The 111689-nt window shown below is 74.1% G+C and carries 109 protein-coding genes and 3 tRNA genes (2 of these 112 only partly in view); 52 read left to right on the plus strand and 60 right to left on the minus strand.

Going from position 1 to position 111689, the window contains the following annotated elements:
* From serA to SM577_RS07815, 5 genes are all read right to left on the minus strand, one after another.
* On the minus strand, positions 1–982 hold the 5' portion of the coding sequence (serA, locus tag SM577_RS07795; RefSeq protein WP_302917815.1) for a phosphoglycerate dehydrogenase. It extends 617 nt beyond the left edge of the window; only the first 982 of its 1599 coding nucleotides appear in the window; the start codon lies at positions 980–982; its stop codon lies beyond the left edge, outside the window.
* A 445-nt stretch (positions 983–1427) separates the two neighbouring features.
* Complete coding sequence (ilvC, locus tag SM577_RS07800; RefSeq protein ID WP_109900155.1) at positions 1428–2441, minus strand: ketol-acid reductoisomerase; 1014 nt, start codon at positions 2439–2441, stop codon at positions 1428–1430.
* A gap of 77 nt (positions 2442–2518) precedes the next feature.
* Positions 2519–3034, minus strand: coding sequence for an acetolactate synthase small subunit (gene ilvN / locus SM577_RS07805; protein ID WP_088995589.1), 516 nt, complete (start codon positions 3032–3034; stop codon positions 2519–2521).
* Positions 3034–4920 carry an acetolactate synthase large subunit gene (locus tag SM577_RS07810; protein ID WP_302917816.1) on the minus strand — a complete coding sequence of 629 codons (1887 nt, stop codon included), beginning with the start codon at positions 4918–4920 and terminating at the stop codon, positions 3034–3036. Before SM577_RS07810 ends, ilvN begins: the two co-directional genes overlap by 1 nt.
* A 182-nt stretch (positions 4921–5102) precedes the next feature.
* Complete coding sequence (locus SM577_RS07815) at positions 5103–7520, minus strand: putative bifunctional diguanylate cyclase/phosphodiesterase (RefSeq protein WP_474586566.1); 2418 nt, start codon at positions 7518–7520, stop codon at positions 5103–5105.
* A 110-nt stretch (positions 7521–7630) separates the two neighbouring features.
* Between SM577_RS07815 and ilvD the strand changes: the two genes are divergently transcribed.
* Positions 7631–9478: a dihydroxy-acid dehydratase gene (gene ilvD / locus SM577_RS07820; RefSeq protein ID WP_302917817.1), complete on the plus strand. Its 1848-nt coding sequence runs from the start codon at positions 7631–7633 to the stop codon at positions 9476–9478.
* 56 nt (positions 9479–9534) lie between these two features.
* Positions 9535–10245 (plus strand): hypothetical protein, encoded by a 711-nt coding sequence (locus tag SM577_RS07825; protein ID WP_474580411.1) that lies wholly within the window; start codon positions 9535–9537, stop codon positions 10243–10245.
* A gap of 55 nt (positions 10246–10300) precedes the next feature.
* On the opposite strand, the gene SM577_RS07830 is transcribed toward SM577_RS07825, so the two are convergent.
* Positions 10301–11482: an ROK family transcriptional regulator gene (locus tag SM577_RS07830; RefSeq protein WP_474580412.1), complete on the minus strand. Its 1182-nt coding sequence runs from the start codon at positions 11480–11482 to the stop codon at positions 10301–10303.
* Between the two features lie 192 nt (positions 11483–11674).
* On the opposite strand from SM577_RS07830, the gene SM577_RS07835 reads away from it, so the two are divergent.
* From SM577_RS07835 to SM577_RS07860, 6 genes are read left to right on the plus strand one after another with little or no spacing between them, the layout of a single operon-like run.
* A complete protein-coding gene (locus SM577_RS07835) occupies positions 11675–12403 on the plus strand; it encodes an amino acid ABC transporter ATP-binding protein (RefSeq protein WP_302918716.1) in 729 nt (242 codons plus the stop codon).
* Between the two features lie 17 nt (positions 12404–12420).
* The gene (locus SM577_RS07840; protein ID WP_302917820.1) at positions 12421–13374 is read left to right on the plus strand and encodes a glutamate ABC transporter substrate-binding protein; all 954 of its coding nucleotides are present in this window, start codon (positions 12421–12423) and stop codon (positions 13372–13374) included.
* Positions 13375–13389: 15 nt separating this feature from the next.
* On the plus strand, positions 13390–14034 hold the full coding sequence (locus SM577_RS07845; protein WP_302917821.1) for an amino acid ABC transporter permease: 645 nt from the start codon (positions 13390–13392) through the stop codon (positions 14032–14034).
* Complete coding sequence (locus tag SM577_RS07850; protein ID WP_302917822.1) at positions 14031–14894, plus strand: amino acid ABC transporter permease; 864 nt, start codon at positions 14031–14033, stop codon at positions 14892–14894. Before SM577_RS07845 ends, SM577_RS07850 begins: the two co-directional genes overlap by 4 nt.
* On the plus strand, positions 14891–15913 hold the full coding sequence (locus tag SM577_RS07855; RefSeq protein ID WP_474586567.1) for an asparaginase: 1023 nt from the start codon (positions 14891–14893) through the stop codon (positions 15911–15913). Before SM577_RS07850 ends, SM577_RS07855 begins: the two co-directional genes overlap by 4 nt.
* Entirely contained in the window at positions 15913–16656 is a 744-nt protein-coding gene (locus SM577_RS07860) for a copper homeostasis protein CutC (protein ID WP_302917824.1), read from the plus strand. Before SM577_RS07855 ends, SM577_RS07860 begins: the two co-directional genes overlap by 1 nt.
* A gap of 399 nt (positions 16657–17055) precedes the next feature.
* Here the strand turns inward: SM577_RS07860 and SM577_RS07865 are convergent, their stop codons facing one another.
* Positions 17056–17394: an ArsR/SmtB family transcription factor gene (locus tag SM577_RS07865; RefSeq protein WP_474580415.1), complete on the minus strand. Its 339-nt coding sequence runs from the start codon at positions 17392–17394 to the stop codon at positions 17056–17058.
* Positions 17395–17912: 518 nt separating this feature from the next.
* On the opposite strand from SM577_RS07865, the gene SM577_RS07870 reads away from it, so the two are divergent.
* Positions 17913–18932 carry a LacI family DNA-binding transcriptional regulator gene (locus SM577_RS07870; RefSeq protein ID WP_474586568.1) on the plus strand — a complete coding sequence of 340 codons (1020 nt, stop codon included), beginning with the start codon at positions 17913–17915 and terminating at the stop codon, positions 18930–18932.
* Between the two features lie 21 nt (positions 18933–18953).
* On the opposite strand, the gene SM577_RS07875 is transcribed toward SM577_RS07870, so the two are convergent.
* The gene (locus SM577_RS07875; protein WP_302917828.1) at positions 18954–20606 is read right to left on the minus strand and encodes a bifunctional diguanylate cyclase/phosphodiesterase; all 1653 of its coding nucleotides are present in this window, start codon (positions 20604–20606) and stop codon (positions 18954–18956) included.
* Between the two features lie 208 nt (positions 20607–20814).
* Here SM577_RS07875 and SM577_RS07880 point away from each other — a divergent pair, with 208 nt between their 5' ends.
* A complete protein-coding gene (locus SM577_RS07880) occupies positions 20815–21192 on the plus strand; it encodes a PH domain-containing protein (protein ID WP_302917829.1) in 378 nt (125 codons plus the stop codon).
* 151 nt (positions 21193–21343) lie between these two features.
* Here SM577_RS07880 and SM577_RS07885 read toward each other — a convergent pair whose 3' ends face one another.
* Positions 21344–22270: a 2-hydroxyacid dehydrogenase gene (locus SM577_RS07885; RefSeq protein WP_474586569.1), complete on the minus strand. Its 927-nt coding sequence runs from the start codon at positions 22268–22270 to the stop codon at positions 21344–21346.
* A 221-nt stretch (positions 22271–22491) separates the two neighbouring features.
* On the opposite strand from SM577_RS07885, the gene SM577_RS07890 reads away from it, so the two are divergent.
* The 3 genes from SM577_RS07890 to SM577_RS07900 all read left to right on the plus strand — a co-directional run bounded on the left by SM577_RS07890 (position 22492) and on the right by SM577_RS07900 (position 27244).
* On the plus strand, positions 22492–24312 hold the full coding sequence (locus SM577_RS07890) for a SpoIIE family protein phosphatase (protein ID WP_474586570.1): 1821 nt from the start codon (positions 22492–22494) through the stop codon (positions 24310–24312).
* Positions 24313–24441: 129 nt separating this feature from the next.
* Entirely contained in the window at positions 24442–25617 is a 1176-nt protein-coding gene (locus tag SM577_RS07895) for a PQQ-dependent sugar dehydrogenase (protein WP_302917832.1), read from the plus strand.
* A gap of 49 nt (positions 25618–25666) precedes the next feature.
* A complete protein-coding gene (locus tag SM577_RS07900) occupies positions 25667–27244 on the plus strand; it encodes a metallophosphoesterase (protein ID WP_474586571.1) in 1578 nt (525 codons plus the stop codon).
* Between the two features lie 14 nt (positions 27245–27258).
* On the opposite strand, the gene SM577_RS07905 is transcribed toward SM577_RS07900, so the two are convergent.
* The 6 genes from SM577_RS07905 to ligA form a co-directional block, all read right to left on the minus strand.
* The gene (locus SM577_RS07905) at positions 27259–29616 is read right to left on the minus strand and encodes a transketolase-like TK C-terminal-containing protein (RefSeq protein WP_302917834.1); all 2358 of its coding nucleotides are present in this window, start codon (positions 29614–29616) and stop codon (positions 27259–27261) included.
* A 115-nt stretch (positions 29617–29731) separates the two neighbouring features.
* Complete coding sequence (gene gatB, locus SM577_RS07910; protein WP_474586572.1) at positions 29732–31231, minus strand: Asp-tRNA(Asn)/Glu-tRNA(Gln) amidotransferase subunit GatB; 1500 nt, start codon at positions 31229–31231, stop codon at positions 29732–29734.
* Between the two features lie 13 nt (positions 31232–31244).
* Positions 31245–32720, minus strand: coding sequence for an Asp-tRNA(Asn)/Glu-tRNA(Gln) amidotransferase subunit GatA (gatA, locus tag SM577_RS07915; protein WP_302917836.1), 1476 nt, complete (start codon positions 32718–32720; stop codon positions 31245–31247).
* Positions 32717–33022, minus strand: coding sequence for an Asp-tRNA(Asn)/Glu-tRNA(Gln) amidotransferase subunit GatC (gene gatC / locus SM577_RS07920; RefSeq protein ID WP_088995614.1), 306 nt, complete (start codon positions 33020–33022; stop codon positions 32717–32719). The genes gatA and gatC overlap by 4 nt, the downstream gene beginning before the upstream one ends.
* Positions 33023–33175: 153 nt before the next feature.
* Positions 33176–36016 (minus strand): EAL domain-containing protein, encoded by a 2841-nt coding sequence (locus SM577_RS07925; RefSeq protein ID WP_474586573.1) that lies wholly within the window; start codon positions 36014–36016, stop codon positions 33176–33178.
* Between the two features lie 186 nt (positions 36017–36202).
* Positions 36203–38338, minus strand: a complete 2136-nt coding sequence (gene ligA / locus SM577_RS07930; protein WP_474586643.1) for an NAD-dependent DNA ligase LigA — start codon at positions 38336–38338, stop codon at positions 36203–36205.
* A gap of 263 nt (positions 38339–38601) precedes the next feature.
* Here ligA and SM577_RS07935 point away from each other — a divergent pair, with 263 nt between their 5' ends.
* Positions 38602–39198: a type II toxin-antitoxin system PemK/MazF family toxin gene (locus SM577_RS07935; RefSeq protein ID WP_474586574.1), complete on the plus strand. Its 597-nt coding sequence runs from the start codon at positions 38602–38604 to the stop codon at positions 39196–39198.
* A 19-nt stretch (positions 39199–39217) separates the two neighbouring features.
* Here SM577_RS07935 and SM577_RS07940 read toward each other — a convergent pair whose 3' ends face one another.
* From SM577_RS07940 to SM577_RS07960, 5 genes are all read right to left on the minus strand, one after another.
* Positions 39218–40222, minus strand: coding sequence for an ADP-ribosylglycohydrolase family protein (locus SM577_RS07940; RefSeq protein WP_474580573.1), 1005 nt, complete (start codon positions 40220–40222; stop codon positions 39218–39220).
* 67 nt (positions 40223–40289) lie between these two features.
* Complete coding sequence (locus SM577_RS07945; RefSeq protein WP_302917840.1) at positions 40290–40655, minus strand: VOC family protein; 366 nt, start codon at positions 40653–40655, stop codon at positions 40290–40292.
* Positions 40656–40691: 36 nt separating this feature from the next.
* Entirely contained in the window at positions 40692–41696 is a 1005-nt protein-coding gene (locus SM577_RS07950; protein ID WP_302917841.1) for a methionine synthase, read from the minus strand.
* A gap of 109 nt (positions 41697–41805) precedes the next feature.
* Positions 41806–42879, minus strand: coding sequence for a tRNA 2-thiouridine(34) synthase MnmA (gene mnmA / locus SM577_RS07955; RefSeq protein ID WP_302917842.1), 1074 nt, complete (start codon positions 42877–42879; stop codon positions 41806–41808).
* A 161-nt stretch (positions 42880–43040) separates the two neighbouring features.
* Positions 43041–44216 carry a cysteine desulfurase family protein gene (locus tag SM577_RS07960; RefSeq protein WP_474586575.1) on the minus strand — a complete coding sequence of 392 codons (1176 nt, stop codon included), beginning with the start codon at positions 44214–44216 and terminating at the stop codon, positions 43041–43043.
* A gap of 218 nt (positions 44217–44434) precedes the next feature.
* Between SM577_RS07960 and SM577_RS07965 the strand changes: the two genes are divergently transcribed.
* Positions 44435–44743, plus strand: a complete 309-nt coding sequence (locus SM577_RS07965) for an anti-sigma factor (protein WP_474586644.1) — start codon at positions 44435–44437, stop codon at positions 44741–44743.
* 62 nt (positions 44744–44805) lie between these two features.
* On the opposite strand, the gene SM577_RS07970 is transcribed toward SM577_RS07965, so the two are convergent.
* The 5 genes from SM577_RS07970 to SM577_RS07990 form a co-directional block, all read right to left on the minus strand.
* Positions 44806–47514: an HAD-IC family P-type ATPase gene (locus SM577_RS07970; RefSeq protein WP_474586576.1), complete on the minus strand. Its 2709-nt coding sequence runs from the start codon at positions 47512–47514 to the stop codon at positions 44806–44808.
* A gap of 149 nt (positions 47515–47663) precedes the next feature.
* Positions 47664–48623 (minus strand): electron transfer flavoprotein subunit alpha/FixB family protein, encoded by a 960-nt coding sequence (locus SM577_RS07975; protein WP_302917846.1) that lies wholly within the window; start codon positions 48621–48623, stop codon positions 47664–47666.
* 11 nt (positions 48624–48634) lie between these two features.
* Positions 48635–49414 carry an electron transfer flavoprotein subunit beta/FixA family protein gene (locus SM577_RS07980; protein WP_302917847.1) on the minus strand — a complete coding sequence of 260 codons (780 nt, stop codon included), beginning with the start codon at positions 49412–49414 and terminating at the stop codon, positions 48635–48637.
* A gap of 379 nt (positions 49415–49793) precedes the next feature.
* On the minus strand, positions 49794–50198 hold the full coding sequence (locus SM577_RS07985) for a hypothetical protein (RefSeq protein ID WP_302917848.1): 405 nt from the start codon (positions 50196–50198) through the stop codon (positions 49794–49796).
* Positions 50199–50200: 2 nt separating this feature from the next.
* Entirely contained in the window at positions 50201–50998 is a 798-nt protein-coding gene (locus tag SM577_RS07990; RefSeq protein ID WP_474586577.1) for a GNAT family N-acetyltransferase, read from the minus strand.
* Positions 50999–51037: 39 nt separating this feature from the next.
* Between SM577_RS07990 and SM577_RS07995 the strand changes: the two genes are divergently transcribed.
* The 3 genes from SM577_RS07995 to SM577_RS08005 are packed head-to-tail and all read left to right on the plus strand — an operon-like array spanning position 51038 to position 52242.
* Positions 51038–51430 carry a YidH family protein gene (locus SM577_RS07995; protein ID WP_302917850.1) on the plus strand — a complete coding sequence of 131 codons (393 nt, stop codon included), beginning with the start codon at positions 51038–51040 and terminating at the stop codon, positions 51428–51430.
* A complete protein-coding gene (locus SM577_RS08000) occupies positions 51427–51807 on the plus strand; it encodes a DUF202 domain-containing protein (RefSeq protein ID WP_474580567.1) in 381 nt (126 codons plus the stop codon). Before SM577_RS07995 ends, SM577_RS08000 begins: the two co-directional genes overlap by 4 nt.
* Positions 51808–51834: 27 nt before the next feature.
* Positions 51835–52242, plus strand: coding sequence for a PLD nuclease N-terminal domain-containing protein (locus SM577_RS08005; protein WP_302917852.1), 408 nt, complete (start codon positions 51835–51837; stop codon positions 52240–52242).
* 27 nt (positions 52243–52269) lie between these two features.
* On the opposite strand, the gene SM577_RS08010 is transcribed toward SM577_RS08005, so the two are convergent.
* The 4 genes from SM577_RS08010 to SM577_RS08025 form a co-directional block, all read right to left on the minus strand.
* The gene (locus SM577_RS08010; protein ID WP_474580566.1) at positions 52270–53079 is read right to left on the minus strand and encodes an ABC transporter permease; all 810 of its coding nucleotides are present in this window, start codon (positions 53077–53079) and stop codon (positions 52270–52272) included.
* On the minus strand, positions 53076–54050 hold the full coding sequence (locus SM577_RS08015) for an ATP-binding cassette domain-containing protein (protein ID WP_302917854.1): 975 nt from the start codon (positions 54048–54050) through the stop codon (positions 53076–53078). The genes SM577_RS08010 and SM577_RS08015 overlap by 4 nt, the downstream gene beginning before the upstream one ends.
* Before the next feature lie 184 nt (positions 54051–54234).
* Positions 54235–55857, minus strand: coding sequence for an acetolactate synthase (locus SM577_RS08020; protein WP_474586578.1), 1623 nt, complete (start codon positions 55855–55857; stop codon positions 54235–54237).
* Between the two features lie 97 nt (positions 55858–55954).
* Complete coding sequence (locus SM577_RS08025) at positions 55955–56728, minus strand: enoyl-CoA hydratase-related protein (protein ID WP_474586579.1); 774 nt, start codon at positions 56726–56728, stop codon at positions 55955–55957.
* A gap of 110 nt (positions 56729–56838) precedes the next feature.
* Here SM577_RS08025 and SM577_RS08030 point away from each other — a divergent pair, with 110 nt between their 5' ends.
* Positions 56839–57315, plus strand: coding sequence for a DUF6232 family protein (locus tag SM577_RS08030; protein ID WP_474580580.1), 477 nt, complete (start codon positions 56839–56841; stop codon positions 57313–57315).
* Here SM577_RS08030 and SM577_RS08035 read toward each other — a convergent pair.
* Positions 57312–57713, minus strand: a complete 402-nt coding sequence (locus tag SM577_RS08035; RefSeq protein WP_474580563.1) for a nuclear transport factor 2 family protein — start codon at positions 57711–57713, stop codon at positions 57312–57314. The genes SM577_RS08030 and SM577_RS08035 overlap by 4 nt on opposite strands.
* 127 nt (positions 57714–57840) lie before the next feature.
* On the opposite strand from SM577_RS08035, the gene SM577_RS08040 reads away from it, so the two are divergent.
* Positions 57841–58323 (plus strand): DUF6232 family protein, encoded by a 483-nt coding sequence (locus SM577_RS08040; RefSeq protein ID WP_474586580.1) that lies wholly within the window; start codon positions 57841–57843, stop codon positions 58321–58323.
* Between the two features lie 43 nt (positions 58324–58366).
* Complete coding sequence (locus tag SM577_RS08045; protein WP_302917859.1) at positions 58367–59095, plus strand: hypothetical protein; 729 nt, start codon at positions 58367–58369, stop codon at positions 59093–59095.
* Between the two features lie 6 nt (positions 59096–59101).
* On the opposite strand, the gene SM577_RS08050 is transcribed toward SM577_RS08045, so the two are convergent.
* On the minus strand, positions 59102–59560 hold the full coding sequence (locus tag SM577_RS08050) for a rhodanese-like domain-containing protein (RefSeq protein ID WP_302917860.1): 459 nt from the start codon (positions 59558–59560) through the stop codon (positions 59102–59104).
* A 72-nt stretch (positions 59561–59632) separates the two neighbouring features.
* Here SM577_RS08050 and ftrA point away from each other — a divergent pair, with 72 nt between their 5' ends.
* Positions 59633–60631 (plus strand): transcriptional regulator FtrA, encoded by a 999-nt coding sequence (gene ftrA / locus SM577_RS08055; protein ID WP_474586581.1) that lies wholly within the window; start codon positions 59633–59635, stop codon positions 60629–60631.
* Between the two features lie 17 nt (positions 60632–60648).
* Here ftrA and SM577_RS08060 read toward each other — a convergent pair whose 3' ends face one another.
* Complete coding sequence (locus SM577_RS08060; RefSeq protein WP_302917862.1) at positions 60649–61221, minus strand: hypothetical protein; 573 nt, start codon at positions 61219–61221, stop codon at positions 60649–60651.
* Positions 61222–61406: 185 nt separating this feature from the next.
* Here SM577_RS08060 and SM577_RS08065 point away from each other — a divergent pair, with 185 nt between their 5' ends.
* Positions 61407–62762 carry a BTAD domain-containing putative transcriptional regulator gene (locus SM577_RS08065; RefSeq protein ID WP_474586582.1) on the plus strand — a complete coding sequence of 452 codons (1356 nt, stop codon included), beginning with the start codon at positions 61407–61409 and terminating at the stop codon, positions 62760–62762.
* 72 nt (positions 62763–62834) lie between these two features.
* Here the strand turns inward: SM577_RS08065 and SM577_RS08070 are convergent, their stop codons facing one another.
* Both SM577_RS08070 and SM577_RS08075 read right to left on the minus strand, forming a co-directional pair.
* Positions 62835–63731: a ribokinase gene (locus SM577_RS08070; RefSeq protein ID WP_302917864.1), complete on the minus strand. Its 897-nt coding sequence runs from the start codon at positions 63729–63731 to the stop codon at positions 62835–62837.
* Between the two features lie 21 nt (positions 63732–63752).
* The gene (locus tag SM577_RS08075) at positions 63753–64595 is read right to left on the minus strand and encodes an ABC transporter ATP-binding protein (RefSeq protein WP_302917865.1); all 843 of its coding nucleotides are present in this window, start codon (positions 64593–64595) and stop codon (positions 63753–63755) included.
* 131 nt (positions 64596–64726) lie between these two features.
* Between SM577_RS08075 and SM577_RS08080 the strand changes: the two genes are divergently transcribed.
* Together SM577_RS08080 and SM577_RS08085 are read left to right on the plus strand one after the other, a co-directional pair.
* The gene (locus tag SM577_RS08080) at positions 64727–65752 is read left to right on the plus strand and encodes an ABC transporter ATP-binding protein (protein ID WP_474586583.1); all 1026 of its coding nucleotides are present in this window, start codon (positions 64727–64729) and stop codon (positions 65750–65752) included.
* Complete coding sequence (locus SM577_RS08085; RefSeq protein ID WP_474586584.1) at positions 65749–66762, plus strand: ABC transporter permease subunit; 1014 nt, start codon at positions 65749–65751, stop codon at positions 66760–66762. Before SM577_RS08080 ends, SM577_RS08085 begins: the two co-directional genes overlap by 4 nt.
* Positions 66763–66849: 87 nt before the next feature.
* On the opposite strand, the gene SM577_RS08090 is transcribed toward SM577_RS08085, so the two are convergent.
* Positions 66850–68025: an ROK family transcriptional regulator gene (locus SM577_RS08090; protein WP_302917868.1), complete on the minus strand. Its 1176-nt coding sequence runs from the start codon at positions 68023–68025 to the stop codon at positions 66850–66852.
* 177 nt (positions 68026–68202) lie between these two features.
* On the opposite strand from SM577_RS08090, the gene SM577_RS08095 reads away from it, so the two are divergent.
* Positions 68203–69654 (plus strand): glycoside hydrolase family 3 N-terminal domain-containing protein, encoded by a 1452-nt coding sequence (locus SM577_RS08095; RefSeq protein WP_302917869.1) that lies wholly within the window; start codon positions 68203–68205, stop codon positions 69652–69654.
* Positions 69655–69729: 75 nt separating this feature from the next.
* A complete protein-coding gene (locus SM577_RS08100) occupies positions 69730–70932 on the plus strand; it encodes a PP2C family protein-serine/threonine phosphatase (RefSeq protein ID WP_474586585.1) in 1203 nt (400 codons plus the stop codon).
* 76 nt (positions 70933–71008) lie between these two features.
* On the opposite strand, the gene SM577_RS08105 is transcribed toward SM577_RS08100, so the two are convergent.
* Positions 71009–71359, minus strand: coding sequence for an STAS domain-containing protein (locus tag SM577_RS08105; RefSeq protein ID WP_302917871.1), 351 nt, complete (start codon positions 71357–71359; stop codon positions 71009–71011).
* Positions 71360–71521: 162 nt separating this feature from the next.
* On the opposite strand from SM577_RS08105, the gene SM577_RS08110 reads away from it, so the two are divergent.
* The 3 genes from SM577_RS08110 to SM577_RS08120 are packed head-to-tail and all read left to right on the plus strand — an operon-like array spanning position 71522 to position 73186.
* Positions 71522–72037, plus strand: a complete 516-nt coding sequence (locus tag SM577_RS08110) for a hypothetical protein (protein ID WP_474586586.1) — start codon at positions 71522–71524, stop codon at positions 72035–72037.
* Positions 72034–72525 carry a thiol-disulfide oxidoreductase DCC family protein gene (locus SM577_RS08115; RefSeq protein WP_474580556.1) on the plus strand — a complete coding sequence of 164 codons (492 nt, stop codon included), beginning with the start codon at positions 72034–72036 and terminating at the stop codon, positions 72523–72525. Before SM577_RS08110 ends, SM577_RS08115 begins: the two co-directional genes overlap by 4 nt.
* Complete coding sequence (locus SM577_RS08120) at positions 72488–73186, plus strand: TetR family transcriptional regulator (protein WP_474586587.1); 699 nt, start codon at positions 72488–72490, stop codon at positions 73184–73186. The genes SM577_RS08115 and SM577_RS08120 overlap by 38 nt, the downstream gene beginning before the upstream one ends.
* Before the next feature lie 383 nt (positions 73187–73569).
* On the opposite strand, the gene SM577_RS08125 is transcribed toward SM577_RS08120, so the two are convergent.
* Both SM577_RS08125 and SM577_RS08130 read right to left on the minus strand, forming a co-directional pair.
* Positions 73570–74229 (minus strand): GNAT family N-acetyltransferase, encoded by a 660-nt coding sequence (locus SM577_RS08125; protein WP_474586588.1) that lies wholly within the window; start codon positions 74227–74229, stop codon positions 73570–73572.
* Between the two features lie 84 nt (positions 74230–74313).
* On the minus strand, positions 74314–74913 hold the full coding sequence (locus tag SM577_RS08130) for a DUF4396 domain-containing protein (RefSeq protein WP_302917876.1): 600 nt from the start codon (positions 74911–74913) through the stop codon (positions 74314–74316).
* 136 nt (positions 74914–75049) lie between these two features.
* On the opposite strand from SM577_RS08130, the gene SM577_RS08135 reads away from it, so the two are divergent.
* From SM577_RS08135 to SM577_RS08150, 4 genes are all read left to right on the plus strand, one after another.
* Positions 75050–75745: a response regulator transcription factor gene (locus SM577_RS08135; protein ID WP_302917877.1), complete on the plus strand. Its 696-nt coding sequence runs from the start codon at positions 75050–75052 to the stop codon at positions 75743–75745.
* On the plus strand, positions 75738–76766 hold the full coding sequence (locus tag SM577_RS08140) for a sensor histidine kinase (RefSeq protein ID WP_302917878.1): 1029 nt from the start codon (positions 75738–75740) through the stop codon (positions 76764–76766). Before SM577_RS08135 ends, SM577_RS08140 begins: the two co-directional genes overlap by 8 nt.
* A gap of 64 nt (positions 76767–76830) precedes the next feature.
* Complete coding sequence (locus SM577_RS08145) at positions 76831–77028, plus strand: DNA repair protein (RefSeq protein ID WP_302917879.1); 198 nt, start codon at positions 76831–76833, stop codon at positions 77026–77028.
* Between the two features lie 165 nt (positions 77029–77193).
* Positions 77194–77712, plus strand: a complete 519-nt coding sequence (locus tag SM577_RS08150; protein ID WP_474580552.1) for a hypothetical protein — start codon at positions 77194–77196, stop codon at positions 77710–77712.
* 9 nt (positions 77713–77721) lie between these two features.
* Here SM577_RS08150 and SM577_RS08155 read toward each other — a convergent pair whose 3' ends face one another.
* Together SM577_RS08155 and SM577_RS08160 are read right to left on the minus strand one after the other, a co-directional pair.
* The gene (locus SM577_RS08155; protein ID WP_302917881.1) at positions 77722–78453 is read right to left on the minus strand and encodes a Clp protease N-terminal domain-containing protein; all 732 of its coding nucleotides are present in this window, start codon (positions 78451–78453) and stop codon (positions 77722–77724) included.
* Between the two features lie 78 nt (positions 78454–78531).
* On the minus strand, positions 78532–79284 hold the full coding sequence (locus SM577_RS08160) for a methyltransferase domain-containing protein (RefSeq protein WP_474586589.1): 753 nt from the start codon (positions 79282–79284) through the stop codon (positions 78532–78534).
* A gap of 28 nt (positions 79285–79312) precedes the next feature.
* Here SM577_RS08160 and SM577_RS08165 point away from each other — a divergent pair, with 28 nt between their 5' ends.
* Positions 79313–79723 (plus strand): MerR family transcriptional regulator, encoded by a 411-nt coding sequence (locus tag SM577_RS08165; RefSeq protein ID WP_474586590.1) that lies wholly within the window; start codon positions 79313–79315, stop codon positions 79721–79723.
* Positions 79724–79831: 108 nt separating this feature from the next.
* Here the strand turns inward: SM577_RS08165 and SM577_RS08170 are convergent, their stop codons facing one another.
* Positions 79832–81664 carry a glycoside hydrolase family 15 protein gene (locus tag SM577_RS08170; RefSeq protein ID WP_474586591.1) on the minus strand — a complete coding sequence of 611 codons (1833 nt, stop codon included), beginning with the start codon at positions 81662–81664 and terminating at the stop codon, positions 79832–79834.
* Between the two features lie 262 nt (positions 81665–81926).
* Here SM577_RS08170 and SM577_RS08175 point away from each other — a divergent pair, with 262 nt between their 5' ends.
* The 3 genes from SM577_RS08175 to SM577_RS08185 all read left to right on the plus strand — a co-directional run bounded on the left by SM577_RS08175 (position 81927) and on the right by SM577_RS08185 (position 82750).
* Positions 81927–82106 (plus strand): hypothetical protein, encoded by a 180-nt coding sequence (locus SM577_RS08175; RefSeq protein WP_302917885.1) that lies wholly within the window; start codon positions 81927–81929, stop codon positions 82104–82106.
* A gap of 120 nt (positions 82107–82226) precedes the next feature.
* A complete protein-coding gene (locus tag SM577_RS08180; protein WP_474586592.1) occupies positions 82227–82376 on the plus strand; it encodes a hypothetical protein in 150 nt (49 codons plus the stop codon).
* Between the two features lie 2 nt (positions 82377–82378).
* Positions 82379–82750: a DUF421 domain-containing protein gene (locus tag SM577_RS08185; RefSeq protein WP_474586593.1), complete on the plus strand. Its 372-nt coding sequence runs from the start codon at positions 82379–82381 to the stop codon at positions 82748–82750.
* 144 nt (positions 82751–82894) lie between these two features.
* Here the strand turns inward: SM577_RS08185 and SM577_RS08190 are convergent, their stop codons facing one another.
* A complete protein-coding gene (locus tag SM577_RS08190) occupies positions 82895–84154 on the minus strand; it encodes an MFS transporter (protein WP_302917887.1) in 1260 nt (419 codons plus the stop codon).
* Positions 84151–84867, minus strand: a complete 717-nt coding sequence (locus SM577_RS08195; protein ID WP_474586594.1) for a helix-turn-helix domain-containing protein — start codon at positions 84865–84867, stop codon at positions 84151–84153. Before SM577_RS08195 ends, SM577_RS08190 begins: the two co-directional genes overlap by 4 nt.
* Before the next feature lie 180 nt (positions 84868–85047).
* Here SM577_RS08195 and SM577_RS08200 point away from each other — a divergent pair, with 180 nt between their 5' ends.
* Positions 85048–85251, plus strand: coding sequence for a hypothetical protein (locus SM577_RS08200; protein ID WP_474580550.1), 204 nt, complete (start codon positions 85048–85050; stop codon positions 85249–85251).
* Between the two features lie 253 nt (positions 85252–85504).
* Here the strand turns inward: SM577_RS08200 and SM577_RS08205 are convergent.
* A tRNA-Lys gene (locus tag SM577_RS08205) sits at positions 85505–85580 on the minus strand.
* A 186-nt stretch (positions 85581–85766) separates the two neighbouring features.
* Between SM577_RS08205 and SM577_RS08210 the strand changes: the two genes are divergently transcribed.
* Together SM577_RS08210 and SM577_RS08215 are read left to right on the plus strand one after the other, a co-directional pair.
* On the plus strand, positions 85767–87026 hold the full coding sequence (locus SM577_RS08210) for a L,D-transpeptidase (RefSeq protein ID WP_474586595.1): 1260 nt from the start codon (positions 85767–85769) through the stop codon (positions 87024–87026).
* A gap of 282 nt (positions 87027–87308) precedes the next feature.
* Positions 87309–88598 carry a L,D-transpeptidase gene (locus tag SM577_RS08215; protein WP_474580549.1) on the plus strand — a complete coding sequence of 430 codons (1290 nt, stop codon included), beginning with the start codon at positions 87309–87311 and terminating at the stop codon, positions 88596–88598.
* A gap of 68 nt (positions 88599–88666) precedes the next feature.
* Here the strand turns inward: SM577_RS08215 and SM577_RS08220 are convergent.
* Positions 88667–88739: transfer RNA gene (locus SM577_RS08220), tRNA-His, on the minus strand.
* A 106-nt stretch (positions 88740–88845) separates the two neighbouring features.
* Complete coding sequence (gene orn / locus SM577_RS08225; RefSeq protein WP_302917891.1) at positions 88846–89436, minus strand: oligoribonuclease; 591 nt, start codon at positions 89434–89436, stop codon at positions 88846–88848.
* A gap of 72 nt (positions 89437–89508) precedes the next feature.
* Here orn and SM577_RS08230 point away from each other — a divergent pair, with 72 nt between their 5' ends.
* A complete protein-coding gene (locus tag SM577_RS08230; RefSeq protein ID WP_474586596.1) occupies positions 89509–90804 on the plus strand; it encodes a glycosyltransferase 87 family protein in 1296 nt (431 codons plus the stop codon).
* A 147-nt stretch (positions 90805–90951) separates the two neighbouring features.
* Here the strand turns inward: SM577_RS08230 and SM577_RS08235 are convergent, their stop codons facing one another.
* The 4 genes from SM577_RS08235 to SM577_RS08250 form a co-directional block, all read right to left on the minus strand.
* Positions 90952–91959 carry a hypothetical protein gene (locus SM577_RS08235; protein ID WP_474586597.1) on the minus strand — a complete coding sequence of 336 codons (1008 nt, stop codon included), beginning with the start codon at positions 91957–91959 and terminating at the stop codon, positions 90952–90954.
* A 141-nt stretch (positions 91960–92100) separates the two neighbouring features.
* Complete coding sequence (locus SM577_RS08240) at positions 92101–92835, minus strand: YcnI family copper-binding membrane protein (RefSeq protein ID WP_474586598.1); 735 nt, start codon at positions 92833–92835, stop codon at positions 92101–92103.
* 14 nt (positions 92836–92849) lie between these two features.
* A complete protein-coding gene (locus SM577_RS08245; RefSeq protein WP_474586599.1) occupies positions 92850–94514 on the minus strand; it encodes a copper resistance CopC/CopD family protein in 1665 nt (554 codons plus the stop codon).
* Positions 94515–94549: 35 nt separating this feature from the next.
* Entirely contained in the window at positions 94550–95194 is a 645-nt protein-coding gene (locus SM577_RS08250) for a zf-HC2 domain-containing protein (RefSeq protein WP_474586600.1), read from the minus strand.
* A gap of 107 nt (positions 95195–95301) precedes the next feature.
* Here SM577_RS08250 and SM577_RS08255 point away from each other — a divergent pair, with 107 nt between their 5' ends.
* From SM577_RS08255 to SM577_RS08270, 4 genes are read left to right on the plus strand one after another with little or no spacing between them, the layout of a single operon-like run.
* Positions 95302–95892 carry a sigma-70 family RNA polymerase sigma factor gene (locus SM577_RS08255; protein WP_302917896.1) on the plus strand — a complete coding sequence of 197 codons (591 nt, stop codon included), beginning with the start codon at positions 95302–95304 and terminating at the stop codon, positions 95890–95892.
* Between the two features lie 32 nt (positions 95893–95924).
* The gene (locus SM577_RS08260; RefSeq protein ID WP_474580542.1) at positions 95925–96449 is read left to right on the plus strand and encodes a MauE/DoxX family redox-associated membrane protein; all 525 of its coding nucleotides are present in this window, start codon (positions 95925–95927) and stop codon (positions 96447–96449) included.
* Positions 96442–97158, plus strand: a complete 717-nt coding sequence (locus tag SM577_RS08265) for a DsbA family protein (protein ID WP_302917898.1) — start codon at positions 96442–96444, stop codon at positions 97156–97158. Before SM577_RS08260 ends, SM577_RS08265 begins: the two co-directional genes overlap by 8 nt.
* The gene (locus tag SM577_RS08270) at positions 97155–98234 is read left to right on the plus strand and encodes a hypothetical protein (protein ID WP_474586601.1); all 1080 of its coding nucleotides are present in this window, start codon (positions 97155–97157) and stop codon (positions 98232–98234) included. The genes SM577_RS08265 and SM577_RS08270 overlap by 4 nt, the downstream gene beginning before the upstream one ends.
* A 105-nt stretch (positions 98235–98339) precedes the next feature.
* Here SM577_RS08270 and SM577_RS08275 read toward each other — a convergent pair whose 3' ends face one another.
* The 4 genes from SM577_RS08275 to SM577_RS08290 are packed head-to-tail and all read right to left on the minus strand — an operon-like array spanning position 98340 to position 101006.
* The gene (locus SM577_RS08275) at positions 98340–99104 is read right to left on the minus strand and encodes an energy-coupling factor ABC transporter ATP-binding protein (RefSeq protein WP_302917899.1); all 765 of its coding nucleotides are present in this window, start codon (positions 99102–99104) and stop codon (positions 98340–98342) included.
* Positions 99101–99871, minus strand: a complete 771-nt coding sequence (cbiQ, locus tag SM577_RS08280) for a cobalt ECF transporter T component CbiQ (protein ID WP_302917900.1) — start codon at positions 99869–99871, stop codon at positions 99101–99103. The genes SM577_RS08275 and cbiQ overlap by 4 nt, the downstream gene beginning before the upstream one ends.
* A 14-nt stretch (positions 99872–99885) precedes the next feature.
* Positions 99886–100293: a PDGLE domain-containing protein gene (locus SM577_RS08285; protein WP_302917901.1), complete on the minus strand. Its 408-nt coding sequence runs from the start codon at positions 100291–100293 to the stop codon at positions 99886–99888.
* On the minus strand, positions 100290–101006 hold the full coding sequence (locus tag SM577_RS08290; protein WP_474586602.1) for an energy-coupling factor ABC transporter permease: 717 nt from the start codon (positions 101004–101006) through the stop codon (positions 100290–100292). The genes SM577_RS08285 and SM577_RS08290 overlap by 4 nt, the downstream gene beginning before the upstream one ends.
* 241 nt (positions 101007–101247) lie before the next feature.
* Here SM577_RS08290 and bcp point away from each other — a divergent pair, with 241 nt between their 5' ends.
* The 4 genes from bcp to SM577_RS08310 all read left to right on the plus strand — a co-directional run bounded on the left by bcp (position 101248) and on the right by SM577_RS08310 (position 103446).
* Positions 101248–101724, plus strand: a complete 477-nt coding sequence (gene bcp / locus SM577_RS08295) for a thioredoxin-dependent thiol peroxidase (RefSeq protein ID WP_302917903.1) — start codon at positions 101248–101250, stop codon at positions 101722–101724.
* 30 nt (positions 101725–101754) lie between these two features.
* A complete protein-coding gene (locus tag SM577_RS08300; RefSeq protein WP_474586603.1) occupies positions 101755–102696 on the plus strand; it encodes an HNH endonuclease signature motif containing protein in 942 nt (313 codons plus the stop codon).
* A tRNA-Leu gene (locus SM577_RS08305) sits at positions 102659–102746 on the plus strand. The genes SM577_RS08300 and SM577_RS08305 overlap by 38 nt, the downstream gene beginning before the upstream one ends.
* 157 nt (positions 102747–102903) lie before the next feature.
* Positions 102904–103446 carry an N-acetyltransferase family protein gene (locus SM577_RS08310; RefSeq protein ID WP_474580538.1) on the plus strand — a complete coding sequence of 181 codons (543 nt, stop codon included), beginning with the start codon at positions 102904–102906 and terminating at the stop codon, positions 103444–103446.
* Between the two features lie 92 nt (positions 103447–103538).
* Here SM577_RS08310 and SM577_RS08315 read toward each other — a convergent pair whose 3' ends face one another.
* Together SM577_RS08315 and SM577_RS08320 are read right to left on the minus strand one after the other, a co-directional pair.
* Complete coding sequence (locus SM577_RS08315) at positions 103539–104357, minus strand: MOSC domain-containing protein (protein ID WP_474580537.1); 819 nt, start codon at positions 104355–104357, stop codon at positions 103539–103541.
* Between the two features lie 4 nt (positions 104358–104361).
* Positions 104362–105195 (minus strand): class I SAM-dependent methyltransferase, encoded by an 834-nt coding sequence (locus SM577_RS08320; protein WP_302917907.1) that lies wholly within the window; start codon positions 105193–105195, stop codon positions 104362–104364.
* Positions 105196–105444: 249 nt separating this feature from the next.
* On the opposite strand from SM577_RS08320, the gene SM577_RS08325 reads away from it, so the two are divergent.
* A complete protein-coding gene (locus SM577_RS08325) occupies positions 105445–106371 on the plus strand; it encodes an LCP family protein (protein ID WP_474580536.1) in 927 nt (308 codons plus the stop codon).
* A 345-nt stretch (positions 106372–106716) separates the two neighbouring features.
* On the plus strand, positions 106717–108021 hold the full coding sequence (locus SM577_RS08330; protein WP_474586604.1) for a sugar transferase: 1305 nt from the start codon (positions 106717–106719) through the stop codon (positions 108019–108021).
* A 169-nt stretch (positions 108022–108190) separates the two neighbouring features.
* On the opposite strand, the gene SM577_RS08335 is transcribed toward SM577_RS08330, so the two are convergent.
* From SM577_RS08335 to SM577_RS08350, 4 genes are all read right to left on the minus strand, one after another.
* Complete coding sequence (locus SM577_RS08335; protein ID WP_474586605.1) at positions 108191–109453, minus strand: acyltransferase family protein; 1263 nt, start codon at positions 109451–109453, stop codon at positions 108191–108193.
* 66 nt (positions 109454–109519) lie between these two features.
* Positions 109520–110680 (minus strand): glycosyltransferase, encoded by a 1161-nt coding sequence (locus SM577_RS08340; RefSeq protein ID WP_474580533.1) that lies wholly within the window; start codon positions 110678–110680, stop codon positions 109520–109522.
* A complete protein-coding gene (locus SM577_RS08345) occupies positions 110677–111534 on the minus strand; it encodes a glycosyltransferase (RefSeq protein WP_474580532.1) in 858 nt (285 codons plus the stop codon). Before SM577_RS08345 ends, SM577_RS08340 begins: the two co-directional genes overlap by 4 nt.
* 3 nt (positions 111535–111537) lie before the next feature.
* Positions 111538–111689, minus strand: partial view of an O-antigen ligase family protein gene (locus tag SM577_RS08350; protein WP_474586606.1) — the final stretch only. The gene runs 2470 nt beyond the window's last position; 152 of the gene's 2622 nt are visible here — the last part of the coding sequence; its start codon lies beyond the right edge, outside the window; it ends in the stop codon at positions 111538–111540.

Raw genomic sequence — 111689 nt, forward strand, 5'->3', positions numbered from 1 at the left:
GCAGCAGCGGCCGGACGTCCTCGGCGACCACGCCGCCGGCCTGCACGTTCACCGCGTCCGGCACGAACTCGCCCTGCAACGCCAGCTTGACGCTCTTGGCCACGGCCAGGCCGGCCTTGTCCTGCGCCTCGTGGGTGGAGGCGCCCAGGTGCGGGGTGGCCACCACGTTGTCGAAGGCGAACAGCGGCGAGGAGGTGCACGGCTCCTTGGCGTAGACGTCGACGCCCGCGCCCGCGACCCGGCCCTCGGCGATCGCGTCGGCCAGCGCCTGCTCGTCGATCAGGCCACCGCGGGCGGCGTTGACGATCCGTACGCCCGGCTTGACCAGGGCCAGTTCCTTCTCACCGATCAGCCCGACGGTCTCCGGGGTCTTCGGCAGGTGGATCGAGATGAAGTCGCTCTCCCGCAGCAGCTCCTCCAGGCCCACCAGGCGGACGCCGAGCTGCGCCGCGCGGGCCGGCTGGATGTACGGGTCGTACGCGATCAGCCGGGTGCCGAAGGCGGCGATCCGCTGGGCGAAGAGCACGCCGATGCGGCCGAGGCCGACCACGCCGACGGTCTTGCCCTGGATCTCCACGCCGGTGTACTTGGACCGCTTCCACTCCCCCGCCTTCAGCGCGGCGCTGGCGCTGGCGGTGTTCCGGGCCACCGCGAGCAGCAGCGCGACGGCCTGCTCGGCGGCGGAGACGATGTTGGAGGTGGGCGCGTTGACGACCATGACACCGCGGGCCGTGGCGGCCGGCACCTCGACGTTGTCCAGCCCGACACCGGCCCGCGCGACGACCTTCAGCCGCGGCGCGGCGGCGATCGCCTCGGCGTCGATCTGGGTCGCGCTGCGCACGATGACGGCGTCGGCCTCGGAGAGCGCCGAGAGCAGGGCCGGGCGGTCGGTGCCGTCGACGTGGCGGACGTCGAAGTCGTGGGCGAGCACCTCGATGGCGGCGGGAGCGAGTTCTTCGGCGATCAGTACGACAGGAGTCATTGGTCCTCGTAGATGTCGTCAGAGCGGGCGGCCGGGCCGCCGGGCGCCGCACTGCGCCCCGCGCTGATCCGTGCCTTTTGCCGTCAGGTGCCGGCTACGCACCTACCCGCGATCGTAGGGGGCGGGCCGGCCGGCATGTCGCGGACCGTGGGGTGAGTGCCCTCACAACCAGTGGTAACCGGCCGGTGAACGGCAGTCGGCCCGTTCCCGGCGCGACGCGGTCCGGTCCGGTGCGACCGGGCCGCGCTGAGGTGTTGGTCACCCGGTCCCAGCAGGTAGGCCGGCGGCCGGGCAGTTCCGGCGTGGCGTTGCGGTCCCGCCCCGCCGTGCGTGCGAGCGGGCACGACGCCCGACGGCCCCGGCCCGGCGCCGGGGAGAGCGCCGGGTCGGGGCCGCCGGTGCGGCGCCGGTCGTACGCCGACGACCGGGCACCGCGGGAAAGGCGTCAGGCGGTCTCGGTGATCGGGCGGTCGACCCAGCTCATCATGCCGCGCAGCTTCCGGCCGGTCTCCTCGATCGGGTGCGCCGCGCCCTCGGCGCGCCACTTGGCGAAGTTCGGCCGGCCGGCGTCGTCCTCGGCGATCCACTCGCGGGCGAACTCGCCGGACTGGATCTCGGAGAGGATCTTGCGCATCTCCTCCTTGACCCGGGCGTCGACGACCCGCGGGCCGCGGGAGAGGTCGCCGTACTCGGCGGTGTCGGAGACGCTGTAGCGCATCCGGGCGATGCCGCCCTCGTACATCAGGTCGACGATGAGCTTCAGCTCGTGCAGGCACTCGAAGTAGGCGATCTCCGGGGCGTAGCCGGCCTCGGTGAGCACCTCGAAGCCGGTCTGCACCAGGGCCGCCGCCCCGCCGCAGAGCACCGCCTGCTCGCCGAAGAGGTCGGTCTCGGTCTCCTCGGTGAAGGTGGTCCGGATCGCGCCGGCCCGGGTGCCGCCGATCCCCTTGGCGTACGACAGGGCGAGCGCGAAGGCGGAGCCGGAGGCGTCCTGCTCGACGGCGACCAGGCAGGGCACGCCCTTGCCGTCGACGTACTGCCGGCGGACCAGGTGGCCCGGGCCCTTCGGGGCCACCATCGCCACGTCCACCTCGGCCGGCGGCTTGATCAGGTCGTACCGGATGTTGAAGCCGTGCCCGAAGAAGAGCGCCTTGCCCGGGGCGAGGTGCGGCGCGATCGACTCCGCGTACAGGGTGCGCTGCACGGTGTCCGGCGCGAGCAGCATGATCACGTCGGCCTCGGCCGCCGCCTCGGCCGGGGTGACCACCCGCAGCCCCTGTTCCTCGGCCTTGACCCGGCTCTTCGAGCCGGTCGGCAGGCCGATCACCACGTCGACCCCGGAGTCCCGCAGCGACAGCGCGTGGGCGTGGCCCTGGCTGCCGTAGCCGATCACCGCGACCTTCTTGGCCTGGATCAGGCCGAGGTCGGCGTCGTCGTCGTAGTACACCTCAACGCTCATGACTTCCCTTTCGCGTACGGCGGCCCGGGCGGCCCGTCGTGGATCGTTGCGTGTTGTCAGCGGGCGGCGGGGCCGCCTCAGGCGGCCCGCAGCGCCGGTCCGGCGGTGATCGACCGCGAGCCGCGCCCGATCGCCACCAGTCCGGACTGGACCATTTCCTTGATTCCGAAGGGTTCGAGGTCGCGCAGCAGCGCGTCGAGCTTGTCCGGGGTGCCGGTGGCCTCGATGGTCAGCGTGTCCGGTGCCACGTCGACCACCCGGGCCCGGAACAGGTTCACCGTCTCCAGCACCTGGGCCCGGGCCGTACGGTCGGCCCGCACCTTGACCAGCAGCAGTTCCCGGGCCACCGAGACCTGCGGGTCCAGCTCGACGATCTTCAGTACGTTCACCAGCTTGTTGAGCTGCTTGGTGACCTGCTCCAGCGGCGAGGACTCGGCGTTGACCACGATGGTGATCCGGGAGACGTCCGGGTTCTCCGTCTCGCCGACGGCCAGGCTGTCGATGTTGAAGCCGCGCCGGGAGAACAGCCCGGAGACCCGGGCCAGCACACCCGGCTTGTTCTCCACCAGCACGCTCAGCGTGTGCATCGTCATCAGATGTCATCCTCGTCGAAGACCGGGCGGACGCCGCGGGCGAACATGATCTCGTCGTTGCTGGTGCCGGCGGCGACCATCGGCCACACCATGGCGTCCTTGCCGACCACGAAGTCGATCACCACCGGGGCGTCGTTGATCTCCATGGCGGCGGCGATGGTCCGGTCGACGTCCTCGGCCGTCTCGCAGCGCAGCCCGACGCAGCCGAGCGCCTCGGCGAGCTTCACGAAGTCGGGGATCCGGTGCTTGTGGGTGCCGAGGTCGGTGTTGGAGTAGCGCTCCCCGTAGAACAGGGTCTGCCACTGCCGCACCATGCCGAGGTTGCCGTTGTTGATCAGGGCGATCTTGACCGGGATGCCCTCCAGCGCGCAGGTGGCCAGCTCCTGGTTGGTCATCTGGAAGCAGCCGTCGCCGTCCACCGCCCAGACCACCGTGTCGGGCTTGCCCACCTTGGCGCCCATCGCGGCCGGCACCGCGTAGCCCATCGTGCCGAGGCCGCCGGAGTTCAACCAGGTGTACGGCTTCTCGTAGGAGATGAACTGCGAGGCCCACATCTGGTGTTGGCCCACACCGGCGACGTAGATCGCGTCCGGACCGGCGATCTCGCCCAGCCGCTTGATCACGTACTGCGGGGAGAGCGTGCCGTCGGCCGGCTCCTCGTAGCCCAGCGGATAGCGCTTGCGCAGGTCGTCGAGCTGGGCCCACCAGTCGGCCAGGTCGGCGCGCCGGCCGGCCGTCTGCTCCGTGGTCACCGCGGTGACCAGCTCGTCGATCACGTGCCGGGCGTCGCCGACGATCGGCACGTCGGCGTGCCGGTTCTTGCCGATCTCGGCCGGGTCGATGTCGGCGTGCACCACCGTGGCGTCCGGGGCGAACGAGTCGAGCTTTCCGGTGACCCGGTCGTCGAAGCGGGCGCCGAGGGCGACGATCAGGTCGGCCTTCTGCAACCCGTAGACCGCGGCGACCGTGCCGTGCATGCCCGGCATGCCGAGGTGCTGGGGGTGCGAGTCGGGGAACGCGCCGAGCGCCATCAGGGTGGTCACCACCGGGATGCCGGTCAGCTCGGCCAGCCGGCGCAGCCCCTCGGTGGCGCCGGCCTTGAGCACGCCGCCGCCGACGTAGAGCACCGGCCGCCGGGCCGCGGTCATCAGCCGGGCCGCCTCCCGGATCTGCTTGCCGTGCGGGTGCAGGGTCGGCCGGTAGCCCGGCAGGTCCAGCGTCGGCGGCCAGGCGAACGTGGTGGCCGCCTGGAGGACGTCCTTCGGGATGTCGACCAGCACCGGGCCGGGCCGGCCGGTGGCGGCCAGGTGGAACGCCTCGGCCAGCACCCGGGGGATCTCGTCGGCGTTCTGCACCAGGAAGTTGTGCTTGGTGATCGGCAGGGTGATGCCCTGGATGTCCGCCTCCTGGAAGGCGTCGGTGCCGATCGACGGCCGGGCCACCTGGCCGGTGATCGCGACCACCGGCACCGAGTCCATGTACGCGTCGGCGATCGGGGTGACCAGGTTGGTCGCGCCCGGGCCGGAGGTGGCGATGCAGACGCCGACCTTGCCGGTGGCCTGCGCGTAGCCGGTCGCCGCGTGCCCGGCGCCCTGCTCGTGCCGGACCAGGATGTGCCGGACGCTGGAGTCGTAGAGCGGGTCGTAGGCGGGCAGGATCGCGCCGCCGGGGATGCCGAAGACGACGTCCACGCCGAGCGCCTCGAGCGAGCGCACCAGCGAACCGGCGCCGGAGACCTGGGCCGGGGCGGGGGTGCGTACCCCCGGAACGGCCGGGGTGGCCGCGGTGCGGACGGCCGCGGCGTGGTCGGCGTCGCTCGCCGGCTCGGCGGCCGCGCGCGCCCGCCGGGCGGAGTGGGCGAGTGTTTCGGGCGTGGGTCTGGTCATGGCGGTTCAGGCCTTCGGCTGGAGTGGGTGAGGCTCTACAGGCAAGTGAAACGCGGGCGGGGCCCGCTCCGACGGGTTTCGATGGCAACAAAAAAGCCCTCGTGCAGGATGCACGGGGCCAGCGCACTCTCAGCGGGGGAGAGTGCGCTCAGGTAAGTACTCGCAGCGACCGGGACATGGGGTCAAGCCTGACGCATCTCACGCGATGAGTCAACTGATCCCACATGTTGGTTAACGGATCTCGGCGCGTCGCCGTCCGACGCGCCCAGCGCACCCGGTGCGACCTGCCCGGACGCCGCTTCGGCGGGGCGTGGGGCGGGCGGCCGGATCGGCCCGACCACCGGCGGGGTGGGAAACGGCGCGGGTGCTCGCGCCGGGCGGGCGCCCGGCGAGGTGGCCGCCTCCAGCATCGCCTCCAGGTGCTCGGCCGGCACGCCCCAGCCGCAGAGCGCGCCCTGGCCGAACCGGCAGCCGGCGGCGACCACCGCAGCCAGCTCGGTCGGCGTGGTCACCCCCTCGGCGATCACCTCCAGGCCGAGCTGGTGGCCGAGCCGCATCACGATGTCGACCATCGGCGCGAAGGCCGGACCCTCGCGCCCCACCGGCCGGACCGGCTCGTGCTCGGCGACCAGGCTGTGGTCGATCTTGAGGATGTCGATCGGCAGGCGGCGCAGCTGCCCGAGCGACGAGTAGCCGGCCCCGAAGTCGTCCAGCGCGATCCGCACCCCGGTGCGCCGCAGCGCGGTCAGCCGCCGGATCAGCTCGTCGAGGTCGGTGGCCACGGCGTGCTCGGTGACCTCCAGCACCAGCCGCTGCGGCGGGACGTGGTGGGCCCGCAGCGCCTCGGCCACCTGCACCACGTACTCGGGGGCGTGCAGCTCGCGCGGGGAGACGTTCACCGACACCCAGACGTCGTGCCCGTCGGCGAGCCAGCGGGAGAGCTGGTGACAGGCCTGGTGCAGCACCCAGGCGCCGAGCTTGGCGATCATCCCGCACTCCTCGGCCAGCGGGATGAACTCGTCCGGCCGGACGTTGCCCAGCCTCGGGTTGTGCCAGCGCAGCAGCGCCTCCGCGCCGACCGGGCGGACCGAGGGCAGCGAGGCGACCGGCTGGAACACCAGCCGCAGCTCGTCGCGCTCGATCGCGCCGCGCAACTCGTGCTCCAGTGTGGTGCGCCGGCGCAGCAACTGGTCGTACGCCGCGTCGTAGCGCTCGATCCGGTTCTTGCCGCGCTGCTTGGCGTAGCGCAGCGCCAGGTCGGCGTGGCGCTGGAGCAGCTCCACGTCGGGCTTGCCGGCCCAGCCGGCCAGCCCGATGCTCACCGAGAGGAAGACCGGCCCCGCGGGCTGCTCGTAGGCGCCGCCGAGCACGCCGAGCAGCCGCTCGGCGACCCGGTCCGCGTCGGCCGGGTGGCCGTGCAGCAGCACCGCGAACTCGTCCCCGCCGAGCCGGGCGGCCACGTCGCCGGGACGCAGGTTGCCGCGCAGCCGCCGGCCCACCTCGGCCAGCACCGCGTCGCCCACGTCGTGCCCGCGCATGTCGTTGACGTTCTTGAAGCCGTCCAGGTCGAGGCCGAGCAGCACGCACGGGGTGCCGGCGGCGGCGCGGCGGTGCAGCGCGCGCAGCAGCCCGCGCCGGTTGGCCAGCCCGGTCAGCGCGTCGGTGTGCGCCAGCTCGCGGAAGTGCGCCTCCCGCTCGGCCAGCCGGCCGGCGTAGCCGCGCACGTCGTGCACCGTGAGGTACTGCCGGGCCACCAGGGCGAAGCCCTCCACGCTGCCGGCCGCGACGGCCAGCGCGCCGAACCGGCCGTCCTGGAGCAGGTGGTAGACGGCGGAGGCGGCCATCGCGACGACCGGGAGCAGCGCGTACTCGCCGTCGCGGCCGATCACGTCGGGGTCGGCCCGGTCCGGCGGGTGGACCCGGCGCAGTGCCAGCGCGGCGGTGAGGGCACCGGCGGCGAGCAGCGCCGCCGAGGTCACCGCCACCCCCGGCCCGGCCTGGCAGAGACCGGTCGCCAGGCCCATCCCGCCGCCGGCCAGCGCGATGGCGCCGGCACCGGCGGCGACGAGGTGGGCGCGGGACGCGGGTGCCCGGAAGACCACGATGAGCGCCACCCCGGCGGTCAGCGCCGCGCTCACCGTGGCGATCAGGATCGCCGGGCAGGCCATCGGGGTGGCCTCGCCGAGCAGTCGGGTCGGCTCGGCGACGAGCACCCAGCCGACGAACCAGAGCGCCCCCGCCATGATCAGCCCGTCGAGGACCAGCCGGGCGGTGGCCGCGACGGTCGGCGCCACGCCGGGCAACCGGAGCAGCCCGGTGGAGAAGAGCAGCCCGCTGGCCGCGGTGCCGACCGAGACCACCGTGGCCCGGTCGGTGCGGGCGCCCTGCTCGTGCTCCCAGTGCACGGCCGCGTCGAACACCTCCGCGACGCCGAGCAGCACGGTCGCCAGCGCCACCGCGCCGGCGGCGGCGAACAGCAGGCGGGCCGGGCGCTGCGCCGCCGCCCGCCGCCGGGCGGTGGCGGCCAGCAGCACCGCCGCCGAGGCGGTCACGAGCCCGCTCAGCACCGCTACCGCGACCGCGCCCGGGGGGAGATGCACGTCTCAACTCTGCCGGATGAGCGCTCCGGATGGGGGACCGGGTGCGCAACTGTTGGGACACGGCCGGCACGCCCGCCGGCCGGCGCGGCGACGGTGCCAGACTGGTAGTCATGCCTGAGCTGCGGTCGAAGACCTCCACGCACGGTCGGACGATGGCCGGTGCCCGGGCCCTCTGGCGGGCCACCGGGATGACCGACGACGACTTCGGCAAGCCGATCGTCGCCATCGCCAACAGTTTCACCCAGTTCGTACCCGGTCACGTGCACCTCAAGGACCTCGGCGGCCTGGTCGCCGACGCGGTGGCCGAGGCCGGCGGGGTGGGGCGGGAGTTCAACACCATCGCTGTCGACGACGGCATCGCGATGGGGCACGGCGGCATGCTCTACTCGCTGCCCAGCCGCGAGCTGATCGCCGACGCGGTGGAGTACATGGTCAACGCGCACTGCGCGGACGCCCTGGTCTGCATCTCCAACTGCGACAAGATCACCCCGGGCATGCTGCTCGCCGCGCTGCGGCTCAACATCCCCACCGTCTTCGTCTCCGGCGGGCCGATGGAGGCCGGCAAGACGGTGGCGATCGAGGGGGTCGTGCACAGCAAGATCGACCTGATCGACGCGATGATCGCCTCCTCCAACGAGGCGGTCACCGACGACCAGCTCGGCGCCATCGAGCGCTCCGCCTGCCCCACCTGCGGCTCCTGCTCCGGCATGTTCACCGCCAACTCGATGAACTGCCTCACCGAGGCGATCGGGCTGGCGCTGCCGGGCAACGGCTCGACGCTGGCCACCCACGCCGCGCGCCGCTCCCTCTTCGTCGAGGCCGGGCGCACCGTCGTCGAGATCGCCAAGCGGTGGTACGACGGCGACGACGCCTCGGTGCTGCCCCGCGCGATCGCCAACCGGGCCGCGTTCGAGAACGCGGTGGCGCTGGACGTGGCGATGGGCGGCTCGACCAACACCATCCTGCACCTGCTCGCCGCCGCCCGCGAGGCCGAGCTGGACTTCGGGGTGGCCGACATCGACGCCATCTCCCGGCGGGTGCCGTGCCTGGCCAAGGTCGCCCCGAACTCGCCGCAGTACCACATGGAGGACGTGCACCGGGCCGGCGGCATCCCGGCCATCCTCGGCGAGCTGGACCGGGCCGGGCTGCTGCACCGGGACGTGCACGCGGTGCACTCCCCCTCGCTGGAGCGCTGGCTGGCCGACTGGGACGTGCGGGGCGGCTCGGCGACCCCGGAAGCGGTCGAGCTGTTCCACGCCGCGCCGGGCGGGGTGCGCACCACGGAGGCGTTCTCCACCACCAACCGCTGGTCCTCGCTGGACACCGACGCGGCCGGCGGCTGCGTGCGGGACCGCGAGCACGCGTACTCGGCCGACGGCGGGCTGGCCATCCTGCACGGCAACCTGGCGCCGGACGGCTGCGTGGTGAAGACCGCCGGCGTGCCGGAGGAGTGCCTGACCTTCCGCGGCCCGGCCAAGGTCTACGAGTCCCAGGACGCGGCGGTCGAGGGCATCCTCAACAAGCAGGTCGTCGCCGGCGACGTCGTGGTGATCCGCTACGAGGGGCCGAAGGGCGGCCCCGGCATGCAGGAGATGCTCTACCCGACCTCGTTCCTCAAGGGCCGTGGCCTGGGCCGGGTCTGCGCGCTGCTCACCGACGGCCGGTTCTCCGGCGGCACCTCCGGGCTCTCCATCGGGCACGTCTCGCCCGAGGCGGCCTCCGGCGGGCTGATCGCGCTGGTCCGGGACGGCGACGAGATCGTCATCGACATCCCGGGCCGCTCGATCGAGCTGAACGTGCCCGAGGACGTGCTCCAGGCCCGCCGGGTCGCCGAGGAGAAGCGGGACCGCCCGTACACCCCGGTCGACCGGCAGCGGCCGGTGTCGGCGGCGCTGCGCGCGTACGCGTCGATGGCCACCTCGGCCAGCGACGGCGCCTACCGCCGCGTCCCGGAGTAACCCGCCCCCACGCCGCCCCCCGGCGCCGGTATGGTCCGCGTCGGGGGTGGGCGATCATGAGCTACGCGGGGTTGGTCCGGCCGGTCATCGACCGCGTGTACGTGGGCGCCCGCCAGGCCGCCCGGGACCGGATCACCGCCTACTACGCCGAGCGCGGGCTGCGGCCGGGCTTCGAGGTGAGCTTCAACTTCGGGCTGCTGGCCCGGCCGATGCCGGCCCGCGCGCTGGACGACGTGCTGGTCTACGTGGGCGCGGACATGACCACCGAGCTGGCGCAGGGCGTGGCCGAGGTGGACGCCGAGGGCGCCTGGCGGCTGACCGCGCTCGGGCGCGAGCTGGCCGCTGCCGTGCAGCGGATGACCGCCGAGGCGGCCGAGGAACGCTGGGCGGCCGCGCCGGCGTACCTGCCCGGCCTGGCGGCGGTGCCCCGGCTGGCCGACCTGGTCGGCCGGCTGCTGGCGCACGGGCTGGCCACCGGCGGGCCCGGGTTCCGGGCGCTGGCCCCGGTGTACGAGCCACCGGACGCCTCCCCGGCGCTGCGGCTGACCTCGCGGCTGGGCGCGCTGCGGCACCACCGCGGCGACGCGCACCGGGCGGCGTGGCGGGCGGCCGGGCTGACCGCGGCGGAGATCACGGCGCTGCCGGACGGGCCGGCGCGCCGGGCGATCGAGACCGAGACGGACCGCCTCGACGAGCCGGTCTACGCGGTGCTCACCGCCGAGGAACGGCTGGAGCTGCTGGCCGGGCTGGGCGCCCTGCCCGGCTGACCGCCGGCGCCCGACCGGCACGAGATCCTGGTGGCCGACGGCCGCCCGCCGACCGTCAGACGGGCTCGACGACGCGGTCGACGACCAGCTGGGCCGCGCCCATGATGCCGACATCGGCCCCGGTGACGACCCGCTCGATGAGCAGCGCCTGGGTGGCCAGTGGCAGGCACCGCTCGTAGAGAGTGGCCCGCATGCTGGCCAGCAGCGGCTCGCACTCGGCGAGCCGGCCGCCGATGGCGACGACCTGCGGGTTGAAGAAGTTGACCACGACCGCGAGGATCTCGCCGATCGAGCGGCCGGCCCGGCGGGCCAGCGCGGTGGCGTGCCGGTCGCCGTCGTCGATCAGCCGCATCACGCCGGTCAGGTCCTCGACCGGTACGCCCTGCTCGCGCAACGCGGCGACCAGGGCCGCGCCGCTGGCCACCGCCTCCAGGCAGCCGGTGTTGCCGCAGCTGCACAGCGGCCCGGGGTCGGCCACCACCCGGCAGTGGCTGATGTCGCCGGCGGAGCCCTGGGCGCCCCGGTGCAGCCGGCCGCCGGAGATGACCCCGGCGCCGATCCCGGTGCCCGCCTTGACGTAGACCGCGTGGTCGAGGTCGGCGTGCACGGCCCGGTGCTCGCCGAGCGCCATCAGGTTGGCGTCGTTGTCCACCACCACCGGCACGTCCGTTCGCCGGGCGCAGAACTCACGCACGTCGAAGCCGTTCCAGCCGGGCATCCGGGAGGGGCTCACGATCCGGCCGGTGTCGTAGTGGACCGGGCCGGGGATGCCGATGCCGATGCCGCGCAGTCCGCTGCCGGCGGCGCCGCCCCGCTGGCCGGGCACCGCGGCGGCGGGCGCCAGGGCGGCGACCTCGTCGAGCAGCGCGCCGAGCACGGCCTCCGGCCCGTCCTCGATGCGTACCGGCCGGGTGCGGGCCTCGACGACCCGTCCGGTGAGGTCGAGGGTGCCGAGCCGGGCGTGGTGCGCGCCCAGGTCGATCGCCCCGATCAGCGCCCCGCCGGTGGGCACCGCGAGCTGCCGGGGCCGGCGGCCGCCCCGGGACTTCCCGGCCCCGGTCTCCTGGAGCAGCCCTTCGCTGATCAGCGCCTCGACCCGCTGGGACACGGTGGACGGCGAGAGCCCGGAGAGCCGGGCGAGATCCGCACGACTGACCGCCGCTCCGCTGGCCACCAACCGGAGCAGCTCCCGTGGACCGCCGCGCAGGCCGTCACGCGGGGCGTCGTCAATCGTCACGCGAGGTTCATAGCATCCGAACTTTCTTGGGGCAAGCTGTTGACTTAGTTTGCTCTCTCGCATTAGATGGCCCCGTTGATTCGAGAAATGCATAACTTTGTTCGGGCATCGTAGAAAGTGAGGCGAGCTGTGGCATCGACGGCGGCACCCGACCTCGCCGGCCGGAGCGGACCCACCCGCCCGGACCGGCCGATGGTGGCCGTCCGCGGCCTGCAGAAGTGGTTCGGCCCGCTGCACGTGCTCAAGGACGTCGACCTGACCGTGGCCGCCGGCGAGGTGGTGGTCGTGATCGGCCCGTCCGGTTCCGGCAAGTCGACGCTCTGCCGCTGCCTCAACCGCCTGGAGGTCGCCGGCGACGGCAGCATCGAGATCGACGGCGAACCGCTGCCGGCCGAGGGGCGCAAGCTCGCCCGGCTGCGCGCCGACGTCGGCATGGTCTTCCAGTCGTTCAACCTGTTCGGCCACCGGACCGTGCTGGACAACGTCACGCTCGGCCCGGTGAAGGTCCGCCGGGTGCCCCGGGCCGAGGCGCGTGAGCAGGCGCTGGCCCTGCTCGACCGGGTCGGCATCGCCGACAAGGCCGACCACTACCCGGCGCAGCTCTCCGGCGGGCAGCAGCAGCGGGCCGCGATCGCCCGGGCGCTGGCCATGCGGCCGAAGGTGCTGCTCTTCGACGAGCCGACCTCGGCCCTGGACCCGGAGATGGTCAACGAGGTCCTGGACGTGATGGTCTCCCTCGCCGCGGAGGGGATGACCATGATCGTGGTGACCCACGAGATGGGCTTCGCCCGCCGCGCCGCGGACCGGGTCGTCTTCATGGACGACGGCCGGATCGTCGAGTCCGGCACCCCCGACGAGTTCTTCGCCGCCCCCAGCACCGAACGGGCGCGCGACTTCCTCTCCAAGATCCTCCAGCACTGACCCCCGAGGAGGGTGGCATGTCGTTTCTCCACACGAGCTTCACGCGACGCCGCGCGCTGACCGTGGCCGCGACGGCGGTGACCGTCGCGCTCGCCGCCGCCGGCTGCGGCGACGGCGGCTCCGCCCCGACCCTGCCCGGCAACGCCGGCGGCGAGAAGGTGGCCCAGTCCGTCTTCGACGCCGCCCCGGTGGCGTCGGACGCCGAGATCCCGGCCGGCTCCACCATGGACATGATCCGCAAGCGCGGCTACCTGAACGTCGGCGGCTCGCTGGACGCCCCGCTGCTGTCCCAGCAGAACCCGGTCACCGGCCAGATCGAGGGCTTCGACGCCGACATGGCCAAGCTGCTGGCCAAGTACATCATCGGCAAGCCCGAGGTGAAGACGGTGACCATCGGCACCCAGACCCGGGAGGCGATGCTCCAGGCCAAGTCGGTTGACGTGATCTTCCAGACCTACACGATCACTCCGCAGCGGGCCACCCAGGTCGCCTTCGCCGGGCCGTACCTGACCTCCGGCCTGGCCGTCGCGGTCCGCAAGGACGAGACCGGCATCAAGGGCGTCCAGGACCTGGCCGGCAAGACCGTCATCGTCGGCGCGAACACCCCGGCGGTCACCGCGCTGCCGAGCGCGGCCCCCGGTTCCAAGCAGGTCGCCTTCGCCACCGACCCGCAGGCCGTGCAGGCACTGCTGCAGAAGCGCGGTGACGCCTACGTGCAGGACTTCACCCTGCTCGCCTCGGGCGCCAAGGCGAACCCGGGGATGAAGGTGGTCGGCGAGCCGTTCACCACCGAGGCGTACGGCATCGGCCTGAACCGGGAGGACGCCCAGTTCAAGGAGTTCGTCAACAACTGGCTCAAGAAGATCCAGGCGGACGGCACCTGGGCGAAGGTCTGGGAGAGCACCCTCGGCTCGGTGGTGGAGGGCGGCACCCCGACCCCGCCGGCGATCGGTTCCGTCGAAGGTTCCTGAGGACCCGCACCCGTCATGGACGCCCTCACCGCCCACCTCGACGAACTCGGCCACGGGCTGGTCACGACGGTCCAGTTGACCGTCGTGACCACCCTCGGCGCGCTGCTGCTCGGCGTCGTCGTGGCGACCCTGCGGGTCTGCCCGGTGCCGCTGCTGCGCAGCGTCGGCATGGTCTACGTCGAGGTGCTGCAGAACCTGCCGCTGCTGGCCCTGCTGGTGCTCTTCGTCTTCGCGCTGCCCACGATCGGCATCACGTTCCCGCTGTTCACGTCGGCGGCCATCGTGATCGCCGCCTACGAGGGGGCGTACCTGGCCGAGGCGATCCGCGCCGGGATCAACACGGTGGGGGTGGGGCAGGCCGAGGCGGCCCGCGCCATCGGGCTCACCTTCAGCCAGTCCCTGCGGTACGTCATCCTGCCGCAGGGACTGCGCGCGGTGATCCAGCCGATGGGCAACATCTGCATCGCGCTGCTGATGAACACCTCGCTGGCCGCCGCGGTCGGGGTGGTCGAGCTGACCCAGGCCGCCAACAACGTCAACCTCGTCGAGGCCCAGCCGATCGCCGTCTTCACCGGCGCCGGCCTGGCCTACATGCTGCTGGCGCTGGTGATCGGTCGGCTCACCGGCACGCTGGAACGAAGGTTGGCGATCGTCCGATGAACCCGAACCAGCAGATCCTCTTCGACGTGCCGGGCCCGCGCGCCCAGCGCCGGATCCGGATCGCCACCGTGCTGGGCGCGCTCGCCGTGCTCGGCGGGCTCGCCTGGGCGGTGCACCGGTTCGCCAGCTACGGCGAACTCGCCGCCGACCGGTGGCAGCCCTTCACCACCTGGCCGATCTGGCGCTACCTGCTCGACGCGCTCTGGAACACGCTGCTCGCCGCCGCGGCGACCGCCGTGCTCAGCGCCGCGCTCGGGCTGCTGCTGGCGCTCGGCCGCCTGTCGGTGCACCGCCCGGTCCGGTGGCTGGCCGGCGCGTACGTGGAGGTGTTCCGGACCGTCCCGGCGCTGCTGCTGATCTACGTGACGCTCTTCGCGCTGCCCCGGTACGGCCTGAACTTCCCGCTGTTCTGGAAGCTCGTGGTGCCGCTGGTGGTCTCCAACTCGGCGGCCTTCGCCGAGATCTTCCGGGCCGGCATCAAGGCGCTGGACCGGGGCCAGACCGAGGCGGGACTGGCCGTCGGGCTGCGCCGGGGCCAGGTGATGCGGCTGGTGGTCCTGCCGCAGGCCCTGCTCCAGCTCACCCCGTCCCTGGTCAGCCAGCTGGTCGGGCTGCTCAAGGACACCTCGCTCGGGTTCGTGGTCAGCTACACCGAGCTGCTCTACAGCGGGCAGGTGCTCGCCTCGTACACCAACCTGCTGATCCAGACGTTCCTGGTGGTGGCGCTGATCTACCTGGTGGTCAACGCCTCGCTGTCGAAGTTCGCCCGCGTCCTGCAGGCCCGCAACGGGCGGTTCACCGGCCGCGGCCGGTCGGCCCGACCGGACCCGGCCGTTCTCACCCCAGGGGGTAACCGGTGACCGACCGCCCGTACGCCGAACTGGCCCGGGTGACCCGCAACGGCTTCGTGGAGAGCCGCCACCACGGCAGCGTCGTGGTGCTCGACCCGACCGGCGCCGTCGCGCTGCGGGCCGGCGTACCCGACGAGCCGGTGCTGCCCCGCTCCACCCTCAAGCCGGTGCAGGCGCTGGCCTGCCTGACCGTCACCGAGGCCGCCGGGCCCACGTCGGCGCGGGCCGGGGTGCTCGCCGGGCCCGCGCTGGCCATCGCCGCCGGCAGCCACACCGGCGACGACCGGCATGTGGCAGTGGTACGCGACCTGCTGACCGCCGCCGGGCTGACCGAGGACGCGCTGGGTTGCCCGGTCGACTGGCCGGAGGACGAGGCCACCCGGGAGCGGCTGATCCGGGTCGGCGAGCGGCGCAGCCGGATCCGGATGAACTGCTCGGGCAAGCACGCCGCGATGCTGCTCGCCGCCGCCGCCCGGGGCTGGTCGACGCACGACTACCTCGACCGGGCCCACCCGGTGCAGCGCGAGACCGCCGCCGCCGTGGCGCGACTGGCCGGCACCCCGGTCAGCACCGTGGCCGTGGACGGCTGCGGCGCGCCGCTGTTCGGCCTGCCGCTGACCGGGCTGGCCCGCACCTTCCAGGCGCTCGCCAAGGCGGAGCCGGGCAGCCCGGAGGCGCGGGTGGCGGAGGCGATGCGCCGCCATCCGGAACACGTCGGCGGCTGGCACGGCCACCCGAACACCGACCTCATGCGGGCGCTGCCCGGGGTGCTCGCCAAGGGCGGCGCCGAGGGCGTGCTGGGGGTGGCGACCCCCGACGGCTACGCGGTCGCCGTGAAGGCGATCGACGGCAGCCCGCGCGCCACCACCGTGATCGCGCTCGCCGCCCTGGCCGAGGCCGGCGCGGCGGTCGACGGCGCCGCGGAGCTGCGCCGGGTGCCGGTGCTCGGCGGGGGCGAACCGGTGGGCGCCGTCACCGCCGCCATCGACTGGACCGCGGGACCGGCCCGCACGGAGAAGGAAGACTGATGACGACATTCGAGATCTGCATCGACAGCGTCGAGGGGGCGATCGCCGCCGAGGCGGCCGGCGCCGACCGGGTGGAGCTCTGCTCCGCGCTGTTCGACGGCGGGCTGACGCCCAGCATCGGCACCATCGAGACCGCCCTGCGCAGCGTGGACCGGATCCGGGTGCACGTCATCGTCCGCCCCCGGGCCGGTGACTTCATCTACTCGCCGGCCGAGGTCGACGCGATGGTGCGTGACGTGCGGGCGGCGGTGGCGGCCGGCGCGCACGGCGTGGTGATCGGGGCGCTGACCCCGGAGGGGGACGTCGACGTCCCCACCACCCGGAAGCTGATCGAGGCGGCCGGGGACGTCAGCATCACCTTCCACCGGGCGTTCGACATGGTGCGGGACCCGTTCCAGGCGCTGGAGCAGCTCGTCGAGCTGGGCGTGCACCGGGTGCTGACCTCGGGTCAGGAGGTGAGCGTGCTGGAGGGGGCGCCGCTCATCGCCGAACTGGTCCGCCGGGCCGGCGACCGCATCGTCGTCATGCCGGGTGGTGGCATCACCCCGCGCAACATCGCCCGGATCATCGCGGCCACCGGGGCGCAGGAGTACCACTTCGCGGCGCTGGTCACCTCGGACAGCCCCGCCGTGCACCGCAACCCGCGGCCACTGATGGGCGGCGCCCTGAACCGGCCCGAGTACGAGCGCTCCGGCACCTCCGGCGAACTGGTCGGCCAGGTGCTCGCCGCGGCCCGCGGCTGACCGCCCGACCACCCAACGCTTGACCGGACGATCCGGCGGGGAGGCGCCCCCGCCGGATCGTCGCCTTTCCGCAACCGGCACCACGGCTTCGACGGGAGCCCCACGGGGCACGACGGCCCGACCGCGCCGGGAGGCCCGGAGCGCGTCGGCCCGTGCCCGCCGGCCGGCGTCTCAGCGACCGGGGGCACCGGCCGGCGCGGTCTCGGCCGGCCGGTCAGCGGCGAGCGCGACGGACCGGGCGTGCCGGATGGCGCTGGGGGTGTCCGGGAAGACCAGGCCCCACGGCCACGGTGACCCCGGCGAGCAGGTCGCGGCGGGGCGAGCGGCGCACCGCCCGCCAGTCGGCGGGTTGCGGCAGCAGGCCGAGGAGGCGATGGCGGAGCAGGACGGCAGCGGCACTCACCGGGTGGACCCGTCGGCCCGCAGCTCGCCGAGCAGCCCGTCCCGGTCGGCGAGGACCGCGCCGAGGATCCGCCGCCCGGCGGCGAGCAGGTCGGCCACGTCCGGGGTGCTGAGCGCGTACATGACCAGGGAGCCGTCCCGCCAGGTGCTGACCATGCCGGCGCGGCGCAGCACGGCGAGCTGCTGGGAGAGGTTGGACGCCTCGACGTCGATGGCCGCGAGCAGGTCGCGGACCGGCCTTGGCCCGTCCTGGAGCAGCTCCAGCACCCGGATCCGCACCGGATGCCCGAGCGTGCGGAACAGTTCGGCCTTCGCCTGGTACAGCGGCACTGACACGCCGTCGCCTCCCCCTGTCGCGCGGCCACCCGCCGCACAGCCCTGAAGACTTTAGCACTTGCACAATCCTTCAAGTCAATGGTGCGGCCTAGGCCGAGAAGGGCCCCGTCTCATCTCACCCTCCGCATGCTGGAACCCCCCGTAGATCGAGAGACGTTGACTTAACCGGATAAGCAGGGACACCGCACGGGCCGGTTGCGACAGTGTCAAACGATCGACAACCGCCGACCTCCCCCGATGGATCCGAGCGCCATGTGAGCACGACCATGCGTGCGGTCGACCTTGATGCGGATAGGCCGGCCCGCTGACTCCCGATGCCGGGCAGTGAGACTTAACCGGAAAAGGTCGTAGCCCCGAGGGCCGTCTCGGCGCGGCAGCCAGGCACCGGCCGGGTGCAGTACCGTGATCTCCGCCGGCCGCCCGGCGGGCACGTCCCCGGGTCGGACGGACGGTCCCGCCACGGGCGGGCCGGGAAAACGCCGTCCCGCCACCGCGCGGGAGGGAGGAGGAGCACGCCGGTGAAGCGGCCGACCATCGCCGACGTCGCCCGACGGGCCGGGGTCTCCAAGGGCGCGGTGTCGTACGCGCTGAACGGCCAACCCGGCGTCTCCGCGGCCACCCGCCAGCGGATCCTCGCCATCGCCGCCGAGATGGGCTTCAGCCCCAGCAGCGCGGCCCGGGCGCTCTCCGGCGCCAGCGCCGAGGCGGTCGGGCTGGCCCTGTGCCGCCCGGCCCGCACCCTCGGCATCGAGCCGTTCTTCATGGAGCTGATCAGCGGCGTCGAGGCGGAACTCGCCGCCCGGTCGTACGCCCTCACCCTCCAGGTGGTGGCCGACCCGGCGGCCGAGATCGCTGTCTACCGGCGCTGGTGGGGCGAACGGCGGGTCGACGGCGTGCTCGTCTGCGACCTGCGCACCGACGACCGCCGGGTGCCCGTGCTGGAGGAACTCGGCCTGCCCGCGGTGGTGATCGGCGGCCCGACCGGCACCGGACGGCTGGCCAGCGTCTGGTCCGACGACGCGGCCGCGCTGGTGGAGACGGTGGAGTACCTGGTCGCGCTCGGGCACCGGCGGATCGCCCGGGTCGGCGGCCTGCCCGACCTGCTGCACACCGAGATCCGCACCGAGGCGTTCGACCGGGCCTGCCGGCGGCTCGGGCTGGCCGACGCGGTGACCGTGCCGTCGGACTACACCGGCGAGGAGGGCGCCCGGGCCACCCGCCGGCTGCTCAGCTCCGCCGCCCGACCCACCGCGGTGATCTACGACAACGACGTGATGGCGATCGCCGGCCTGTCGGTGGCCCAGGAGATGGGGCTCGCCGTTCCCGGTGACCTGTCCATCGTGGCCTGGGACGACTCGCCCCTCTGCCAGCTGGTGCACCCGTCGCTGACCGCGCTCAGCCGGGACATCCCGGCCTACGGCGCGCACGCCGCCCGGCAGTTGCTGGCGGTGATCGGCGGCGCCGACCCGACCGGGTTGCAGGACGAGACGGCGCACCTCACCCCGCGCGGCAGCACCGCGCCGCCGCGGAACGGTTGAACCGGCCGGACCGGCGGGGCCTCAGCGGAACGCGGAGGGGAACTCCTCGAAGTACGCCTCCACCCGCTCCGCGGTGGCCGGCCGGGCCAGCGCGAACCCCTGGCCGTAGCGGCAGCCGGCCCGGCACGCCCCCTCGACGTGGGCGGCCGACTCCAGCTCCTCGGCGACGATCTCCAGCCCCAGGCGGTCGCCGACGTTCACCACCACGTCGATCAGTGGGCGCTCCGGATCCGCCGGGTCGACCAGCTCCGGGCCGACCTTGAGCAGGTCGATCGGCAGCCGGCGCAGTTGCGCGAGCGAGGCGTGCTCGGCCCGGAAGTCGTCCAGCGCGGTGCGGATGCCGAGCGACCGCAGCCCGGCCAGCCGGGCCACCACGGTCGGCAGCTCGGCACCCACCCTCGGCTCGGCCACCTCGACCACCAGCCGGTCCGGCGGCACCCCGTACGCGTCGAGCACCGCCGCGGTACGCGGCACGAAGTCCGGCGAGACGAGTTCGGGAACGCTGACGTTGATCGCCATCCAGAGTTGTCGGCCGCCGGTGGACCAGGCGGCGAGTTGGCGGCAGGCCCGCTCCAGCACCCAGCAGCCCACCTCCCCGACGAGGCCCAGGTCCTCGGCCACCGGGAGCAGCTCGGCCGGCAGCACCGTGCCGAACACCGGGCTGCGCCAGCGCAGCAGCGCCTCCGCGCCCACCGGAAGCCGGTCGGCCAGCCCGACCACCGGCTGGTAGACCAGGTCCAGCTCGCCCCGGGCGAGCGCCCCCGGCAGCTCCCGCTCCAGGTCCAGCCGGCGGACCAGCTGCTCCTCCAGGTAGGCGTCGTACCACTCGACCCGGTCCCGGCCGAGCTGGACGGCCCGCCGCCGGGCCAGGTCGGCCTGGCGCAGCACGTCCTCCGGCCCGGATCCGGCGATCTCGGCCAGCCCGATGCTGGCCCGCAACCGCAGCACCGCCCCCGGCACCGGATAGGGCTGGGTGAGCGCGGCCAGCAACCGGGTGCCCAGCGCGTACGCCAGCACCGGGCCGGCGGCGGTGAGCACGGCGAACCCGGCGCCGCTCGGCTCGGCGAGCAGGTCCCGGGGGCCGAGCACCGCGCGGGCCCGGCGGACCGCCTCGGCCAGCACGTCCTCGCGGACCGCGTACCCCGGCCCCTCGGCGGCGGCGGTCAGCTCGACGACCAGCAGCGCCCCGGACGGCACCGGCGCGTCCCGCAACGCGTCCAGGGCGCGCACCAGGTGAGCACGGTCGGCGGGCACCGACGCACGGCCGGCCGGCGGCTCGGCCGGCGCCCGCCGCTCGCCGAGCAGTTCGCGGAGCACCAGCGGCGGCACCACCGCCAGGGCGAGCAGGACGGCGGTCGGGTCGGCCGCACCCGCGCGGAGCTGGTGCCCGGCGCCCAGCACGGCCAGCCCGAGCACACTGGACGCCCCGACCAGCTGGCAGCGGCCGACCCCGCCGTACCGGTAGGCCTCGGTCAGCGTGACGAGGGCGCAGGCGGCCGGCGCGCCGAGCGCCACCGCCACGGCGAGCCGGGCCGGGCCGCTGAGCCCCTCGGGCAGCAGCAGCCACGCGGCGAGCACCAGTGCCACCGCCGGGCAGGCCGCGTCGGCGGCGTGCCGCTGGAGGCGTCGGGACGCCGGCGGGAGGGAGACGAGGGAGGGGTACGGAAGGGGCACGGCGATCGCCTTCGTGAGGGGGGCACGGGGCGGTGCGGGGCGCGGGCGGCGGCGCGGAGCCGAGTCCACCGTCCACCAGAGCCGAACGAGGGACGGCCGGCCGGGTGACGGGCACCGGACAGTGACCCACGTCACTACCGGGGTCGATCCGCCCACCCGGTTTCCGCCCGACGGGAACGGCACCGGGCCGGGGTGGGATCATCGGGGGGTGAGCCGCTCCGACACCGTCCGCTTCCGCTACAACCAGGCGATCCTGGTCGCCGCGGTCATCGCGGCCATTGGCGCCCTGCCGCTGGCCAGCGCCCGCTGGTACCTGCTGCCGGTGCTGCTCGTGCCGGTGGCGGTCGGGCTCTGGGCGTGGCGGGCCGGCACCGACGCCGACGCCCGGGAGCTGCGCCTGCGGGCGCTCGCCGGGCAGCGCCGGATCGGCTGGGAGCACGTCGTCGAACTGGCCACCGACCCCCGCGGGCGGGCGGTCGCCCGGCTCGACGACGGGCAGCAGGTGGTGCTGCCGGCGGTACGCGGCACTGATCTACCCCGACTGGTCTCGGCGACCGGGCAGGCCCTGCCCGGCTCGGCCGGCTGAGCCGGGGCCACCCTTCCGCGCCGCGACCGGCGCGGCCGCGGCGACCCGCCCGGCCGCCCGTCAGCGACAGCGGGTGCCGTCCGCGACAGCGCCAGCCCGTCCGCGGCAGCGGCGGGCCGGTCCGCCACGGCTGCCGGCGCCGGGCGGCGGCTCAGTAGCCGTCGACCACCGCGTTGATCAGCGGCTCACCGGCCGCGAACCGCCGCACCTGGTCGCCGACCAGCCGGTACGCGCGCGGCAGCAGTCCCCGCACCGAGCCGGCCACGTGCGGGGTGAGCAGCACGTTCGGCATCGCCCAGAGCGGGTGGTCGGCGGGCAGCGGTTCCGGGTCGGTGACGTCCAGCGCGGCGGAGATCCGGCCGGTGGACAGCTCGGCGACCAGCGCGTCGGTCCGGGCGACCGGCCCGCGGGCGGCGTTGACCAGCAGCGCGCCGTCCCGCATCGCGGCGAGGAACTTCTCGTCCACCAGCCCCCGGGTCCGCTCGGTCAGCGGCACCAGCAGCACCACCACGTCCGCCTCCGGCAGCAGCCGGGGCATCTCGTCAACGCCGAACACGCCCTGCTCGGGGCGGGCGGTACGGGCGACCAGCGTGAAGTCGACCTCGAACGGGGCGAGCCGGGCCCGCACCGCCGAGCCGATCGAGCCGGCTCCGACGATCAGCACCCGCTTGCCGGCCAGCTCGTCGGTGGGCGCCACCGCGTCGTACGCCCACTCCCGGCGGGCCTGCGCCCGGGTCAGGGCGGGAAAGGCGCGCAGTTGGGACAGGATCGCGGCGACCACCCACTCGGCGGTGGACGGGTCGTGCACCCCGCTCGCGTCGCAGAGGGTCACCCCGGCCGGGATCCGGCCGACCCAGGCGTCCGCCCCGGCGGAGAGCAGCTGCACCGCCTCGAGGTCGGGCAACTCGCGCACCAGCGCGGCGGCGGCCGGACCGGCCAGGAACGGCGGCACCCAGAACCGGACGCCGGCCACGTCCGAGGGGAGCCGGGCCGGGTCCTCGGCCACCTCGACCGTGACGCCCGTCGGCGGCTCGCCGAGCAGCGCGCGCCCGGCCTCGTGCGGGATCCATACCTTCACGCCCGCCGACCCTATGCCCCCGCCCCGGTGGCCGGCCGGTCGGGGCGGATCCCGGCACCCGGACGGGTGCCACCCGGTGACCGAGCCGACCGGGCGGCGCGGGGTGACGCAGCCGACGACCGCGACCGCCCCGGCGGCACGAGTCGCCGCCGATTCGCCGGGGTATACGGGTGGCCGGAGTGCCGCCGGCCTCCCTCCGCCCCTCGCCAGACAGGTGCACGATGACCGACGGCCCCCGTGGACAGCGCACTCCGCCTTCCGTGCCGAGCACGGGGCTGGCCGACCCGGGCCGGCTGCGGTCGCTGGACGAGACCGGCCTGGGGCCCGCGCCGGACGAGGCGTTCGACCGGTTCGCCCGGCTGGTCGGTGACCTGCTCGACGTGCCGGTGGCGCTGGTCTCGCTGGTCTCCGCCGACCGGCAGTTCTTCCCCGGAGCGGTCGGCCTGCCGGAGCCGTGGGCCGCGCTGCGCGAGACGCCGCTGAGCCACTCGTTCTGCCAGCAGGTGGTGGACATCCCGGCGCCGATGGTGCTCCCGGACGCCCGGCTCGATCCCCGGGTGCGCGACAACCGGGCGGTGCCCGACCTCGGTGTGGTCGCGTACGCCGGGATGCCGCTGACCGACCTGGCCGGCCGGGTGCTCGGCGCGCTCTGCGCCATCGACAGCAGACCCCGCGCCTGGACCGCCGACCAGCTGCGGACCCTCGCCGACCTGGCCGCCGCCTGCTCGTCGGAGCTGCGGCTGCGGATCGCGCTGGACGGCGCCGAGCAGGCCCGGCGGCGGGCGGAGGAGGCGCACGCCCGGCTGGAGCTGCTGGCCGGGCTGAGCGAGACGCTGGCCGGCACGCTGGAGGTGTCCACCGCGCTGCGCCGGCTCGGCGAGACCATGGTGCCGCTGCTGGCCGACTGGTGCCTGGTGACGCTGGTCGGGCCGGACGGCTCGCCGTACGAGGTGACCGGGACCCACCGGGACCCGGCCCACGCGGCCGACGTGGCGCGCTTCGCCGACCTGATGCGCACCCGGCTCAGCCCGGAGTCGATCACCCGCGCGGTGCTGCGCACCGGCCGTCCGGTGCTGGGCGGCGCCGGCGGTCCCGCCGACGTCCGGCGCGGCACCGTCGGCCCGGAGATGCCGGAGATCGCGGCCCGGGTCGGCTTCGCCTCGCACCTGACCGTGCCGGTCACCGACACCGGGCGGGGCCGGGTGCTCGGCACCATCACCCTGGTCAACGGGCCGGGCCGGCGGAGCTTCGACGACGGCGACCTGCTCACCGCGCTGGACATCGGCCGCCGCGCCGGGCTGGCGATCGGTAACAGCTCGATCTACGGCGAGCAGCGGCACGTCGCCCACGTCCTGCAACACAGCATGCTGCCGCACCTGCCCACCACCCGCGGCCTGGAACTGGCCGCCCGGTACCAGCCGGCGGCCGACCGGGTGGAGGTCGGCGGGGACTGGTACGACGCGTTCGTCCAGCCCGACGGGGACCTCGTCGCGGCCATCGGGGACGTCGCCGGCCACGACATCGAGGCGGCGGCCACCATGGGGCAGTTGCGCAACCTGGTCCGGGGCAACGCCTTCGGCCGGCCGGACGCCCCCGGCGAGCTGATGAGCCACCTGGACGAGGTGATCCGGGGGCTGCGCATCCCCTCCGCCGCCACCGCCATCCTGCTCCGGCTGCACCGCGACGGCGCGGGCGGCTGGTCGGTCAACTGGTGCAACGCCGGGCACCCGGCCCCGCTCGTGGTCCGGGCCGACGGAACGGTCCGGGCGCTCGCCGGGGCCCCGGAACCCCTACTGGGGCTGGCCCGGCCGGTGCCCCGGACCACCCGGACCACCGGCCTCGCCCCGGGCGACACCCTGCTGCTCTACACCGACGGCCTGGTGGAACGGCGGGACCGGTCCATCGACCACGGCACCTCGGAGCTGCTCGACCGGCTGGCCGGCACCCACGCCCTGCCGCTGGCCGAACTCTGCGACCTGCTGCTGGCCGGGGCCGCCAGCCGGGAGGACGACGTCGCGCTGCTCGCCGTCCGGGCCCGCTGACCGCACGCCGTTCGGGCCGGCCGAACCGGAACGCGCGGGGCCACCCCGGCGGCGGCCACCCCGACCGCGCACCGCGGGTCGGCTCCGTCGGGCCGGTTTCCGGGGCCCCGGCGGGCTAACCTTGGGCCGGTGAGCGCCCGTCCCCCGTACCCCCGCACCCGCCGCCTCCGGGCGGCCGTCGCGGCGCCGTGCGCGGCGCTGCTGCTGGCGGTGACCGGCTGCAGCTTCGGCGAGCCGGAGCCCGACCCGGCCGGCGAGCCGCCCAACCTCCCGACCCCCTCGGCCACCGCCAGCCCCGGCGGCGCGGGCCAGCAGGTCGTCACCACCGTGCTGGCCAAGGGGCTGCGGGTGCCGTGGGGCATCGCGTTCCTGCCCGACGGCGGCGCGCTGGTCACCGAGCGGGACACCGCCCGCATCCTCAAGGTCGGCCCCGAGTCGGGGCCGGACGGGCTGAAGGTCACCGCTGTGCAGACCATCGCCGACGTGGCCGCCGCCGGCGAGGGCGGCCTGATGGGGATCGCCGTCTCCCCCGACTACGCCCGGGACCGGTCGGTCTTCGTCTACTACACCACCGAGCAGGACAACCGGATCGCCCGGCTGCGGCTCGGCGAGGAGCCGACGCCGATCCTGACCGGCATCCCCAAGGCCGGCATCCACAACGGCGGCGGGCTCGCCTTCGGCCCGGACGGCCGGCTCTACGCCAGCACCGGCGACGCGGGCGACCGGCCGCAGTCGCAGGACCCGAAGCGGCTCGGCGGCAAGATCCTGCGGATCACCGCCGACGGCAAGCCGGCGCCGGGCAACCCGTACCCCAACTCCCCCGTCTGGTCGGTCGGGCACCGCAACGTGCAGGGCCTGGCCTGGGACGCCGGCAAGCGGATGTACGCCGTCGAGTTCGGCCAGAACACCTGGGACGAGATCAACGAGATCACCAAGGGCCGCAACTACGGGTGGCCGCAGGTCGAGGGGCGCGAGGACGACAAGCGCTTCGTCAACCCGGTCGTCCAGTGGCCGACCTCGGACGCGTCCTGCTCGGGAATGGCCGCTGTCGACCGGGTGTTGGTCACCGGGTGCCTGCGGGGCAAGCGCCTCTGGCTGGTCGAGCTGACCGACACCGGCACCGTCCTCGGCCAGCCGCGGGAGCTGCTGACCAACCGGTACGGCCGGCTCCGGGCGGTGGTGGCCGCCCCGGACGGCTCGCTCTGGGTGAGCACCTCCAACCACGACGGGCGGGGTGACCCGGCGCCGGAGGACGACCGGCTGCTGCGGTTGGTCTTCGCCGACGGCGGGGCCGGCCGGAGCTGACGGCGCCCGCGGGTTTGTCAAGATCCTTCACTGGGCAGGTCGGGAACACATGGATGGGCAGCAGAACCAGGAGCACGGCGGCGGAGGCGAGGAGACTCCGGTGACCGGCCACGCCCCCGACGTGCCGTTCGGAGCGCGCCCGGGCACCCGGCCCGACTGGCGCCGGCCGGTGCGCCGGCTGGGGGTGACCCTGGCCGTGCTGGCGGTCACGCTGGTCGGCGTGGTGCTCGGCGTGCTGGCCGGCGGTCAGGTGAGCACCGACATCGGGCCGTTCCACGCCGACCTGCGGGTGGCCCCGGCGACCAGCGGCAGCACCACCGTCGACATCCCGCCGCTGGGCGCGCTGCTGCTCGACAGCCACGACGGGCCGACCCACCTGACAGTGGAGCTGGGCGCGCTCGACCAGGGGCGGACCGAGGCACTGCTCGACGACCCGGCGAGCATCAACCGGGCGAGCCAGTCCGCGGTCGACGACGTCCGCGAGGGGGTGATGCGGCTCGGCCTGCGGACCGTCGCGTCGGCCGTGCTGGTCACCCTGGTGCTGGCCCTGCTGGTGTTCCGCAACGCCCGGCGGGCGGCCTGGGCCGGCACGCTCGCGCTGCTGGTCACCGCCGGCAGCCTCGGCGCCGCCGCGGCCACCCTGCGCCCGCAGTCGATCGAGGAGCCGCGCTACGAGGGGCTGCTGGTCAACGCCCCGGCGATCGTCGGCGACGCGCGCCGGATCGCCAACGACTACACCCGCTACGCCGAGCAGCTCCAGCGCATCGTCGGCAACGTCAGCCAGCTCTACACCACGGTGTCGGCGCTGCCGGTCTACGAGCCCGAGCCGGACACCACCCGGGTGCTGCACGTCTCCGACATGCACCTCAACCCGACCGGCTGGCAGCTGATCCGCACGGTGGTCGAGCAGTTCGGCATCGACGTGGTGATCGACACGGGCGACATCACCGACTGGGGCAGCGAGCCGGAGGCCAACTACGTCGGCTCGATCGGGCTGCTCAAGAAGCCGTACGTCTTCATCCGGGGCAACCACGACTCGGGCCGGACGGCGGCCGCGGTGGCCCGCCAGCCGAACGCGATCGTGCTGAACAACAGCACCACGACGGTCGCCGGGCTCACCATCGCCGGCATCGGCGACCCGCGCTTCACGCCGGACAAGAACACCTCGCCGGCCGGCAGCGGCCTCACCCGGCAGGTCGCCGACCAGGTGATCGGCGCCGGCGAGCAACTGGCGGCCACGGTGCGCAGCTCACCGCAACCGGTGAACATCGCGCTGGTGCACGACCCGGCCTCGGCGGGCCCGCTCTCCGGTACCTGCCCGCTGGTGCTCGCCGGGCACACCCACAACCGGCAGGTGTCGAAGCTGCCCGAGGTGGCCGGGCAGATGCCGACCCAGCTCATGGTGCAGGGCTCCACCGGCGGCGCCGGGCTGCGGGGCCTGGAGGGCGAGAAGCCGACCCCGCTGACCATGAGCGTGCTCTACTTCGACAAGGACAAGCTGCTCCAGGCGTACGACGACATCACCGTGGGCGGCACCGGCCAGGCCCAGGTGAACCTGGAGCGGCACATCGTGGAGAACCCGAAGGCCGGCGCCCCGGTCCCGGTCACCCCCACCCCGACCCGCTGACCCGCCGGGGCGGCTCAGCGCAGGGCTAGGGCGGCCAGGGCGGCGTTGACGATGCTGCCGGGCAGCAGGTCGTGCAGCTCGTACAGCTCCCCGACGCTGCCGGACTGGCCGAACTCGTCCACCCCGAGCGGCACCGCCGGGGCGCCGAGCGCCGAGCCGAGCCAGGCCATCGCGTGCGACGCGGCGTCGTGCACGGTCACCACCGGCACCCGGTCGGCGAAGGCGGTGCGCAGCGCGCCCGGCACGCTCGGCACGGTCGCGGTGCGCACGCCCTGGCGCAGGGTGCGCTGCCAGGCCCGGTAGAGCCGGTCCAGGCTGGTCACGTCCACCACGTGCGCGGCGATGCCCTCCTCGGCCAGCTCGGCCGCCGCCGCCAGCACCTCGGGCAGCACCGCGCCGGACGCGGCCAGCTGCACCACCGGCGCGTCGGCCAGGTGCGGGTACGCCTGGTGCGCGTCCACCAGCCGGTACGCCCCGGCCACCGCCTGCCGGCGCAGCACCGCGTCGCCCAGCCGGGCCCGGGCCGCCTCGAACGGCGCCTGGTCGATGGGGCGGGTGCTGAGCCGGAAGTAGTACGCCCCGTCCTCGGCCGGGGCGGCGGTGGCCGACGGACTCGCCCCGCCGGCGATCTGGCCCAGCGCGTCGCAGAGCAACCAGTCCAGGGTGGTCGCGTACGCGGGCTCGACGAAGGTCACGCCGGGCAGCTCCAGGCCCACCGAGGCGGTGATGGTGGACTGGTGGGCCCCGCCCTCCGGGGCGAGCGTGATGCCCGACGGGGTGCCGGCGACCACGAACCGGGAGCCGGAGTACGTGCCGTACAGGAACGCGTCCAGGCCGCGCAGCACGAACGGGTCGTAGACGGTGCCGACCGGCAGCAGCGGCTGGCCGGACAGGTCCCAGGACAGGCCGAGCTGGCCGAGCAGCAGGAACAGGTTCATCTCCGAGATGCCCAGCTCGATGTGCTGCCCCGCGGGGCTCTCGGTCCAGCGCAGCATCCGGTCCTCGGTCCAGGAGCGCTGCTCGGTCGGGGCGAACACCCCTGTCTTGTTGATGAAGCCGGCGAGGTTGGTCGAGGTGGCCACGTCCGGCGCGGTGGTGACCAGGTACTTCCCGACCTCGGGGTCGCGGGCCAGATCGACCAGCACCCGGCCGAAGACCTCCTGGGTGGAGATCGGCTTGTTGGCGCGTACCCGGGTGGTCTCCGGGACGGTGATCCCCAGCGCCCGCCGGCGCGGCGGGCGGGACAGCGTCTCCCGGCGCTCGCCGGCCCGGATGCCGGCCGCCGACGCCGGGTCGAGGCGGTCCCACTCGGTCTGCGGGGTCAGCCCGTGCGCCGCGCGCAGCGTGTCGACCTGTTCGGTGGAGAGCAGCGCCGAGTGGTTGCGCGGGTTGCCGGCGATGGGCAGCCCCCAGCCCTTCACCGTGTACGCGAACACCACGCTGGGCCGGTCGGTGACCGCGTCGCACTGGGCGTACGCGTCGAGCAGCGCCGCCAGATCGTGCCCGCCGAGGTCGGTGACCAGCGGCCCCAGCTCCTCGTCGGGGATGTCGGCGATGAACTCCGCGATGCCGGCCGGCGCGCCGTCGAGGAACTGCTTGCGCAGCGCGGGGCCGGCCAGCCCGAACAGCGACTGGTACTGCTCGTTGGGCATCGCGTCGATCCAGGACCGCAGCGCGTCGCCGCCCGGGCGGGCGTACGCCTCGGCGAGCTTGCGGCCGTACTTGACCTCGACCACGTGCCAGCCGGCCGCCTCGAACTGCCCGCGCCACTGGTTGATCCGCACCCCGGGGACGACCCGGTCCAGCGACTGCCGGTTGAAGTCGACCAGCCACATGACGTTGCCGAGCCCGGTGGTGGCCGGGTCGGCGACCGCCTCCCAGATGTTCCCCTCGTCCAGCTCGGCGTCGCCGATCAGCGCGATGAACCGGGACCGCGGGCGCGGCCCGAAGTGCGCGTCGACGTAGCGCCGGGTGGCGGCGGCGAACAGCGGTGCCGCCGCGCCGAGCCCGACCGAGCCAGTGGAGAAGTCCACCCCGTCCGGGTCCTTGGTGCGCGACGGGTAGGACTGGAGGCCGCCCCGGGCCCGCAACTTCGTCAGGTACGACCGGTCCAGGTTGCCCAGCAGGTACTGGATGGCGTGGAACACCGGCGACGCGTGCGGCTTGACCGCCACCCGGTCCTCGGCGTCCAGGTGCGCGAACCAGAGCGCGGTCATCGCGGTGACCAGCGACGCGCTGGACGCCTGGTGCCCGCCCACCTTCACCCCGTCGCCGGTGTCCCGGTCGTGGTTGGCCGCGTCGACGATCCGGGTGGCGAGCCAGAGCACCCGCCGCTGGATCTCGTCGAGGACGTCGAGGTCGTGTTGGTTCACGGTGGCTCCATCCGGGCGTCGCCGTTGACGCCCTGCCGAGGGGTGGCGCGGGTCGCGCGCGTTGCGGGCGGGACGGGCCGCCACCGGGTCCCGGCGGCGGCCGTCCGCTGGTGGTTCAGCCCTGGACGCCGAGGCGCGCCAGGATCAGCTCGCGGACCGTCTTCGCGTCCGCCTGGCCGCCGGTGGCCTTCATGACCGCGCCCACCAGCGCGCCGGCCGCGGCGACCTTGCCGCTGCGGACCTTCTCGGCGATGGCCGGGTTGGCGGCGATCGCCTCGTCGACGGCGGCGGTGAGCGCGCCGGTGTCCGAGACGACCTCCAGGTTGCGGTTGGTCATGATCTCGGTCGGCGAGCCCTCGCCGGCCACCACGCCCTCCAGCACGACCCGGGCCAGCTTGTCGTTGAGCTTGCCCGCGTCGACCAGGCCCTGGAGCTCGGCGACCTGCGCCGGGGTGGCCCCGACGTCGGCCAGCTCCACGCCGGTCTCGTTGGCCCGCCGGGACAGCTCGCCCAGCCACCACTTGCGGGCGGCGGCCGGGCTGGCGCCGGCGGCCACTGTCTGCTCGATCAGCTCGACCGCGCCGGCGTTGAGCACCGACTGCATGTCCGCCTCGGACAGGCCCCACTGCTCCTGCAGCCGGCGCCGGTGCAGCCGGGGCAGCTCCGGCAGGGCGGCCTTCAGCTCGGCGACCCAGGCCGGGTCCGGCGCGAGCGGCACCAGGTCCGGCTCCGGGAAGTACCGGTAGTCGGTCGCGGTCTCCTTGGACCGGCCGGGCGTGGTGTCGCTGGTGTCCTCGTGGAAGTGCCGGGTCTCCTGGGTGATCCGGCCACCGGCGTCGAGGACGGCCGCCTGCCGCAGCATCTCCGAACGGACCGCCCGCTCGACCGAGCGCAGCGAGTTGACGTTCTTGGTCTCGGTGCGGGTGCCCCACTCCTGCCCGGGCAGGTTGAGGGAGGTGTTGACGTCGCAGCGCAGCGACCCCTCCTCCATCCGCACGTCGGACACGCCCAGCGAGCGGATCACGTCACGCAGCTCGGTGACGTACGCCCGGGCCACCTCGGGAGCGAGCGCGCCGGTGCCGGCGACCGGCTTGGTGACGATCTCGACCAGCGGGATGCCGGCCCGGTTGTAGTCGACCAGCGACTCGGTCGCGCCGTGGATCCGGCCGGTGGCGCCGCCGACGTGCAGCGTCTTGCCGGTGTCCTCCTCCAGGTGCACCCGCTCGATGCCGATCCGCACCAGCTCGCCGTTCACCTCGACGTCCAGGTAGCCGTCGACGCAGAGCGGCTCGTCGTACTGGCTGATCTGGAAGTTCTTCGGCATGTCCGGGTAGAAGTAGTTCTTCCGGGCGAACCGGCACCACTGCGCGATGGAGCAGTTCAGCGCCAGGCCGATCCGGATGGTCGCCTCGATGGCCGCCTTGTTCGCCACCGGCAGCGAGCCGGGCAGGCCCAGGCAGACCGGGCAGACCCGGGTGTTCGGCGCGCCACCGAAGTCGGTCGGGCAGCCGCAGAACATCTTGGTGTTCGTGCCCAGCTCGACGTGGGTCTCCAGGCCGATCACCGGTTCGTAGCGCGCGACGACCTCGTCGTACGCGGGCAGTGTCGTCGTCATCGGTGCTCCTGCCTCACAGTGCCGGTGGGGTGAACGTGCCGACGGCGCTCTCCAGCGCGGCCGCGACCCGGTACATCCGGTCGTCGGCCATCGTCGGGGCCATGACCTGAAGGCCGACCGGGAGCCCCTCGGAGAGCCCGCACGGCACCGAGATGCCGGGGCCGCCGTACAGGTTCGTCGGGATGGTGAACAGGTCGGCCAGGTACATCTGGTACGGGTCGGAGGTGCGCGCCCCGATCGGGAACGCCACGAACGGGGTGGTCGGCGAGATCAGCGCGTCCACCTGCTCGAACGCGGCGGTGAAGTCGCGCGTGATCAGGGTGCGGACCTTCTGCGCCTGCCCGTAGTAGGCGTCGTAGTAGCCCGACGACAGCGCGTACGTGCCGATCATGATGCGGCGCTTGACCTCGGGCCCGAAGCCGGCCTCCCGGGTCAGCGACATGACCTCCTCCAGCGACCGGTTGCCGTCGTCGCCGACCCGCAGGCCGAACCGGACGCCGTCGAACCGGGCCAGGTTGGAGGAGCACTCACTCGGCGCGATCAGGTAGTACGCCGGCAGGGCGTACTTGAAGTTCGGGCAGGACACCTCGACGATCTCGGCGCCCAGCTTGGTGAGCGTGTCGACCGACTCGCGGAACGCGGCCATCACGCCCGGCTCGGCGCCCTCGCCGGTGAACTCGGTGACGATGCCGAGCTTCACCCCGGTCAGGTCGCCGGTCGCGCCGCGCTTCGCCGCGGCCACCACGTCCGGCACCGGCTGCGGGATGGAGGTGGAGTCGGCCGGGTCGTGCCCGCCGATCACCTCGTGCAGCAGCGCCGCGTCCAGCACGGTACGGGCGCACGGGCCGGGGGTGTCCAGCGAGGAGGAGAACGCCACCAGGCCGTAGCGGGACGTGCCGCCGTAGGTCGGCTTGGCGCCGACGGTGCCGGTGACCGCGCCGGGCTGGCGGATCGAGCCGCCGGTGTCCGAGCCGATCGCCAGCGGCGCCTCGTACGCGGCCAGCGCCGCGGCACTGCCGCCGCCGGAGCCGCCCGGGATCCGGCTCAGGTCCCAGGGGTTGTGGGTCGGGCCGTACGCGGAGTACTCCGTGGAGGAGCCCATCGCGAACTCGTCCATGTTGGTCTTGCCGAGCATCACCGTGCCGGCCTCGCGCAGCCGCCGCACGATCGTCGAGTCGTACGGCGGGCGCCAGCCCTGAAGGATCTTCGACCCGACGGTGGTCGGCACGCCCTTGGTGGTGAGCACGTCCTTGACCGCGACCGGCACCCCGGCCAGCGGGCCGAGCCGCTCACCGGCGGCCCGCCGCTCGTCCACCGCGCGGGCGGCGGCCAGCGCGCCCTCGGAGTCGACGTGCAGGAAGGCGTGCACCCGGTCGTCGACCGCCGCGATCCGGTCCAGGTGCGCCTGGGTGACCTCGACGGCGGAGGTCTCGCCCGCGGCCACCAGGCCGGCGATCTCCGACGCGGTCAGCTTGGTCAGGTCGGTCATGACGCCACATCCTCGTCCAGGATCCGCGGTACGCGGAACCGCTGCTCCTCCGCGTCGGGCGCGCCCGACAGCGCCTCCTCCGGGGTCAGGCACGGCGTCACCACGTCCTCACGCAGGACGTTGGTCAGCGGCACCGAGTGCGAGGTCGGCGGGATGTCCGCGGCGGCGACCTCGCCGACCTGGGCGACCGCCTGGAGGATCACGTCGAGCTGGCCGGCGAAGGTGTCCAGCTCCTCCTCCGTGACGGCGAGCCGCGACAGTCGCGCCAGGTGCGCGACCTCCTCGCGGGAGATGGCGGCCATCAGTGCCCCCTTCGTGACTGTGCTGCTTCCTCCGGGCGGTGTGCCGACCACGCGGCGTGGAGCGTGACGCGCGGTGACCGGAGCGAGTCTATTGTTCCGCTCCGGCGTCCCGCCCCCGACACCCCCTCCCCGCGCCGGGAGGGGGCGGGCCGGTCAGCGGGGCGACCGGCGCGGCAGGTCGTTGTCCGGGCCGCCGACCGGCCGGACCGGCCGGTAGCGGGCCAGCCAGCCGACCAGCTCCTCGGCCGGCATCGGGCGGGCGTAGAACCAGCCCTGCGCGGCGTCGCAGCCGGCCGCGTGCAGCATCCGCCAGGTCCGCTCGTCCTCCACGCCCTCGGCGACCACCCGCAGCCCGAGCGCCCCGGCCAGCTCGATCATCGAGCGGACGATCGCCGCGTCGTCGGCGTCCTCGGCCATCCCGAGGACGAACGAGCGGTCGACCTTCACCTCCGACAGCGGCAGCCGGCGCAGGTGTTGCAGCGACGAGTAGCCGGTGCCGAAGTCGTCCAGCGCGATGCCTACCCCGATCCGGTGCAGCCGGGCGATGGTGGCCAGCACCCGGCGCGGGTCGGCCATCAGGGCACCTTCGGTGATCTCCAGTTGCAGCCGCTGCGGCGGTACGCCGTACCGGGCGAGCCGGTCGGCGATCTGGTCGGCGATCTCCCCGGTGTGCAGGTCCCGGACGCTGACGTTCACCGCCGCCCGCAGCCCGATGCCGGCGGCCGACCACTTCGCGAGCTGCTCCACCACGTCGTCGACCACCCGGCGGGTGAGCAGGCGCATCACCGCGCTCTGCTCGGCGACCCGGATCAGCTCCTCCGGGTCGACCATGCCCCGCCGTGGGTGTCGCCAGCGCAGCAGCGCCTCGACGCCGACCACCTCGCCGGTCGCGATGGCGATCTGCGGCTGGTAGTACATGGTGATCTCGCCGGCTTCCGGGGCCGGCGCGACGGGCGGGGCCGCCGGCGGGGCGTCGGCGTCCCGGCCGGGCAGCGACGCCCCGTCACCGGGCCGCGCCTCGTCGGCGGCGAGACCAGCCGGCTCGGCCGGGACAACTGCCGCCGGTTCGCCCGCCGGTCGCGGTCGCTCGCGGTCCGCCGCGCGCCGCCGGTCCACGGTGGGGGTGGTGGACGCCCGCCGCCGGATCGGGTCGGCGCCGGTGAGGATCCGGGCGATCAGCTCGTCGTCCTGGTGGGCCGGGTCGGGTCGCTGCCGGCGCCGGGCCCACCACCGGCGATCAGGACGGCCGTCCGCCGACCGGCGCGAGCGCCGCCCGCCGCTGGTCGCCCCCGCGCCGCCCGGCACCGCCGCCCCGCCCGGCGGGGCAGTCGCCGCACCGTTCGGCACCGCCTCTTCGCCCGGCCTGGTCGCCGCCGCGCCGCCGGGCAGGGCGGTCGGGGCACCGCGCCACACCGACTCCCCGCCCGGCCCGGCCGCTTCCGTGCCACCCGGCGCCGCGTCCCCGCGCGAGCGGGCGTACGCCGCACCGTTCGGCGCCGGCTCCCCGCCGGGCCGCGTGGTCGGGGCGCCGTTGCGCACCGCCTCCGCGGCGGGCAGGGACGGCGCGGGCAGGGTGGCGCCGTCGCCACCGCGGGCCCCGCTCGGCCCGACGGGCGGCTCGGCACCCAGCCCGGCCCCAGCCGGGCCGCCGCTGGCCGGGCCGCCGCTGGCCGGGCCGCCGGTGGACGGGCCGGATTCCAGCACCCGGCGCAGGTCGGCGAGGAGCCCGAGCCGCTCGGCGGAGTTGTGGTCGGACTCGGCGGCGTAGACCGCGACGGTGTCGTTGCGGTGCTTCGCGTCGTACATCGCGACGTCGGCGTGGCGCATCAGGGTGGCGAAGTCCTCGCCGTGCTCGGGGAAGAGGGCGATGCCGATCGACCCGCCGACGTCCAGCGGCAGCCCGTCCAGCGACACCGGCTCGGCGAGCACCCGCACCACCCGGTCGGCCATCTCGCGCGCCTGCCCGGCGTCGGTGAGCCCGGTCATCACGATGGCGAACTCGTCGCCGCCGAGCCGCGCCACCATGTCCGGCTCGTCGACCACCGCGGTCAGCCGGGCGCTCACCTCGACCAGCAGCCGGTCGCCCACCGCGTGGCCGAGGGCGTCGTTGACGTTCTTGAACCGGTCCAGGTCGATCAGGAGCAGCGCCAGGTGCGCGTCCGGCTCGCCGCGCGCCGCCCGCTCGGCGTGCAGGTGCACCTGCTCGCCGACCTCGGCCAGCAGGGCCTTGCGGTTGGGCAGCCCGGTGAGCGGGTCGAGCGAGGCCACCTGCTGCTGCTCGACGGTGAGCCGGGCCATCCGGTACACGGCGAAGAGCGGCACCAGCACCAGCGGGATCAGCGCCGCGCTGGCCCGCGCCGCCGCCACCAGCACGGGCGCCAGCAGCAGCAATGAGCCGGTGGAGAGCAGCTCGAACGGCAGGCCCTGCCGGGCCGACGGCCACCAGCGGTCGCCGAACCGCAGCCGTACGGCCGCGCTGACCAGGCCGTAGTTGACCGCGAACCAGGCCACCGTGGCGCCGGCGACGGCCGCCACGTCGGCCCAGTGCAGCCGGTGGCCGTCGAAGATGCCGTCCGGGCCGAGCCGGGTGATGCCGTACGCGGCGGCCAGCGCGCAGGCGTACTGGCCGGCGTTGAACGCGGTGCGCCAGGCGGCGTGCCCCATCCGCCACCCGGAGACCACCACCGCCACCGCCTGCACCGCGACCGCCGGACCGAGCCCCCAGCCGAGCAGGATGGCGAAGGTGAAGCAGGTCGACGGGAAGACCGCGGAGGACTGCCGTCGCCCCGGCGGGACGAACGGGCGCGCGTCGCAGCCGACCGCGAGCACCGCCATCGTCCAGAACGCCGCCGGCAGCCGGGACACCTGCTCCGGCAGTGCGGCCAACGACGGCGCCGAGACCAGCACGGCGACGGCCAGCACCGCTGCCACGAAGGCGGAGAACGGCCCGGTGCGTCCAGGTGGGACGGAGTTGCGCGGATCGGCGGTCTCCATCACACCTCCCGGGACGCCGTGGCGCGTTCACGCGCCGTGCACCAATGAAACGCCCTCGGTGCCGGGTTCCCCGGTATGACAGTCACGAATCGGTCGTAGTCGTAATTAAGTTGGTATACGCGGCCAGGTGCCCGCAAGATCCCCACCCGGCCCGGGGTGCCAGCCGGCTGCCGGGACGGCCGGCGGTCACCCCTCGACGCGGGCGACCTCGCGGGCGGCGTCCGGCCCGGCGTCGAGGAGCACCCGGAAGCCGTCCTCGTCGAGCATCGGCACCTTGAGGCTGGCCGCCTTGTCGGCCTTGGAACCCGGGTTGTCGCCCACCACCACGAAACCGGTCTTCTTGGAGACCGAGCCGCTCACCTTGCCGCCCCGGGACTGGATCGCCTCGGCCGCCTGGTCCCGCGAGAAGCCGGCCAGGGTGCCGGTCACCACCACGGTGACCCCCTCCAGCGGGCGCGGGCCCTCGTCCACCGCCTCCTCGGCCATCCGTACGCCGGCCTCGGCCCACTTGCGGACCACCTCGCGGTGCCAGTCGACGGCGAACCACTCGCGGATGCTGGCGGCGATCGTCGGGCCCACCCCGTCGACCGAGGAGAGTTCCTCCTCGCTGGCCTTGTCGATCGCCTCCATGGAGCGGAAGTGCCGGGCCAGCGCCTGCGCGGCGGTGGGGCCGACGTGCCGGATGGAGAGCGCCACCAGCACCCGCCACAGGTCGCGTTCCTTGGCCACGGCCAGGTTGTCGAGCAGCTTGACCGCGTTGCTGCCGAGGCTGCCGTCCTTGTTGACGAAGAACGGCGACCGGGCCAGCTGGTCGGCGTCGAGCAGGAAGAGGTCGCCCTCGTCCTGGATGATCTCCGCGTCGAGCAGCGCCGCGGCCCCCTTGTAGCCGAGCACCTCGATGTCGAAGGCGCCGCGGCCGGCGAGGTGGAAGACCCGCTCGCGCAGCTGCGCGGGGCAGCTGCGGGTGTTGGGGCAGCGGATGTCGACGTCGCCGGACTTGGCGGGGGCGAGCGGCGTGCCACACGCCGGGCAGTTGGTGGGCATCACGAACGGCCGGGCGTCGGCGGGCCGCAGGTCGACCACCGGCCCGAGCACCTCGGGAATGACGTCGCCGGCCTTGCGGATCACCACCGTGTCGCCGATCAGCACGCCCTTGCGTTCGACCTCGCGGGCGTTGTGCAGGGTGGCCAGCGCGACCGTGGAGCCGGCCACCCGCACCGGCTCCAGCACCGCGAACGGGGTCACCCGGCCGGTACGCCCGACGTTGACGTCGATGTCGAGCAGCTTGGTGTTGACCTCCTCCGGCGGGTACTTGAAGGCGATCGCCCAGCGCGGCGCGCGGCTGGTCGAGCCGAGCCGGCCCTGGATGGAGACCGGGTCGACCTTGACCACCACGCCGTCGATCTCGTGCTCGACGTCGTGCCGGTGCTCGGCGTAGTAGGCGATGTACTCCGCCACGCCGGCCAGGTCGGGCACCACCCGCCACCGGTCGCTGGTCGGCAGGCCCCACGCCTTGAGCGCCGCGTAGGACTCGGACTGGGCGGTCGGCTGGAAGCCGCGACGGGCGCCGATGCCGTGCACCACCAGGCGCAGCGGCCGGGACGCGGTGATCCGCGGGTCCTTCTGCCGGAGGCTGCCGGCGGCCGCGTTGCGCGGGTTGGCGAACGGTGGCTTGCCCTGCTCGACCAGGCCCGCGTTGAGGTCGGCGAAGGCGGCCACCGGGAAGTAGATCTCGCCCCGGACCTCCAGGAGGTCGGGGATGTCGGGGAACTCGGGGGACGGCGTGAGCCGGCCCGGCACGTCCCGGATGCTGCGCACGTTGGCGGTGACGTCCTCGCCGGTGCGGCCGTCGCCCCGGGTGGCGGCCCGGACCAGCCGGCCCCGCTCGTAGGTCAGGTTGATGGCCAGGCCGTCGACCTTGAGCTCGCAGAGGTAGGACACCGGCCCGCCGGCGTCGCGCTCGACCCGCTCGGCCCAGGCGGCCAGCTCCTCGTCGGCGAACGCGTTGTCGAGCGACATCATGCGCTCGGCGTGGGTGACCGGGGTGAAGTCGGTGGAGAAGGTGCCGCCCACCCGCTGGGTCGGCGAGTCGGAGGTACGCAGCGCCGGGTACCGCTCCTCCAGCGCCTCCAGCTCACGCAGCTGCCGGTCGAACTCGGCGTCGGAGATCGTGGGTGCGTCCAGCACGTAGTAGCGGTACTGGTGCTCGGTCAACTCCTGGCTCAGCGTGGCGTGCCGCTCCCGGGCCTCCGGGGTCGGCTCGCCACCCGCCGCGGCCTCCTGCGCCGGGCTCACCTGCTGCGCGACCGCATCCTCGGACATCGCCCCGGACCCGTCGCCGTCTGTGGACACCTTGCCGTCCTTGGACACCTCGTGCGACCTCCCTGATCACGCTACCCCCGCACGGTATCCGGAAGGTGAGACAATCCGCCGCCCACCCGCCGCGCCCATCCGCCCGCGCCGCCCGGCACCGGTCCCGCCCGGCCCCGGGTTTCCGGTGCCGCCGGCCGCACCGTGCGAGGATCACCGGACGGCGGACCCGACGACCGCCGTCCGAGGAGAACCGGCGAGCGACGGGGGTAGGGATGCCCGACTGGCTGCTCTGGGCGGCGGCGGTCGTGCTGGCCGTCGCGGCGGGTTGGGGCTGGGGCGAGCTGCGCCGACGCCCGAGTCGCCGCGCCCCGGCCGGCCGCGGCGACGGCGGCGGCGCCGGCAGGGCGCCCGGCGCGGGCGGGCGGCGCGGTACGCGGGGTGGGCCGGAGCGGCCCGGCACCCGACCCGGCCGGGGCGCCCCGCCGCGGTCCCCGGGTCGGTCCACCGCGGCACCGCGACCGCGCGGCGCGGACCGGACGCCCGGCGGCGCGCCCCGGCCGGGCGACATCTGGTGGGCCGACGTGCCCTACGCCGACGGCACCGGCTCGAAGGTGCGGCCCTGCCTGGTGCTCCGGGTCGACGGGCGATCCGCCGAGGTGCTGAAGATCACCAGCCAGGACAAGAGCGGCCGGGACGACCACGTCCGGATCCCCACCCGGGACTGGGACCGGGGCGCCGACCACGACAGCTACCTCGACATCGGCGACCCGATCCGGGTGCCGCTGCCGGCCTTCCGGGACCGGGCCGGCACCTGCGACCCCACCCTCTGGCGCCACCTGCGCACCCTCCCCCACCTCCCCACCCCCTGACCCCGCCCCGTCGCTCCCGTCAGGGGTGGTGGAGGGCGGTGAGGGCGGTGAGTTGGTCGGCGTACTCGATGCGGGTGGACCAGTCGGCGGGCCAGGCCGCCATGCCGGCGGCCGCGCCCACGAAGGCGCCGGCCAGGGCGGCGATCGAGTCGGAGTCGCCGGCAGTGGTGGCGCCCCGGGCCAGCGCGCCGACCGGGTCGTCGGCGTGCCGGATCGCGCAGTACAGCGCGGTGGCCAGCGCCTCCTCGGCCACCCAGCCCTCGCCGGTGTGCCGGCACGGGTCACCGCCGTCGTCGGGTCGGGCCAGCGCGGCGGCCAGCCGGTCCAGCGCCGAGCGGCACTCGTCCCAGCCCCGGGCGATGAAGTCCGCCGGGGTCTGGCCGCCCGGCCGCTGCCACAGGTCACCGAGCCAGTCCGCCCGGTAGGTACGGCGCTGCTCCCGGACCCGGTCGGTCAGCAACCCCGGTAGCTCGGCCAGCGCGGCGCCCTGGCACAGCAGCCGCACCGCGTACGCGGTCAGCTCGCTGGCCGCGAGGCCGGTCGGGTGACCGTGGGTCAGGCCGGCCTGGAGCTGGGCCAGCCCGGCGAGGGTGTCCAGGTCGACGTCGAGCAGCCCGACCGGGGTGACCCGCATGTTCGCGCCGCAGCCCTTCGAGCCGGCCACTGTCGCCTCCTGCCAGCGCAGCCCCCGGTCCAGCTCGGCGCAGGCCCGCAGGCAGGTCATGCCCGGGGCCCGGTTGTTGTCGGGGCTGACCGCCCAGGCCAGGAAGCGCCGCCGCAGCAGCGGCTCGACCGCCTCCGGCGTGAAGGCGGGCGCGTCGTGCAGCGCCCAACCGACCGCCAGCGCCATCTGGGTGTCGTCGGTGACCAGCACCGGGTCGCCGGCGAGTTCCCGGGGCCCGCCCGGGCCGTAGCGGTCGACGATCTCGGCGACGGTCAGGAACTCGGTCGGCCGGCCCAGCGCGTCACCGTAGGCGAGGCCGAAGAGCGAGCCGGCGGCCCGCTGGAGCGAGGAGTCGATCACACCGCGATCATGCCCGCCCGCCGCCACACCCGCCGGCCCCGCCCGCCGGCCACGTGCGTGCGCCCGGTCAGTCCCAGCAGAGGCAGAACGGGTGGCCGGCCGGGTCGGCGTAGACCCGGAAGCCCTCGCCCTCGCCCGGCAGCCGCCGCGCGCCCAGCGCGAGCGCCGCCTTCTCGGCGGCCTCGATGTCGTCGACCGTGACGTCGAGGTGGAACTGCTGGGGCCGCTCCGGATCCGGCCAGGCCGGCGCGCGCAGGTTGAGCGCCTTCTGGAACGCCAGCCGCGGCTGGTGCCCGGGCCGCCCGCCGAGCACCACCCAGTCGTCGTCGGAGTCGCTCTCGATCAGCGGCAGGCCGAGCAACTCGGAGTAGAAGCCGGCCAGGGCCCGCGGGTCGGGGCAGTCGATCACCGTGGAGCGCAGCTGTCCAATCATGCCCGTCATCCTGCCCAGCCGGTACGACGGAAAACGTCAGTCCTCGGCGAGCCGCCGGCCCGCGTCCCGGCAGGCGGTCAGCACCTCGCGGGCGTACCGCGGCGGGGCGCCGGCGAGCCCGCAGGCCGGGGTGACCACCACCTGCTCGGCCAGCCGGCGGCGCGGGAAGCCGAGGCGGTCCCAGAGCTGGCGTACCCGGTCGGCCACCTCGGCCGAGGTGGGTGCCCGGCCGGTCGACGGCGGCCGGGTGGGCGCGGCGCCGGCCAGCAGGCCGAGCCCGGCGTCGATCGCCTCGCCGAGCGGGTCGAGGTCGGTGACCAGGCTCAGGTCGAGCGCCACCGCGACGGCCCCGGCCGAGCGGATCAGCTCCAGCGGCACGTCGGGGGCGCAGCAGTGCACCAGGGTCGGCACGCCGGCCGCCTCCACCACCGTGCGCAGCAGGGCGGCGGCGTCGCCGGACTCCACCGCCCGGTGGGTGGCGAAGCCGCTCTCCGTGGGCACCCGCCCGGCCAGGACGGCCGGCAGCGACGGCTCGTCCAGTTGGAGCAGCACCGCGGCGCGCGGCAGCCGCCGGGTGACCGCGGCGACGTGCTCGCGGATCCCCTCCGCGAGCGACCCGGCGAGGTCACGCACCGCGCCGGGGTCGCCCAGCATCCGGCCGCCGATCGGCAGCTCCAGCGCGGCGGCCAGGGTGAACGGCCCGCCGGCCTGCACCTTGACCGGCCCGGCGTACCCCTCGGCCTGCTCGGCGAGCTGGTCCAGGTCGCGTTCCATCAGGTCGCGGGCCCGGCGCAGGTCCCGGCCGGGGCGCGGGGCGATCCGCCACCGGGCGGCGTAGAGCTCCACCGGCAGCTCGACCAGCAACCCGGCCGTCCGGCCGATCAGGTCGGCGCCGGGGCCGCGCGCCGGCAGCTCCGGGAGGTGCGGCAACGCGGGCAGCTCACCGAGGACGATCCGCTGCGCCTCGGCGATGTCGGTGCCGGGCAGCGAGCCGATGCCGGTCGCCGCGCCGGGCGGCCACGGCCATGCCTGGTCTGTCACGGCCGAAGACTATCCGGTACGCGGACCCCGGCACGCCACCGCCGGCCACCCGGCCGATCCGGCGCGACCTCCGGCGGGAGCCGCCGGGGCGACGGGCCCGACGGCGTGGTCAGCCGGCGATGGTGGCGGAGCCGAGCACCACGTCACCGGCCGGGTCCGGCCGGTAGGCCACCACGGCCTGCCCGGCGGCCACGCCCCGGACCGGCCGGCGCAGCTCGGCCCGGAACGTGTCGCCGTCGAGCGTCACGGTGGCGGGCACCACGTCGCCGTGCGCCCGCAGCTGCACCTCGCACTCCACCGGCGCCTCCGGCCGTGGGCCGCCGGTCCACACCGGACGCTCGGCGCGCACCCGGGCGACCTCCAGCGCCTCGGCCGGGCCGACGGTCACCGTGTTGGTCTTCGGGGTGATGGAGAGCACGTAGCGCGGCCGGCCGTCCGGGGCCGGCCGGTCCAGGTGCAGCCCCCGCCGCTGGCCGACCGTGTACGCGTACGCGCCGGTGTGGCTGCCGACCACCGCGCCGGTGCTCGCGTCGACCACGTCGCCCGGGGCCTCGCCGAGCCGCTGGGCGAGGAAGCCGCGGGTGTCGCCGTCGGCGATGAAGCAGATGTCGTGCGAGTCCGGCTTGTCGGCCACCGCCAGGCCGCGCCGGGCGGCCTCCTCGCGGACCTGCGCCTTGGTCGAGTCGCCGAGCGGGAAGATCGACCGGTCCAGCTGCTCGCGGGTGAGCACCGCGAGCACGTACGACTGGTCCTTCGCCGCGTCGACGCTGCGGCGCAGCAGGCCGTCCGCGCCGAGCCGGGCGTGGTGGCCGGTGACCACCGCGTCGAAGCCCAGGGCCACGGCGCGGTCCAGCACCGCCGCAAACTTGATCTTCTCGTTGCAGCGCAGGCAGGGGTTCGGGGTACGGCCGGCCGCGTACTCGGCGACGAAGTCGTCCACCACGTCCTCGTGGAACCGGTCGGCCATGTCCCAGACGTAGAACGGGATGCCGATCACGTCGGCGGCCCGCCGGGCGTCCCGGGAGTCCTCCAGCGTGCAGCAGCCGCGCGCCCCGGTGCGATAGGTCTGCGGGTTCCGGGCGAGCGCCAGGTGCACGCCGGTCACGTCGTGCCCCGCCTCCACGGCACGCGCCGCCGCGACCGCCGAGTCGACCCCGCCGGACATCGCCGCCAACACCCTCACCGGCCCACTCCCTTCACCCCACCGAGCCTATCCCCGCCCTACGCCCACCCCCCGCCCCCGTCCCCCCGCCCCGCGATCTTGCACTTCGCGCCCCGACAAAAGGTATTGATGCCGCGATCGAGGGGCCGAAAGCGCAAGATCGCGGGGATGGGAGGGGCAGGTCAGCGGGGGGTGCGGAGGGCGGCGGCGCGGCGGGCGCGGTCGACGGCGGCGGGGAGGGCGGCGATCAGGGCGTCGACGTCCGCGGGGGTGCTGGTGTGGCCGAGGGTGAAGCGCAGCGAGGAGCGCGCGCGGTCGTCGTCGGCGCCCATGGCGAGCAGCACGTGCGAGGGCTGGGCCACCCCGGCCGAACAGGCCGACCCGGTCGAGCAGGCGATGCCCTGGGCGTCCAGCAGGAGCAGCAGGGCGTCGCCCTCGCAGCCCGGGAAGGAGAAGTGCGCGTTGCCGGGCAGCCGGTCGACCGGATCGCCGTTGAAGATCACCTCTGGCACCGCCTGCCGGACCCGCTCGACCAGGTCGTCGCGGAGAGCGGCCACCCGGGCCGCGTACTCCTGCTGGCCCTTCACCGCCGCCTCCACGGCGACCGCGAAGGCCACGATGCCGGCGGTGTCCAGGGTGCCGGAGCGCACGTCCCGCTCCTGGCCGCCGCCGTGCAGCAGCGGGGTGGCGGCCACGTCCCGGGCGAGCAGCAGGGCGCCCACCCCGGCCGGCCCGCCGAGCTTGTGCCCGGTGACGGTCAGCGCGGCGACCCCGCTGGCGGAGAAGTCGACCGGCACCTGACCGACGGCCTGGATCGCGTCGGTGTGGAACGGCACCCCGTACTCGGCGGCGACCGCGGCCAGCTCGCTGACCGGTTGCACCGTGCCGACCTCGTTGTTCGCCCACATGGCGGTGACCACGGCCGCCCGGTCGCCGTGCTCGGCCAGTTCGGCCCGGAGCGCGTCGGGAGTGAGCCGGCCGGCCGCGTCGACCGGCAGCCAACCCACCTCGGCGCCCTCGTGCCCGGCGAGCCAGTCCACCGCGTCGAGAACCGCGTGGTGCTCGACGGCGCTGGAGACCACCCGGCCGCGCCGCGCGTCGGCGGCCCGGCGGGCCCAGAAGATGCCCTTGACCGCCAGGTTGTCGCTCTCCGTGCCGCCACCCGTGAAGATCACCTCGGACGGCCGGGCGCCGAGCGCGGCGGCCACCCGCTCGCGCGACTCCTCCACCCGACGGCGGGCTCGACGCCCCGCCGCGTGCAGGGAGGACGCGTTGCCGACCTCGCGGGCGGTGGTGACGTACGCCTCCAGTGCCTCGTCGAGCATCGGCGTGGTGGCGGCGTGATCCAGGTAAGCCATCACGACTCAGCCTACGACCGCCGACGGATCGGCCGAACGCCGGAGGCCGGGCGGGCCGGGGCGCGGTCACCCCCTCCCCCGCACCCCGGCTCGCCGCGCCGCCGGCACCCGGCGATCACTCGGGCACGGCTCGGCATCGTCGGCGCGCTCGCGGCGCTCGGTCCGGCCGAGCCGGCGTCCGACCCGACCCCGCGGCGGGCGGTGCTGGCCAGCGCCGACTGACGGCGTACGGCTCGACGCCGCCGGACGCCAACGGCGAGGCCCGGGTGTTCGACAACCGGCGGCTGCACCTGCACGTGGCGAATCTCCCGGCGGTCCCGGGGTACTACGAGGTCTGGCTCATCAACCCACGGACCATGGAGATGTTCTCGGTCGGTGTGCTCGGTGACGCGGCGGACGAGCTACTCCCGTTGCCACCGAACGTCGACCTTCAGGCATACTCGGTTGTCGACGTTTCCGCCGAGCGGTTCGACAACAACACCGCCCACTCCGGCGAGAGCCTGTTGAGGGGCACCCTGACGGGCTGATCGGCGGGCCGGCTCAGCTCCCCGGCCCGCCGATCAGCTCCCCACCGCCGGTTCCGGTCGGCTCAACCCAACCGGCGGCCGAACCAGCCGAACCGCTTGTCGAGCGCCACGACGGCGGAGACCAGCGCGGCGATGCCGGCGATGCGCAGCCACGCCGTCCCGCTGATCGGGGCCGTCCGGAACAGGTCGTTGAGCACCGGCAGGTAGGTCAGGGCCAGCTGGGCGAGGGCCTGCACCAGCACCCCGGCGATCAGCCAACGGTTGCTGAACAGGCCCAGCCGCCACGGCGAGCGGGTCAGCGACCGGCAGCTGAACAGGTAGCAGGCCATCACGACGACGAACAGGTTCACCGCCGCGGTGCGCGCCTGCGCCAACGCCGACCCGGCGTTCAACTCCCACTCGAACAGCCCCCAGGCGCCGACCACCAGCAGCGCGGAGACCAGCAGGACGCGGGCCACCAGCGCGGCGGTCAGCAGCGGCTGGCCGGGGTCGCGCGGCGGCCGGTCCATGATCCCCGGTTCCTTCGGCTCGAAGGCGAGCGTCAGGCCGAGCGCCACGGCGGTGGTCATGTTGATCCACAGGATCTGGCTGGGCAGGATCGGCAGCGCCGTGCCGAGCACGATGGCGACCAGGATGACCATGCCCTCGGCGGCGTTGGTGGGCAGCGTCCAGGTGATGAACTTGGTCAGGTTGGCGAAGACGCCGCGCCCCTCCTCGACCGCCGACTCGATGGTGGCGAAGTCGTCGTCGGTGAGCACGATGTCGGCGGCCTCCTTGGCCACCTCGGTGCCGCTGCGTCCCATCGCCACCCCGATGTTGGCCTGCCGCAACGCCGGGGCGTCGTTGACCCCGTCGCCGGTCATCGCCACCACCTGGCCCTCGGCCTGCAACGCCTCCACCAGCCGCAGCTTCTGTTCCGGCGAGACCCGGGCGAAGACCGACGCCCGCCGTACCGCGGCCGGCAGCTCGGCCGCGGGCAGCGTGGCCAGGTCCGTCCCGGTGACCACGTCACCCGGGCCGGGCGCGCCCGGGAGCAGGCCGAGCCGCCCGGCGATGGCGGTCGCGGTGGCCCGATGGTCCCCGGTGATCATCTTCACCGCGATGCCCGCCCGGTGGCACGACCGTACGGCGGCCGCCGCGGCGGCCCGGGGCGGGTCGAGCATCGCGTGCAGCCCGGTGAAGACCAGCGTGCCGGGCAGCTCCCGCTCCACCAGCCCGTCGTCCGGGCCGACCGGGCGCATCGCGGTGGCCAGCACCCGCAGCCCGTCGGCGGCCAGTTCGTGCGCGGCGGCCAGCACGGCCTCGGCGTCCAGCGGGCCGGTCGAGCCGTCGTCGCGCAGCGCCGCGGTGGACCACTCGACCACCCGCTCGACCGCCCCCTTGACCAGCACCACCCGGCCGCCCTCGCGCCGGTCGTGCAGGGTGGCCATGTACTGCCGTTCGGAGGTGAACGGGACGCTGCCCAGCCGGGGCAGCTCCTCGGCGACCCGGTGCGGGGTCAGCCCCACCTTGGCGCCCACCACCAGCATGGCCCCCTCGGTGGGGTCGCCGGACACGGTCCAGCGGCCGTCCTGCTCGTCCAGCCGGGCGTCGTTGCACGCCACGCCGGCCAGCAGCGACCAGTGCAGCGCCCCCTCCCCGGTCGGGGCCGGGCCGCCGTCGGCGTCCAGGATCTCGCCGGTCGGGGTGTAGCCGGCGCCGGTGACCCGGAAGCGGCCCCGCGACGAACGGAGCAGCTGGACGGTCATCTGGTTCTCGGTCAGTGTGCCGGTCTTGTCGGTACAGATCACGGTCGTGCTGCCCAGCGTCTCCACGGCCGGCAGGCGTCGGATCACCGCCCGCCGGCGGGCCATCCGGGACACCCCGATGGCCAGGGTGATGGTCACCGCGGCGGGTAGCCCCTCCGGGATCGCGCCCACGGCCAGCGCGACAGCGGCGGTGAAGGTCTGCCCGGCGTCCTGGCCGCGAAGCAAACCGATCCCGAAGGTCACCGCGGCCAGCACCAGGATCGCCACGGTGAGCAGCCGGCTGAACCGGGCCAGCTGCACGGTCAGCGGGGTGTCCAGCACCCGGGCGCCGCCGACCAGCCGGTGGATCCGGCCCAGTTCGGTCTCCGCGCCGATGGCCACCACGACGCCGGCCGCCGACCCGCCGGTGAGCAGGGTGCCGGAGTAGAGCAGGTTGCGGCGGTCGGCCACCGGCGTCTCGGCCGGTACGACCAGCTCGTCCTTGCGGACCGGCAGCGACTCGCCGGTCAGCGCCGACTCGTCCGCCCGCAACTCGGCGGCGTGCACCAGCCGCAGGTCGGCGGGGACCTTCTCACCGGCCTCCAGGAGCACCAGGTCACCGGGGACGACCCCGGTGGAGGGCACCCGCCGCTGCCGCCCGCCGCGCACCACCCGCGCCTCGGTACGCACCATCGCCCGCAACGCGTCGAGGGCCGCCTCGGCCCGGGACTCCTGGAGGAAGCCGACCACCGCGTTGACCACCACCACCCCGAAGATCACCGCGGAGTCGACGTACTCGCCGAGCAGCAGGGTGACCGCGCCGGCGGCGAGCAGCACGTAGATGAGGGGGTTGTGGAACTGCCGCAGCAGCCGCCGGAAGACCCCGCCCTGGGTGGCCCGGGGCAGCAGGTTCGGCCCGAACCGCCGGAGCCGGTCGGCCGCCTCCGCCTCGGTCAGCCCGTGTTCGACGTCCGTCTGGAGCAGCAGCACGACCTCGTGCGCGGCCAGGGCGTGGTGATCCCCCTCGGGCCTGGCGGCCGGCATGTCGCGCTCCTTCGTCCGATCGGCGGGCGGGGGTGCGCGGGGGTGCTCCCCCGATGGTCCCAGCTCCGGGCGCGTCGCGGGCGGTTCCCGGAAACGGGAAGGGCCGGGACCGCGCCGCGGTCCCGGCCCTGCCTCGAACGAGCGTCAGCTCACTTGCGCTTGCGGATCTCCTCCGCCGCCTGCGGGACCACCTTGAACAGGTCGCCCACCACGCCGAAGTCGGCCAGCTCGAAGATCGGCGCCTCGGCGTCCTTGTTCACCGCGACGATGGTCTTCGAGGTCTGCATGCCGGCCCGGTGCTGGATCGCGCCGGAGATGCCCAGCGCGATGTAGAGCTGCGGGGAGACCGTCTTGCCGGTCTGGCCCACCTGGAACTGGTGCGGGTAGAAGCCGGAGTCCACCGCCGCCCGGGACGCGCCGACCGCGCCGCCGAGCAGGTCGGCCAGCTCCTCGACCAGCTTGAAGTTGTCGGCGTTGCCGACGCCACGGCCGCCGGAGACGACCACCGACGCCTCGGTCAGCTCGGGACGCGAGCCCTTCTGCTCGGCGACCCGGTCCACCACCTTGGCCAGCTTGTCGGTGTCGGTCACGGTGACGGTGAGCTGCTCGACCGCCGGGGTGGCGGCGGCCGGCACCGGGTTCACCGAGTTCGGCCGGAGGGTGACCAGCGGCAGGCCGCGGGTGACCTTGGACTTCACGATGGTGGAGCCGGCGAACGCCACCTGGGTGGCGGTGCCGTCGGCGTCCAGCGCGACCACGTCGGTCAGGATGCCGTTGTCCAGCTTGACCGCCAGCCGGGCGGCGATCTCCTTGCCCTCCTGGGAGGAGGCGAGCAGCACGGCCGCGGGCTCGACCCGCTTGACCAGCTCGGCCAGCACGGTGGCCTTGGGCGCCACCAGGTAGCCGTCGATCTCCTCGCTCTCCGCGGCGTAGATCTTCTCCGCGCCGTACTCGCCCAGCTTGGCGCTGAGCGCCTCGGCCGCGCCGGCGCCGCCGAGCACCACCGCGCTGGGCGTGCCCAGCTCGCGGGCGAGGGTGAGCATCTCCAGGGTGACCTTCTTGACGCCGAATTCCCGGGTGGCTTCGACGACGACGAGAACCTCAGACATGTCCGGACCCCTCACACGAACTTCTCGGTGGCGAGGAACTCGACCAGCTTGACGCCGCCCTCGCCCTCGTCGGTGATCTTGGCGCCGCCGGAGCGCGGCGGCCGCTTGCTGTGCTCCAGCACGGCGCTGGTCGCGCCGTCGAAGCCCACCTCGGCCGGGGCAACCCCGAGGTCACCGAGGGAGAGCGTCTGCACCGGCTTCTTCTTGGCGGCCATGATGCCCTTGAACGACGGGTAGCGCGGCTCGTTGATGGTGTCCCAGACGGAGACCACGGCCGGGGTCGAGGCGGTGACCACCTCGTAGCCCTCCTCGGTCTGCCGCTCGACGGTGAGCGTGCCGCCGTCGACGGTGAGCTTGCGGGCGCCGGTCAGCGCCGCGACGCCCAGCCGCTCGGCGATCATGTGCGGCATGACCTGGACCCGGCCGTCGGTGGACTCGGCGCCGCAGATCACCAGGTCGGCGTTGAGGGTGCCGAGCGCGGCGGCGAGCACCTTTGAGGTCGCCACGGCGCAGGACCCGTGCAGCGCGTCGTCGACCACGTGCACGGCCTTGTCCGGCCCCATCGAGAGCGCCTTGCGGATCGACTCGGTCGCCCGGTCCGGACCCATGGTCAGGACGGTGACCTCGCCGCCGTGCGCCTCCTTGATCTTCAACGCCTCTTCGATGGCGTACTCGTCCATCTCGTTGATGACGTTGTTCGCCGAACCGCGGTCGACGGTGTTGTCGTCAGTACGCAGGTTGCGGTCCGCGCCCGAGTCGGGCACCTGCTTGACGAGTACGACGATGTTCATCGCGCTTCGACGACCCTCCTGTTTGGTGTAGCGATCGCTCGCCCGGTCTGGGGCGCAGCCTCGCGCGTCGGGTGACGCCGGTCAACCGCAGGCTGCTGTGCGGTTTCCCACGAGGCCATGTTACCTGTCAGTAGCATCGCCTTCCCGGGCACTCAGAGTGACACAGCTCACCGACGATCTCGACGCCGGGTAAGCTGACAAACCGGGAGGTATCACGACATGTCAGGAAAGCGTCCGGTGCGAGCGGCGGCCGTCGGCCTCGCCTGCCGGCGGGCGCTGCCCGAGTCGTACCGCTGCGCCTGCGGCCGGATCCGCGACCGCTGCGTGCGGGCGGCCGTCCGGGCGCTCTGGTCACCGGCCCCGCCCGGCGCCGGCCCGCTCAGGCCGGCTCACCCAGCGCGTCCCTGATCCGGTCGATGACCGCCGCCTCGGCCGGCGCGACGCCCCGGTGGGCCCGGGCCACCCGTTCCGCGGCGGCCAGCACCACCGAGCGGTAGACCGGCACGTCCCGCGGGGCCTTCTCGCGCAGGATCCCCATCGCCCGGCCCAGCGCGGGCAGCACCACCGACTCGACCTCCATCGCCGAGTCCCGGGGCAGCTTCGGCAGCGGACCGGTGGTCAGCGCCTCCTTCACCACGCCGCTGGCGTCCGACATCGCCCCGGAGGCGGCGAAGCTCTCCCGGAACAGCGCCAGCATGCCGGGATCGGCGTTCGAGACCAGGAAGACCGCGCCGAACGCGCCGGTCTTGAGGGTGAGAAGCTCCTCCGCCGTCAACCGCTGCATGATCACGGAGTGTAGACGTACGGCGTGGTGGTGGTGACCGGGACGAAGCCGAGCCGCTCCAGGATCGGCCGGCTGTCCGGCGAGGCGTCGACCTGCAACAGGGTCCGGCCGCGCTGGGCGGCCAGCCGGGCCCGGTAGGTGACCAGCGCCCGGTAGATGCCCCGCCCCCGCCACCGCGGCAGCGTCGAGCCGCCCCACAGGGTGGCGAACCCGGTGTCCGGCACGTACCGCACCCAGCCCGCGCAGACCACCGTGTCCGCCGCCTCCGCCACCACCACGGTGATCGACTGCGGGTCGGCGGCGATCTCCCGGGCCAGCCCGTCGGCCAGGTGAGCGCGGTCGGCCTGCCAGACCTCCTCCTCCATCGCCACGATCCGGTCCAGGTCCGCCCGGGCGGTCACCTCGCGCAGGCGTACGCCCTCGGGCGGCACCGGGAGCGCGGCCGCCAGCGGCGCGACCGGCCCGATCACCACTGTCTCCAGTTCCTCCGGCACGAAGCCGGCGGCGCGCAGCCGGTCCGGCAGGTCGGCGGGCTCGTCGTGGCCGTGCAGCTTCCACTCCACCCGCTCGCCCCGGAGCCGGAAGAACTCCACCTGGCGGGCGATCAGCTCGTCCAGCGCCGCGCCGGTCAGCCCGCCGAGGTCCCGGTAGGTGAGGAACCCCCCGTGGTCGAGGCCGAGCATCCGCACCAGGGGACCGTCCCGCTCCACCGTCACCCCGGCCGGCAGCGGGTCCGGCACCACGGCGCGCAACTGGTTGTCGTACGCGTTCCGCAGGGTCGTCACATCAAGATCCGTCACCCGTCCAGGCTAGGCCGGCCGCCAACCGATAATCGGGGTGTGTGGCAGTCGATCAGGCGCTGGTTCGACCCGCGGGAGCTGCGGGCCGTCGGCAGCACCCCGGACTACCGGTTCTCGCTGGCCAACGAGCGGACCTTCCTGGCCTGGCTGCGGACCGGACTGGCGCTGGTGGCCGGCGGGCTGGCCGCCGCGCAGTTCCTGCCGCCACTGCCGCTGGCGCACCTGCGCGAGCTGATCGCGGTGGCGCTGCTGCTGCTCGGTGGCGCCGTCGCCGTCCACGCCGTCGACCACTGGGCACGCACCGAACGGGCCATCCGGCTCGGCGAGGAGCTGCCCGCCTCCCGCTTCCCGGCGGTGCTCGCCCTGACCATCGGCTTCGGCGCGGTGCTGCTGGTGGTGGCGGTGCTGGCCCGGGCCTTCGGCAACCGGTGAGCGCCGGCGGCCGGCCGCCCGGTCCGCCGGGGCCGCCGACACCGGCCGGCGCGGCCGGGCCACCGGGCCGACCGGCCGGGGCGCGTGACCCCGGGCTGCAACCCGAACGGACCCGGCTGGCCTGGCGGCGGACCGCGCTGACGCTGACAGTGGTCCTGCTGCTGACCCTGCGGCTCGCGTTCCCCGCCGGGCCGGTCGGCGCGCTGCTGGCCGGGCTGGCGCTGCTCGGCTGGGGCGCTGCGGTCACCGTCTGTTGGCCCCGGGCCGCCGCCACCGGCCCGACCCGCACCGGTGGCCGGACGCTGCCGCTGGTCGCCCTGGCCACCGCCGGTTTCGCGCTGCTCGGCACCGCGCTGGTGCTACGCGGGCTGTGGTGACCGGCGCCGGTGCGCCATCATTGACCCATGGCCCGGCTGTACGTCCTCCTCTTCCTGGCGCAGATCGTCCTCGCCGTCTGCGCGCTGATCAGCTGCCTCTCCGCCGAGGAGGGCGAGATCCGCGCCCTGCCCCGGATCGCCTGGGTGCTGATCATCCTGTTCTTCCCGCTGCTCGGCTCGATCGCCTGGTTCGTCGCCGGCCGGGAGACCGCGGGCACCCGCCCCCGCCCGGCCTGGCCGATGGGGAACGGCGACGCCGCGCGCAAGCGGTCCCGGCCGGTCGCCCCGGACGACGACCCCGAGTTCCTGCGCTCGATCGAGGAGCGCTCCCGGCAGCAGGATTCCGAGCTCTTCCGCCGCTGGGAGGAGGACCTGCGCCGGCGCGAGGAGGACCTGCGCCGCCGCGAGGACGAGGAGGACCGGCCCCCGGCGTAGCCGCCCGGGGCGGCGGTCAGCCGCTGGTCAGACCCGACGCCGCAGCCCGCGTACGGCCAGCGGGGCGAAGATGGCGGCGAGGACGCCCGCCCAGAGCAGGGACTGCACCACCGGCGCGGCCACCGGGCCGCCGACCAGCAGGCCGCGCAGCGCGTCGGCGAGGATGGTCACCGGGTTCACCTCGACCCAGGACTGCAGCCAGCCGGGCATGGTCTCGGTCGGCACGAACGCGTTGCTGGTGAAGGTGAGCGGGAAGATCACCATGAAGCCGAAGATCTGCACCTTCTCCGGCTCGTTGACCAGCACCCCGACCAGCACCGAGATCCAGGACGCGGCCAGCGAGAACGCCAGCAGCAGCGCGAACGCCCCGAGCAGGCCGAGCAGCCCGTTCTCCAGCCGGAACCCGAGGATCATGCCGACGCCGACCAGCAGCGACACCGACCACGCCTGCTTGACGGTGTCGGCGAGGATCCGCCCGGCCAGCGGCGCCCAGCGGGCGATCGGCAGCGCGCGCAGCCGGTCGAACACGCCCTTGGTGAGGTCGTTGTTCAGCCCGAAGCCGGTGGTCATGGTGGCGAAGAAGGCGTTCTGCACGATGATGCCGGGCAGCGCGAAGGTCAGGTAGTCCCCCGGCGAGCCGGAGATCGCCCCGCCGAACACGTACGTGAAGAGCAGTACGAACATGACCGGCTGGATGCTCAGGTCGAGCAGTTCCATCGGGTTGTGCTTGATCTGCACCAGGCTGCGCCAGGCCAGGGTGAGGGTGTGCCGCAGCCCGGCGGTCGGGCCGAGCCGGCGGGCCGGGGTGAGCGGGGCGGTCACGGTGGCGGCGGTCATGCCACGCTCCCTTCCAGGTCGGCCCCGGCGGGGGCGTCGGTCTCGGCCCGGTGGCCGGTGAGCGAGAGGAAGACCTCGTCCAGGCTGGCGCCGCGCAGGGCCAGCTCGGCGACGGGGATCTCGGCCGCTTCGAGGCGGCGGACCACGGCGGGCAGCACACCCGGGGCGTTCACCGGCACGGTGACAGTGGTCTGGACGACCTCGGGGGTCGCCCCGGCGACCTCGGCGGCGATGGCCACCACGGTGGGCAGGTCGTCGGCGTCGGCGGGGCGGACGGCCAGCGTCTGCCCGCCGGTCCTGGTCTTCAGCTCCTCCGGGGTGCCCTGGGCGATCACCCGGCCGTGGTCGACCACCGCGATCTCGCTGGCCAGCTGGTCGGCCTCCTCCAGGTACTGGGTGGTGAGCAGCACGGTCACCCCGTCGGAGACCAGGTTGCGGACGATGTCCCACAGCTCGTTGCGGCTGCGCGGGTCGAGCCCGGTGGTCGGCTCGTCGAGGAAGAGCACCTGCGGCCGGCCGACCAGACTGGCGGCGAGGTCGAGCCGGCGGCGCATGCCACCGGAGTAGGTCTTGGCGGCCCGGTCGGCGGCGTCGCTGAGGTGGAAGTCGGCGAGCAGCTGCCGGGCGCGGGCCTTGGCGTCGGCCCGGCCCAGGCCGAGCAGCCGGCCGATGAGCAGCAGGTTCTCGAAGCCGGTGAGCGTCTCGTCGACGGAGGCGTACTGACCGGTCAACCCGATGAGCTGGCGCACCCGGTGGGCGTCGCGCACCACGTCGAAGCCGCCCACGGTGGCGTGCCCCTCGTCGGCCCGCAGCAGGGTGCTGAGCACCCGTACCGCGGTGGTCTTGCCCGCCCCGTTCGGGCCGAGCAGGCCGAAGACCGTCCCGGTGGGTACCGCCAGGTCGACTCCGGCGAGGGCGGTGGTGTCGCCGAAGCGGCGCACCAGACCCTCCGCACGGATCGCGTGCTCCATCGCCACTCCTGTCGTCTCCGTTGGTGGCCGCACCGTGACCGGTGGCGACCTCCCACGGCGCTGACGTTACGGCGACAGGCGCTCACGGTGCGTCGATTTTCCTGCTGGCAGAGCCCGTTCAGCTGCGGGTGAAAACGCGCCCGCCGCCGTCGCCGGGTGACGGCGACGGCGGCGGGCGGTGGTCTCAGGCCAGGTTCGACGAGCGGGGGTACGCGTCGGCCGGGTCGGTCAGCACGTTCACCAGGTACGGCACCCCGGCGTCGAAGGCGCGCTGCAGGGCCGGCCCGAGGTCGGCCGCCTTGGCGACCGTCTCGCCGGCCCCGCCGAGGGCGCTGACCACCTGGTCGTAGCGCAGCTCCGGCTGGAGGTCGGCGGCGACGTCGTAGCCGTACATGGCGCGCATCGGGTGCTTCTCCAGGCCCCAGATGCCGTTGTTGCCGACCACGATCACCACCGGCAGCCGCTGCCGGGCCAGCGACTCCACGTCCATCAGCGAGAAGCCGGCCGCGCCGTCACCCATCAGCACGCAGATCTGCCGGTCCGGGTGGCTGACCCGGGCGCCCATCGCGTAGCCCATGCCGGTGCCGAGGCAGCCGTACGGGCCGGGGTCGAGCCAGGTGCCGGGCTGCGCCGGCTCCAGGTAGCGGCCGGCGTACGAGACGAAGTCGCCGCCGTCGCCGATGGTGATGGCGTCGCGGGCGAGCACCTTGCGCAGCTCGCCGTAGACCCGGGCCGGGCGGATCGGGTCGGTCTCGGCGGCCATCTCCTCGGCGTCGCGGGCCCTCGCGGGGTCCTCGGCGGTGCGCAGCTCGGCGATCCAGCCGGCGTGGTCGGCCCGGTCGCCGGGGTGCTCGGCCAGCGCGGTGAGGATCAGCCGCAGGTCGCCGGCGGGCGCGGCGGCCGGCTGGACGTGCCCGGCCCGCTGGCTCGGCGCGTCGACGATGTGCACCACCGTGGCGTCGCCGAAGTCGCCGAAGCTCAGCCGGAAGTCCAGCGGGGTGCCGATCACCACCACCACGTCGGCGCCCTTCAGCGCCACCCGGCGGGCCTTGGCGAAGGCGAGCGGGTGCTCCGGCGGCAGCGCGCCCCGGCCCATCCCGTTGGTGAAGACCGGCACCTGCAACGCCTCGGCCGCGGCGCGCAGCGCGTCGACCGCGTCGCCGGCGTAGACGTCGGAGCCGGCGATGATCACGGGGCGGCTGGCCGCCGCGATCAGCTCCGCCGCCGTGCGCACCTCGTCCGGGTCGGCCTCGACGGGCGCGATGCCCGGTAGCGCCGGCAGCTCGGCGTCGGCGACGGAGAAGACCGCCTCCAGCGGGAAGTCCAGGAAGACCGGCCCGCGGTGCGGGGTGAGCGCGGTGGTCAGCGCCGCGGTCACCGCGCGCGGGATGTCGTCGGGGCTGAACACCGTCTCCGCGTGCTTGGTGACCGGGGCGACCAGCGGCAGGTGGTCCATCTCCTGGAGGCTGCCCGAGCCCCAGCGGAACTGCGGGGCCCGGCCGCCGAGCACCAGCACCGGCGAGGCGTTGAAGTACGCGCTGGTCAGCCCGGAGATGCCGTTGGTGACGCCGGGGCCGGCGGTGAGCACGGCCAGGCCGGGGCGGCGCTGGAGCTTGGCCACCGCCTCGGCGGCGAAGACGGCGGACTGCTCGTGCCGGACGTCGTAGATCGGGAAGTCGTTCTTGTGCGCGGCGTCGTAGAGCGGGAAGACGTGCCCGCCGGAGAGGGTGAACATCTCCCGCACCCCGTACGCGCGCAACGCCGCGAGCGCCAGCTCGCCGCCGTGACCTTCGATCCGCTCCGTCATGCCGCTTCCCTTCGTCGCCCGGCCGGAGTCACACGCTACTGGCCGGTAGGCCGAATGTGAACCGCCGCCTGGCGGCGGCGGTTCACCGGCGCAGGGGTCACCGGCCGGTGAAGTCCGGCTTGCGCTTCGCCACGAACGCGGCCATGCCCTCGCGCCGGTCGTCGGTGGCGAACAGCGCCGCGAAGAGCTGGCTCTCCCAGGCCAGGCCCGAGTTGAGGTCCATGTCCAGGCCGCCGTCCACGGCGAGCTTCGCCGCGCGCAGCGCCTGCACCGGGCCGGTGAGGTACGGGCGCACCAGCTCGACCGCGGCGTCGTAGACCTCGGCGGCCGGGGCGACCCGGTCGGCCAGGCCGATCCGCAGCGCCTCCTGGGCGTCGACCATCCGGCCGGACATGATCAGATCCTTGGCCCGGGCCGGGCCGACCAGCCGGGCCAGCCGCTGGGTGCCGCCGGCGCCGGGGATGATGCCGAGCTTGATCTCGGGCTGGCCGAGCTTGGCGTCCTCGGCCACCACCCGCCAGTCGCAGGCCAGCGCCAGCTCGCAGCCACCGCCGAGGGCGTAGCCGGTGATCGCCGCGACGACCGGCTTGGGGATCCGGGCGATCGCGCCGAGCGCGCTGGACAGGTCGGCCGCCCGCGCCGCCATGTCCACGTAGGACATGTCGGCCATCTCCTTGATGTCCGCGCCGGCGGCGAAGACCTTCTCGCCGCCGTACACGATCACCGCGCGGACGCCCGGGTCGGCGGTGGCCGCCGTCGCGGCGGCGCGCAACTCCTCCTGCACCTGGGTGTTCAACGCGTTCATCGGCGGCCGCTCCAGCCGGATGGTGCCGATCCCGTCCTTGGTCTCCAGCCGCACGAACTCGCTCACGCGCACCCTCACTTCCTCGTCGAAGTCGCGTGCCAACCTTACGGCGCGGCCCGTCCGGGTAAGTAGTCTGGTATCAGCCCCGCTCCGGGAGTTCAGCGATGAGACCAGCGATGATCACGTACTACGACGACAGGTCGGTCCAGGTCACCTCCACCGCCGTACGGGTGGACGGCCGGACGTTTCCGCTCACCGAGATCAGCATGGTGTGGCACCAGCGCGGCAGCCGGTCCTGGCGGGTGCTGGCCGGCCGGGGCGCGATCGGCGCGGCGCTGGCCGGGCCGCTGGTAGCGGCCGCGCTCGGCATCGCGCTCGCGCTCCGGCTGGACCGCTCGCCCACCGTCACCATCGCGATCGTCGGCGCCTCGGTGCTGGTCGGGCTCGCCGTCGGGCCGGTCGCCGACTTCCTCTTCGAGCACCTGGACCGCTCGTACGCCCGGGGCAGCCGGCAGTTGGAGCTCTGGGCGCGCTGGCGCGGACACCCGGTCCGGCTGCTGCGCACCGGCGACGCGCTGCGCTTCGGCCAGATCTACCGCGCGGTGCAGCGGGCGGTGGAGCGGGGCCAGCCGGCGACGGTCCGCCGCGGTTAGCACCCGATCGGGCCGTCCGGCAGCATGCCCAGCCCGCGCAGCAGGCCGAACAGGTCCTGCTCGCCCCAGAACTGGACGATCACGCCGCCGGCCAGCCGGTACATCTTGCACGCGCTCTGCACCGCGGTGGCGCCGGTGGCGTCCCGCCGGTAGGTCTGCGCCAGCGAGACCACCACCCGGTCCGCGGCCGCGAAGAGTTCGACGATCTCCTGGTCGAGCACGGTCAGCCCGGGCGAGGCGACCGCCTGCTCGACGAAGTGCCGGCCGCGCACCGCGCCGCCGGAGCCGTAGATCGCCACGTCCTCGGCCACCACCGCGCGCACCTCGGCGAGGTCCTTCGTGACGAAGGTCCGCAGGTAGCGGCGGACCACCTCGACGTTGCGCTCCTGCTCGGTCATGCGCCCGGACGCTACGCGACGGGTGGCCGCCGCATCGCCCCGGTCAGCCCTTCCGACGACGTGGGCGGCCCAGCTCCACAGTGGGCGGCCCGAGCGCCCCGTTGCCGGGAAGTGCTAGAGCTTAGTGATGACCCTCTATTACCGGGACGACGCGGTGCAGGTGACCTCCGAGTCGATCCGGGCGGGTGGGCAGGTCGTGGCGATCGCCGACCTGACGTACGTCTGGCATGCCCGCGGGCGGACCACGGCGGCGGTCCGGGGTCGGGTGCTCGGCCGGGGCGTGCTGGTCCTGCTGTTGTCGCTGCCGCCGCTGGTCGCGGTGGTCTGCGTGCTCTCGCTGGCCTGGTCGGCGCAGGACCGGGGCGAGTGGCGGCTCGCGCTGGTCGTCCTGGCCGCGTGCGCGGTCGCCGCGCTGGCCCTGGCCCCGTTCCTGGAGGTGCCGCTCGGCTGGCTGGACCGCTCCTACGAGCGCGGCAACCGGGTGCACGAGCTCTGGGTGCAGCACCACGGGCGGGAGGAGTTGCTGCTGCGCACCCCGGACGCGCTGCGGTTCGGCCAGATCTACCGCGCCGTGCAGCGGGCCGTCGAGCAGCACGGGCCGGTCGACTGACGCCGCCGGGCGGTTCTCGCGGCGACGACGCACACTTGGTGCCATGGCGATTCCCCTCCCCCGGCCCGGCGCGGTCGTCGGCCTCACCCGCTCCGCCCTCGACCAGGCCCTCGGCTCGGCCGCGTCGTTCGCCGCCGTGCCCGTCCGCGCGTTCGCGGTGCTCGACGGGGTGGAGGCGTTGCTGGCCCGGATCAACGGCGTGGTGGACCGCATCGAGCAGACGCTGGACCGCACCGACCGGGTACTCACCGACGCCGAGGCCGCGGTCCGCGAGGTCGCCGTGATCAGCGCCGCCGCGACCGCCGCGATCGACACCGCCACCGAGGTGGCCGCCGCGGCCACGGCGGTGGTCACCGAGGCCGACAAGGTGGCCCGGACGGCCGCCACGGTGGTCGCCGAGGCCGACTCGGTGGCCGGCCGGGCGGCGGCCACCGTGGGCGCCGCGGCGGAGGCGGCGGCCACCGCGGCCGAGCTGCTGACCGCGTACGAGCCGGCGCTGCGCCGGGCCGCGCCGATGGCGAACCGCTTCGTCGAGCAGCTCAGCCACGAGGAGGTGACCGCCGCGATCCGGCTCGTCGACGAGCTGCCGAAGCTCAAGCAGCACCTGACCTCGGACATCCTGCCCATCCTGGCCACCCTCGACCGAGTCGGCCCGGACCTGCACGACCTGCTCGACGTGACCCGCGACCTGAAGCTCGCGGTGGCCGGCATCCCCGGGCTGAACATGCTGCGCCGGCGCGGCGAGAAGCTCACCGACGACGCCGAGGGGTGACCGGCGTCAGCAGTCGCAGGCGACGGCGGCCCGGGGCGCGGTCAGGTCGTCGACCGGGCGGCGGGTCAGCCCGGTCCCGGTGACCACCGGCAACCCCTCCCGCACCCAGTACTCGTACCCACCGATCAGTTCCTTGACGGTGAAGCCGAGCCGGGCGAACTCCAGCGCGGCCCGGGTGGCGCCGTTGCAGCCCGGGCCCCAGCAGTAGGTGACCACCCGGGACCCGGCCGGCACCAGGCCGGTGGCGCGCCCGGCGATCTCGGCGGTGGGCAGGTGCACGGCGCCGGGCAGGTGCCCCTGGGCCCAGGCGGCGGCGCCCCGGGAGTCGACCACCACCAGGTCGGGCACCCCGGCGGTCAGGTCGGCGTGCACGTCGCTGACGTCGGTCTCGAAGGTGAGCCGGGCGAGGAAGTGGGCGGCGGCGACCGCCGGTTCGGCGGCCGGCACGGCGAAGGTCTGCGTCATGCCGATGATCCTCCGGCGGCGCCGGCCGACCGGGCGAGTGGCGGGAACGACGACGAGCGCTAACATCCCGCCATGCCCCTGCGCGCTCCGGCCGGCCGCACCGTCGCCGTGCTGGCGTACCCGGGGATGTCGGTCTTCGAGACCGGCATCGTCACCGAGGTGTTCGGGCTGCCCCGGCCCGAGTTCGACGTGGACTGGTACGAGCTGACCGTCTGCGCCGAGCGGCCCGGCCCGGTGCCGGTCGTCGGCGGGGCCACCCTGCACACCCCGTACGGGCTGGACGTGCTGGCCGCGGCCGCGACGGTGATCGTCCCCGGGGTGCCGGACGTCACCGCCGACCCCTCGCCGGACCTGGTCGCCGCCCTGCGCCGGGCACACCGGGCCGGCGCCCGGATCATGTCCATCTGCTCCGGGGCGTTCGCCCTCGCCGGCGCCGGGCTGCTGGACGGCCGGCGGGCCACCACCCACTGGCGGTACGCGGACCTGCTGGCCCGCCGGTATCCCCGCGTCGAGGTGGACCCGGACGTGCTCTACCTCGACGACGGGGACCTGCTGACCAGCGCCGGCAGCGCGGCCGGCCTGGACCTCTGCGTGCACCTGGTCCGCCGGGACCACGGCGCGGCGATCGCCAACGCGGTCGCCCGCCGGCTGGTGATCCCGCCGCACCGCGACGGCGGCCAGGCCCAGTTCATCGAGGCGCCGGTGACCGTCGACCCGGACGACGACCGGATCGCCGGCAGCATCGCCTGGGCGCTGGGGCACCTGGCGGAGCCGGTCACCGTCGACCGGCTGGCCCGGCAGGCGCACATGTCGCCGCGCACCTACCTGCGGCACTTCGCCCGGGCCACCGGCACCAGCCCGATCCGCTGGCTGGTCGACCAGCGGGTCCGGGCCAGCCTGCCGTTGCTGGAGGGTACCGACGCGCCGGTGGCGGAGATCGCCGCGGCCGTCGGGTTCGACAGCCCGGTCACCTACCGCCACCACTTCGGCCGGGCCATGCGCACGTCGCCCTCGGCGTACCGGCGGGCCTTCCGCAGCGGCACGGCGGTGGTCCGTCCCGGTACCGGCTGAACCGGGCGGCGCAGGACTCAGTCCACGTCGGTGCAGACGTCGTGCGTGGTGCCGCGCAGCATCGTGATGGTCTTGTCGAACGTCGGGGTGAACTCGACCCGGAACACCCCGTCCACCAGCCACAGGCCGCGTGGCAGCGAACCGGCGTTCTCCCGGAAGCCGAGCAGCACCGGCCCCACCACGTACCAGGTCATCGAGCCGTCCGTGCCGTGCACGACGAGCGCGGAGCCGCTGGCGTCCGCCATGCTGGTGGCGCCGGTCTCCAGGTTCGTCACCTCGTCGATCAGAGCGCCGGTGTAGACCTCCCGCTTCGGCGAGCCGTCCGGGTAGGTCTCCAGCACCAGCTTGCGCACCTCGTCCACCACCGGCTGGACGCGGACGGCGAAGTCGCACCGCGCCCCGGCGGGCAGTTCGAACGCCTCCTGCGGCGCCGGCACCCAGCCGTCGAGCCGGCTCGCCTCGGCGAGCGCGGCGGCCAGCTCGGCCGGCACGGTCGGCGTGGCGGCGGGGGCGGCGGGCGCCGCCGTCGCCGTGCTCGCGACGAACACCGCTGCCGCCAGGGCCGTTCCGACACTCGTACTCCACCGCATGATCGCTCCCTCTGTTCTCGACGGTCGGACCGGATCAGCGTCACCGGCGCCCCTGACCACGTCCTGACCGCGGCGGCCGCGACACAGCCGCCCCCGCCCGCCGGGTCGGCCGCCGGCACCCGGGAAATCACCAGCCGCTCACCGCACCGGCAACCGTCCACGGCGGCCAGGTGGTCTGACCGGGTATGGACTTCCGACTGCTCGGCCCCTTCGAAGCGCGTCAGGACGGTCAGCCCGCCGAGCTCGGCAGCCGCCGGCAGGAACGGTGCATCCTCGGCGTCCTGCTGCTCGACCCGGGCCACCTGGTCAGCACCGACCGGCTCATCGAGCTGCTCTGGCACGGCCAGCCGCCCGCCTCGGCCCGCGGCGCCGTGCACACCTACATCGGCCGGCTCCGGGCGTCGCTGGCGCCCCACCGGGTCCGGATCACCACGCGGGGCGAGGGCTACCTCGTGGAGCCCGACGGGCACCGGGTCGACGTCGAGGAGTTCAGCCGCCTCGTCCACCAGGCGAGCGGCACCGCCGAACCGGCCGAGCGAGTGCGGCTGCTCGACCGGGCGCTCGGGCTCTGGCGGGGACCGCTGCTCGCCGACACGGCCGACGACGAACTGCGCGGCCGGTTGGGCGGACCGATCGAGGAACTCCGGCTCACCGGCGTCGAGTTGCGGGCCGAGGCGCGGCTGGCGCTGGGTCACCAGGCCCGGGTGATCGGTGAGTTGACGCCACTGGTCACCCGGCACCCGACCCGGGAACGGCTGGTCGCCTCGCTGATGACCGCGCTGTACCGGGCCGGCCGGCAGGCCGAGGCGCTCCAGCTGTACCGGACGACCCGGCGCACGCTCGTGGCCGAGCTCGGCGTCGAGCCGGGCATGCGGCTGCGCGAGGTGCATCGGGGGATCCTCCGCGCCGACCACCGGCTCGACCGGCCCGACCTGCCCGTCTACGAGGTACGGGTGCGTGGCGAGAACCTGCCGTGGAGCGTCGGTGGGCATCCGGCGCTGGAGTTCTGCAACACCTTCGCCGGCTGGCGCCACGAGCCGCCACTGCCCGGATCGGAGTGGCTCCGCGGCTACCCGACCCTGGCGGTCTGGGCCGGCCACGTGGGGTTGGTCGACGACGTGGCGGTGGGGCGGCTGCTCGACCTGGCCCGGCGGAACCCGGACGAGGCCGCCGCCACGCTGAACGAGGCCCGCGCGCTCCGCGCCCGGCTGTACGCCTGCCTGACCGATCCGGAGGACCGGGCCGCGTTCGACGCCGTCGCGCGGGCCGCGGAGGCGGCCGCGAAGACGATGGTGTTCCGGCGCGAACCCGACGGCCGGGGACGGTGGTGGCCCGATCTCTCGGCCGGACTGCGGCTGCCCGTGCACGCCGCGGCGTGGAGCGCCGCCGCGCTGCTGGCCGATCCGCGCCGGCTCACCGTCCGCGCGTGCCCGGACGAGCGGTGCGGCTGGCTCTTCCTCGACGCGAGCGGCCTACGCCGCTGGTGCAGCCTGGCCACCTGCGGCCGCTCGGCCGCCCAAGCGCCGTGCCGCAGCGCCTGAGCCCCGCCGCGCCCCGGGCACCGGCCTCGGACTCCGGACCGGAGCGGGCAGCCGCGGCGGTCGCTGCCCGGATCAGGCGGGGACGTACAGCTCGTCGATCTCGGCCCGGCGGGGCAGCGCCACCGAGGCGCCCAGCCGCCGGGCGCACGCCGCGCCGGCCGCGGCCGCCCAGCGCACCGCGTCGACCAGGTCCCGCCCCTCGCCCCAACCGACGGCGAGGGCGGCGGTGAACGCGTCGCCGGCTCCGGTGGAGTCGACCACGTCCACCTTCACCGCCGGCACGTGCACGTCGGTGCCGTCCCGGTCGCCGTACCAGGCGCCCTCGGCGCCCAGTGTGAGCACCGCCCGGGGCACCAGGTCGAGCAGGGCGCGCGGCTCGTCCCGGCCCCGGCCGGTGAGTGCCCGGGCCTCGTTCTCGTTGACCACCAGCAGGTCCACCGCGGCCAGCAGCTCGGCGGGCACCGGCCGGGCCGGCGCGGCGTTGAGCACCACCCGGGTGCCGGCCGCGCGGGCGGCCACCGCCGCCGCGGTCACCGTCTCCACCGGCACCTCCAACTGGGCGACCAGCACGTCCGCGTCTCGTACGGCGGCCAGTTCGGCCTCGGTGAGCGCGGTGAACGCGCCGTTCGCGCCGGGGGTGACCAGGATGGCGTTCTCCCCCTCGGCGTTCACCATCACCAGGGCGACGCCCGAGGCGCCGTACACCACCCGCAGCTGGCTGGTGTCCACCCCGGCAGCGGTGATCCGGGCCCGCAGGGTGACCCCGAACGAGTCGGAGCCGATCGCGCCGAGGAAGGCGCAGGCGGCGCCGGCCCGGGCGGCGGCGACCGCCTGGTTGGCGCCCTTGCCGCCGGGCACCGTCACGAAGTCCGTGCCGAGCAGGGTCTCCCCCGGCCGGGGCAGGGCGGGGGCGGTGGCCACCAGGTCCATGTTGGCGCTGCCGACCACGACGACCCGGGTCTGCCGCACGCTGGCCTCCTTACCGCGGCGTCAGGCCGCGCGAGCCGTGTACCGGTCGCCGGAGCGCTGGACCACCAGCGGCAGGCCGAAGGCCTTCGAGAGGTTGTCGCCGGTGAGCGTCTCGCCGAGCAGCCCCTGCGCCACCACGCCGCCCTCGCGCAGCAGCAGCGCGTGGGTGAAGCCGGGCGGGATCTCCTCCACGTGGTGGGTGACCAGCACCATCGCCGGGGCGTCCGGATCCTGCGCCAGCTCGGCCAGCCGGGCCACCAGGTCCTCCCGGCCGCCCAGGTCGAGGCCGGCCGCCGGTTCGTCGAGCAGCAGCAGCTCCGGGTCGGTCATCAGGGCACGGGCGATCTGCACCCGCTTGCGCTCCCCCTCGGACAGTGTGCCGTAGCTGCGCTCGGCGAGGCCGCCGACGCCGAGCTGGCTCAGCAGCGCGCGGGCGCGGGCCTCGTCGGTCGGGTCGTAGCTCTCCCGCCAGCGGCCGACCACCGACCAGGCGGCGGTGACCACCACGTCGGTGACCCGCTCGTCGGCGGGCACCCGCTCGGCGAGCGCGGCGGTGGAGAGCCCGATCCGGGTCCGCAGCTCGGTCAGGTCGGTACGGCCGATCCGCTCGCCGAGCACGTACGCGCTGCCGGTGGTGGGGTGCAGCCGGCCGGCCGCGATGTTGAGCAGGGTGGTCTTGCCGGCGCCGTTGGGGCCGAGCACGACCCAGCGCTCGTCCAGCTCGACCCGCCAGGTGAGGTCGTGCAGCAGGGCGGTGCCGGACCGGCGTACGCCGACGCCGTCGAGGCTGACCACCAGATCCGCGTCCACGGGCGGGGGTGCGGGTGCGGCGCCGCCGGCGCCGGGGATCAGGTCACCAGTCACCCGACCATCCAACCACGCAGCGCCGTAGCGCCCCCCATGGGCGGCGGGCCGGCCGTATGGTGGGGCGCCGTGTCGTTGGTCACCCCACCCGGAGGACGCTTCATGCCCGGTCGGAGCAGGGAGCCGCGCGGATGAGCGCGGTCATCGAGATCGAGGGTCTGCGCAAGACCTTCCACAGCCTGCGGCACGGTCGCCGGGTGGCGGTCGACGGCTTCGACCTGCTCGTGGAGCCCGGCCAGATCCACGGCTTCCTCGGTCCGAACGGCTCCGGCAAGACCACCACCCTGCGTGCCCTGCTCGGCCTGGTCCGCGCCGACGCGGGGCGGATGACGGTGCTCGGCGCGCGGTCGCCGGAGCAACTGCCCCGGGTGTCCGGGCGGGTCGGGGCGATCGTGGAGAGCCCGCGGTTCTTCGGCAACTTCACCGCCCACCGCACGCTGCGGCTGCTCGCCCGGGCCGGCGGCGTTCCGGTCTCCCGGGTCGACGAGGTGCTGACCCAGGTCGGCCTCTACGACCGGGGTCACGAGCGGGTCAAGGGCTATTCGCTCGGCATGAAGCAGCGCCTCGCGGTCGCCTCCGCCCTGCTCAAGGACCCGGAGCTGCTGATCCTCGACGAGCCCGCGAACGGGCTGGACCCGGCCGGCATCCGGGAGATGCGGGACCTGATGCGGTCCTTGGCCGCGGCCGGGGTGACCGTGCTGGTGTCCAGCCACATCCTGGCCGAGATCCAGCTGATCTGCGACCACGTCACGATCATCTCCCGGGGCCGGCGGGTGGCGGCCGGCCGGGTGGACGAGGTGCTGGCCGGCTTCGACCGGCACGAGTTCCTGGTCCGGGTGGCCGAGCCGGCGCGGGCGGTCGAGCTGCTGGGCGCCGCCGGGCTGACCGCCACGGCGCACGACGACCACCTGACCGTGGCCGACGTGACCGACCCGACCCTGGTCAGCCGCACCCTCGGCGAGCAGGGCCTCTGGGTGGGCGAGCTGACCCCGCTGCGGCCGGACCTGGAGAGCGTCTTCCTGGAGCTGACCGGCACGGCGGGGCATCCGGGGGTGCCCCGGCAGGTGGACGACTCGGTACTGCCCGACCGCCCGACGCGGGACGGGACGATCGACCTCGACGCCGGGGTCGGCGAGACCAGAGAGGTGGACGCGTGAACCTGGTCCGTGCCGAACTGGAGCGGCTGAGCGCCCGGCGCTTCGTCCAGCTCATGGTCGTCCTGCTGGTACTGGCCTTCGGGATCACCGCGGCGACCACCCTGGCCGGCTCCCACCGGCCCACCGCCACCGAGCTGGCCGAGGCGCAGCGGCAGGCGGCCGAGGAGCGGCGCAACCTGGAGGTCATCCACGAGCAGTGCCTCGCCCGCGAGCGCGGCGTGCTGCCGCCGGAGCAGGCCGACCAGTACTACCCGCCCAACTGCAGCGAGGTGGACCCGGCGCTGCGGGAGCGGCTGCCGGTGGCCGCCGACTACCTGGTCGGGGTGTTCACCTTCGCCACGGAGGCCCGGCCGCTGCTCTACTTCCTGATCGCCTTCCTGGTCCTCTTCGGCTTCCTGGTGGGCGCCTCCTACATCGGCGCCGACCTGAACTCCGGCGGCGTGGTCAACCTGCTGCTGTGGCGGCCGCGCCGGATGACGGTGCTCGGCGCCAAGCTGGGCACGCTGCTCGGCGGGGTGCTGGCGCTGTCGCTGGTCGCGTCGGTGGTGTACCTGGGCAGCTTCTGGTTCATCGGGCAGGCCGCCGGGCAGCCGGGCCATCTCGACGACCAGTTCTGGCGGTCGCTGGGCACGCTCTGGGGTCGCGGCCTGGTGCTGGTGGTGCTGGCCACGGCGCTCGGCTTCGCCATCGCCACCCTGGGCCGGCACACCTCGGCGGCGCTCGGCGCGGTGGCCGCGTACCTGGTGGTGTGGGAGCTCGGCGCCCGGCTGGTGTTCGAGATCCTGGAGGTGGCCCGGCCCGACCAGCTGATGCTCTCCAGCCACCTGGCCGCCTGGCTGACCGGGCGGGCCGAGTTCTGGGACAACCAGGCCTGCGCCGGCGTCTTCGACGGCAGCTGCGACGGCTTCTACACGCTGACCTGGGCGCCGGCGCTGGTCGTACTGGTCACGCTGACCGCCGCGCTCACCGCGGCGGCGTTCGCCCTGTTCCGCCGGCGGGATCTGATCTGAGCCCGCCGGGCACCCGGCCGGGGTGCGGCAACACCTTGCAGCACTCCGGCCGATGGTGAAGAATTCCTTCACATGACGGACGCCGGTTCAGCCGACGGTGGACCCGAAGACCTCGTCGCGGACGGCGTCCAGCGCGGTCCGCAGTGCGCCGTTGAGGATCGGCTCCTCGGTCAGCCCGGTCGGCACCACCCGGGGGCGCACCAGCGTGATCGCCGCCACCTCGTGCTGCACCCGCTCGGCCAGCGCGGCCCCGCCCGCCTGGCCGACCTCGCCGGCGAGCACCACCAGCGGCGGGTCCAGCACCACGCAGGTGCTGGCCACGCCGAGCGCCAGCCGCCGGGCCAGCTCGTCGAGCATCGGGCCGCCCGCCGTGCCGTCCGCGATCGCCGCGCGCACCGCCGCGGCGGCACCGTCGTCGGGGTAACCGTGCTCGCGGGCCAGCGCGCGCACCGCGTCCCCGCCGACCAGCTGCTGGAAGGCCGGCTTGGCCCGGCGGGACACGTCACGCGGGATGGGCGCGCCGGGCACCGGCAGGTAGCCGATCTCGCCGGCGGCGCCGCTGCTGCCGTGGTGCAGCCGCCCGCCGAGCATGATCGCCAGGCCGACACCGGCGCCGACCCAGACCAGTACGAAGTCGGTCACACCGCGGGCCGCCCCGGACTGCGCCTCGGCCACCGCGGCCAGGTTGACGTCGTTCTCGAAGACCACCGGGGTGTGCAGGTCGTCGCGGAGCGCGGCGAGCAGGCCGCTGTGCCAGCGCGGCAGGTTGAAGGCGAAGGTGATGTCGCCGGTGGCCGGGTCGACCAGGCCGGGGGTGCCGAGCACGATCCGCCGGACGCTGGACAACTGGGCCTGGGCGCTGCTGGCCGCCTGGACCACCGCGTTGTGCACCACGCCGACCGGGTCGTCGGTGTCCCGGGTGGACTGCTCGACCCGGCCGATCACCGCACCGGTGATGTCCGCGCAGGCGGCGACCACCCGGTCCGGGCCGACATCCACCCCGACCACGTGGGCGCTGCCCGGCCGCACCGCGTAGAGCTGGGCGTTCGGCCCCCGCCCGCCGGCCTGCTCGCCGACCCGGGTGACCAGCCCGCGCTCCTCCAGCCGCTCCACCAGCTGGGAGGCGGTGACCTTGGACAACCCGGTCAGCTCACCGAGCCGGGCCCGGGTCAGCGGACCCTGCTCGAGCAGCAGCTCGAGCGCGGCGCGGTCGTTGAGCGCCCGCAGCAGGCGAGGGGTGCCGGGCAGCCGGGTCGCACTCATGCCACGTCCTTCATGTTCTATAAACTTTGCTAACTGTAAACCGACCGGTGAATGGGTAGCCGTAGCGTATCGGCCACCTGGCACCGGAGAACTCGGACGACCCGGCACCGCTGCACCGCCGGGACGGCCGCCTCCGTCACGACGTCGTGCCGTCCGGGCACCGGAAGGGGAGATCACGTGGGGCTCGATCCAGGACTGCGCCGGCTCGCGCTCGGCACGCTGCTGGCCGCGTACCCGGGACCGGTGCCGCCGGACTGGGCGGTCGACCTGGTCGCCGAGGGGCTCGCCGGGCACACCCTGTTCGGCACCAACGTGCACAACCCGGCGCAGGTGGCGGCCAGCACCGCCGCGCTGCGGGCCGGCCGCGCCGACGTGCTGATCGCCATCGACGAGGAGGGTGGCGACGTCACCCGGCTCGCGCACGCCACCGGCAGCCCCTACCCCGGCAACGCCGCGCTCGGCGCGGTCGGCGACGTGGCGCTCACCCGGCGGGTCTACGAGGCCATCGGGGCCGAGCTGGCCGCGCTCGGTATCACCGTCAACCTCGCGCCCACTGTCGACGTCAACACCGCCGACGAGAACCCGGTGATCGGCACCCGCTCGTTCGGCGCCGACCCGGTCCGGGTCGCCGCGCACTCGGCCGCCGCGGTCGCCGGCCTCCAGGCGGCCGGCGTCGCCGCCTGCGCCAAGCACTTCCCCGGGCACGGCGCCACGATCGCCGACTCCCACCACGAGCTGCCCACCGTGGACGTACCGGTCGAGGTGCTGCGCGAGCGCGACCTGCCCCCGTTCGCCGCGGTGGTCGACGCCGGCACCCGCGCGGTGATGACCGCGCACATCCGGGTACCGGCGCTGACCGGCGACGGCCCCGCCACCTTCAGCCGGGCCGTCCTGGTCGACCTGCTCCGCGGCGAGTACGGCTTCACCGGCACGGTGATCACCGACGCACTGGAGATGAAGGGCGCCGCGATCGCCGCGGGCGGGGTGGGGCCGGCCGCGGTGCGGGCCCTCGCCGCCGGCGCCGACCTGCTCTGCATCGGCGCCAAGGTCGACGCCGACCTGGTCGAACGGGTGGTCGCCGAGATCGTCGCGGCGCTCGGCGACGGCCGGCTGGACCGCGCCCGGGTGGAGGAGGCCGCCGGCCGGGCCGCCGCGCTGGCCGCCTGGACCGGGGCCGCCGGCGGGATCTCCGCCGCCGCCACCGACCTGGGGTACGCGGCGGCGCGCCGCGCCGTCCGGGTGGAGGGCAGCCTCACCGAGCTGGACCGGCCGCTGGTGGTCCAGTTGCACGCCGCCTCCACCATCGCCGAGGGCCGGGTGCCGTGGGGGCTCGGGCCGCACCTGGCCGACGCCGAGGAGATCCGGGTGGTGGCCGCGGAGACCGAACCGGCCGCCCTGCGCGGGCTCGCCGGGTCCCGGCCGATCGTGCTGGTCGGCCGGCACCTGCACCGGCTGCCCGGCGGTCCCGAGCTGGTGACCGCGCTGGCCGCCGAGCACCCGGTGACCGTTGTCGAGATGGGCTGGCCGGCGAGCTGGCGGCCGGCCGGCGTGCGGGCCTTCGTCACCACCTACGGCGCGAGCCACGCCAACGGCCGGGCCGCCGCCGAGGCGCTCGGCCTCGCCGGCTGACAGCGGGCCGGGCGGACCGGCGGCGGACCCGGCCCGGGCGGCATTGACCGGGCCGGAGCGGGGTATGCGGATGGGATGACGGCTACCGACCCCTGGCACCGGGCGCTGGCCGACCTCGTGTCCCGGTCGCACCGGCTGCCGCCGGACGAGCTGGCGGCCGCGGTCGGCACCGTTCTGCGACCGCTGGGCGCCACGGCCACCGTCTACCTGGTCGACGCCGAACAGTGCGACCTGCGGCCGCTGCCCGAGCCGGGCCGGCCGGCGCCGGACCCGCTGCCGATCGACACCAGCCTGGCCGGCCGCGCCTTCACCCACGTCGAGCCGCACATCGGGCAGGGGCCGCCGCCCCGGCTCTGGGTGCCGATCGTCAACGGCACCGACCGGTTGGGGCTGCTGGAGGTCGTCCCGGCGGACGCCACCGACCCGTCCGACCCGTCGTTCCAGGACGGCTGCCGGCTGATCGCCGGCCTCGTCGGCCACCTGGTGACGAGCAAGTCCGGGTACGGCGACACCCTGCACCGGGCCCGGCGCAGCCGGTCCATGGCGGTCTCCGCCGAGCTGCTCTGGCACCTGCTGCCGCCGCTGACCTTCGCCGGCCCGGACACGGCGATCAGCGCCCTGCTCGAACCCTGCTACGAGGTCGGCGGGGACGCGTTCGACTACGCCCTGGACGGCGGGGTCATCTCGCTGGCGATCCTGGACGGGGTGGGCCGCGGCCTGCCGGCGGTGCTCACCACCTCGGTCGCGCTCGCCGCGCTGCGCGCGGCGCGGCGGGCCGGCAGCGACCTGACCGGCCTGGCCCGCTCGGTGGACACCGCCATCGCGGGCCAGTGGCAGGACGCCCGCTTCGTCACCGGCGTGCTGGCCGAGTTCGACACCCGCACCGGCCAGCTCCGGTACCTCGTCGCCGGGCATCCGCCGCCGCTGGTGCTGCGGGGCGGACGGGCGGTGCGGGAGCTGGCCGGCGGCCGGCGCCTCCCGCTCGGCCTGGCCGACCAGGTCACGGTGGCGCAGGCCCGGCTGGAGCCGGGTGACCGGCTGCTGCTGCACACCGACGGGGTGACCGAGGCGCGCAGCGCCACCGGCGAGCTGTTCGGCCTGCCCCGGCTGGCCGATCTGGCCGAGCGGCAGATCAGCTCCGGGCTACCGGCGGCCGAGATCCTGCGCCGGCTGAGCCACGCGGTCACCGAGCACCTGGGCGACGGGACGGGGCGCGACGACGCCACGCTGCTGCTGGTCGAGTGGTCGGCCGAGGCGTCCGCGAACGCCGAACCCTGACCGCCGCGCGGCCGGATCGAGCGCCGGCGGGAGTGGGACCGATCGTCGCCGGCCGGCGCCCGCGCCGCCCGCCCGGTCAGTCCAGGCCGCGCCAGCCGCCGCCGGCCGGGCCCCCGTTGTCGGTGGCGGCCAGCCCGAGCAGGACGTCGACCGACGTGATCCGCAACACCCGGGCCACCACCGGCTGCGGCCGGGTCACCCGGAACGCCACGTCGTGCTTGCGGGCCACCGTCAGCCCGTGCACCAGCACGCGCACCCCGCTGGAGTCGAGGAACTCGACGTCGGCCAGGTCGACCAGGACCTCGCCGACGTCGGTGCGGCGCAGCGCGTCCAGGACCTCCGCCTCGAGCGCGTCGGCGGTCGACATGTCGATCTCGCCGGTCGGTCGCAGCACCACCTGCCGCCGCTCCGCGTCCTGCGCCCGCACCCACTCACCGCCTCACCAGGGAGCCCCGGCGTCCGTGCCGGTGCCAGCCGACCATACCCACCCGGAGGTCGCGCGGCCATTCGTCACCGCCATCTTGAACGCGTTCAACTCTTCCCCTACCCTGAGCGCAGCGAATTTGAACGCGTTCAAGAAGGAGTCGGGATGGACACGAAGGTCTGGATGTACCTGGTCTACCTGGCGATCAGCATCGGGCTGACCATCTGGGTGGCCCGGGCGCTGTCCCGCAACGGGCTGGTCTTCCTCGAGGAGGTGTTCGCCGACGAGCGCCTCGCCAAGGCGGTGAACAGCCTGCTGGTGGTCGGCTTCTACCTGCTCAACCTCGGCTACGTCACGGTGGCGATGCGGCACCCCGACCCGGTGGGCACGACCAGCGTGGCGATGGAGGAGCTGTCGCTCAAGGTCGGGCTGGTGCTGCTGGTGCTCGGCGCGCTGCACTTCTTCAACGTCTTCGCGCTCAACCGGTACCGCCGGGGGCGGCTCCGCCAGCTCGCCAGCCACCCGCCGCTCGCCCCGGTCGGCCAGCTGCCGATGGCACCGGTCCCGCCCGCCGGCCACCCGGCCGGCCCGCAGCCGCCGTCCGGCCCGTACCGCGGCGGTCCCCACCCGCAGCCCGGGCAGCCGGGCGCCGGCCCGACCCCTCCCCCGGCGCCCCGATGACCGTCCCGCCCGCCGGAGCGCGAGGACTGCCGGATGCCACCACGCACTCCGGTGGTGGCATCCGGGGCTTCACCGTCCTGTTCGACGCGCACTGCCCGCTGTGCCGGGCCGCGCGTACCTGGCTGGCGTCCCGCCCGCAGCTCGTACCGCTGGAGTTCGTGCCGGCCGGCTCGGCCGAGGCCCGGCGGCGGTTCCCCGGCCTGGACCACGCCGCGACGCTGCGCGACCTCACCGTGATCGCGGACACCGGCGCGGTGTACGCGGGCGACGGCGCCTGGTTCGCCTGCCTGTGGGCGCTGGCCGAGCACCGGTCGACGGCCGAGCGGCTGGCCCGCCCGCACCTGCTCCCGCTGGCCCGGCGGGTGGTGGCGATCGCCTCGGCGGTACGCGAACGGGTCCGCGAGCCGTGGCCGGAGCCGGCGCACGACCCGCCGGGTTACGGTGGCCCCGATGACCGAGCAGACTGCGCCGACGACCGCTGCGGGTGAACCGGCGACCGCCCGCGGCGAGCAGACGCGGCAGCTCATCCTCGACACCGCGATGCGGCTGTTCCGCGAGCGCGGGTACGCCCAGACCACGATGCGGGCGATCGCGCAGGAGGCCGGGGTGGCGGTGGGCAACGCCTACTACTACTTCGGCTCCAAGGACCACCTGATCCAGGAGTTCTACGCCCGCTCCCAGGTGGAGCACCGGGCGGCGGCCCAGCCGGTGCTCGACCGCGAGTCCGACTTCGCCGCCCGGCTCGCCGGGGTGCTGCACGCCGGCATCGACGTGCTCACCCCCTCGCACGACTTCGCCGCCAGCTTCTTCAAGACGGCGGCCGAGCCGACCTCCCCGCTGAGCCCGTTCTCCGCGGAGTCCTCGGCGCCCCGCCAGGCGGCGATCGACCTCTTCGCCGAGGTGCTGGACGGCTCCACCGCCAAGGTGGACGCCGAGCTGCGTCCCCAGCTGCCGGAGCTGCTCTGGCTGGCGTACATGGGGGTGATCCTGTACTGGGTCTACGACCGGTCACCCGGACAGGCCCGGACCCGGCAGCTGATCGACGGGGCGGTGCCGCTCATCGACCGGCTGGTGGGGTTGTCCCGGCTGCGGGTGCTCCGCCCGGTCACCCGCCAGGTCCTCGACCTGATTCGCACGCTGCGTCACTGAGCCGAGGGATCGACCTCCTGGTCTTCTTCCCAGGTCAAGTCCGCTATTCGACACTCCGAGACCGGCGTTGGCAGCTTGCTGCCAGAGCCTTCGATACGTAGCGTAATCAACATCGCGCCAACCCACGGGGACCTGGGGGAAGGCTGCGGACCGTGGATCCGGCCCGGGATCCACGGTCCGCGCCCTCGGAATGCCGTCCGCCGCGCGGCAGCTCTCGCGACGGCGGACCGCGGCGGCGGGCGGCACTGCTCCGGCGGCCCGCAGCTCTCCCCCGGCACCGCGGCGACGGGCGGCGTCGCTCCGCCGAGCACGGCGCTCCGCCGGACGGGCCCGCCGGCTCCCCCGGCACAGGGTCGCCGCACCGGGTCGGGCCGCTCCGCCGCTCAGGTGGGGTAGACCCCGAACGACCGCCAGCCCCGGTCCGGGAAGCCGGCCGCCGCCGCCACCCTCGCCGAGGCGACGTTGCGGCGATCGTGCAGATAGGTCGGGACGGCGCCCTCGTCGAGCACCCGGCGGGCGGCCTGCGCCACCAGGCGGCGGGCCAGGCCACGGTTGCGGGCCGCGGGCACCGTGCCCACCGCCAGCTCGTGGCCGTACGCGTCGTGCCGCTTGATCCCCACCCCGGCCAGGTAGCGACCACGCTCGTCGCGGACCACCAGCACCGCGTGGTCGAACAGCCGCAGCCAGGCCGGCAGCCCCGGCTCGGCCGGGGAGATCCACTCACCGACGTCGGGCAGCGGCGCCGGCGACACGCTCCACCGGAAGACGTCGTCGTGCAGCGCCCAGCCCCGGTGACCGACCGCGCTGGGCAGCTCCGGCAGCAGTCGCTTCGGCCGCCGGGCCAGCTCCCGCACCGCCGCGACCCGGTCCGGCGGCACCGACAGCACGGTGCTCGCGCCGGCCCGGACCGCGATCGCCGGGCGGAGCCGGCCGTCCCAGGCAGGCCGGACCCGGCGGTGCGAGCCGACCACGTGCAGGCCGGGGCCGGCGGGCCACTGCCCGAGCCAGGTGGCCAGGTGCAGGTGGAGTCTCCGGTCGAGCACCGACTCACCTCCCTGCACCGCCGGCCACCGGGCCGGAATCCGATCACGGTACGCCGGGCGGCTCCGCCCGGCGTACCGAACGGGTCAGCGCCGGTCGTGCCCCACGTCGTGCCCGGCGTGCTCCCCGTGCCCGGCGTGCTGACCGTGACCGGCATGTCCGGCGTCGGCGCCGTGCATGGCCCGCTCGCCGTGGTCGGTGTGCGCGTGGCCCGCGTCGTGGGCGGCGTGCTGGCCGTGGCCGGCGTGGTACCGGTGGGTCACCGCGTGCCCGCGACCGCGGGCGATCAGCGCGCGGTTGACCGGCACGGTGACCACGAAGGCCACCGCCAGCGCGCCGGCCAGGCTGGCCCAGAACACCCAGCTGGTCAGGCCCGCTTCCATGGCACCCGGGATGGCGAGCATGACGCCGTTGTCGACCACCTCCATCACGGCGATGCTCACCGTGTCGGCGACCAGCGCCACCTTGACCGCCGTCCGCAGCGGGACGCCCGAGCGGAGCACCGGGCGGATGGTGAACGAGTAGCCGAAGAGGAAGGCCAGGCCCACCGCCAGCGCGATGGTGCCGAGGTCGGACCAGCCGAGCGCGGTGCCGATGACCATGCCGAGCACCTCGCCGATGGCGCAGCCGGTGAGGCAGTGCAGCGTCGCGGTGATCGCCAGTCGGGTCAGGTTCTGGTTGCTCATGCCGCCGACCATATACCCCCTGGGGGTATTAGGGGAAGTGGTGTCCATCACTGCGCCGACGGGCGCCGTAAGGAGATGGCAAGACCTACGACGGGGCACGGCTGGCTACGCTGTGCCGGCGCGAGGGAGGTGTCCGGTGACCCAGCGGGTGCTGGTCGTCGACGACGACCGGACGGTCAGCGACGTGGTCTGCCGCTACCTGGAGCACGCCGGCTACCGGGTCGAGCACGTCGGCGACGGGGCCGCCGCGCTGGCCGCCGTCGCCGCGGAGCCACCGGACCTGGTCGTACTCGATCTGATGCTGCCGGTGCTGGACGGCCTGGAGGTCTGCCGGCGGCTGCGGGCCCGGCCGGACGGCGTACCCATCGTCATGCTCACCGCCCGCGGCGACGAGGCCGACCGGATCCTCGGCCTGCAACTGGGCGCGGACGACTACCTGGGCAAGCCGTTCTCCCCCCGGGAGTTGGTGCTGCGGGTCCGCTCGGTGCTGCGCCGGGCCGGCGGCGAGCCGGCCGGTACGGCACCCGAGGTCCTCGCCGACGGCGGGCTCGAGGTGCTCACCGGCCCCCGGGTGGCCCGGCTGCACGGCCGCGAGCTGGCCCTGACGCTGCGCGAGTTCGACCTGCTGGCCCACCTGATGCGGCACCCGGCACGGGCGTTCCGCCGGGCGGAACTGCTGGAGCGGGTGTGGGGCTGGAGCTTCGGCGACCAGTCGACGGTGACCGTGCACGTACGGCGGCTGCGGGAGAAGGTGGAGGTCGATCCCGCCGACCCCCGGCGGATCGTGACGGTCTGGGGCGTGGGCTACCGGTACCAGCCGACCGATGCGTGAACTGGCCCTGATCTTCGCGGCGGCGCTCGCCGCGGCACTCTGCGTCGGCGCCGCCGGCGCGCTCGCCCTGCGGCTGCTCCGCGGCCGGTCGATCACCGTCCACATCGTGGTGCTGCTGGCGGTCACCGTGACCGCGGTGGTGGCCGGCGTGGCAGTGGTCGCCGAGGCGATGTTCCTCTCCGCCCACGACCTCGAGGTGGTGCTGATCACCGTGGCGGCCGCGGCGGCGGTCAGCCTGGCCGTCGGTTGGCTCTTCGCCCGCCGGCTCGCCGCCGCCGCGGTCTGGGCCGACCAGGCGCGGGCGCGGGAGAGGCGGATCGAGCAGGGAAGGCGGGACCTGGTCGCCTGGGTGTCGCACGACCTGCGCACCCCGCTGGCCGGGCTGCGGGCGATGGCGGAGGCGCTGGAGGACCGGGTGGTGCACAACCCGGAGACGGTCGCCGAGTACCACCGCCGGATCCGGGTGGAGACCGACCGGATGACCCGGCTGGTGGACGACCTGTTCGAGCTGTCCCGGATCAACGCCGGCGCGCTGCGGCTGTCGCTGTCGGCGGTGCCGCTCGGCGACGTGGTCTCCGACGCGCTGGCCGGCGCGGCGCCCCTGGCCGCCGCCCGGCGGATCCGGCTGGTCGCCGCCGAGACCGGCTGGCCCACGGTGCTGGCCAGCGAGCCGGAACTGGCCCGGGTGGTGGGCAACCTGCTGCTCAACGCGCTCCGCTACACCCCCGAGGACGGCACTGTACGCATCGACGGCGGCCGCGACGCCGACGCCGCCTGGCTGGCCGTGGCGGACACCTGCGGCGGGATCCCGGAGGAGGACCTGCCCCGCGTCTTCGACGTGGCGTTCCGGGGCGAGCCGGCGCGGACGCCGCGACCGGGCAACGGCCACCCCGCCGGGTCGGGCGGTCTGGGCCTGGCGATCGTGCGCGGGCTGATTGAGGCGCACGGTGGCCGGGTAGACGTACAGAACCTCACCGACGGGTGCCGGTTCGTGGTCCGCCTGCCCGCCGCGGGAACCTGATCCATCGATCCAGCGTCATATTCATTTCCATACATGTACAACTTTCTTTGGGACGGTAATGGTCATGCCGAATCAGCCGAATGACCGGTACCAGCAGGACACCGAGCGCCTCTGGCGGGTCCCAGAGGCCGCCGGACGGTTCCCGGGCCAGCCGCCGTACCGGGGCAACCGGGCCGCCGCCGGCACCGACGCGCTGCCCTGGAGCGAGCTGAACAAGCTGCCGGCCGGCGCCTCCGCCCGGCGTGGCCTCAACACCCGCTGACCCGTCGACCCGCGCCCGCCGCCGCTCCGCCGGCGGGACCGGTGGCGCCGCCGGGCGGGTGCGACCGGGCGACACTCCCGGGCGGACCAACGGCGGCTTTCGCACACCTGTCGGGTAATTTCTTGGGGTCCGCAACCTCGGTCCACGACAGGAGAAGCGCAGCGCATGGGCAAGAAGACGATCCACGTCTCCGACTTCAGCGGCACGGTGCTGCGCCCCGACGACGAGGTGGTCCGCGTCGTCGTGCTGGAGCACCCTGACCTGGTCGCCGGGCCCGTGCAACTGGACGCCACCCCGGTCGAGGTGGAAAGCATCGACGACGCGGCGCTGGACGTCGCGGTGGTCGAGATCCACGACCGGCACGGCGGCGGCGAACCGCGCCGGGTGGTGCTGACCGCCAGCGAGTTCGACGCGATGGCCACCGACGTGCCGATGGCCCAACTGCTCAGGACCGCCGAGCGGGTCCGCCCGCCCAAGTCCCGCCGCGGCGCCGAGCGGCTCGACTACGGCACCATCGAGCACGCCGGCAAGCCGCACCGGGGCCGGGTCACCGAGGAGGAGGCCCGGTTGGTGCGCGAACGGCTCGACGAGGTGAACAAGCGCCTCGCCGACGCCGGGATCCGCCAGATCGACCCGGCCGACCCGGAGCACGCCGCCCGGTACGGCTTCCCCACCGCTTCCTGACCGGCCCGATCAGGAAGCCTTCTTCGTCACGGCCTCGAGCGCCGCGACCACCCAGGTCTCGGCGCCGGCCTTGTCGACGCCGAGCCCGGTCAGCACGCCGCTGCCGTTCTCCAGCTCCAGCAGGGCGAGCAGGATGTGCTCGGTGCCGATGTAGTTGTGCCCCAGCCGGAGCGCCTCGCGGAAGGTCAGCTCCAGCGCCTTCCTGCTCTGCGCGTCGTACGGGATGAGGTCGGGGACCTCGGCCGCGGACGCCGCCGGCAGCGCGGCGAGCGCGGCCTCGCGGACCCGCTCCAGCGGTACGCCCTGCGCGACGATCGCCTTCGCGGCCAGCGCCTCCGGCTCGCTGAGCAGCCCGAGCGTGATGTGCTCCGGCCGGATCTCGGCGTGCCCGGTGGCGCGCGCCTCGTTCTGCGAGGCCATCGCCACGTTGCGGGCGCGGAGGGTGAACCGGCTGAAGCCCTGCTCCGGGTCGAGCGGCGGATCGGTGGGCTTGGGCACGAACCGCTTCTGGGCGGCCTGCTTGGTCACGCCCATGCTGCGGCCGATCTCGGTCCACGAGGCGCCGGAGCGCCGGGCCTGGTCCACGAAGTGGCCGATCAGGTGGTCGGCCACTTCACCCAGGTGGTCGGCGACGATGACCGCGTCGGCGAGTTGGTCGAGCGCGTCGGAGTGCGCCTTCTTGATCGCCTCGATCAGGTCGTCGAGCCGGACGGGGTTGTTCATGGGAAGAGGACTGGTCATGCGTCAACCGTAAGTTGACGAACCCCTTCCGTCAACCTTTGGTTGACGATTGCCTCCGAGTGTCGGCACCGCCCCAGGTCAGGCACGACGGGCGGCGGCGACGAAGAACGGGATGGCCACCAGGGCGCGATCCCGTGCCGCCCGGCGTCGCTGGTCGGCCAGCCAGAGTCCCGCCTCGGCGGGCGTGACCACCCCCGCCCCCACCGCCGGACCGGTGAACCCGGCGAGCATCGGCAGGACCTCCTCCCCGGTCCGCACCCAGGTGTGCACCTCCACCTCCGGCGCCGCGAAGCCGGCGTCCAGCAGCAGGCCCCGGTAGCCCCGGGCGGCCCGCGGGCTGTTCACACGATCGGCCCGGGCGTGCACGATGGCGCGGGTCAGCGCCGGCTCGCCGGAGTCGACCACGATGGCGTCCCAGTCCTGGCCGACCAGCACGATCCGGCCGCCGGGCGCGAGCACCCGCCGCGCCTCCGCGAGCGCCCGGTCCGGCTGCGCGAGGTCGTGCAGCACCTTGTCCGCGCGGTAGCCGCGGACCGCGCCGTCCGGCAGCGGCAGCGCACCGGCGTCCGCCACCCGCAGGTCCGCGCCCGGCTGCCGGTCCCGGGCCACCGCGATCATCCGCGGGTCCAGGTCGACGCCGACCGGCCGCGCCCCGAGCGCGGCCAGCTCGGCCACCGCCCGGCCGGTCCCGCAGCCGACGTCGACCACCGGCGCGCCGTCGGTCAGGCCCAGCAGGGCGTACGAGTGGGCGCGCAGCGCCGTCGCATCCGGACTGTCGTCGACGGCGTCGAGCAGCCGGATCAGTCGGTCCACCTCGTCGTACGTTGACATGCCGGCCATCCTGCGACTTCATGTCGACATGACGTCAACCAGCGACCAGCCGGAGCTGAGCATCGGCGAGATCGCCGCCCGGTTCGGGCTGCCCACCCACGTACTGCGGCACTGGGAGTCCGTCGGGCTGCTCTCCCCCGCCCGGTCGGTGACCGGCCGGCGGCGCTACGGCACGGCCGACCTGTACCGGATCGCGACGATCCTGCGGGCCAAGGAGGCGGGCTTCAGCCTGGACGACGTCCGCGCCGTCCTCGACGAGCCGGACCCGGCCGAACGCCGCCGGATCCTGGCCCGGCAACGGTCCGCCCTGACCGAGCGGATCGCCCGCGCGCAGGCGTCGTTGGAGATCATCGACGTCGCGCTCCGGTGCGAGCACGACGACATCGCCGAGTGCCCCCACTACCGGGCGAGCCTCGCGGCGCGGATCGGCTCGGCGTAGGCCGACCGCTTCCCCGCCCGTCACCCACGACCCCGCCGCTGCCGGCGCCCGCCGTCGCACCTGCCGCTGCCGCGCCCCGCGCCGGGCGTGCCGCTGCCGTTGCCCCGGTCAGGGGCGCCGTCGCAGCAGCCGGTCGAGGTGCGTCGCGGTGCTGATCAGGGAGAGATGGCTGAACGCCTGGGGGAAGTTGCCGACCTGCTCACCGCTCGGGGCGATCTCCTCGGAGTACAGCCCGAGCTGGCTGCTGTAGGTGAGCATCTTCTCGAAGGTCAGCCGCGCGTCGTCGAGCCGGCCGGACCGGGCGAGCGCCTCGACGTACCAGAAGGTGCACATGCTGAAGGTGCCCTCGTTGCCGGCGAGGCCGTCAGGCGCGGCGCCCGGGTCGTACCGGTAGACGAGGCTGTCCGAGACCAGGTCGGCGTCGATGGCGCGCAGGGTCGACTGCCACATCGGGTCGGTCGGCGCGACGAACCCCAAGGACGGCATGGCGAGCAGCGACGCGTCCAGCACGTCGGTGGCGTAGTGCTGCACGAAGGCGCCGCGCCCGGGATGGAAGCCGCGCGTCATAATCTGCTCGTAGACGGCGTTGCGCGCGTTCCGCCAGCGGGTCGTGTCGCCCGGCCGCCCGAGCTGGTCGGCGAGACGGATGGCGCGGTCGAAGGCCACCCACGACATCAGCCGGCCGTAGGTGAAGTCCTGCCGGCCGGCGCGGGTCTCCCAGATCCCGTCCTCGGGCTGGTCCCAGTTGGCGCAGAGCCAGTCCACCAGGTGCACGATGTGCCGCCACTCCTGGTGGGAGGCGCGCAACCCCCGATCGCTGGCGAGGTGCACCGCGTTGAGCGTCTCGCCGTAGATGTCGAGTTGCAGCTGGCCGGCGGCGCCGTTGCCGATCCGGACCGGCGCCGAGCCGCGATAGCCCTCCAGGTGGTCGAGCACCTCCTCGGTGAGGTCGGGCGAGCCGTCCACCCGGTACATGACCTGGAGCGGGGACCCCTCCTGCCGCGCCTGCCGGACCCGGTCGGTGAGCCAGTCCAGGTAGCCGCTGGCCTCGTCGGTGAAGCCCAGGCTGAGCAGGGCGTGCACGGAGAAGGACGCGTCCCGGATCCAGGTGTACCGGTAGTCCCAGTTGCGCACCCCGCCGAGTTGCTCGGGCAGCCCGACGGTCGGCGCGGCGATGAGCGCGCCGGTCGGGGCGTACGTCATGAGCTTGAGGGTCATCGCGGAGCGCTCGACCATCTCCCGCCACCGCCCGGTGTACCGGGAGCCGGCGAGCCACCGCCGCCAGAAGTCGCGCGTCTCCTCCAGCAGGTCGCGTACCTCGCCGGGGGTGTAGGCACGCGGCGGCGCGGTCGAGGCGGTTTCCAGCACCACGCCGCCGGCCTGGCCCTCCCGCAAGGTGCCGATGACGCAGATGCCGTCCTGCTCCCGGTGGATCTCCTGGTCCGCCAGCTGGGGTGGGTCGGCGTAGCGGACCGGGTTGATCGTGAGCGTGAGCGTCGGGCTGCGGAAGACGCTGCCGTCCGGATGGACGTCGAGCTGGTGCGGGTCGCGCCCGTAGTTGAACCGGGGCCGGCACTCGATCCGGAACCGCATGCTGCCCCGGACGACCCGCAGCATCCGGACCAGGCGGTGGCGATCGGTCGCCTGCCCGCCGGTCACCGGCATGAAGTCGATCAGCTCACCCACCCCGTCCGCGCTGAGGAACCGGGTGATCAGGATCGGCGTGCCGGGCAGGTAGAGCTGCTTGCTCACGTAGTCGATGCCGCACGGCGAGGCCTGGAAGTGGCCGCCCTTCCGCCGGTCCAGCAGCCCGCCGAAGACGCTCGGCGAGTCGAACCGGGGCGCGCAGAACCAGTCGATCGTCCCGTCCCTGGTGATCAACGCCGCGGTCTGCAGGTCACCGATCATGCCGTGGGCCTCCACGGCGGGATACGTCTCCACCCGACCTCCCAGCTCTCGGCCGACGGGAAGGAGGCGACTACCCGCCGCCGGCCCGGGGACACCTCGGGGATGTCGCCTCGCCGCGCGGGCCGGTCGCCGGGGTGCCCCACACGGGTTGCGCGATGTAGCGGTGTCGAGGACGCCGCGACGCCCCGACATCCGGGATCTGGAGTGGATCACGCGCCGGCCCGGCCCGTTCCCGGCCGGGAACTCCGGACGGTCGTGGCAGCGGGGAGACTGGAACCCGCGAGGGAGGTGGGCGATGAGCGAGGACCGAGAGCACGCCGACCGGAAGAAGGACGAGGAGTACGAGACCAGGCGGCGGGACCGGTTCGGCAAGCTGCCGGAGCGGGTCGCGCCCGAGGACCTGGTCGAGACGACCGACACGGATCCGGCGCACGAGGAGCCGCAGGAGCCTCAGGTACGCCGCGAGTGGGGATAGCACCTCTCCGGAAGCACCGACGCCCGCTGCCGGCGAGGGCGGCCGCAACCGCGCTGACAAACCTGACCGGATGACGTGACGCTACTGTTTGCCCGCATTTATCACGGGTACGGCCCCGCCATGCCTGACTGGGGTGAGCTGTTCGCGTTGAGCCGGCCGCCGCTGGAGATCCTGGTCCGGGGGACCGTGACGTTCCTGGCCCTGCTCGCCATGCTCCGCCTGGTGGCCAGCGCGAGGCCGGCGGGCTGGGCATCACCGACGTACTGCTGATCGTGCTGGTCGCCGACGCGGCCGCGGGCGGCCTGGTGGGCGAGTCGCATTCCGTGGCGGACGGCCTGGCCCTGGTGGCCACGATCCTGTCCTGGAGTGTCGCCCTGGACGCGTTGGCCTACCGGTGGCCGCGGTTGGCGGTGCTGCTGGAGGCCCGCCCCCGGCTGCTGATCGTCGACGGCCGGCTGAACCGGGCGGTGATGCGCCGTGAATTCATGACCTACGACGAGGTGCGCAGTCAACTCCGCCCGCACGGCATCGAGGACATCACCCACGTACGCCGGGCGTACCTGGAGCCCAACGGGATGATCAGCGTCCTGCGCGGCGACGACAGCGAGGTCGACGAGCCGATCGAGCCTCCGGTGCGCACCTGACCGGCCGCCCGGCGCCGGCGGCCGTGAGCGCGGCGCCTGTGGCCGCCTTCCCGGCGTCACCGCTGCCGCCGAAACCGGCCGGGGTCGCCTTCCCGGCCGGCTCGACCCGGCTTCCCACCGTCCCGCGACCACCGCCGACGGGAGTCAGGTCGGCACGGCGACCGGGGCGGCGGCGGGAGCGGGCCGGTCCATCAGGCGCCAGGTGCGCCGGCGGACCAGCGGGTCCAGGGTGACCAACAGGTACGCCGTGCCCACGACGAGGATGCCGCCGGTGGCGCCGAGGGTGGAGGCGAGCACGCCGCCGACGAGTCCGCCGAGCGGGATACCGGCCCACGCCAGGCCGCCGACCGCGCCCAGGACCCGGGCCCGCAGGTCGGCCGGGATGCGTTCGAACTCGGCGGCGGACAGCAACGGGTTGATGGCCCCGATCAGCACCCCGCCGACGAGCGCGACGCCCGCGATGACCGGCAGTCCGACCGGCAGCGCCAGCACGAAGATCCGCGGGACGGCGCCGAGCAGGAAGGCCAGGGCGTACGTGCGCCACCGCGGCAGTCGCGCGCCGTACACCGACACGAGCAGCGACCCGACGAAGGCGCCGGCGCTGAGCGCGCCGAACACCAGCCCGACGGGTGCGGCGTCGTCGAAGCGCTCGGCCGCCCACACCGGGATCAGCACCGCCGTCATCGCCTGGTCGAGCAGGTTCGTCAGCAGCACCATCGCGACGATCGCCCGGAGCAGTGGATCACGCCGGACGAAGCGCAGCCCGGCCCCGAGGTCGGCGAGGTAGCCGCGGACACCGGTGCGCTGGCCCGCCTCGACCGGGTCGGTCTCGGCACGCCGGACCCGGACCAGTGTCGCCACCAGCGCGGCGGCGAGCAGGAAGCTGGCCGCGTCCAGCGCGATGACCACGGGAGCGCCGACCAGAGCGATCAGCACGGCGCCCAGCGGCGCCCCGATCAGCGACCCGAGGCGATGAACGCTGTCGGCCAGCCCGGCGGCACGCTCGTTGCTCCAGCCGGCGGTGGCCGCCACGTCGGGCACCATCGCGTACTTCGCGTTGTCCGACGGGCCGCGGAACAGCCCGACCAGGCCGACCATCACGAGCAGGACCGGATAGCCGAGCAGGCCGGCGGCGTAGAGCAGGGGCACCACGCCGAGCACCAGCCCAGCGATCACGTCACCGCCGACGCTGGCCATCCGCGACCCGATCCGGTCGACCAGTGGCCCGCCGAGGATGCGCGCCGCGACCAGGGCGGCCATCTCCACGAACGCGGTGACGCCGGTGAGCAGGGCGTCGCCGGTGGTCTGCAACACGAACCAGGGCACCGCCACGACCGACATCCGGGTGCCGGTGACCGAGACCGCCTGGGCGACGAGCAACCCGTACGCCGACCGTTGGCTCATTCTCGGCCCCCGTCCGCGGCATCGGAGGGTTCATCGGCCGCGGTGCCGGACGATCCGTCGCCCACGGTGCCGGGCCCGCCGGCGGACTCCGCTCGCGCCGCCAACAGCGCGTCCAGCTGGCCGCGCCGCGGGAAGATCTGGAACTGCGTGGTCATCGCGACGCGTTCCGACCCGTCACCGGCCCGGTCCGCCGCCCGGTCCCGATACCGCACCAGCAGGGCCATCATGTCGTCGGCGAGCTGCTGCGCCTCGGCGGCGCTCAGGCTGACCGTGAGGTCGCTCATGCTGGCCGCCCGCACCCACTCCTGCGGCCAGTCGGCCAGCTCGGTGATGGACTGCTCGACGTTCTCCGCGTACATCCGCGCGACCGTGCGCAGGTACGCCTCGCCGAGTTCACGTTCCGGCGCGTCCCGGTCCGGAGCGTCGAACCAGGTCGAGCGATGCACCGCGCGCCAGAAGCGTTCCCGGCCGCGACCCAGCTCGGGCGCGTCGGTGACGAAGCCGTGCGCGGCCAGGGTGCGGAGGTGGTAGCTGGTCGCCGCGCTGGACTCGCCGAGCCGGGCGGCCAGTTGGGTGGCGGTCTGCGGGCCGTCGTGGCGCAGTGAGCCGAGCAACCGCAGGCGCAGTGGATGGGCCACCCCGCGCAGGGTCCGGGCGTCGAGAACCACGTCCTGGGTGGCGTCATACCCGGGCTTGTGTGAATCAGCGCTCATGATGCCAAGATAGCTTTGCAAAGAAATCTTTGCAACGAGTCCTTGGCATGGTGTGCAGTCGCTAACCGCTGACGTTCGATCGGGCTCCCGGCCGTGCCCTCCACAGCTCCCTGCTCAGTGGCAGGCGCCGCCGGGTCGGCGGGCTCCCGGAGCTGGCGTGCATGCCCTAGCGTCAATGGCATGACGGCACTGGTGGTATCGCTCGGGGTGCTCGCGGTGTTGCTGGTCGCGGTTGTTGTTCTCGTGGGCTGGCGAGACCGGCGCCGGCACTCTGCGGACGTGGATTCGACAGCGGTCCGCCGCGCCACCGCCGACCAACATCGGCACGAGGTGGAGCGTCACTCGCAGTCAGCGAGCAACCACAATCACTACCCCCACCTGTAGTAACTGCCATCCCATCGACGGAACGGTTCGGCAGCTCGATCCGGCTGCCCGACGATGGCTACGACTTCCAGGCCTCTGGATCGCGGAGAACGGGTGAAGCCCCGACGATCACGAGCTGATCTACGTCGAGGTGACCGGGCGGGCTCGGCGGTCGGCCACGGACGAGCTGGTCGTCTGTTCGATGCCTGTTCGGAAGGGCCGCCAGAACGACCTCAGGGCCGGTCTCATCGACCGGCCCTGAGGGTGTTACTGCTGGTGCGCCGCCAGGGACTCGAACCCCGAACCCGCGGATTAAGAGTCCGCTGCTCTGCCAGTTGAGCTAGCGGCGCTCGCTGGCAACGGGGAGAACCTTAGCACGGCCCCGGAGCCGGGTTCCAATCCGATCCCCGGCTCCCCCCTTCGGTCGAGCTTAAGCCGCGAAAGCGGCAAACACCCCAGGCGTACGGCCACCGGGACCAGCGGAACGGCGCCGATGCGGCACGATGTCCGCCAGGTACGCGAGAACAGAGGTGGGGATGGGCAGGTTCGCGCGGGCCGGGGCGATGGTGGGTGCCCTCGGCCTGGTGGCGTCGCTGGCTCTGACGGGCTGTGGCGACGATCCGAAGAAGGCCGAGTTCGTCGACGCGGCGGCGCCGAGCGCCACCGCCAGCGCCGCGGCCGAACCGTCGACACCGGCCGCCCCGACCGGTCCGGCGCTGTCGGTCAGCCCGGCCGACGGGGCGAAGAACCGGCCGGTCAGTTCGGAGATCGGCGCCAAGCTGCCGGACGGCGGGAAGGTGTCCAGCGTCACGCTGACCACCGCCGACGGCAAGCCGGTCGAGGGCAAGCTGCGTACCGACGGCTCCTCGTGGGTGCCCTCGGCGCCGCTGAAGTGGGGCACCCGCTACACCGCCACCGTCACCGCCACCGGGGCGGACGGCCAGACCAGCCAGGGCACCAGCACGTTCACCACGATGGCCAAGCCCAGGTCGATGATCAGCTCCGGGCTCTACCTCTTCGACGACAAGACCTACGGTGTGGCGATGCCGGTGGTCGCCGAGTTCCACCCGGGCATCCCGAAGAAGGACCGGGCCGCGGTGCAGAAGCGGATGTTCGTCAGCACCGACCCGCCGCAGCCGGGCGCGTGGCACTGGGTGGACAACGGCACCCAGGCCTACTACCGGGCGCCGGAGTACTGGAAGCCGGGCACCACGCTCACCGTCCGGATCGCGCTGGCCGGCATCCCGCTGAGCAACGGCCGGTACGGCAACGTCGACCGGAAGGCCACCGCCAAGATCGGCCGCGCCTTCGAGATGAAGGTCGACAACGCCGACAAGCAGATGCGGGTCTACGAGGACGGCCAACTGGTCCGCACCCTGCCGGTCAGCCTGGGCAAGCGGAAGACCCCCTCGTCCAGCGGCACCATGGTGGTGATGGAGAAGAAGGAGTCCACGGTCTTCGACACCCGCGACGATCCCGATCCGGCGAACCGCTACGTCACCGAGATCGACTTCGCACAGCGGCTCACCTGGGGTGGCGAGTACATCCACGCCGCACCCTGGTCGGAGCACGTGCAGGGCCGGCAGAACGTCTCGCACGGCTGCGTCAACGTGTCGATGGCCAACGCCCGCTGGCTGTTCGGAAAGACGAAGATCGGTGACCCGATCACCATCAAGGGCACCGAGCGGCGGCTGGCTCCCGGCAACGGGTGGACGGCCTGGAGCCTGAGCTGGTCGGAGTTCATCAAGGGCAGCGCCCTCCCAGTCCCCGAAGGCGGCGCCGCCCCCGCCCTCTAACCCACCCACCCCACCCACCCCCCTCCCCCTCCCTCCCCCGGCCCACCCAGCGTCGATCATGAGGTTGGCGGCGCCGATTCCGGCATTCCGCCCCGCCAACCTCATGATCAACCGGCTGGATCCGCGGGTGGGGAGGGGCGGGAGGGGAGAGTTGGTGTCGGAAACATCCGATTACGGACATGATGGTCGGGGTGTTTCACGGCACCCCTGGCAACGGGTATCCCTCCCCGTGCGTCAGTTGAGAGACGATGGGCAACCGGGGACCACGACTGTGAGGGAATCATGCGAGCTGTCCAGGACCAGCTGAAGCGCCGCGGTGGGCGGCGCCGCGGGCTCGCGGCGGCCGTACTCGCCGCGGCGCTCGCGCTGACCACCGCCTGCACCGACGGCGGCGGCGACAAGCCGTCGGGGTGGCAGGCCGGCAGCCAGAACGCCGCGCCGAAGGCCGCGGCCACCATCACCGAGCCGCAGGCCGACGCCAAGGACGTGCCCGCCTCCACCGGCATCACCTTCACCACGAAGGACGCCCAGGAGACCACCGTCGAGCTCAAGGACTCGGCCGGCGAGGCGGTCGAGGGCCAACTCGCCGCGGACGGCAAGAGCTGGCTCCCGGCCGGCGCGCTGAAGTACGGCGAGACCTACACCGCCACCGTCACGGCGACCGGTGACGACGGGCGGCCCGCCACCGCTACCAGCACCTTCACCACCATGGCCAAGCCGTCCAAGCAGGTCCGGGTGAGCAGCTTCCTCGGCGACGGCCAGGTGGTCGGCGTCGGCATGCCGCTGATCGTGAAGTTCAGCCGGGCCGTACCGGAGGACTACCGCGACGACGTCCAGCGCCGGATGACGGTGACCTCCACGCCGGCCCAGGAGGGCATCTGGCACTGGGTCAGCCCGACCGAGGTGCGCTACCGGCCGAAGGAGTTCTGGAAGGCCAACAGCACAGTCTCGTACCGGGTCCAGGCCGGCGGCCTGCCGATGGGCGACGGCTGGTACGGCCGCGCCGACCTCACCGTCGACGTCAAGATCGGCCCGTCGCTGATCATGACGGTGGACAACAAGACCAAGCGGATGACCGTCCGCAAGGACGGCGCGGTGGTCAAGACCATCCCGGTCAGCCTGGGCAAGAAGAGCACGCCGTCGTCCAGCGGCACGATGGTGGTGATCGAGAAGCTGCGCAAGACGGTCTTCGACACCTTCGAGGAGCTCGGCCCCGAGGAGGGCTACCGGACGAAGATCGACTACGCCCAGCGGCTCACCTGGGGTGGCGAGTTCATCCACGCCGCACCCTGGTCGGAGGGGCAGCAGGGCCGGGTGAACGTCTCGCACGGCTGCGTGAACGTCTCGATGGCCAACGGGGCGTGGCTGTTCGCCAACACCCGCATCGGTGACCCGATCGTGGTCAGGGGCACCGAGCGGAAGCTGCAGAACGGCAACGGCTGGACGGACTGGAACATGAGCTGGGAGCAGTACGTCAAGGGCAGCGCCCTGCCGTACGAGCCGCCCGCCGCACCGGGCACGGACGCGACGGCGGACCCGGACGTCGCGCCGAGCACGAGCCCGACCGCCTGAGTGCGGCACCCCCGGCCGCACCGGAAAACGACGGAAGCCCCCTCCGCGGAGGGGGCTTCCGTCTACCGGGTGACTGATGGGAATTGAACCCACGACAACCGGGACCACAACCCGGTGCTCTGCCAACTGAGCTACAGCCACCATGCCGTCCACCCCGGGCGATCGCCCCGGGCGGGTGCGGACCAATCATAGCCTCACCCCGGCCCGCCGCGTCCAGCGGGTTGCCGCCGCCGGCGGGCGGCCCGGTTCACAGCTGCGCGGCGATCGCCTTGGCGCTCTCCACGTCCGGCCCGGGCAGCGGGACGAAGATCGTCCGCCGGTAGTACTCCAGCTCCCGGATGCTCTCCCGGATGTCGGCCAGCGCCCGGTGCGCGAGGCCCTTCTGCGGCTGCCCGAAGTACACCCGCGGATACCACCGGCGGCAGAGCTCCTTGATCGAGGAGACGTCGATCATCCGGTAGTGCAGGTGGGCGTCGAGGCGCGGCATGTCCCGGGTGATGAAGCCCCGGTCGGTGGCGATGGAGTTGCCGCAGAGCGGGGCGGTGCGCGGGTCCTTCACGTAGCGGGTCACGTAGTCGAGGACCATGTCCTCGGCCTCCGCCAGGGTCACCGTCGACCGGCGGACCTCCTCGGTCAACCCGGACTTGCCGTGCATCGTCGCCACGATCTCCGGCATCGCCTCCAGCGCCGCATCCTCGGCGTGGATCACGACGTCGACTCCGTCGCCGAGCACGTTGAGGTCGGGGTCGGTGACGAGCGCGGCGACCTCGATCAGCTTGTCCCTGCCGAGGTCCAATCCGGTCATCTCACAGTCGATCCAGACGAGGAGATCAGCCACCGGGACAGCCTACGCGCAGCCCACGACCCGCGGCTGCGCGCTCCCGGCCGAGCGGACGGTTAGGGTTTGCCCGTGCCCGCAAAACCCGCCGCACCGCCCGCCGTCCTCACCGACGACGCCGGCGGCGGCCGTCGGGTGCGCCGGATCCTCGCCGTGCTGGCGCTCGCCGCCGTGCTGCCGGCGCTCTACCTGCCGGGCCTGGTGCACGACTTCTTCGACCTGAAGATCTACATGCGGGCGATGGACTGGTGGGCGGCCGGCAACCCGCTCTACGACTACGTGCAGCCGGACCGGGTGCAGGGCGAGTTGTACTTCACCTACCCGCCGTTCAGCGCGTTGCTGCTGCTGCCGTTCGGGGCGCTGCCGCTGGGCGCCACCGTGGCGATCTTCACAGCGCTCACCGGGCTGGCCGTGGTGGTCACCACCCGATGGCTGGTCCTGCCCGTGATCGAGCGGCACCACCTGCCCCGGCTGTTCACCCTCGTGGTGGCGGTGCTGCTGGTGCTCGCCGTGGAGAGCACCCGCGAGACGATCACCTTCGGTCAGATCAACATGCTGCTGGTCGTGCTGATCCTGGCCGACCTGCTCTTCGCCGTACCGCAGGGGCGGAAGTGGGCCGGGGTGGGGGTCGGGCTGGCGACGGCGCTCAAGCTCTTCCCCGGCATCTTCATCGTCTACCTGCTGGCCACCCGGCGGTGGCGGGCGGCGATCGTGGCGAGCGTCACCGCCGCCGCGGCGACCCTGCTCGCCGCGGCCGTCGCGCCGCGGGACTCGTGGCGGTTCTGGGCCCACGAGCTGTGGGCCACCGACCGCGTCGGTCGCACCGACTACACCGGCAACCAGTCGCTGTTCGGGCTGCTCAGCCGGATCACCGCGCCCGAGCAGCCGTCCCGGCTGGTGTGGCTGCTGCTGGTCGCGGTCGTCGCCGGGTACGGGCTGTGGCGGGCGGTGCGGGCCGCCCGGGCCGGGGACGCGCTGGCCGGGCTGGCCCTGACCGGCCTGGTCGGGGCGCTGGTCAGCCCGATCACCTGGACGCACCACATCTACTGGTTCATCCCGGCGGTGGTGGTGCTGGTCGACGCCGCCTGGCGCGCCGATCCGTCCACCATGGCCGGCATGCGGCGCCGCCGCTGGCTGGCCGCGCTGGCGATCGGCACCATCGCCCTCATCGTGTACGGGGTGGTCACCTTCTACGACTGGGGGGTCGCCCCCGCGCGTACCGACTCGCCGGGGGAGTTCCTGGTCCGCAACACGTACGTGCTGCTCAGCCTGCTGCTGCTGGTGACGCTGCCGGCGCGGCCCACGGTGTCCGGGACGCCGGCGCCGGGCCGGGAGAAGTCGCACCAAATGGACGGACTTCCCGAGTAGCGCCGATCACCGCTAATCTGGTCCCAACTACCTCAGACGTCTCTCGGGTAGCACCGATCCCCCGGTGAGGGCGGCCCTCCGTGTCGGCAGCGCGGCGGGCCGCTCGCCGTTTCCACGCCGGCTCCCGGACGAGCGGCGGATCGATCGTCAGTCGGCGGCCTCGGGCCGGCCGGCCTGGGTGCGGTCGGTCACCGGAACCGGGGCGACCGTCTCCTCCGGCCCGCTGGGCGGCCAGGCCAGGGTCAGGGTCACCCCGCGCGGGTGCGGGGCCTCCGTCGCGCCGGGTTCGGGCAGGTCGGCCAGGGTGGACGGCCGGCGGGCGGGACCGGACCCGATCGCCGGCCGGGCGGCCCCGACCGTCGCGAGTTGCCGCCCGCCGACCAGGGAGCGGTCGGTGTCCCGGGTCGGTTGCGCGCCCAGCCCGCTCAGCGAACTCACCCCGAGGCGCCCGGCCAGCACCGGCACCTGGTCCGGCTCGACCACGAAGACCACCTCGCGGGGCCGGACCGGCCGCAGCAGGAGCAGCAGCGCCAGCGTCACCAGCAGCATCCCGCCGGCGAGCAGGCCCGCCGTGGCCGGGGCGGTCCACCCGGACCGCAGTTCGGCGCGCAGCCGCAGGGTCAGGTCGGGCCGGCCGTCGGGGTGCATCACCACCAGGCTCAGCCGCTGGTCGGCCACCTCCTGCGGGCTCCACTCGAGCGCGCCGATCCCCTCGCGTACCCAGAAGGGACGGCCGACGGGGGCGATGCCGGCGGCCGGCGCGGCGGCGGTGGCGGGTCCGGCCCGGTCGAGCCGGACCGGCAGCGGGCCCCGGGCCAGCGCCACCCGGCGGACGGTGGCGTGCGGCACCGGGTCGAGCCAGCGCCGCACCTCGTCGGTGGGGGCCAGGCCGACGAAGGCCGGCCCGTCGGCGGTACGCGCCTCCAACCGGAGCGTCGACCCGACCCGCGCGAACGGCGCCTCCGCGCGGAGCAGCGCGTCCACGTCCCGGACCACCACCGCGTGCCCGGTCGTCTGCACAGTCTCGAAGCGGGCGGCGAACGCGCCGCCGGGGTCGGCGTGCCGAGCCAGCATCCAGAGCGCCCCACCGGCGAACAGCGCCGGAATCCCGATGATCAACAGCACCGTTCCGAGCAGCGCCCGCACGACCCGCATCCGCTCCGTCCCCCTCCGTAGCCGAGTACCCGGTCGACCTTACCGACGTCGGCCTCTCGATCAGCGGATATCCACGGTCGAGGATCCGGAAAAGCCGTCGGCCCGCCGGCTGGTCCGGCGGGCCGAGCGGCGCGGCGCGACTCAGGACTTCGGGGTCGCCTCCCGGCGGGTACGCGCGAACGCCAGTCCGCCCAGCAGCAGGCCGGCCGCGCCGGCGACCAGGCCGGCGATGCCGAGCCCGGTGGCCACGCCCACGCCCTCGGCCTCGACCTCGTCGTCATCGTCGTCGTCCGCCCGCGCCCCGGCGGTGGGGCTGGCCGACGCGCCGGCCGCGGTGAGGGTGAGCACCGGCGCGGGGCTCTCCGGCTCCTCGCCGCCGGGCGTCGGCTCCTCGATCCAGCGCTGCACGTTGCCGTCGGAGTAGGTCTGCAACGTCTTGAAGACCATCCGGTCGACCTGCGGCAGCGGGCCGAGCGAGACCGGGAACTCCTGGAACTCGCCGGGCTTGACCCCCGCGTTCGCGGTGGCGGTCCAGGTCAGCTTCGACACCACCTCGCTGAGCTGGCTGCCGTGCACCTCCACCGGCGGGTCGACCTTGCGCTTCTCCACCGCCACCGTCCAGCCGGGCACCGGCATCGTCGACACCGAGCCGACCGGCGCGTTCTCCGGCAGCACCACCTCCACCTTGGTGGTGGACGCCGTGTCGCTCTCGTTCGGCACCCGGAACGCGATCCGGGCGTAGCCGCCCTGCGTCGCGTCCTTCGGGTTCACCGTGACGTGGGCCGACGCGGGCGCCGCGAAGCCGAACACCGCGGTGGCGACGGCGCCGAGCGCCAACGCGGCCGCGGCAGTGAAGGAACGCCGGTGACGGATCATGGACGGGGACCTCTCTAACGGATCGGCACGGTGGCGGTCACCGTGGCCTGGTCGATGTCGGACGTACGGGCGGTGACGCGCAGTTGCCACTCCCCCGCCGCCGGCAGGTTCATCTCGCCGGTCGCGTGGTTGTCGGTCAACGGCAGTAGCGGGACCTCGATCGGTTCGATCCCGGCCGACGGCAGCGCGGCGGTGGCCTTCCACTCGACCACCGGCTGCGGCCGGTTGTCGGCGGTGTACGCGTAGAAGTGCACCGTGTTGTTGCCCCGCTGGGCCGGGTCGATCTCGATCTGGAGCGAGAAGAGGGAACTCGACACGGTGGTGGAGAAGTAACCGGCCTCGGACCCGGCCACGTCGGTGGCGGCGGTGCGGGCCGGGGTGGTCTGCACCAGGGTCGCTGTCACGCCGAGCACCACGGCGGTGACCGCCAGCTCCACCCAGACCGCCCGGCGCACCTGCCCCGGCCGCTCGACCCCGACGCGCCGGCGCACCAGCTGCCGGGAGTACGCGGCCACCCCGATCACCAGCGCGAACAGCGCGATCTTGGCCAGCACCAGCCGGCCGTACGTGGTGTTCACCAGGGCGCCCGGGGTGGCCACCTCGATCAGCGCCTGGACGGTGCCGGCGAGCAGCAGCGCGGAGACCGCCAGCGCCGCCCAGCGCGACCAGATCGGCAGGATGGCGCCCAGCTCCCGCTCGTCGGCCCGGGGCAGCAGGAAGCCGGCGAGCATCACCAGCCCGCCCAGCCAGACCGCCATGCTGCCCAGGTGCACCGCGTCGACGACCACCGAGACCGCCGGCGCCGGCGAGGCGGCCGGGTGCCCGGCCACCGGCCAGGTCAGCAGCGCGGCCCCGGCCAGGATGCCCAGGATGCCCAGGTCGGCCCGGCCGACCGGCCCGGCCAGCAGCGGGCGGAGCAGGAACGCCGCCGCGGCCAGCAGACCCAGCCGGACCAGGTGCGCGGCGCCGAACGCGCTGCCCAGCACCGCGCTCAGCCCCTCGCCGGTCACGTCGAAGAGCCCGCCCCCGGCGGTGTACGGCACCTGGAGCAGCAGGTTCGCCACGGTGGAGAGCGCCACCAGGCCGATGCCGGTCCAGGCCAGCCGGGCCGGACCACGCCGGGACAGCCGCCGCGGCCAGAGCGCGGCGAGCACCAGCGCCGGGCCGACGAGCAGCAGCAGCCCGACGTAGCCGACGTACTTGGCGACCTTGACCGCGGTGCCGACCACCGGGTCGGCGCGGCTGTCGTCGCCGCTGTCGACCGGGGGCGCCGAGGGAGCGCCGACCGAGTAGGTGAACGCCCCGGAGACCGGGTGGCTGTCGGCGGAGATCACCCGGTAGCTGACCAGGTAGGTGCCGCGCCCGGCGGCGGGATCCACCGGGAGGGTCACCACCGCGCCCTCGAAGGTCGGCTCGCCGCGGTCGGCGCGGTCGCCGTCCGGCGCGATCACCCGGATCTTGCCGGGCACCTTGCGCACCGACTCGCTGAACGTCAGCACCACCTCGGCCGGGGCGCTCGGCACCACGGCCGAGGAGACCGGGCTGCTGCTGACCAGCACCGCGTGGGCGCTGGCCGGGCCGGCCGGGGCGATCAGCAGGGCGACGACGGTGACCAGCAGGCCGGCGGTGGCGGTCAACCGGGCGGACCAGCGGCGGATGGCGGCAGTCATGCCGATCATGCTCGCCGACGACGGCCCGCCGCGGCGACCCGGCGTCACCCGCGCCCCGCCGCGACCGCCGTCGACAGCGGTCGGTCCGGCTCGCCGCTGACCCGGCCGAGCGCCCAGAGCAGGCCCGCCTGGACCACGGCGGCCAGGTGGCCCACCTCGTGCACCAGCGCCGTGGTGGAGTTGGCGATGTCCACCGCGCTGGTGCCGGCCAGGCAGACCGCCAGCACCAGGGCGACCGGCACGAACGCGCGGGCCCGCTCGGGCCGCCAGGCGGCCAGCGCGAAGCCGACCGCGAGCGCCACGTCGAACGACGCCATCTCCCGGCTGGTGTGCGGGTCCACCGACACCCCGAGCCCGGCGAGCAGGATCGGCAGCGCGATGGCCAGCTGGGCGACCGCGGCCACCGCGACCGCCACCCGCAGCAGCTGCCGGCGGGCGCGCACCGCGGCCGCCGCGGCCCGCCCCGGGCCCAGCGGGTCGGCGGCGACCGCCGCCAGCACCGAGGCGGTCAGATCCGGTACGGCCACCGCCCGCACCCGGACCAGCCGGGTCACCTGCTCGGCCCGGGCGAGCCAGTTCCGGCAACCCGGGCAACCAGCGGTGTGCGTGTCCAGCGCCGCCGGCGCCGTCCGCGGATCCTCGCCGTCCAGCCGCGCCGACAGCGCCGCGCGTACGTCGTCGCATGTCATGAGCGGGTAGTCGGCCCGGATCCGGGAAAAGTTCCCGACGTGGCGCAGGACATGGAGGGGCCGAAGGACCCTCCCGCCCGCCACGGCGCCGCGTAACCTGGTTTGTCGTGATCCCCGCCCCGCGCGACACCACCGCCGCCGGTCCGGCCGACCCGGCCGGTGCCGCCGGGCGGGAGTCGGCGACCGGCTGGGCGCTCGCCGCCCGCGACGGCGATCCGGTGGCCCAGGCCGCGTTCGTCCGGCTCACCCAGGCCGAGGTGTGGCGCTTCGCCGCCGCCCTGGTCGACCCGGACAGCGCGGACGACCTGACCCAGGAGACGTACCTGCGGGCGTTCCGGGCGCTGCCGTCGTTCGAGGGCCGCTCCAGCGCCCGTACCTGGCTGCTCGGCATCGCCCGCCGGACCTGCGCCGACCACCTGCGGGCCGTGGTGCGGCGGCGGCGCCTCGACGCACGGCTGGCCGCCGACGCCTGGACCGACCGGCCGCACCCCGACCCGGCCGGTCACCTCGGCGCCGCCGACCTGGTCCGCCGGCTGCCCGCCGAGCGGCGCGGGGCGTTCGTGCTCACCCAACTGCTCGGCCTGTCGTACGCCGAGGCCGCCGTGGTGGAGGGGGTGCCGGTGGGCACCATCCGCTCCCGGGTCGCCCGGGCCCGCGCCGACCTGGTCGAGGCGGTCGGCGACGCCCTCGCCGGGTGATGCGGGAACTTCCAGCGGAGCCGGAACGACAAATGACCGTGACCGCACCGAGCATCCGGGCCGCCCGCTGGCCCGGCGTCCGGCCCTGGCTCGGCGTCGCCGCACGGTTGGGCCTGGCCGCCGTCTGGCTGGTCGCCGGCGGCTCCAAGATCGACGATCTGGCCGCCTCCGGCCGCGCCGTGCACGCCTACCAGATCCTGCCGTACGACGTGGCGACCGTGGTCGGCGCCGCGCTGCCGTTCGTGGAGCTGGCGCTGGGCGTACTGCTGCTGCTCGGGCTGGCCACCCGGCTGGCCGCCGGGGTCTCCGCGGCGCTGCTGGTGGTCTTCATCGCGGGGATCGCCTCGGCCTGGAGCCGGGGCCTGGCGATCGACTGCGGCTGCTTCGGCAGCGGCGGGCAGCTCGCCCCGGGGCAGGCGCCGAGCTACCTCCCGGAGATCCTCCGGGACCTGGGTTTCCTGGCGCTCGCCGGATTCCTGCTGATCTGGCCGCGTACGCCCGTCTCGGTCGACGGCTGGCTGACGGGCGACGCACCCGTGGAGGACGAGGATGAGTAGTCGCAAGGGACAGAAGGGCGCGGCCCGGGTGGTCCGCGAACAGCTCGCCCGGGAGCGGCGGCGCAAGCGGACGCTCTGGGTGTCGATCGGCGCGGTGCTCGTGCTGGTCGTCGCCGGCCTGATCGGCTGGAGCGTCTACTCCAGCCAGCGGGCCGACGAGTTCACCGCCCCGCCGGGCGCCAACGAGGCCGGCACCGGCGTCGTGCTCGGCACCGGCCCGGTCACCATCGACCTCTACGAGGACTACCTCTGCCCGGCCTGCAAGCAGTTCCAGCAGGTCAGCGGCGACACGATCGACCAACTGGTCAGCGCGGGCAAGGCCAGGGTCGTCTTCCACCCGGTGGCCTACCTGAACCGCTTCTCCACCACCGACTACTCCACCCGGTCGTCGGCCGCCTCCGGCTGCGCGGCCGCAGGCGGCAAGTTCAAGGAGTTCACCGACGTGCTCTTCGAGCGGCAGCCGCCGGAGGGTGGCGCCGGCCTCAGCGACGACGAGCTGATCGACATCGGGGCGGGCGTCGGGCTGAACCGGGACGACTTCGGCTCCTGCGTGCGCGACGGCACGTACGAGCCGTGGACCGAGCACGTCACCGACGAGGCCAGCAAGGCGAACATCACCGGCACCCCGACCATCCTGGTCGACGGCAAGCCGGTCGCCGACCGCAGCCCGGAGGGGATCAGGGCGGCCGTGGAGGCGGCCGGGAAGTGATCCGTGTCCTGCTGACCCGCGCCGGGCTGCTGCTCGCCGGGGCGCTCACCGCCACCCTCGCCACCGCCGCGCCGGCCGCCGCGCACGGCGCGGACGCCCCGGACGGGACCGACTACCGCACCCAGATCACGGCGGTCACCCCGAGCCGGCCGGACCTGAGCGTACGGGTGGTGGAGGCGGGCGCCCGGCTGGAGCTGACCAACACCGGCGACACCGCGGTGGAGGTGCTCGGCTACTCCGGCGAGCCCTACCTGCGGGTCGGCCCGGACGGGGTGTACGAGAACCGCCGCTCCCCCGCGACGTACCTGAACCGGACCATCGCCGGCGACACCAGGCTGCCGGCCGAGGCCGACCCGGCCGCCGCGCCGGACTGGCGGCGGGTGGACGACTCGTCGACGGTGCGCTGGCACGACCAGCGGGCGCTCTGGCGCGAGTCGGCGCCACCGCCGCAGGTGCGGGCCGCCCCCGACCGGCAGCACCGGGTGCGGGACTGGGTGGTGCCGCTGCGCGCCGGCGGCGAGCCCGCGGAGATCCGCGGCACGCTCGACTGGGTGCCGCCGCCGGACGCGTACCCGTGGTGGGCGGCGGCCACGGTCGGGCTGCTGGCGGTGGGCGCGCTCGGGCTGCTCCCGGCCCGGTCCCCGGCCGGCGGGCGGGCGCTCGCCGGGCTCGGCGCGCTGCTGGTCGCCGGCGGGCTGGCCGCCGTCGTGTTCACCGTTGGCCGGGAGGTCGACGCCGGCGCGCGGGGCGTCGGCGGGCTGCTCACCGGCCTGCTGGCCGGGCAGGTGTGGGCGTTGCTCACCGGGCTCGGCGCGGTCGCCGCCGGGATCTACGCGCTGGCCCGCCGGCCGGCCGCCGAGTTCGCGCTGGCGCTGGCCGGCGCCTGCCTGGCGCTCTTCGCCGGGGTGGCCAACGCGGCCGTCTTCGCCCGCGCCGTCGCCCCGGTGCCCTGGCCGGGCACCGCGGCCCGGATCCTGGTCGCCCTGGTCCTCGTCGCCGGCGCCGGCGCCACCGCGGCCGGCGCCCTCCGCCTGCACGCCGCCCCCCGCCAACGCACCCCCACACCCCACCCCTGACGCGTCCCCGCGCCACCCATTGCCTCGTCGATCTTGCACTTTCGGCCCTCGATTCGGGGGCTACATCCGCTTCTGTCGGGGCAGCAAGTGCAAGATCGCGGGGCGTCAGCGCGGGGTGGGGGTGAAGCCGTAGGGGAGTTCGAGGCGGTGGCGGGTGAGGAGGTCGGTGTCGGTCAGGAGGTCGCGGGTGGGGGCGTCGGCGACGATCCGGCCGGCGTCCAGGATCACCGAACGCTCGCAGAGCTCCAGCGCGTACGGCAGGTCGTGGGTCACCATCAGCAGGGTCACCGGCAGGCCCCGGAGGATCTCGGCCAGCTCCCGCCGGGCGGCCGGGTCGAGGTTCGACGAGGGCTCGTCGAGCACCAGGATCTCCGGGTGCATGGCGAGCACGGTGGCCACCGCGACCCGGCGACGCTGGCCGAAGGAGAGGTGGTGCGGAGCCCGGTCCCGGTGTTCGCCCATCCCCACCGCGGCGAGGGCCTCGTCCACCCGGGCGGCCAGCTCCGCGCCGCGCAGCCCGAGGTTGGCCGGGCCGAACGCGACGTCCTCCGCCACCGTCGGCAGGAAGAGCTGGTCGTCCGGGTCCTGGAAGACGATCCCCACCCGGCGGCGCACCTCGGCGAGGGTGGCCCGGTCCTGGCTCACCGCCAGCCCGCCGACGCGCACGCTCCCCTCGGTGGGCGTCAGGATGCCGTTGAGGTGCAGCACCAGCGTGGTCTTGCCGGCGCCGTTCGGCCCGAGCAGCGCCACCCGCTCACCGCGCGGCACGGTCAGGTCGACCCCGTGCAGGGCCACGTGCCCGTCCGGGTACGCGTACCGCACGCCACGGACGTCCAGGCTGGGAGGTGTCGGCTGCACGACACCGATCATGTCAGCAGGACGGCGGTGGCGGCGACGCCGGCCGCCAGGACCGGCACGGTGGCCGCGACCAGCCACTGCCCGGCCGTCGCCGCGCCCGCGCCCTGCCACACCGCCGGCATCCGCCCCGAGTAGCCGCGCGACAGCATCGCCAGGTAGACCCGCTCGCCCCGCTCGAACGCGCGCAGGAAGAGCGCCCCGACGCCGGCGGCGAAGCCGCGCAACTGCCAGAGGAAACGCGGGTCGTCACCCCGGGAGACCCGGGCCACCCGCATCCGGCGGGCCTCACCGACCAGCACGTCCAGGTAGCGCAGCATGAACGTGGCGATCTGGGTGAGGATCTGCGGGCAGCGCAGCCGGTCCAGGCCGACGATCAGGTCGCGGGTGGTGGTGGTCGCGGCCAGCAGCAGCGAGGCGAGCACGCCCAGCGTGCCCTTGGCGACGATGTTCCAGGCCCCGTACAGGCCGTCCTCGGACAGCCGCAGCCCGAGCAGCTCGACCCGCTCGCCGGCCCCGAGGAACGGCAGCGCGACCGCGAACAGCACGAACGGCAGCTCGATCAGCGCCCGGCTGAGCAGCCAGCCGGGGCCCACCCGGGCCAGCGCCGCCACCGCCGCCACCAGCAGGGCGTACGCGCCGAACGCCCAGAACGCGGTGCGCGGGGTGGCCACCACGGCCAGGGTGAACACCACCATCGCCACGATCTTGACCTCGGGCGGGAGCCGGTGCACCGGTGAGGCGGACTCCCGGTACAGCACGTGCGCGTGCCCGGCGCCCATCGTCGTACCGCCGCTCAGCCGGCGGTGCCGGCGCGCTGCCGCCCGTCGGCGGCCGCGTCCGGCGCGCCCCCGGCGGCCCCGCCGGCGTCCGAGCCCCGGCGGCGGACCAGCCAGAACGCGCCACCGGCCACGGCGAAGGTGAGCAGCACGCCGAGCACCCCGGACAGGCCGGTGGAGAGGAACTCGTTGTCGACGCCGGAGATGCCGTAGTCGGCCAGCGGGCCGCCGATCTCGTGCTCCCGCTCCGCCCGCGCCGGGCAGGTGCCGCCGGTGATGTTGTCCTCGGCGTCGAACGTGCAGCCCTCGCGCAGCGACGAGTCCAGCCCGTCCGGGTGCGACGAGGCGAAGTTGCTCACCACCCCGGCCAGCAGCAGGGCCACCAGCAGCCCACCGACGACGAACCCCCAGGAACGCTTCCTCACCGGACACCTCCGACGGCCGGAACGGGCGCCGGCGCAGCCGGCTTCAGGGCGCGCAGCGCGTAGACGAGATCGGGCCGCACCTTGGCGACGGTGACCACCGTGGTCGCGGTGATCAGCCCCTCGCCGACGCCGATCAGCAGGTGCACCCCGGCCATCGTGCCGGCCAGGCCACCCAGGTTGCCGCCCAGGTCGGTGGTGCCGCCGAGCCAGTACTGCCCGACGAAGCCCATCGCGGCGACCACCACGCTGAGCAGGGCGGAGACGAACGCGGTCACGCCGAGGCCGGTCGGGGTGCGCGGCAGCACCCGCAGCAGCAGCGCGATCAGCAGGTACGCCGCGGCGGTGCCGAGGACCGCCATGTTGGTGATGTTGAGGCCGAGCATGGCCACCCCGCCGTCACCGAAGACCAGCGCCTGCACGACCAGCACCACCGCCACGCAGAGCGCGCCGACCCACGGGCCGACGAGCATCGCGGCGAGCGCCCCACCGAGCAGGTGGCCGCTGACGCCGGCGGTGAAGATCGGGAAGTTGAGCATCTGCACGGCGAAGATGAAGGCGGCGACGAGGCCGGCCATCGGGGCGAGCCGGTCGTCCAGGTCGCTGCGGCCGCGCAGGACGCAGAACGTCATCGCCACCAGCGCCACCGCCGCGAACACCGCGGCGACGGGACCGTCGATGATCCCGTTCGAGATGTGCATCGCCAGGGTTTCCACGTGACCTCCCACGCGACGGCGGGCCTGTCCACGCCGGCAGGCTCAGCCTATTTTCCCCATATCGCTGTTGCCAATATCTGGCAACAAGCCATGGTCCTGATCACGGCGGTCCGGCCGCCCCGGCGGTGGACCGGGCCGGGCCGATCGCGACGGCGCGCCGGGGTCCGGCTCGCCGTGTGACGCCGGCGTCGACGCGGCGCCACGAGCCCCGACCGGCCCGGGCGGCGGTAGGGTCTCGGTCATGACCGCGCCCGAGCGACTCTCTCCCGGCGACCCCGCGCCCGAGTTCAGCCTCCCCACCGACACCGGGGACACCCTCTCCCTGGCCGACCTGCGCGGCCGCAAGGTCGTGCTGTACGCCTACCCGGCGGCCATGACCCCCGGCTGCACCAAGCAGGCCTGCGACTTCCGCGACTCGCTCGCCTCGCTCCAGGCGGCCGGCTACGAGGTGGTCGGCATCTCCCCGGACAAGCCGGAGAAGCTGGCGAAGTTCCGCGAGCGCGACGCGATCACCTTCCCGCTGGTCTCCGACACCGACAAGAGCGTGCTCAGCGCGTACGGCGCCTACGGCGAGAAGCAGATGTACGGCCGCACGGTCACCGGCGTGATCCGGTCCACCTTCGTCATCGACGCGGACGGCAAGATCGAGCGGGCGCTCTACAACGTCAAGGCTACCGGGCACGTCGCCAAGCTGCGCCGGGACCTCGGCCTGGACTGACCTGTCGTACCGGGCCACTACGGTGCGTACGTGGTCCGGTACAAGTACACCCCCGAGGCGCTCGCCGCGGCGGCGGCCGTCGCGCGCAGCGTCACCGAGGTGATGCGGCTGCTCGGGGTGCGGGTCAGCGGCGGCTCGCACGCGCACATCAGCCGCCAACTGAAGCGCTTCGGCATCGACACCTCCCACTTCACGGGTGCGCACAACGGTGCCGGGCGGCGCGAGCGGCGGACGACCTCCGCCCAGCTGCTGGCGCGGCTACCGGAGGGATCCCGGCGCATACCTGGCACCCGGCTGAGGTGGGCCCTCGGCACCATCGGCGTGCCCGAGGAGTGCGAAGAGTGCGGCGTCGGGCCGAGCTGGCGGGGCAAACCGCTGATTCTGCACGTCGACCACATCAACGGGGACTTCCTGGACAACCGTCCGCCCAATCTGCGCATCCTCTGCCCGAACTGCCACAGTCAGACCGCGACCTACGCGGGTCGGAGCCGTCGAGTCTTCGGGACGGCACCGCCTGACCCGCCTGCGCCGTCCGGGCACGGGCCCCCACTGGCCAACGCGCGGCGGCCCGTCACCGAGCGGGACCTTGTCGAGTTGCTCGGCCGTGTCGACGCGCGGGAGCTGACCGCCACGGAAGCCGCGCATCGCGTCGGATGTCATCCCAACCACCTGCACCGGATCCGCCAACGGCTGGAGCAGGAGGGGGTGCTCAGGCCACGGCCCGCCGGCCGCCGCTGGCGCTCGGCCGCGCTCCGGGAGACGGTTATCGAGTACGCACTGGCCAACCCGGACCTCGGGCCGAAGCGGCTGGCGCGCCTACTCCAGCAGTTGCCGAACGGCGGCTGCGAGGTGAGCCACGGAACCATCTTCCACATCCTGAGCCAGGCCGGGCTCACCACCAGGGCGGCCAGACGCTCTAGACTCACCAACGCCAGCGGGAGTGGCGAAACTCGGCAGACGCGCAGGATTTAGGTTCCTGTGTCCGTGAGGACGTGGGGGTTCAAGTCCCCTCTCCCGCACCAACTTGTGGTCCCAGCGGCGGCGGGGCGGACAACTTCCGGCCTGCCGTCGCCAACGTGACTGGCGTGGGCGGCCGGCGACGCCCCGCCCGGCAGGCGGGGCGTCGTCGGCTGTCGTGCGCGTCACGATCGCAGGTCGCGGCGCGCCGCGCGGGCCAGGATGGCGGGCGTGAGTCTGCGCTTCGTCCTCGACCCCGAGTTGACCCCCGAGCTGCGCGAGCAGATCGTCGCGCTCTGGGTCGACGTCAGCAACGCCGGCGGGGCCGTGGGTTTCGTGCCGCCGGTGACCGCCGAGCGGGTCCGCGCCACCGCGGAGCCGATGTTCGCGGACGTCAGCGACGGCCCGGACCGGCTGCTGGTGGGGTACGCGGGCGAGCGGCTGGTCGCCGTGCTGATCTTCAGCGACAACCGGTTCGACCTGAAGGCGCACTGGTGCGTGCTGAAGCGGGTGATGGTGCACCCGGACACCCAGGGTCGCGGCTACGGCGCCGCGCTGATGCGCGAGGCCGAGCGGGTCGGCCGCGAGCTGGGGTGGGAGGCGCTGCACGTGACGCTGCGCGACGGACTCGGCCTGGACCGGTTCTACCGTGGCCTCGGCTACCGGGAGATCGGCCGGCTGCCCCGGGCGCTGCGCGTCGGACCCGGCGACGACCGCGACGAGGTCCTGATGTGGCTCGACCTGACCGACCGGGCCGCCGCCTGACCCGCCCGGGCCGCCCCAGCCCAGCGGGCCGCCCCAGCCCAGCGGGCCGCCCCAGCCCAGCGGGCGCCTGAGCCGCCGGTGTACCCGGCCGGTCAGCCGTCGACGCGGACCGCGTCGCCGACCGCCACCGCGCCGGTCTCCACGGGCACGAGGTGGAGTCCGAACAGCAGCTTCTGCTCGACCTTGCGGTACCGGGCGAGGGTGCGCAGCGGTTCCTTCCCGCGTACCCCGGTCTCCTGGTCGGTGGTGGTGACCACGCACCGGTCGCACCGCCCGGCGGCGCGGAAGCGCAGCTCGCCGATCCGCAGCGACCGTCCGGCCCAGCCGTCCTCGGCCCAGGCCGGCGCGCCGTCGACCACCAGGTTGGGCCGGAACCGGCTCATCGGCACGGCCTCCTCGCCGGCCTCCGCGAGCCAGTCGTTGAGCGCGGCGAGCGAGGCGGTGCTGGCCAGCAGCAGCGGGTAGGCGTCGGCGAAGCTGACCTGGTCGCCGGTGTCGTACTCGCGGTCGCCGGCGGGGATGTGCCGGGTCGGCTCGGCCAGCCAGACCAGCCGGACCGGCCGGCCGAGCAGCCCGGTGAGCCAGTCGTCGGCCGCCGGCCCGGCGGGCAGCGCCGGGACCGGCAGCTTCCGGCTGCGGAAGGTCCGCACCGCGACCGCCGCGCCGCCGGCCGGCTCGGGCACGTCGAGGTCGGGCCGGCCCGGCGCGCGCAGCACCAGGCCACCGTCGCGGACGGTGGCGCGCAGGGCGACCAGGCGGGTGCTCTCGCGCTGGGTGACGCCGACGGCGTCGGCGTCGACCACCATCCAGCGCCGGTCGCCGGCCAGGCCCCACGGCTGCACCCGGGCGTCGTCGTGGTCGAGCCGGTGACAACCCTTGACCGGGTACGTGTGGATCCCGCTCAGCCGCATCCGGTCACCATGCCACGCCGATGCCGTCCCCCGGGTACCAGTGGTTGGCCGGGGTCTCCCGGTAGGCGAGGAACCGCCGGCCGGTGCGTTCGGCGTGCTCGGCGAGGACGTTGGTGGCGGTGACGTTGTCGGTGAGCAGCAGCGCGTTCGGGGCCAGTTTGCTCTCCACGGCCTCGAACTCGCGCTTCTCGTGGGCCCGGCTGTGGTCGCTGTCGTGCAGGAAGAGGTCGACCGGCCGGTCCAGCGCGGCGATGGAGGCGATCGAGTCGCCGATCACCAGGTCGACCACCTCGGACCAGGGCGCGGTCCGGGCCAGGTAGCCGGCCTCGGGGTTGATGTCCAGCGAGGTGACCCGGCCGGGGTGCCCCTCGGCGGCGTTGCGCAGCAGCGCGGCGGCGAGCACGCAGCTGCCGAGTCCCTTGTCGACACCGGTCTCCACCACGTGCGCCGGGCGGGTGGCCCGGACGATGGCGTACCAGCCGATCCGGCGGGCGTAGCGGACCTGCTTGTCGGCGAGCCCGCGGCGGGCGGCGCCGGCGGTGGCCTGCTGGATGTGCTGGCGCAGGGTGTCGTCGGACTCGATCTCGTCGAGGTACGCGCGCACCTGCTTGACCGGGATGTCGCAGACCACGCTGACGAACCAGGCGAGGTGGTGGCGACTCAGCTTGGTCAGGTCGTAGGTGTAGTTGTGATGTTCGCGCGACGTGAGCAGCCAGCGCGCCGAGGTGCGCAGCACCTTGGCGTCGTGGCGGGCGACCCGGGCGAGCCGCTTGGGGAAGGCGGCGACCGGGGCGAGCGGGGTGCGGGCGATGGCCCGTCGGAGCTTCGTTGCGTCCACGGGAGGGTTGTACCAGCCGGAGGGAAACGGTGGCTGTGAAAGTTTTCATTCACCAGCCGGCTCTTCGGCACGAACGGTGGGTACGCGGCCCGCAACCCGAATCAGTAGCATCGCGCCATGCGTCAAAGCCAGGAGCACGCGGAACCCGAGACCCGGTTCTTCGACGAGCAGCCAGCGCCGGAACCGACCGAGGAACCGCGGCCGCGGCGGCGTCGGTGGCGGAAGGTCGCGCTGATCACCTTCCTGGTGGTGGCGCTGCTCGGCGGCGGCACCGCGATCGCCGGCGGACTCTACCTCCGTTCGGTCGAGTCGGACATCGACCGGGTCGACGCCTTCAGTGGTGTGCCGGAGGCGGAGCGGCCGCAGGCGGTCGCCAAGGGCGCCTTGAACATCATGATTCTGGGCAGCGACTCGCGCGATCCGGAGAACACGACCGGCTCGCGGACCGACACCATCATCGTCGCGCACCTGCCGAAGGACCGGTCGAGCGCGCAGCTCATCTCCATCCCCCGGGACACCTGGGTGCATGTACCGCGGTCGAACGACGGTAACCACGGCGGTCGCGACGCCAAGATCAATGCGGCCTTCGCCTGGGGCGGAGTACCGCTGATGGTGCAAACCGTGGAGAAGTTCACGGGCGTCCGGATGGACCACGTCATGATGATCGACTTCGCCGGGTTCAAGGAGATCATCGACGCGTTGGGCGGCATCGAAGTCGACGTGGAGAAGACGTTCACCTCGATCCACCCTCCACAGCGCACCTTTCAGAAGGGCGTACAGCGGATGGACGGTGAGGCTGCGCTGGACTACTCGCGGCAGCGCCAGCAGTTCGCCGACGGCGACTTCGCCCGCATCCGGCACCAGCAGCAGGTGATCAAGGCGATCCTTGACAAGGCGGTCTCCGGGGGAATCATCACCAACCCGGCCCGGCTCAACTCGTTCGTCAAGGCCACCTCCAGCGCGGTTTCGGTGGACGAGAAGATGTCGCTGCTCAGCATGGCAACGGACCTGCGCGGGCTGCGCGGTGGCAACCTCACCTTCCTGACCAGCCCGACGAAGGGCACCGGTCGGGTGGGCACCGAAAGCGTCGTGTTCGCCAACACGGAGAAGGTCCGGCCCTTCTACGACGCGGTCCGTCGCGACGCGGTGCCGGAGATTCTGTCCGCCGCAAAGTAGGAAGGTGGACTGGCCTGTCGGCTATGGCGGCCGGATCGTGCCGGTCGTATCCTGCGGTCGCCCTCTGAGTCGTGACACGTGGCCAGGGGCTTCACGGGGGAAGGGTCAACCATGTCAAGTCAGCCGGTAACGAGCCCGGCCGCACCCACGCCGCACCTCACCGACGTGGTGCAGCGGACGGCCATACCGCGACACGATGCCGTTGCTGACCAGGATTCGCCGAGGCCAGCCGGTCCGGAGACCGACGGCCGGGAGGCCGACCCGCGTTCCGGTCTCGACACGACCGCGGTCCTGCCGTACGCCAAGTCCCGGGCCGCGTCTGGGACGAGCTGGCTACGTGCCTGGATGATGACGCTCCCCATCGACGTCGCCGCGCTGCTCGCGCCGCTGCTGCTGTCTCAGAACTACTGGCGTGGGACGCTGGCCAACGCCGCGCTCACCGTGGCCATCTTCGCGACCGGCGGGCTCTACCGGGCGCGCCGGCACGTGAGCATCCTCGACGAACTGCCGAGCCTCTGCGGGCGGCTACTGGCCTCGGCCGCGGTCGTTGCCATCATCGCGGCGGAGCGTCACTCCTCGGTCGAGTACGTCGGTGGGTTCATGCGGGGCGTAGCTCTGTCGGCGGTGCTGGTCATCCTCGGCCGGACGGTCAGCAGGTCGCTGACCAAGCTCGTACGCAAGCGCCGGTGGGTGGAACACAACGCCATCATCATCGGCAGCGGGCCCATCGGGCTCGAACTCGCTCGGCTGTTGCGCCGCTACCCCCAGTACGGTCTGCGGTTCGTCGGGTGCGTCGACGTCCCGTCGCGCCAGGGCACCGGGGCGCTTCCGATGAGCGGCACCCTGGACGACCTCGAACACCTGATCCGGCTGGTGGACTGCGACGTCCTGGTCATCGCCGACCCCGACTGCCCCGAGTCCGCCCTCATGGAGACCCTGCTACGACCGCGTAGCTCCTACTGCGACCTCTGGGCGGTGCCACGGCTGTGGGGCTCCCGCTCCCACGGCGGGTACCCAGACCACATCGGAGCCATTCCGATCGTCAAGATCGGAGACACCTCCCTCTCCGGCCCGAGGTGGGCCATCAAGCGGGCCTCCGACGTGCTGTTCGCCGCGGTCGCGCTGATCCTACTGAGCCCGGTGCTGCTTCTCTGCGCCATCGCAACGTTCATCGACGGAGGCCCTGGCATCTTCTTCTACCAGGAGCGGATCGGCCGGTACGGCAAGCCGTTCAAGGTCATCAAGTTCCGGTCGATGCGGCCGGTGAACGAACAGGAGTCCCAGACGAACTGGTCGATCGCGCACGACAAGCGGGTTGGCCCGATCGGCCGGTTCATGCGCCGCACGTCACTGGACGAGCTGCCCCAGTTGTGGAATATCCTGCGCGGCGATATGAGCGTGGTCGGGCCGCGGCCCGAACGGCCGTACTTCGTCGAGAAGTTCTCCGCGGAGTACCCGACCTACGCGGCTCGCCACCGCGTGCCCGTCGGGCTCACCGGGCTCGCGCAGGTCAGTGGCCTGCGGGGCGACACGCCGATCTCCGACCGGGCGCGGTTCGACAACTACTACATCGAGAACTGGTCGCTCTGGCTGGACGTCAAGGTGGTGCTGCGCACGGTCACCGAGGTGTTCCGCGCCGGGGGTCGTTGACCCGGGCGGTCCGTCAGTAGCGGACGAATGCCTCGGCGAGGGTCGAGCGCGCCAATGCTCCACCGCCCACCGGCGGGAGGCCGGTGCGCTTCGGACGGACACCGAGCGGCGGGCCGTTCACCTCAGCGAGGGCTTGGAGGCGGCTTCTGCGCGCTGACCGGCGACCGGATCACGGCATGCTGGCCGGAGTTCCCATCCGCGCCGCCGACGATCGCTGAAATGCATCCCGGTGCCGATCGACAACCTCGTCGTCACGCGGCTCGTCGGCCGCCGGGAGCGAGGATTCGTTCGCGCGTGCAGGCTCGGTCCCCCGCGGCGTGGGCACGTGCGCGGCAGGTATGGCGGGCGCGGCGTCGGCCGCGCGAATGCTGTCCAGCGAACGGAGAAGGGCCCGCCGCAGCCGTTTCGCTGCCGGGCGCTCGACCAGCCGGTGGACGAGGTACGAGAGCAGCAACAGCCCGGCGATCGTCGCCCCCAGCAACACCCAGGCGGGTAGGTATGGCCGGGCCGCGGCAATGACGGTCAGGCCGATCTGCGCGTGCAGCAGGTACAGCGGGTAGGTGAGGGCGCCGGCTGTGGTTAGCCATCGCCACCGGATGCGGGCGGACTTACCGTTCGCGATGACCGCCATGACGACGAAGAAGACCGTGACGCAGGCGGCCGCCGGCAGGAACCGGCTCGTGTCGTACGTTTCGATCTCGGCCCAGAGGCGGGAGATGGCGATGATCCACGAACACCCGACAATCGCCCAGAGCAATGCGTTCGCCCCGAACCGGTACATCAGGTAGAAGGCGATTCCGGCGATGAAGTACTGGGCGTATCCGCGTCCGAGGAACATGAAAACCGCGGCGTTGTTCACCCAGGGGGCGGCCAGCGACGCCAACGTCCACAGGGCACAGAACGCCACCACGCGCCGGACGGTCACCCCGCGCGCCACCACCACGAGGGCGAACAACACGTAGAACAGCAACTCCACGGAGAGCGTCCAGTAGGCCTGCTCCACGTCGGGGACACCCATGAGCGACTGCAGCATGGTCATGTTGACCAGGACGTGGGTCCAGTCCCGGTGGGTGGCAAAGACCGGAAACAGGACGAGGACCGTGGTGGTCGCCACGACAGCGAACCAGTACGCCGGGTAGAGCCGCACCACTCGCGCGACCGCGAACTCCCCCACGCTGCGGCCCCAACCACTCATGCAGATGACGAAGCCACTGATGAGGAAGAACATCTCCACCCCGAGCCAGCCGTACGCCGCCGCGCTGGCCAGCCCGGGGAAGAGCTGATCGGTCGGAGCCCTCCAGGCGTCGTCGCGCACGCCCTCCCCGTGCAGGAGGTGATACACGACGACCATCAGCGCGGAGAGCAGGCGCAGACCATCGAGCACGACGAGGCGATCGTGCCCGCCGCGCCGGACGGCACCGTGAGACTCCATGGTCTTCCTCACTAGGTCGAGCGGCCCGCTGGTCCGCGACGAGCGCTGAAGATGGGACGAGGCGGGCTACCGACGAAACTGCTCAGGACCCGGCCACACGGCTGCGTACGCCTTGGCGAGCTGCTCACGCACCGCGTTCGAGCTGTGGAAGTCCAGCGCCCACCGCTTGCCGGCAGCCGCGAGCCGCTGGCCCCTGGCCGGATCGGTGAGCACATCGCTCAAATCGTTCACCCAGGCCTGCGCGTCCGCTCCCACCACGACCTCGTGATCGTGCCGTACCCCTGCTCTGCGGGCAACCTCGGGCGTGGTCACCGCGGGAACACCGGCCGCCAGAGCCTGGATCAGCTTCATCTGCACACCCGTCCCACGCCAGACCGGAACGATGGCCGCCGAGGCCGGCGCGTAGTAGGGGGCGACGTCGGGAACGTTGGCGTGGATCTCGACGCCGCTACCACGAAAGGCTTGAACCGAGGCGGGCGGGTTCGTCCCGACGATGTCGAGTACGGCGTTCGGGACCCGCTTCCTCACCTCGGGCCAGCAGTTCCTGAGGAACCACAGCAACCCGTCGACGTTCGCCTCGTAGGTCAGCCTCCCGACGAAGAGCACTCGGGGCTCCGCCGCCCGCGGGCTGCTGTCCTCCGTGTGGTCGTAGGGGCTCCGTACCACGTACGTGTTCGGCCGCTCCTCGCCCGGCTCGAAGGGCGCCGACACCATCAGCGGCACATGGCGAGCCACCAGGGCGTCCTCCCGTGCCTGCATGCGCGGCGCCTCGATCTTGCCCACCAGCTTCCACTTCGGGCCGGCGGTCTGGGCGAGCTGGCTGTAGTACTCGCTGCGGAACTCGTCGAGGTCCACGATCACCGGCACCGGCGCGCACCGCTCCACAAGGTGAACCGTACGAAAGACGTTGAGGTGCACGACGTCCGGCTGCCACTGCCGGATCTCGCTGGCGAGCGCGGTCGACAGCTGGGGCACGTCGGCGTATGCCTGCTGGAGCGACGTGCCCGTCGGCAGGGCCGTGGCGCAACGGAGCATCGACGAGATCCGGTTACGGGGCACCAGCACGGTGGACTCCACGGGCAGTTCCTGGGCCTGCCGCACCTCTTCGTCCGAACTGGTCAAGCCGAGGAAATGGATCTGGTGGTCCCTGGCGAGAATCTCGAGCAGGGCCAGGCTCCGCGGGCGGATCTTCGAGGGAATCCAGGGGGCGACGAAAAGAATCTTCATAGCGGAAGTCTCCTGAGGGCGCGGGCCGAGAACTTGTCCATCGCGGTGCCGTACTTGTCGCAGTATGCAACCAAGCCCGAGCGGTACAGCCGGTTCTTGCCGACCGCACTTGTGCTCGTGCTCTCCCGGTGCATAGCCCATGCAGTCCCGACCGACACGACGCGCCAGCCGGCATCGCGTAGACGTCTGCAGAGGTCGACATCCTCGAAGTAGAGGAAGAAGGAAGGATCGAACCCGTTGATCTGGCGGAATGCGGTGGCGCGGACCAGCATGCAGAACCCGGACACCCAGGCGACGTCCGCCGCCGCTGGCGGGCCGCTCTTGTCGAGGTAGTCCAGCATGGGGATCCGACTGCGAAGCCGCTGCGACTTGGCGAGTTCCCGCTTCACGCGGTCGGGAACCATGTGGTCGACGCGCAACGCGGCGAGCCATTCCTTGGCCAGGCTCACGTCCGGACCCGCCGAGATGCCCGGCTCGCCGTCCGCGTACCGCATCTGAGGCGCGACAACTCCGATCGTCGCGTCCTCCTGAAGCGCCCGCGCGAGTTCCGCGTAAGAGTCGGGCGTGAGGGCGGCGTCCGGGTTCAGCAACAGGTAGGCCTCGGCGTCGGGAAATTGCTCCACCGCCACGTTGATCGCCTTGCCGAATCCCACGTTGGACGAGCGGATGACGTGCGGGGTGTACTGCCCCGCCACCTCGACACTGTTGTCGGACGACGCGTTGTCCACCACCACGATGTCGGCGACGGGCAGTTCACGCAGGCTGCCCAGGCTCATGGGCAGATCTCGGGAAGAGTTGTGGGAGACGACGACAGCTACTGTTTTCACACTTCGCTCGCGATCCTGGGAGTTCATCGGTCACGCCGCCGGCCTGGAGTGCCCAGCCGTGTGCGGCACGACCGACATCACCTGGTCGCTCCGCAGCACGGCATCACCCGCGACGAGCAGCGACGCGTGCTTGAAGAGATAGGTCAGGGACACCGCCGCGGCCGCGCCGACCGCACCGAACA

It is taken from the genome of Micromonospora desertarenae, from assembly GCF_056150265.1.

Coding starts and splice junctions, on each gene's coding strand:
- SM577_RS07945 (WP_302917840.1), bottom strand. CDS start 40,655: ATGATTGGACAGCTGCGCTCCACGGTGATCGACTGCCCCGACCCGCGG.
- SM577_RS07835 (WP_302918716.1), top strand. CDS start 11,675: ATGGTGGCCGTCCGCGGCCTGCAGAAGTGGTTCGGCCCGCTGCACGTG.
- SM577_RS07840 (WP_302917820.1), top strand. CDS start 12,421: ATGTCGTTTCTCCACACGAGCTTCACGCGACGCCGCGCGCTGACCGTG.
- SM577_RS07980 (WP_302917847.1), bottom strand. CDS start 49,414: ATGAACATCGTCGTACTCGTCAAGCAGGTGCCCGACTCGGGCGCGGAC.
- ligA (WP_474586643.1), bottom strand. CDS start 38,338: ATGTCCGAGGATGCGGTCGCGCAGCAGGTGAGCCCGGCGCAGGAGGCC.
- SM577_RS08175 (WP_302917885.1), top strand. CDS start 81,927: ATGAGCGAGGACCGAGAGCACGCCGACCGGAAGAAGGACGAGGAGTAC.
- SM577_RS08340 (WP_474580533.1), bottom strand. CDS start 110,680: ATGAAGATTCTTTTCGTCGCCCCCTGGATTCCCTCGAAGATCCGCCCG.
- ftrA (WP_474586581.1), top strand. CDS start 59,633: ATGCCCCTGCGCGCTCCGGCCGGCCGCACCGTCGCCGTGCTGGCGTAC.
- SM577_RS07845 (WP_302917821.1), top strand. CDS start 13,390: ATGGACGCCCTCACCGCCCACCTCGACGAACTCGGCCACGGGCTGGTC.
- SM577_RS08050 (WP_302917860.1), bottom strand. CDS start 59,560: ATGACGCAGACCTTCGCCGTGCCGGCCGCCGAACCGGCGGTCGCCGCC.
- SM577_RS08240 (WP_474586598.1), bottom strand. CDS start 92,835: ATGATCCGTCACCGGCGTTCCTTCACTGCCGCGGCCGCGTTGGCGCTC.
- SM577_RS08110 (WP_474586586.1), top strand. CDS start 71,522: ATGGACACGAAGGTCTGGATGTACCTGGTCTACCTGGCGATCAGCATC.
- SM577_RS08035 (WP_474580563.1), bottom strand. CDS start 57,713: ATGACCGAGCAGGAGCGCAACGTCGAGGTGGTCCGCCGCTACCTGCGG.
- SM577_RS07960 (WP_474586575.1), bottom strand. CDS start 44,216: ATGGCTTACCTGGATCACGCCGCCACCACGCCGATGCTCGACGAGGCA.
- SM577_RS08315 (WP_474580537.1), bottom strand. CDS start 104,357: ATGCGGCTGAGCGGGATCCACACGTACCCGGTCAAGGGTTGTCACCGG.
- SM577_RS08080 (WP_474586583.1), top strand. CDS start 64,727: ATGAGCGCGGTCATCGAGATCGAGGGTCTGCGCAAGACCTTCCACAGC.
- SM577_RS08040 (WP_474586580.1), top strand. CDS start 57,841: ATGACCCTCTATTACCGGGACGACGCGGTGCAGGTGACCTCCGAGTCG.
- SM577_RS08180 (WP_474586592.1), top strand. CDS start 82,227: ATGCCTGACTGGGGTGAGCTGTTCGCGTTGAGCCGGCCGCCGCTGGAG.
- SM577_RS08065 (WP_474586582.1), top strand. CDS start 61,407: ATGGACTTCCGACTGCTCGGCCCCTTCGAAGCGCGTCAGGACGGTCAG.
- SM577_RS08215 (WP_474580549.1), top strand. CDS start 87,309: ATGCGAGCTGTCCAGGACCAGCTGAAGCGCCGCGGTGGGCGGCGCCGC.
- SM577_RS08045 (WP_302917859.1), top strand. CDS start 58,367: ATGGCGATTCCCCTCCCCCGGCCCGGCGCGGTCGTCGGCCTCACCCGC.
- SM577_RS08030 (WP_474580580.1), top strand. CDS start 56,839: ATGATCACGTACTACGACGACAGGTCGGTCCAGGTCACCTCCACCGCC.
- SM577_RS07935 (WP_474586574.1), top strand. CDS start 38,602: ATGCCCGACTGGCTGCTCTGGGCGGCGGCGGTCGTGCTGGCCGTCGCG.
- SM577_RS08160 (WP_474586589.1), bottom strand. CDS start 79,284: ATGTCAACGTACGACGAGGTGGACCGACTGATCCGGCTGCTCGACGCC.
- SM577_RS08335 (WP_474586605.1), bottom strand. CDS start 109,453: ATGGAGTCTCACGGTGCCGTCCGGCGCGGCGGGCACGATCGCCTCGTC.
- SM577_RS08015 (WP_302917854.1), bottom strand. CDS start 54,050: ATGGAGCACGCGATCCGTGCGGAGGGTCTGGTGCGCCGCTTCGGCGAC.
- SM577_RS08150 (WP_474580552.1), top strand. CDS start 77,194: ATGGGCAAGAAGACGATCCACGTCTCCGACTTCAGCGGCACGGTGCTG.
- SM577_RS08155 (WP_302917881.1), bottom strand. CDS start 78,453: ATGACCAGTCCTCTTCCCATGAACAACCCCGTCCGGCTCGACGACCTG.
- SM577_RS07975 (WP_302917846.1), bottom strand. CDS start 48,623: ATGTCTGAGGTTCTCGTCGTCGTCGAAGCCACCCGGGAATTCGGCGTC.
- SM577_RS07985 (WP_302917848.1), bottom strand. CDS start 50,198: ATGCAGCGGTTGACGGCGGAGGAGCTTCTCACCCTCAAGACCGGCGCG.
- gatC (WP_088995614.1), bottom strand. CDS start 33,022: ATGGCCGCCATCTCCCGCGAGGAGGTCGCGCACCTGGCGCGACTGTCG.
- SM577_RS07810 (WP_302917816.1), bottom strand. CDS start 4,920: ATGACCAGACCCACGCCCGAAACACTCGCCCACTCCGCCCGGCGGGCG.
- SM577_RS08145 (WP_302917879.1), top strand. CDS start 76,831: ATGCCGAATCAGCCGAATGACCGGTACCAGCAGGACACCGAGCGCCTC.
- SM577_RS08130 (WP_302917876.1), bottom strand. CDS start 74,913: ATGAGCAACCAGAACCTGACCCGACTGGCGATCACCGCGACGCTGCAC.
- SM577_RS08245 (WP_474586599.1), bottom strand. CDS start 94,514: ATGATCGGCATGACTGCCGCCATCCGCCGCTGGTCCGCCCGGTTGACC.
- SM577_RS08275 (WP_302917899.1), bottom strand. CDS start 99,104: ATGATCGGTGTCGTGCAGCCGACACCTCCCAGCCTGGACGTCCGTGGC.
- SM577_RS08020 (WP_474586578.1), bottom strand. CDS start 55,857: ATGACGGAGCGGATCGAAGGTCACGGCGGCGAGCTGGCGCTCGCGGCG.
- SM577_RS08260 (WP_474580542.1), top strand. CDS start 95,925: ATGACCGTGACCGCACCGAGCATCCGGGCCGCCCGCTGGCCCGGCGTC.
- ilvD (WP_302917817.1), top strand. CDS start 7,631: ATGCCTGAGCTGCGGTCGAAGACCTCCACGCACGGTCGGACGATGGCC.
- SM577_RS08345 (WP_474580532.1), bottom strand. CDS start 111,534: ATGAACTCCCAGGATCGCGAGCGAAGTGTGAAAACAGTAGCTGTCGTC.
- SM577_RS07970 (WP_474586576.1), bottom strand. CDS start 47,514: ATGCCGGCCGCCAGGCCCGAGGGGGATCACCACGCCCTGGCCGCGCAC.
- SM577_RS07900 (WP_474586571.1), top strand. CDS start 25,667: ATGGATGGGCAGCAGAACCAGGAGCACGGCGGCGGAGGCGAGGAGACT.
- SM577_RS07825 (WP_474580411.1), top strand. CDS start 9,535: ATGAGCTACGCGGGGTTGGTCCGGCCGGTCATCGACCGCGTGTACGTG.
- SM577_RS07850 (WP_302917822.1), top strand. CDS start 14,031: ATGAACCCGAACCAGCAGATCCTCTTCGACGTGCCGGGCCCGCGCGCC.
- SM577_RS08010 (WP_474580566.1), bottom strand. CDS start 53,079: ATGACCGCCGCCACCGTGACCGCCCCGCTCACCCCGGCCCGCCGGCTC.
- SM577_RS08100 (WP_474586585.1), top strand. CDS start 69,730: ATGACGGCTACCGACCCCTGGCACCGGGCGCTGGCCGACCTCGTGTCC.
- SM577_RS08005 (WP_302917852.1), top strand. CDS start 51,835: ATGGCCCGGCTGTACGTCCTCCTCTTCCTGGCGCAGATCGTCCTCGCC.
- ilvN (WP_088995589.1), bottom strand. CDS start 3,034: ATGACGATGCACACGCTGAGCGTGCTGGTGGAGAACAAGCCGGGTGTG.
- SM577_RS08265 (WP_302917898.1), top strand. CDS start 96,442: ATGAGTAGTCGCAAGGGACAGAAGGGCGCGGCCCGGGTGGTCCGCGAA.
- SM577_RS08200 (WP_474580550.1), top strand. CDS start 85,048: ATGACGGCACTGGTGGTATCGCTCGGGGTGCTCGCGGTGTTGCTGGTC.
- SM577_RS08165 (WP_474586590.1), top strand. CDS start 79,313: ATGACGTCAACCAGCGACCAGCCGGAGCTGAGCATCGGCGAGATCGCC.
- SM577_RS08250 (WP_474586600.1), bottom strand. CDS start 95,194: ATGACATGCGACGACGTACGCGCGGCGCTGTCGGCGCGGCTGGACGGC.
- SM577_RS07925 (WP_474586573.1), bottom strand. CDS start 36,016: ATGGAGACCGCCGATCCGCGCAACTCCGTCCCACCTGGACGCACCGGG.
- gatB (WP_474586572.1), bottom strand. CDS start 31,231: ATGACGACGACACTGCCCGCGTACGACGAGGTCGTCGCGCGCTACGAA.
- SM577_RS08140 (WP_302917878.1), top strand. CDS start 75,738: ATGCGTGAACTGGCCCTGATCTTCGCGGCGGCGCTCGCCGCGGCACTC.
- gatA (WP_302917836.1), bottom strand. CDS start 32,720: ATGACCGACCTGACCAAGCTGACCGCGTCGGAGATCGCCGGCCTGGTG.
- bcp (WP_302917903.1), top strand. CDS start 101,248: ATGACCGCGCCCGAGCGACTCTCTCCCGGCGACCCCGCGCCCGAGTTC.
- ilvC (WP_109900155.1), bottom strand. CDS start 2,441: ATGAGCGTTGAGGTGTACTACGACGACGACGCCGACCTCGGCCTGATC.
- SM577_RS08060 (WP_302917862.1), bottom strand. CDS start 61,221: ATGCGGTGGAGTACGAGTGTCGGAACGGCCCTGGCGGCAGCGGTGTTC.
- SM577_RS08235 (WP_474586597.1), bottom strand. CDS start 91,959: ATGCGGGTCGTGCGGGCGCTGCTCGGAACGGTGCTGTTGATCATCGGG.
- SM577_RS08120 (WP_474586587.1), top strand. CDS start 72,488: ATGACCGAGCAGACTGCGCCGACGACCGCTGCGGGTGAACCGGCGACC.
- SM577_RS08310 (WP_474580538.1), top strand. CDS start 102,904: ATGGCGGGCGTGAGTCTGCGCTTCGTCCTCGACCCCGAGTTGACCCCC.
- cbiQ (WP_302917900.1), bottom strand. CDS start 99,871: ATGGGCGCCGGGCACGCGCACGTGCTGTACCGGGAGTCCGCCTCACCG.
- SM577_RS08330 (WP_474586604.1), top strand. CDS start 106,717: ATGATGACGCTCCCCATCGACGTCGCCGCGCTGCTCGCGCCGCTGCTG.
- SM577_RS08115 (WP_474580556.1), top strand. CDS start 72,034: ATGACCGTCCCGCCCGCCGGAGCGCGAGGACTGCCGGATGCCACCACG.
- SM577_RS08190 (WP_302917887.1), bottom strand. CDS start 84,154: ATGAGCCAACGGTCGGCGTACGGGTTGCTCGTCGCCCAGGCGGTCTCG.
- SM577_RS08090 (WP_302917868.1), bottom strand. CDS start 68,025: ATGAGTGCGACCCGGCTGCCCGGCACCCCTCGCCTGCTGCGGGCGCTC.
- SM577_RS07890 (WP_474586570.1), top strand. CDS start 22,492: ATGACCGACGGCCCCCGTGGACAGCGCACTCCGCCTTCCGTGCCGAGC.
- SM577_RS08195 (WP_474586594.1), bottom strand. CDS start 84,867: ATGAGCGCTGATTCACACAAGCCCGGGTATGACGCCACCCAGGACGTG.
- SM577_RS07860 (WP_302917824.1), top strand. CDS start 15,913: ATGACGACATTCGAGATCTGCATCGACAGCGTCGAGGGGGCGATCGCC.
- SM577_RS08210 (WP_474586595.1), top strand. CDS start 85,767: ATGGGCAGGTTCGCGCGGGCCGGGGCGATGGTGGGTGCCCTCGGCCTG.